Source organism: Gaoshiqia sp. US2 (assembly GCF_059705485.1).
Map to the genome: position 1 here is coordinate 2,652,455 of NZ_AP048550.1, position 115,343 is coordinate 2,767,797.

Below are 115,343 nucleotides of genomic sequence, written 5' to 3' on the forward strand. Positions count from 1 at the left end.
TTGAAAGTAAATCCCAATTTTGTGAATGCGTTTATTAATCGCAGCAACGCCAATATCGTGAAGGGCGATGTGCGGGAGGCTATCCGCGACCTGAACCGGGCGATCGTTATCCGGCCGCATTTTGCCAGCGCTTACCTGCTTCGCGGCCTGGCGCGTTTTGAACTGGAAGATTTTGCGGCTGCTTTGCGCGATTTTGACCAGACACTGAAACTCGACCCTCAAAATGCCTATGCCTTTAACAACCGGGGGATTGTCAAACAACGGCTGGAGGACTACGAAGGAGCGATCATGGATTATGATATGGCGCTACAGTTAAATCCCACGATGCCTAATGCCTACTTTAACCGGGCGATTGCCAAAGAGGTTTTAAACCGTCCGGGTTATGAAGAAGATTACCGGATTGCTGCCCGGCTCGACCCCAAACTGGATATCCCAAGGATGACGCCGGAAGAATATTATTACGCGCAGCAACAACAGCAACAGCAACAGCAACAGCAGCAGGCAACTGCTGCCAATAATCACCAGGGGCAACAACAAAATACAGCGACCAATCCCGATCCGCAAAATCAGCAGCAAGCCAATGGTACGCCGGCTGCCAAAGAAGAAGAAAGTGCAGAGCAGCGCGAGCGTCGCCGGTTTAAATTATCGTTGGCCGATACCCGTAATCTGCCCACTATGGGTGAAGAGGACGTGGATGACGGACGGATTCAGAATAAAAACGTGATCATCGAACTGCAAAGTATCTTTGTTATTGCATCGTTTAGTGAACAATCTGTTGATTACGAGCGACTTCAGTATTATAACCTGTCGCTGGAGGAACTGAACCGGTTTAATAATTATACTCCGCTGATGACCATCACAAACCGGAAAACGGATGATTTTTCTGATAGCTTCAGAAATAATATTCTGTATTTCAACGAAAAGATAAAGAACAATCAGGTACCGCAGAATTACCTTAGCCGGGGGATTTTCAGATTCCTGATCAACGATTATGCCGATGCAATGAATGATTTTGACCAGGCGATCAAAGCTGACAGCAAAAATACCCTGGCCCTGTTTAGCCGTGCAAACTGCCGGACAAAAATGGTTGAACTACTTGAATCGCTTCCTGATTTTTCGGAAGATTTGACTGTTCCGATGGGCAATACGGGGAGTAACCAAACAAAGGGAAAAGAGGCTATCATTGATTATCAATTCATTTTGAACGACTATCAGGAATGTCTAAGCTTTAATCCTGAATTTCCGTTTGCCTGGTACAACAAGTCGTACATTCTTTGCAAACTTGGGAAATACGAAGAGGCGATTGTCAACCTGAATCAGGCCATCGAACTGCAAGCTGATTTTGCCGAGGCTTACTTTAACCGGGGTCTGACCAAAATTTACCTTGATGATGTTGACGGCGGTGCCATGGACCTAAGTAAAGCGGGAGAATTGGGAATTGAAGAAGCCTACAACGTGATTAAACGTTATTGTAATTAGATAAAAATTCTGAGATGAGCAGCTCACAACCACTTGCCGAACGCTTACGTCCGAAGACGCTGGACGATTATATCGGACAGGAACACCTGGTCGGGCAGGGGGCTGTTTTGCGTAAAATGATTGAATCGGGAAATATCTCATCCATCATTTTGTGGGGGCCGCCGGGAGTAGGTAAAACTACCCTGGCAAAAATTATCGCCAACACGCTCGAACGTCCGTTTTATATTTTAAGCGCGGTGAGTTCGGGGGTGAAAGATGTACGCGACGTGATCGATAAAGCTCAAAAACAACAATTCTTTCACCGTCCTAATCCCATTTTGTTTATCGACGAAATTCACCGGTTTAGCAAATCCCAGCAGGATTCCTTGTTAGGGGCGGTGGAACAGGGGCTGGTTACCTTGATCGGTGCAACCACCGAGAACCCTTCGTTTGAAGTGATCTCACCTTTACTTTCGCGCTGTCAGGTGTATGTGCTCAAGCATCTTGAGAAAGAAGATCTGCTGAAAATCCTTGATTTGGCCATCAACAGGGATACCGATTTAAAAAAGAAAGAAATCGACGTGCAGGAATATGAAGCGCTGTTACGGTTTTCGGGCGGCGATGCGCGTAAGCTGCTGAATGTGCTCGAGCTTTTGGTTAATTCGGAAGAAGAAAATAAAATTACCATTACCAACGACAAAGTTGTTGACCGGCTTCAGAATAACCTGGCCATTTATGATAAGAAGGGAGAAATGCACTTCGATATTATCTCGGCCTTCATAAAAAGTATCCGGGGGAGCGATCCGGATGCTGCCGTTTACTGGCTGGCCCGGATGATTGAGGGGGGAGAGGATGCCAAGTTCATTGCCCGGCGATTGTTAATTTTAGCGGCCGAAGATGTTGGACTGGCTAACCCTAATGCGCTTTTGCTGGCTCAAAGTACCTTCGATGCGGTTCACCAGATCGGTTTTCCCGAATCGCGGATTATTTTGTCTGAATGTGCCATCTATCTGGCCACTTCGCCTAAAAGTAATTCGGCCTACGAGGCGATCAACAAAGCGCTGGAGTTGGTGCGTCAAACCGGCGATTTGCCCGTCCCGTTGCATATACGCAATGCACCCACCAAACTAATGAAAGATTTGGGCTACGGAAAAGATTACAAGTATGCTCATGCATACGAAGGCAATTTTGCAGAACAGGATTTTTTGCCTAAAAAAATCAAGAAAGTAAGGTTTTATATTCCTCAGGCAAACTCATCGGAACAAAAGATTCTGGAGCGACTGAAAGCCTGGTGGGGAAAACGCTTCTGAAATTTACGGCCCGACTGACCGGTAATAAATAAAAAACCTGCAAGCAAAACGCTTACAGGTTAATCTTCCCCACATGTTCGCCCGGATTATTCCACGGCCAACTTCACTCCAATGACAAATTCATCGTATATCAGGTTGTTACCCAGGTTCGAGAAAAACGAACCGGAACCATAGCGTACGTTATATTTTGAGCGGTCGACAGTAATTTCAGAAGTATAAACGTTGCCATCGCGGGAGACATCGAAGGTTACCGGGTTGGTGATCCCTTTGACTGTCAGGTCGCCTGTAACTTTAGCCGAGTTGCCGCTAAACGTTGCTTTCTCTTTGATCACCAGTTTAGCTTCCGGGTAGGTTTCAACGCTGAAGAAATCATCAGATTTGAGGTGACCAACCAGCTTCTGATTGGTTTCCGAATCCGTAATATCCAGATTTTTGATACTTTTCATGTCAATAATAAACTCTCCGCCGACAATCGAATTTCCGTCGACTTTCAACTCGCCGCTTTTCAGGCTGATTGTGCCGTTGTGCTGGCCGGTCACTTTTTTACCTAACCAGGTAACTTCCGATTTACCTGTATTTGCTTTTAAAACCTGGGCATTTACAGTACCTGTTAACACTACGCCAAGCGCAATAATCAATAATTTAATCGTTTTCATCATTTTTCTTTTTTTGTTAATATTCAAGTTCTTTAATTATCTGTTTGTTTGATTTTTTTTTGTTTATCTGTTCATGGGAACCTCCATGAGCAGCAGTTCTGAGCCTTTTTCGGTCTCAAAACTGATCGTTGAGCTTTCCCAAATTCCCATTCCGTCGCGTTTTGCGAGTTTTTGCCCGGCTACTGTTGCATTCCCTTTAAGTACGAACACGTAAAGGCCGTTATTGTTGTCATTGAGTTGGTAATCCAGGGATTTATTTTCCGTGAATTTGCCCAGGCTAAACCAGGCATTTTGGTAAATCCATACTCCTTTTTCTCCGGCATGGGGCGAAAGGATTTGATAAAAGTCGTTTTCTTTTTCCAGCTCAGTCAACGAAACCTGGTCGTAACGCGGTGAAACATTTTTGCGGTCCGGGAAAACCCAGATTTGAAGAAATTTCACCTCTTTATTCTTGTTTTTATTGTACTCGCTGTGGAAGATGCCGGTTCCGGCGCTCATCACCTGCACATCGCCTTCTTTGATGATGGCGGTATTTCCCATGCTGTCCCGGTGTTCCAGATCGCCCGAAAGCGGGATGGAAATAATCTCCATATTGTCGTGGGGATGTGTACCGAAACCCTGTCCGGCCGACACGGTGTCATCGTTTAATACCCGAAGCGCTCCAAAATGAATTCGCTCAGGATTGTGATAATTGGCAAAACTGAAGGTGTGGTATGAGTCTAACCACCCATGATTTGCATGCCCTCTTGTTTCTGATCTGTGTACAATTGTTTTCATTTTTTCTGTCCTTTCATGCTGATCGTTTTACCCCTTGAGGTGTTCGATTTATTGATGATACAAAAATAACAGACAAAAATGTCTTTTACCTTGCAAAAAACCGGACAGAGATTGCAAAAATCCGGGATGGTTGATCAGTAATCGGTAATCAGTAATCGGTAATCGGTAATCAATCATCAATCAAGACTGGCGTGCCGAGTTGCGAAAGTCGAGTGGTGAAAGTCCGTTATATTTCTTGAAAAAATTACTGAAGTGGGCAGGTTCTTCAAAACCTAACTCAAAGGCAAGTTCCTTGTTGCTGAGTTCGGTAAACAGCAAAACACGTTTGGCCTCCAGCAGAATCCGGTCGAGAATATATTCTTTGGCCGATTTCCCGGTGAGCGCTTTGACCGATTTGTTCAGGTAATCGCTGGTTACCGCTAGCTTTTCCGCGTAATCCGACACTTTGTGCAGTTCTTTGTAATGCTCATCAATCAACCGTTTAAATTCGCGTACCAGTTGATTTCCGGTTTCGATACTTTGCGGGTTCTTTTCCTTATTCAGGCTGCAATGGGTGTTGCTGTGGATCAAAATCAGCTTGAGCAGGGCGCCAAGCGCCTCGTTTTTATAATCCAGGTAGAGCTCGCTGTATTGGCTGATTTGCCGGATGATATCTTTGTAATTTTGAAAATCTTTTTCGTTGACGGGCAGAGGAGGCGTTTCGCCATGTTTGTTGAATAAGTACAGATCGTTGATCATTTGATCGGAGATGTTGTTCTGCATTAAAAACAACTTACTGAAGTTAATGACCCAACCGGTTGGTTTTTTCGACGCAATCACCTGATGGACCTGGCCGGGATAAATAAAGTACAGGCAGTGATTAAACAGTTGATATTCTTTGAAATCGATGATGTGTTTGCCTTCGGCCTGTTCGATCAGCAGAATGGTAAAATAATCGTGGCGGTGCGGACGGTCTGATTCACCATTCATTTGTTCATACAGGGCGCCCATGTCTTTCAATATAAATTCAACCTGTTTTCCGGCGGTGTCTGTCAGGCCATATGTTTTAATCTCGCTGTGCATGAGCTTAAAGATAAGCATCCGCCTGAATCATTCAAGCAGGTTTTTTTTAATAGATGTTAATTTGAGAAAAGATTTCGGATACGGTTCACTTACCATCAATTCCGGGTGTTGCGGATTTCGGTCTACATTTTATCCGATGGAAAAAAGGGAGTGTTATCGGTTTCTAATTATCAAATTCAGCAGTATCAGTATAAGTATTATTATTTTATATACGATTCCTGCTATTATTGCACCAATAATTGGAGCAATCCAAAACAGCCATAGTTGACTTAACGCCCAGTCTCCTGCAAACAAAGCTTGACTCGTACTTCTTGCAGGATTTACAGAAGTATTTGTTACGGGGATACTGATTAGATGTATAAGCGTTAATCCCAGTCCGATTGCCAGACCCGCGAATCCTTTCGGAGCTTTTGAATGTGTCGCACCTAAAATAATTATTAGAAACATAAAAGTCATTACAATTTCTGACACGAGTGCAGCAAGCATACCGTATCCTCCCGGAGAATGTTCCCCATATCCATTTGCTGCAAATCCACCAATTTCAAACCCTGATTTACCTGTTGCAATCAGGTATAAGATTCCGGCACCGGCGATTCCACCCAAAACTTGAGCAGCAATGTAAGGGAGTAATTCCTTTTTGTCAAAGCGCCCACCAATCCAAAGTCCAATTGACACGGCAGGATTTAAATGACATCCTGAAATATGTCCGATCGCATAAGCCATTGTGACAACAGTCAACCCAAATGCTATTGCAACTCCTGCAAATCCAATTCCTAATTCCGGATATGCCGCGGCAAGAACAGCGCTTCCACATCCACCCAAAACTAACCAAAGGGTTCCGATAAATTCGGCTACTAATTTTTTCATATGCCTTCTTTTTAAATTGTTAAAATAAGTTTTTTCTATCAGGTTTCTCAATTAATTAGGTCATTCTAAAATAATGGCAATCGTATAATCAGACTATCATTACCTCTTCCTTGTCGATTCCAAAACTGTGTTTATTTGCCCGGTTTGGCATTTATTTCACCACTTTAATGGATGTATTCCAGATTCCGTTCTCTAATTTACAAAACTTGACGTAATAAATTTGACTGACGAACTAATTTAAAATCAATTTAAAAAGAATTGGTCAACCTGAGTGCGTCATTCCGAATGGGTCCCGGGATGTTTTCTGTTAACTGCGCCAGGTTCAGCAGGACAGCACTTCTTTGATGTCCTGTCGTCCTGCCTCCGTTGGCAAGTCCGACGGCTCTTTCTTCTTAAGTTGATAAAAAGTTGCAAAAATCTCGTGAAAACTGCCCTCTCGTCCGGGTGTTTTGACGGCCCATGCGCCGCTTCGGTCTGCATGGATGGATTTTAACCCGCATTGTTCATTAGCGAAAGAACCGGACCAGATCATTATAGTTATCCCATTGTCGTTTTTCTTGCTGCTGTATATTAATCTCAATATGAGATAATTACCAATTTGTTTTATCCTCTGCCAGATTTTGTTTTAAACATATTTCCTAACAGTGACTTAGAAGTACCCTGAAGAATAAGCTATTTTTTTGTTTTTTATCAGGTTTCCGATTCCAGCTTAAATCTACCTGAAGCGTGGTAAACAATGCCGGAATATTCTTGTTTTATAAAACTGTTACCAAAGAGATAGGAGAAATGATTATGACAGTGAACGGTTTTATTAAAACAAATCAACCTGCCACAAAAGTGAACGGAAAAAACACAGACAACCGCGTATATCATTCAGCAGATTATGATTTAATCGGAGACCACCATGTGGCAAGCTCGACAGACACACCGTTGCGACCAGATGCCTTTGATAAAACGGATGCCGAAAAAATGGCTGTTATCGAAGATAAATTCCGCGAGATCATGGAAACACTGGGTTTGGATTTGAGTGACGACAGTTTACGGGGAACTCCCCACCGCGTGGCGAAAATGTTCGTTCGCGAAATCTTCAGCGGTCTTAATCCTGAAAATAAACCAAAGATGTCGGTATTCGAAAATAAATTCAACTACGGAGAGATGCTGGTTGAACGCAACATCAGCCTGAATTCGACCTGCGAGCATCATTTTTTGCCAATTGTTGGGAAAGCGCATGTCGCTTATGTATCGAGCGGACAAGTGATTGGCTTGTCAAAAATAAACCGGGTGGTCGATTATTACGCCCGCCGACCGCAGGTGCAGGAACGCCTGACGGTTCAAATTGCCGACGAACTGAAACAGATTTTAAAAACCGACGATGTTGCGGTGGTGATTGATGCCCGGCATATGTGTGTATCGTCGCGCGGGATTGAAGACGAGAGCAGTTCAACCGTGACCGCCGAATACAGCGGTATTTTTAAAGATAAAAGCAGTCGCGAAGAATTTCTAAATTACATATCTTTAAGCAAATAATTTTTAACCAACCGGCGTAACCATGATCGAAAGATTTATACTCAGCCCAATCCAGAAATTCATAAAAACAGAAAGTTTAAGCGGTATTTTACTGTTTCTGTCAACGATTTTAGCTTTGGTCTGGGCCAATTCGGCCCTTGGCGGTTTATATGAATCGGTCTGGCAATACAAAATTGGAATCGAGTCGGAAAATTTCAGGCTTGTCAAACCGCTTCTGTTATGGATTAATGACGGTTTAATGGCCATTTTCTTCTTTTTGATCGGGCTGGAGATAAAACGGGAAATCCTGGTCGGCGAGTTGAACAGCATGAAAAAAGCCTCGTTGCCGATTTTTGCCGCTGTCGGCGGAATGATTATTCCGTTGAGCTTATATCTGCTGCTGAATAAAAACCCGGAAACTGCAAACGGTTGGGGAATTCCCATGGCTACCGATATTGCTTTTTCATTGGCGATCCTGCAGTTATTGGGGAAACGGGTACCCCTCGGCCTGAAAATATTTCTGACTGCCTTTGCCATTATCGACGACATTGGCGCGGTACTGGTTATTGCCGTCTTTTATACCGGCGATATTCAGTGGCATCTGTTAATTTACGCTTTCCTTTTGCTGTTTCTGCTTTACGGGCTGTCTGCCGGTCGGATCTACCTGAAATATTTTGTGTTGGCGGTCGGTCTGGTGGTTTGGTATCTTTTTCTGAAAGCCGGCATTCACCCTACGATTGCCGGTATCCTGCTGGCTTTCGCGATTCCGGTCAGGCAGAAAATCAAAATGAAAACCTTTACAGAAAAAATCAGTCAGATCGTCGATAAAATAAAAGCATCGCCGGAACGCCATGATCTGCTGGTTCTGTCGGAAAAGCAAATAGAAGAAATTGATAATCTGGAAGATTGGACCAATCAGGTTCAGTCGCCGCTCCAGCAACTGGAACACCGGCTTCATCATTGGGTGGCCTATCTGATTATGCCGGTTTTTGCTTTGTCAAACGCCGGAGTCAATTTCGTTTCAGAAACAAGTTTGGATTACTCGATGTCATCGGCTATTGCCATATCCTTGCTCGTGGGTAAAATGGTGGGGATTACCGTCTTCTCCTGGTTAGGTATTCAATTGAAGATGGCTGTTTTGCCTTCACATACAAATTACCGGCATCTTTTAGGAGTCTCTCTGTTGGCGGGTGTCGGCTTTACCATGTCTATTTTTATTGCCAACCTGGCCTTTACCGACAGCGCCATTCATTTAGGTTCTGCCAAAATGGGCATTATCATCGGCTCGCTTGTTTCAGGGATTCTGGGATATGTGCTGTTACGATACAGTAGTAAGCCGGCGGGAGGTTAAATTAGTCACTGGTCATCGTGTTATTCGTTCAGGATTGATTCAATTTGACTAAGTTCTTCCGGAGAGAATGCCAGCTGATTGATCACGGCCACATTATCTTCGAGCTGTTTAACGGAGCTGGCGCCAATTAAAACCGAACTAATCCGGTTGTCTTTCAGCAGCCAGGCCAGGGCCATTTGGGCCAGGCTTTGTCCGCGCTTTTGTGCCATCTCATTTAAACGTTTCACTTTACCAAGGGCCGGTTCAACCTGGTGAGGTTTTAAAAAGCCCCACGATTTGGATGCGCGGGAACCTTCGGGTATGCCGTTCAGGTATTTGTCGGTGAGTAGTCCCTGTGCCAAAGGTGAAAAAGGGATACAACCGATGCCTTCTTCTTCCAAAACGTCCAGCAATCCGTTTTCTACCCAGCGCTCAAACATGCTGTACTTGGGTTGATGGATGAGGCAGGGGGTACCCAGGCTGCGCAGGATTTGAGCCGCTTCTTTGGCCATTTCGGCGGGGTAGTTTGAAATGCCCGCGTATAATGCTTTTCCCAGTCGCACGGCCTGATCAAGGGCCATCATGGTTTCTTCGATCGGGGTGCCGGGGTCGGGGCGGTGCGAGTAAAAAATATCCACATAATCCAGACCCATGCGTTTCAGACTTTGATCGAGGCTGGCCAGCAGGTATTTACGGCTTCCCCAATCGCCGTATGGCCCGGGCCACATCAGGTAACCTGCTTTGGTTGAGATGATTAATTCGTCGCGGTGAGGCAGAAAATCCAATTTCATGATTTTCCCGAAATTTTCTTCTGCCGATCCCGGTGGAGGGCCGTAGTTGTTGGCCAGGTCAAAGTGGGTGATCCCCAGGTCGAAAGCGCGGCGCAGCATGGCGCGGCCGTTTTCAAAAACATCTACGCCACCGAAATTGTGCCAAAGGCCAAGTGAAACAACCGGCAGTTTTAGCCCGGAACGGCCGCAACGTCGGTAAGGCATGGTCTGGTAGCGGTTCGGCTCAGCTTGATAAATTGTCATTTGTTCTGTATTTGGTCAGGTAAACAAAGATAAGATTTCGGGCCGATAAACAAAAGTATAAGGTGATTGCATGGGCAGGGTGTCTTCCCAGTTTTCAACTATCCTTCGCTCTGTTTGTTTCAGATATAAATAAACATGTGCCTATGAACACAGCGGATAAGACAAACCGGCCGGCGCCCGTTTATGTTGTTTCCGGCGGGAAAGGACTGGCAGGGAACAACATGGTTCAATCCTTACTGATTCAGTATCCGGATAATCAGGTCCCGGTGATTATTGTGCCGGACATTTTGGATGGAAAAAAACTGGAATCGGTTATTTTACAAGCCAAACAAGACGGCGGACTGATCACCCACACCATGGTGAACCCGGCTTTAAGAAAACGATTAATCGAATTGGCGGAAATTCATGGTGTTCAGCAGATTGATTTCATGGGCCAGTTTGCCTATTACCTGGATAAAACACTGGGAATTCCATCCCTACGGCACCCAGGACTTTACCGGGAGTTGAACCATCAGTATTTCGACCGGATTGATGCGATGGAATTTACCCTGGAACATGACGACGGGCTGAGCTTGCAACGGCTGGAGGAAGCCGAGATTGTCCTTTGCGGAGTTTCCCGTACAGGGAAAACACCGCTTAGCGTTTACCTGGCCCTGTATGGATGGAAAGTGGGGAATGTTCCCCTGGTACCCGGGATCGATCCGCCGGATGAACTGTTCAAAATTGACCGGCAACGGGTGTTTGGCCTTCAGATCAGCATTCCCCAGCTGATTGCCCACCGGATTAAACGCTTACGGTCGTTCAATAACCTGGATAACCATGCGTACGTGGATGAAAGGCAGATCAGGGACGAAATCAGGTACGCCAACCTGATTTTTGCACGTGGAAAGTTTACCCTGATCAATGTCACCAATAAACCGGTTGAATCATCGGCCAATGAGATCATCAACACGATGACATCGCGTTTTCAGTACGGGGGAAGACGCATTAATTCTCCTTACCGGAACTCCGGCGAACCGAATGATCCGGATGCTCCATCCGGACAGATTGAAGACGATGAGGCTGATTTATTCTGAATTTTATAATGAATCTAAATAATACAGTTAGGGTGTGGTTTGCCGACATGTCTGGACGTAATTTTCTGACAATGAGGCTGAAACATTTTTGGGTTATGAAGTGGTGTGTTTTTTTCTAAGGGAGAGCATCCCTAAAATAGCTTTACAACATGTTTCCGGATCGGGTAAAGCTGTTGATTGCCTCCCGCAAACAGGGCAAAATTAATTTTAATTTTTAATTTTGTTTTTTCTGAAATTCCCGGAGGAGGTCAAAAATTGAGGCTGTCAAGTTGTACCTTTCTTTAGCCGGAATAAATCAGATTTTTAAATAATATAATTTAAACCAACTTTCTTAATTTACTTCATTATGCAAGACAGTAAAAGTAAACAATCTTATGCATTGCCAATTCTCATGATGATCTTACTCTTTGGTATGATCTCGTTTGTAACAAATTTGGCAGCTCCAATGGGTATCGTGTTAAAAAATCAATTCAATGTTTCCAACAGCTTAGGAATGCTGGGGAACCTGGCAAACTTTATCGCCTATGCCGTGATGGGTATTCCGGGAGGTATTTTGCTTCAAAGAGTTGGATACAAAAAAACAGCGCTCATCGCCATTGCAGTTGGTTTTGTAGGTGTTGGTATTCAATACCTTTCAGGACATGTTGGAAGTTTTTCGGTGTATCTGTTAGGTGCATTCGTTGCTGGTTTTTCGATGTGTTTGTTAAACATCGTAGTAAACCCCATGTTGAATACTCTTGGTGGCGAAGGAAACAAGGGAAACCAGTTGATTCAGGTAGGGGGGTCATTCAATTCTGTTATGGCTACATTCACCCCGGTATTTGTAGGTATCCTGATCGGTGAAGCAACAAAAGCCAGTATTACCGATGTTTTTCCTATCATGTACATCGCTATGGGTATTTTTGCCCTTGTATTCTTCATTCTTCGATTAACCCGCATTCCTGAACCACACGCTGACCAACCTCAGGAACCACTGGGTGGCTTGATGTCCGGTGCATTGAAATTCCGTCACTTCGTTTTTGGAGCGATCGGTATCTTTGTGTATGTAGGAGTAGAAGTTGGAACACCGGGGATTGCAAACCTGTACATGACGACGCCAACGGCAAACCAGGCCGAAACAATTATAGCGGAGTATGAAAAGCAGAAAGCCGACGCTTCGTACCTTGAAGAAATGACCGCACTTGACCAACAAAATGCCGGTGTTGAGGGATATCGCGTGAAAGTGGTAAGCGAGATGGCTTATGATAGTTCAAAACGGATTACAGAAGGCCGAGATACCCCCGGGCTCGGGATTGGAGCCGGAATTGCAGGAGGTATTGTAGGTTTTTACTGGCTGCTTATGTTGGTTGGCCGTTTGACGGGCGCCGCCATCGGGAGCACGGTTTCGAGTAGAAAGATGTTGGGTTTTACCTCTTTTGCCGGTATGTTTTTAGTGGCATTAGCTATTTTCTGGTCAGAAACCACGCTCATCTCTATGCCTGCTTTCCAATCGGGAACTGCTGGTCTAAGCTTTGGACTTGTTCCGGTACCCATTAAGTTCATGTTCCTTGCGTTGGTAGGACTTTGTACCTCGATTATGTGGGGAGCCATTTTCAACCTGGCTGTTGAAGGACTTGGTAAATACCTGGCTGCTGCTTCAGGGATTTTTATGGTGCTTGTATGTGGTGGAGGGATTCTTCCTGCCATTCAGGGATGGCTGGCTGATGTTCTCAATTATGAAATGAGTTACTGGTTGGTTGTCGCTTGTTTCGGGTACTTGTTCTTTTATGCCGTTATTGGCAGTAAGAATGTGAATAAAAATGTACCGGTTGTATAAGCCATTATTGAGATAATCATTAAAAAAAGTGAAATATATTATGAAAGAAGTAGCAATAGGCGTTGATATCGGTGGAACAAATACGGCCATTGGCGTAGTTGATCAGGAAGGACATGTGATGGTGAAAGATTCCATTTCAACCCCGTCGCACGGAGATATAGGTCGTTATATCGCCGATTTGACCGCTGCCATTAAAGAACTGATCCAATCCGTTAAATTGTTAAATCAGGATTTGGAAGTGCTGGGTATCGGTATTGGCGCACCCAACGGGAACTATTACAACGGAACGATTGAATACGCGCCTAACCTGTCGTTTAAAGGCGTATTGCCTTTTGTGGACTTGCTGAGAGTCAATTTTCCGGAGTTGCGGGCCCTGGCTTTAACCAACGATGCCAATGCGGCTGCGATTGGTGAAATGATTTACGGCGGCGCCAAACACATGAAAAACTTCGTCATGTATACCCTGGGAACAGGTGTAGGCAGCGGTCTTGTTGTGAACGGCGACCTGGTGTACGGACATGATGGCTTTGCCGGCGAATGTGGTCACACGACCCTGATCCCCGGCGGACGTCTTTGCGGTTGTACCGCCAAAGGCCACCTCGAAGCCTATTGTTCGGCCCCCGGCATGAAACGTACGGCCTTTGAAATTATGGTCCGCGATAATGCGGTAGACAGCATGCTGGCAGACAAATCGTTCAAAGAACTGGATTCAAAAGCGATTTACGATGCCGCTGTTAAAGGCGATAAGGTTGCCCTCGAAGTCTTTGAACAAACAGGTAAGTGGTTGGGTCAGGGACTGGCTGATACCGTTCATCACCTGAGCCCGGAAGCGATCTTTTTGTTTGGCGGTCCTACCGCAGCCGGCGACCTGATTTTCGAACCCACGAAAGAAAGTATGGAAGCTCACCTGCTGCCTATCTTTAAAAATAAGATTAAAATTCTGCCTTCAGAACTAAAACCCGGCGATGCTGCTATTGTAGGCGCCAGCGCGTTAGTTTGGAAAGAAATTGAAAAATAATCCGGGGTTCCGGATAAGTGAGCGGGAGTTTCTGTAAAGAGGCTCCCGTTTTTTCTGGTGCTCATCTTAGCCCCGTCGCCGAAAAGGGGCAGGGCGAAATGCGTGAATAGAGGCAGTTACTTTCGAACCGGTCAGTTGTTGTTTGTTCAGCAGGTAAATTAACCCGATAAATGAAAAACTCAGGCTAAGCAATAACAGGAAATGGAGGGTAATATCCAGATATGCCTGCAGCAGAAAGGCCGTCGCCGTGAATAAAGCGGTGTAATAAAGCAGAAAACAGCTTGACTGAATATGGGTTAGGCCGCTTTTAATCAATAGATGATGGACATGGTTTTTATCGGGAGCAAAAGGCGATTTTTTATGCCAAAGGCGAATGGCAAACACGCGAAGGGTGTCTGAAACGGGAACAATCATCAAACTGAGCGCTATAACCGGGGCCTGTTTCAGGTGAAACGGACTGATCAGGTCCGTATTCAGTTCATTGAACTTGATGATCATCGCGGCCAGAAAAGTACCAAGGATCAGTGATCCGGTATCGCCCATGAACAGTTTATTTTTCTTCCCCCACAAATTGAAGCGCAAAAAGGCCAGCAAACTGCCGCTTAGTGCCGTACAGGCCATGCCGCAGGCGATGTAGCCGCTCAGCATAAACCAGGTTCCCAGGACGATTGCCGCCAGTAAGCAAATCCCGGCTGCCAACCCGTCTATCCCATCAATTAGGTTGATCGCGTTAATCAGAAACAGAATAAGAACGACCGACAAGCCGGCGCTGAACGAATAGGGCAGGTCGGATTGAAAAGCCAGTCCATGGAAATTGCTGATCCTGAAACCTCCGGCAAAAACCAGGATCGCAGCTGCGATGAGCTGGGCCAGTAATTTTTTTCGGGGACTAATCAGCAGAATATCATCTTTCATGCCGACAAACAGCATCAGGATCAGCGCTGCAAACAAGCTGCGAAAAGTTGGGTTCAGGTGGTTGACCGGCAGAAAAATCAGGGTGGTCATGCTTAAGCCGATAAAAATACCAATCCCCCCCCAATACCGGCACTTCCGTCATGTTTAGTTTTCGGGAATCAGGTGCGTCCACCAGGTTCCGGGCATTTGAAATACGAACAATGGGAGGAATAACCAGGTAGGTCAACAGGAAGCTGATGAGCAGATTCAAAATGACATTAAAATACATTATGGCTTTTTTTGTTAAAGAAAATAAAAATTTCGGGAGACTGGTCTTTTTTTTGGTTTCAGTTATTAACATTTTCCGGTTAAATCTGCCTGAACGATTCAATGACCAGTTGGCCAGTAATCAGTACCAGTGATTCTTTACTCAGATACTTTTTAGTTTCAAGCTCCGGCCCCAAGCTCCAAGCAAGCAATGACCAGTAAGCAATGACCAGCAGTGTTTTTGTGTCGAATTTATATTTGGCAATTTTTCGGACTCAAGCTTCAAGGTCATAAATCAGCCTGGCATCAACGAAAAAGCCCCGCCAAATGGCAGGGCTTCTATGTTTATTTCGACCTTTCTGGTGTGATATTTATTTCACCTTGTCAACGATTGCTTTAAAAGCAACCGGTTGATAAACGGCTAAATCAGCTAATACCTTACGGTTAATTTCGATACTGTTTTTCTTCAGTAAGCCGATTAACTGAGAATAGCTCATTCCTTCCATACGGGCAGCAGCGTTGATACGCTGAATCCAAAGGGCACGGAAGTTTCTTTTTTTGGCTTTCCGGTCGCGGTATGCATATTGTAACCCTTTTTCATAGGTATTTTTTGCAACCGTCCAGACATTTCTGCGGGCACCCCAATTACCTTTGGTTTGTTTGAGGATTTTTTTTCTGCGAGCCCGAGATGCTACATGATTTACTGATCTTGGCATAATTTTAATTTTTAAGTGGTTAGCGTCCGGCACCTGCCGGATCTTTTGGCTAATTCACTTCGTTTTAACTCTGATTTTTAACTCTTCGAAAAGGATTATTTCATGGAAAGCAACAGCTTAACATTATTCTCGTCCGCTTTGTTGACCAACCCGATGTGGGTCAGGTTCCGTTTGCGTTTGGTGCTTTTTTTCGTCAAAATGTGACTTTTAAAAGCATGCTTCCTTTTCAGTTTACCGGTGCCGGTTAATTTAAACCGTTTTTTTGCTCCGGAATTCGTCTTCATTTTTGGCATCTTTCCTAATTTAAATTATCAAAGAAATTACTTCTTCTTTTTAGGTGAAATAAACATGGTCATTCTTTTTCCTTCGAGTTGCGGCAGTTGCTCTACTTTACCGTAATCTTCCAGGGCGGTTGCAAATTTCAGCAACAGAATTTCGCCTTGTTCTTTGAAAAGGATGGAACGTCCTTTAAAAAATACATAGGCTTTTACTTTTGCCCCTTCGGTAAGAAATTTTTCGGCATGTCGCAGCTTAAACTGAAAGTCGTGTTCATCAGTATTGGGTCCAAAACGAATTTCCTTGACGATGACTTTCACCGCTTTGGCTTTCATTTCTTTTTGTTTCTTTTTTTGCTGATAAAGAAACTTCTGATAGTCCGTAATTTTACAAACAGGAGGATCCGCACTGGGGGAAATTTCTACCAGGTCTAATCCAAGTTCTTCGGCCATGGCCAAAGCTTCTTTTAATGAGTATACGCCCTGGTTTTCGACGTTTTCACCAACAACGCGAACCTGATGAGATCTGATTCTCTCATTTATCCTGTGCTGAGGTGCTGTTTCTACACGTGTCCCTCCGCGATATGGTCTTTTTACAGCGATAAGAAAACCTCCTATTCTTTTTAGTTATATAATACTGATAATTGTTCTTTTACCTCGTTGTTCAGGAAAGTTGCAAACTCTTCCATGGTCATGCTTCCTTTGTCTCCATCGCCTTGCTTACGCACAGACACCTGACCATTTTCTGCCTCTTTTTCCCCGACAATCAATAAATACGGGATACGTTTTAGTTCGTTATCCCGGATTTTGCGACCGATTTTTTCATTGCGGTCGTCAATTGAGCTGCGAATATCGTAATTATTTAGAAAATTTGAAACTTTTTCAGCATAATCGTTATGTTTTTCGCTTATTGGGAGCACCACCACCTGCTCAGGGCTCAGCCAAAGCGGGAATTTTCCGGCGGTATGTTCAATTAACACAGCCACAAAGCGTTCCATCGACCCGAAAGGCGCCCGGTGGATCATCACCGGACGGTGACGTTTGTCGTCGGTTCCGATGTACTCCAGTTCAAAGCGTTCGGGCAGGTTATAGTCTACCTGGATGGTCCCCAACTGCCAGCTGCGGCCCAGGGCATCTTTGATCATGAAATCGAGCTTTGGCCCGTAAAAAGCAGCTTCGCCCAACTCGGTCACTGTTTTTAGTCCTTTTTCGGCAGCAGCCTCAATAATGGCCTGTTCTGCTTTATCCCAGTTTTCGGGCGAACCAATATACTTTTCAGGTTTGTTGGGATCGCGTAACGAAATTTGGGCAGTATAGTCTTCAAAATTCAGTGCCTTAAAAATGATGAAGATAATATCGATGACTTTTTTAAATTCATCTTTCAACTGGTCGGGACGGCAATAAATGTGTGCATCATCCTGAGTAAAGCCACGTACGCGGGTCAGTCCGTGCAACTCGCCGCTTTGCTCGTAGCGGTAAACAGTCCCAAATTCGGCCATGCGTACCGGTAAATCTTTGTATGAGCGGGGTTTAAATTTGTACAATTCACAGTGGTGCGGACAGTTCATGGGTTTCAGCATGTATTCTTCGCCTTCAACCGGTGTTTTGATGACCTGGAACGAGTCTGCGCCGTATTTTTGAAAATGGCCTGATGTTTTGTACAGGTTAACATCGCCGATATGCGGGGTAATAACCTGTTCGTAGCCGAATCTTTTCTGAACTTTTTTCAAAAAATCTTCCAGCTGCATTCGCAGCATGGCTCCTTTGGGCAGCCACAAAGGCAATCCTTGTCCTACTTTCTGAGAGAAGGTGAACAGTTCCATTTCCTTGCCAATCTTGCGATGATCCCGTTTTTTTGCTTCCTCGAGCATAATCAGGTAATCGTCCAGCAATTTTTGTTTTGGAAAACTTACCCCGTACACCCGGGTCAGCATTTTATTTTTCTCGTTACCCCGCCAGTAGGCCCCGGCGATCGACGTTAGTTTGATGGCTTTGATGTAGGAAGTATTTGGCAGGTGAGGTCCCCGGCACAAATCGGTAAAATTCCCCTGATGATATAAGGTGATGGTTCCGTCCTCCAGTTCGCTGATCAGTTCTTGTTTCAGTTCGTCATTTTTTGCGGTAAACATGGTCATGGCTTCCGCTTTGGTAATGTTCCGGCGGATGATTTCACTTTTTGACCGGGCCAGGTCCATTATTTTCTTTTCAATTTCCGCCAGGTCCTTTTCGGTTAGTTGTTTCCCGTCGGGGAGATCAATATCGTAGTAAAATCCGGTATCGACAGTTGGCCCGATCCCAAACTTTGTGCCGGGGTAGAAAAATTCAATGGCTTCGGCCATCAGGTGGGCCGATGAATGCCAGAACGTTTCTTTTCCTTCGCGGTCGTCCCACGTGAACAGCTTAATACGGGCGTCGGTTGTCAGTGGCCGGTTTAAATCCCGGACTTCACCATCTACTGAAATGGCTAAAACATCCTTAGCCAGGCGGCTGCTGATCGCATGGGCAATGTCGAGACCGGTTATCCCGCTCTCAAACTCCCGGACACCATTGTCAGGTAATGTTATTTTAATCATCTGTCTAATATTGTGAATCTTATTTTCAGGCTGCAAAGATAATTATTATTAACTGACCGCATTCAACCGACCGTATTTTTCTCTATGATTAAAATAAGAAAAGGCGCCTGTTTCGCGCCTTTTTGTCGTAATTATCCATGAAGGTTTTTATTCATTAACGGAAGCCAAAGCTTAAACCGGCGTTGTAGGAGGTGTATTCCGAGAAATTTACCGACCCGAACAAGCTGAAGAAAGCCAGTTTTAAGCGAAAGCCGGCATCGGCTGCAAGGCTCGAATTTTTGAATTTCAAGGCGATCGGGTGGTCTTCTTCCGCATACTCGGGTATACCCAGATTGTTGATGGTAAATACCGGATATTTGCCAAGTAAATCGATCGTTGATTTGCTGGTGTTATGTGAAACGCCTGCGAAGAACGTGAGAACTGCCACCTTTTTAGAAAGGATTAAGCCGTATTTCATGGCTTTGGTTTTTACATCTGCTTTTTGGTTCTCGTCAGCGACATAACCTGTTGGGTTTGGGAGTCCGTAATTCTCGTACGAGAATGTGAGCCCCGATTCACCGTCAATTTGCGTATAACCGGCAAACACGGAGGCGTCAAAGGGCAGGTGTTTGATCACGGGGATCCACTCTTTGAAATTGTGTTTCAGACCGACTCCAACCAGTCCGATTTTAGCCCGGTCATCGTCCACGTCAAACTTTATGGTCGGAACATAACGGCCAATCAGTTCGGTATGGGGTAAAATGCCAACACCTAACTGGATCATGGGAATAGGCACCAGGTCGAGTTCCGACCCGCCCGGAGTCGTGAACGAGCTGATTTTTGTATCGTTTGAATAAATGTCCAGCTTTGTTCCCCCATTTTCGTTTCCGGCGGCGGTCGCGGCTATGCTGCTGTAACCGTCGGCCACCCGGGCATTTGTCAGATTAAGCGAATTGACATCAAACGTTTGGTGCGATTTTGGAATTTGTACAGCGCTTATGGTAAAAGCGAGGTCAAAGCCTAAAATTTTATGGGTTTCGGCCGTATTGTACCACGAATTGTTTAACCCGATTCCCAGTGCATTGGCGTGAGGATTAACGTATGCTTCGATTAGTTTACTGGCATCGGCTTTTCCAAATTTCAGCCAGTCAGCTACATCCGACTGGCTGAAGCCAGGTGTTACAAGTGACAGGCAAATGAATCCAAATAGCAATCTTTTTTTCATAAAGCAATTTATTTTGAGGTTCGATATTATACTTCTAAAATAAACACAAAACCCCCATCTGCAATGAAGGCTGGTATGCCGGGCCGCTATTTATCCGGCGTAATTTTAATAAAATAACGGACAATTTAATTTTTTATTTAGAAAAAAATTAAAAATTTTGGACATTCTTAATAAATATCATGACTATGCGCAAGCTTATTTTTGTCTTAATTCTGTTTTTTGGGTTTGGTTACCCGCTTCTTGCCCAATATAAAATCAGCCTCGAGGATGTTCAGGTGTACGGGACTTTTCATGAAAAGAAGGTCGCCGGACTTCGGTCGATGAATAATGGTTTGTATTACACCGTTCTGGAAGATGGGAACAAGATTGTCCGGTACAGCTATAAAACCGGGGAGAAAGTTTCGGTTGAGTTCGATTTGTCAAAGATAAAAGATGCAGCTATCCGGAGTTTCGCCGCCTACGAATACAGTGATGACGAAACAAAATTGCTGCTCACTACGAATCCGGAAAAGATTTATCGTCATTCGTTTTCTGCCGAATATTATGTTTGGAACTCGGTAACCGGCGAACTAACCGGGTTATCGGCTAAAGGAAGGCAACAAGAGGCTACTTTTTCTCCCGACGGAGAGCGTGTGGCTTTTGTCCGCGATAACAACCTGTTTGTGAAAAGCCTGAAATTCGGGACCGAGAGCCAGGTGACTTTTAACGGCAAAAAGAATGAAGTGATCAACGGGCTTCCGGATTGGGTGTACGAAGAAGAATTTGCTTTCAGTAAAGCCTTTGCCTGGTCGCCCGATTCAAAGTTCCTGGCTTTTATTCGTTTCGATGAACGGGATGTCAGGGAGTTTTCAATGACCATGTATCAGGGGGCAAATCCGGATATGCGGGGGAGCGCTTTGTATTCGTCGGCGACTACCTTTAAATATCCTAAGGCCGGGGAGAAAAATTCGCTGGTTAGCGTTCACGTTTACGATCTGAAATCTAAAACAACGGTTGAAGTAGATACAGGCGCCGAAACCGATATTTATATTCCCCGGATCAAATGGACGGCCGATGCTGAAGGATTGGCCATCATGCGGTTGAACAGGCGCCAGAATGTTCTGGATGTGCTGTTAGCTAATCCCTATACGGGCGATAGCCGTTCCTTTTTTACAGAAAAAAACAACCGGTTTGTCGCCGAAGAATTTCTGGACGATTTTATCTTTTTGCCCGACAATGACTACTTTGTATTAAACAGCGAACGTAATGGGTTTTCACACTTGTATTTATACGACAGACAAGGTTTCCTGGTGAAACAGTTAACAAACGGCGAATACGATGTGACTGATTTTTATGGCTACGATAAAAAGCGAAAAATCTTTTATTACCAGGCGGCCAAAGAATCTCCTTTGCGGCGCGAAGTTTATTTTGTAAGTCTTGACGGGAAAAAGCAAGGTAAATTATCGGCAAATTCGGGAACCAATAACGCCGAGTTCAGCAGCGGTTTTAACTATTTCATCAATTCGCATTCGACAGTTGAGAGCCCGTTGAAAGTGACTTTACACGACAACACCGGCAAGTTGTTGCGTGTGCTGGAAGACAATAACGTCCTGAAGGAAAAACTCGGCGGATATGCCATCGCGAAAAAAGAATTCTTTGATTTTAAAACATCAGAAGGCGTTTCGTTGAACGGGTGGATGATTAAACCGATGGGTTTTGATCCGTCGAAAAAATACCCGGTGGTGATGACCCAGTACAGTGGTCCAAATTCGCAGGAAGTGTTGGATGAATGGTCTGTTAATTGGTATCATTACCTGGCGCAGGAGGGATTTATCGTGGCTTGTGTCGATCCGCGCGGGACCGGGGCGAGGGGAGAGGAGTTCCGGAAAGCGACCTATCTGCAGTTGGGAAAATATGAGTCGGACGATCAGGTTGAAACGGCAAAGTACCTGGGCTCACTTTCGTATGTCGATAAAAATAACATCGCCATTTGGGGATGGAGTTTCGGCGGATTTATGACTTTGTTAAGCATGGAAAAAGGAGGTGATTTGTTTAAAGCAGGTATTGCCGTTGCACCGGTAACCCACCATAAATTTTACGACACGGTTTATACCGAACGCTACATGCGTACCCCGCGGGAAAATCCCGATGGTTATGCGGAAAATTCGCCGATGGCTAATCCGGCCGGCATCACCGGACGTTTGCTGATTATTCATGGCTCGGCTGATGATAATGTCCATTTACAGCACACCATGGAATTTACGGAAAGCCTGGTCCAGGCCGGGGTACAGTTCGACATGGCAATTTATACCAACCGGAACCACAATATCCGGGGCGGAAATACCCGCCTGCATTTGTACCGGAAAATGACTGATTTTCTGAACTCTCAGTTGAAATAAATAATCGGTTACCCGCTTTATACAGCCTGTTGTTCTTTCAGCAGGCTGTTTTTTGTTAGAAAATCGTAAGAAAACTCTTCCCGGTTAATGGAGGCCTGTTTCATAATCTGTTCAAAAAGCTGGTCCTGGTAGGGCGAAAAGGTGCCGTTTTTCTTTTTTATGAATGAAAAGCGCAGGGGGGAATGAGATTCAAACTTCCTGACAAATTTCCGGCTGAAAAACGGACTGTTGGTGACCACCGATTCAACCAAAAACAAATCAATGCTATTTTTCATCAGCGACTTAAAAATGTCGCCGTGATCCGACCGAAGATGATCTGTACGAGCCATGACCTGGAACCCCAGATCGTAGGTTTTGCATAACCAGGCGTCCAGCTTTTCCTGTTGGGCTTTTGATGAAAAACAGGTCATCAGCGAGCTGTTCAGGTCGTCAGCAACATCCTGCAGGTCGTCGAGCAACTGCAGGTAAGCGCCGTAATGATAGAAAAACTTTTCTTCAACGCCGGTTAACTGACCCAAAACGAGGTAACCGTCTGCAATAACCGATGTTCCTCCTTTTTGAATACAAATTTTAAAAATGTTATCGGGATCCAGGGATGGAGCATGGTTCATCAGGGCTACACTTTGAGTTTGAGCATCGTGAATCGCCAGTAAGCTCTTATAAACCCCGGGGTGTTGTTCCCTGTCCCAATAGTCTTCAATTATTTCGACCAGATGAAAGATTTTCTCCTCCTGGATGTTCCGGGCGTTAACTTTGTTGCCGGCCAGTCGTTTTGCAAACCGGTTGCTGAAATCAAGCTTTTCAAATGGCGAAATGGCCGGATCGTCCAGGTAATTATCGGTGTACGGGTAAAGCATGCTGTAGGCAAAAATCGGTGGCGTCAGGCAAACGGTTTTTCCGCAAAGAAACTGAAGCCCGTTCATGATCCACACATTTCTGCATGCCTGGAAAATATCATGAAAACGAATGGCCGGGTCGTAAGTCAGGGCTGCATTGATGAACCAGAAGGTAGAACGGACCATGTCGTCTGAAAGGATTACCCGGAGATTTTCATCGCTGTACCCCAGCGTGTTTCGGAAAAAGGAAGCTAACAAATCCAGTAATTCCTGCTTTTTGACTGGCGTTGCGTTATTTTCCGACCTCCACGAGCTGTCCTGAAGCTTATTGAGAAAACTGTCAAACTGTATTTCACGTAAATTTTGCTCTTTTTTGCTAAAACTGTTTAAGTCGTTCGGGAAAACAGTGGCGCTTTGACTCCACATGTTCATAAATTCAGCCAAGTAATTCATAAATGGTTGATTTAGATATTCATTTGTTATACGTTACAAAATGAAGAAAACTTTTGCGTATCCGGACTAAAATTCCGATGAACGGAGTGATTTTATCGGCAAGATCTGATGAGCAGAAAAAAAATGACAACAAAGCGATAAAATTTGATTTTGGGGTAGCATCAGCACGAAATTTTTCTATATTTGCAACGCCTAAAACAAAAAGGCGATATGGGAATAATCCTGAAACGTCAGGTGAAAATTGTTTCTGTTGAAAATAAGCCCAGATGGCGGAATTGGTAGACGCGCTAGTTTCAGGGACTAGTGTCCGCTTGGACGTGCAGGTTCGAGTCCTGTTCTGGGCACGGGTAGAAGTATCAAAATGTATCAAAAGCGCTTAAATTCAATGATTTAAGCGCTTTTATTTTGAAGCAAAATGTCAAAAATCTTCATCAAAAGCCATATTTAAAGGGGCAAAATCGAGACCACAACTTTCAGTGTCTCCCATGGTCGCGGCAAATCACGCAACGAATTGATTCAAAACATTTTATTTGGTTCACTTTGACTCATTTTGGCGCTTTTTTCAAAGCAGAAAATGAGGTATTTTTAATGGTTGCCGAGACCATTTTTCAACTTATGGTTAAACAAGTAAATTATGAAGGTTGTAATTAGTTTTTTATTCAGGAAAAACAGGGAAACTGTTGAAGGAAAATCGCCAATTTATGTCAGGTTTACGTTCAAGAAACAAAGGGTCGAACTTTCCACAGGGATTTATGCCACCAAAGGCCATTGGGACGAATCAAAACAAAGGATCAAAGAAAAAATCCCGGGCAGCCGGGTCTTAAATGAGCGGTTGGATAAAATCAGGACCGAAATACAGGATGTTTTTAACCTGCTAAGGTCAACCGACGAGGATTTTAATGTATATTCAATCAAAGACAGGTTGTTGAACACCGGAGATACAAAAGGGATACTGGCAATTTTTGACTACTACCTGAATAGCATCCTTTCCAAGCTGAACAAAGGCTATTCAATGGAAACCTATAAACATTATAAATCTTCCAGGAAACGTCTGGCCGGGTTCATTGAATCGAAATTGAAAAAATCCGATGTTCCTGTTCAATGCATTGATTACAAATTTTTGGATGCTTTTGATATCTTTATCAAAGAAGAATTCAATAATGTCCAAAACACGGCATGGAATTATCACAAGCACCTGAGACGGGTTTTGAACCTGGCCGTCTCGATGGATTACCTCGATAAAAACCCTTACTCAAAATTTAAAGTAGGTTTGGATGAAACCCACCGGGAAATCCTTTCCATGGAGGAACTGAAGAGAATAGAAGAAAAACAGATCCAAATTGAACGGTTGGCTGTCGTTCGGGATATTTTTGTTTTTGCCTGCTATACCGGGCTTTCATTTGCTGATATATCAAAACTTTGTGACATTCACCTTCAACGAAAACCGGATGGAAAAGAATGGATTATTATAGACCGCTCAAAAACCAATAACAGGTGCAGGATACCAATTTTGCCGAAAGCAAAGGAAATCTTAAAACGGTACGAGGACTATCCCAAAAACACCGGGAAGAGACTTCTGCTCCCGGTTTTAACTAACCAGAAAATGAATAGTTATTTAAAAGAATTAGGGGATATCTGCAGCATTAAAAAGAATATTACGATGCACATCGCGCGCCACACGTTTGCAACAACGGTCACCCTGAGCAACGGAGTTCCAATTGAAACCGTTTCTAAATTACTCGGTCATTCCTCATTGAAGACAACACAGATTTATGCTAAGGTGTTGGACAAAAAAATTTCCGAAGACATGGATATCCTGGAAACCAAATTGTGTCTCTTATAAAAAAATTGGGGAAATGGTTTCAACCATTTTAAATCAGGATCGATAAAAAAATGCACCGGTCCTGATATAGTTTTGCGTCTTGATGTTATTATCATCTGAATTTATTCTGAATAAATAATATATTTACTATCAATATCTTACTTAAAAACAGAATACTAAATTTCTCACTAAAGTCCCAATCTGTATTTCATTTTTCTGTTGGCATGTATGTAATTTCAGTTGAATATTTTCAATTCAGACCGTCGATTACTTTCATCATTTCCAAAATCGTTCCCCTTGGCTTGATGTTTCCTTCGGCATAGTCATTTATTTCTCCGACAATGCTTTCAGGCATATAAATAGTCCTGATTTCTCCTTGAAAGGAAATTTCTTTTATCCCTTTTTTACTGAAAAAATGTGTTATCGCTTCTACAAATTTATCGGCCGTCTCCTGCGTGTCAAACAGGAGGCTTGACAGACGTTGTTTTTTGTAATAAACGATCAATTCTGCTACGGTTTTTTGTTTATCTGGCATATCATTAAAATTTATTCTTTTTGTTTCTCTTTGACTTGTTTGTCCTCTTTTCCAAAATCGAATTCAAATAACTGATCCTGAATTGCAGTTATCGGAGATTCCTCCGTAACTACATTTTGATCCAGCTATTTCTCTTTGAATATGTTTTTCAGAATCATCAATATGTTATCTGTTGAGCAACATTTTTGTATCGCCCGGCATGAGCGAACATGATGATATTTTGCTTCCGAATGCTCTTATTTTACATGTTCTTTAACCCTGGCCACAAATGTTTCAGCCGGTTTAAAAGATGGAATAAAGTGTTCGGGAACAATGACTGTAGTGTTTTTGGAAATATTACGGGCAGTTTTTACTGCTCTTCTTTTTATGATAAAGCTACCGAAACCCCGAAGATAAACATTTCTTCCTTCAGTCAAAGATTCTTTAACTGTTTCCATAAAAGCTTCAAGTGCTTTTTGTGTTGTGGCTTTTTCTATTCCTGTATTTTCACTAATCCGGTTAACAACATCTGCTTTTGTCATCTCTTAAAATATTTAATTATCAGTACTTTATATCTGTATAAACAATCGTTGTACAAATATAAAGGTATTTAATTAAAAAAATAACTGCCCATTCATTGTAAGTTTGAAAACATGAAAATTTAAGATACAAACACTATTGTTCTTGTTTATCACAATATAACGACCAAAAAAAGAGGCATTTCGCCTCTTTCGTTTTTCAGAATTTAATCTGATCTTCAACCTCTTTGATCTTTTCATCAAGGGTGGTTTTGATTTCATCCATCACGGCAGAGACAACCGGGGTATTGGAGGTTTTAAACTCTTTGCCGGAAGCGTCCCGAAGGAACACGGTGGCACCCATCCCGTCAGCGCCCAGCGAGAAGGTCTGGAGGTTTCTGCGGGTATCCGTCAACTTGCGCCACTTCTCGATGAGCATGCTCAAATCTTCCACTTTCTGGATACGCTTTTCCAGTGAAGGAACTTCAGCTACCGCCTTTTCTTCTTTCTTCACTACTTCCAGGGAAGTTTTTGGTTGTTCAACACTTTCAGCTTCGATTTTTTTAGCTGCATTATTCATGATTTTTACCACTGCCCTGTGGCTTTTTTTTGGCATCTGGCACGCCGGTTAAAATTTCGGCTTAACCGACATTGAGCTGTCTCGGATAAGGTCAACGGGGTGCATGTCATTCCGGAGCAACCGGAATGAACGCATCCGAAGGACGGTTGCTTTTCCTGTTTTTAAAAGCAGCCGCCCCTTTACCGTTCCGGGAAGCGTAAATAACTTTGCCCGCAATTTTAAATGGAGTGGTTTTACCTTTCAAAATACCGGAAACGAACAAAAAAGGGGCTTTTCTGCCCCTTAGAATTCAAACATCAACTGCTGGGTTATTTTTGGCACCGGAGATTGTTGATCAATGATGACCTGTTTCTTTTCCGGTAATCTTAAAACCATGTAGCTTTCTGATTCCGTGATTTCCTTGATGTACGGAACTCCATGCTCCGGGTGAAGTTCAATCCTCCATCCAGCGTAAAAGCGGTTCATCAGGGTGTCCATCCAGCAAACTTCGCCCAGGAGCCCGTTCAGGCACAGGTTGATAACACACATCATGGCACAGGTCCGGTCAACATCAGCCCCGAAGAATAAGGAATCTCTTTCTATTTTCGCTGCGGCCAGTAGCATCCGTCCTGATCCGCAACAACAATCTGCCACCCGTTCTCCGAAACCTGCCGGGTTTAATATCCTGGCCATCATTTCGCATATCGGTTCCGGGGTAAAGAATTGTCCGTTGTGTCCATGGCTGAGATATTCCATATAAAAGTCACCGAACCCGTCTTTCAAGCCTTCACCATTGTTGTCCATTTCAATAACCAACGCCCCGAAAGCTTCAGCCATCATATAGGCGTCTGGCTTCTCATAGTTCCGGACAATCTCATGGTAGCGATCCTCCTTTGCACCCAGGGATAAGGAACAAATGACCATTTCCAGAAAATCGTCAAACACCGAATGCAAACCGTACTTGTAACCAATCTGGAGAATATACTGGGAAAAACTTTTTAGCTGTTCCATCTTTTTGAATTTTTAATCATGATTAACTATTGAGATTTGAATTAATGAGATGAAAAAAGGCGGAGGCTAAACTGCCTCCGCCAATGGATCAACCAGCGCTATACTGGTTGGCGGGTTCGGATAAGACTGATGCTCCAGGATGTAATCCACTGCCTTTTGCGCCATCGATGAAGCTGTTAGAAGCATCTTCTTGTCTTCCTTAAATTTGCCAATCCAGCTTTTGATGTAAGCCGCACTGTTATCAATGGTGGCGTTTTGGATACCGGTCAGATGGCAGAGGTAGGCAGCTCCCATCTCGGCCACAAGTTCTTCCAGTGCATAATTATCCTGAGAATTGAATTTGTAATCGTGAAGCTTTTCATGTCTGCCAGTCCTGCTAATATGCCCAACTCCGTGCGTTGCTTCGTGGAAAAGAACGGCGTAAAACTGTTCATCCTTAAAAAAGGTTCGCGGATTGGGCATCCCGATATAATCTTCGGAAGGTGAATAGAAGGCATGGGTCTGGTTCAAACGGATTTCAGGACAATCAGACCAGAACTCAATCAACTGCTCAGCCTGGCCGATCGGGTCAAAATCGTGGTCATGAGCTTCCGTGGAAGGAATTTTGCTTTCATCGATCCCTTCGGTCTGTTTCAGGTTAAAAACAGTGTAATATCTCAGAAATGGAATCTGGTCGATGCTGCCATCTTTTTCTTCCATATCCAGAAGCTTCCAGAACACAACCGGGAAACCTTTTTCTCCTTTCACTACATGCCCGCCCAATTCCTTGACCTGGTTGAAGGTGAGGAAAAACGGGGAACCGAATTTGTCAGCCACGGTAAGCAGGAACCAGAAATTAAAACCACGATAAACTTTCCTGTAAACCATGTTTTGAGGTAGGCAGGTCTCAGCTTTCCAGGGCATCTGCCACGGGATGACACCTGCTTCAAGTCGTTCGATAAGCAGATTGGTAACCATTTCGTAAATGTCGAATGAAGAATTCATAAGATTGGGCCGCTTGCCCTGCGGACTTTTAATGGCATCTGGCACGCCGTTAAACTTAAATTTTTGGCGTACCACCATTGAGCTGTCCCGGATCAGGTCAACGGGGTGCATGTCAGTTTTTTGCAAACTTTTTTACATTTACTGAATCAGATTTATAAAAGATTGGTGAAAAGTCAAAAAACTGAACGCATCCGAAGGACGGTTGCCATGAGGCAACGGGAGAAGCAACCGCCCCTTTACCGTTCCGGGAAGCGTAAATAACTTTGCCGGAAATTTGAGTGTAACACAACACCTTACAACAGATTCTAAATATCTATTCAATGAATGTTAACGAACAAAAAAGGGGCGAAAAGCCCCAGGTAGTTCAAAAGGGATTCCCTTTCCTGGCATAAACGTCTTCATCTGCCGCAGATGAAAGTAAACTCCGGTATTCCGGTTCTCCGCAACCACAGCACAACAAAGTCCTGGTTCGAGGCCAGTAATAGGCTAACGCCCCTTTGGGCAGGTGAGTTTGACACTTTGAACAATTACAGGGATAACGGACTGCAATCTGTCTTGGATCATCTTTATATTTCATTGCTTATCCTCCTTTAATTTTGATTGAAAAAATTGTTTGATCGTATGCACTAATCTTCATCCGGCTTCATGATGAAAATGGCTGGTGACGGATCGTCGAAATCCTGTGCCTGAATCACCGCTTTAAGTGTAACCAACCGGTTAAACCGATTTTCCGGGGTTTCCAGCTTTTCGTTCGGTTCCCAATTTCCTTCATCAGGCATATAGCTGATAAAATCGAACTGGAGAAAATTGGAGGAAACATTCCTGGCATGAAATGCAAACATGAACAGCACGTCCCAAAGTCGACCGGAAAGATTCTGAAGCTCCTCCATGCCTTTCGGAACTTCCACATACTTGTCCCATGCTGCACGAGTCAGGTAAACCGGAAATTTAATGCCTGCTTCCCTGGAAGCTTTGCTGTCAACTTTTACAAGAAAGCCGTCTGCCACAGCTTCCCGTGTTGAATAGGTGGAAACAACTTCCCATCCGTTTGAATCTTTCATTTGATTTTGCTCCTGCCCTGGAGGCTTGTTTTGGCACCCTTCGATTAACTTAAGGGAAAATCTGGCACGCCGTTAAACTTAAATTTTTGGCGTACCTATATTGAGCTGTCCCGGATCAGGTCAGCGGGGTGCATGTCAGTTTTTTGCCAACCTCGTGTTCTCTGTGTTTTATATCTTCATCGACAATGACCAAAGCAAAAAAATGAACGCATCCGAAGGAAACGAGCCACGAAAAGCCTGCCCGGACTGAGCGGTCAGACGGGCGAGTTCCCCTTTACCGTTCCGGGAAGCGTAAATAACTTTGTCGGGAATTTGAGTGAAACAGAATATTAACCTGTAAAAAACAAAAGGCCATGAACAAAAAAGGGCATTACTGTCCTTTAGATAGAGCCACTGCCTGATGATAATCAAGGTGAAAATGATATTCCCCGATATTTCAAAGTCAAAAAAGGAAGCATAAATCAGCCAAAACAAGAAGTAAAATACGTCCAAAACAGGAAGTAAAACTTTGCCAAACCAGGAAATAGTATTATTTTGCATGCCAAATAGGATATACAAAATGAGTGACACAACATATTTACCACGTCTTTGTGACAATGAGCTGCAACAGGCATTGCAGTCGTCAGGCGCAGTGTTGATAGAGGGTGCGAAGTGGTGCGGAAAAACAAGCACGGCATCACGTGCGGCAAAAAGCACCTTATACATGCAGGATCCCGATCATACGGCATCGTATCTCGCCATGGCCGATGTCAAACCATCTTTGTTGCTGAAAGGACCGTCACCACGGTTACTGGATGAATGGCAAATGGCGCCTGTCCTTTGGGATGCCGTGCGCTTTGAAGTGGACCAGCGGACTGAAACAGGGCAGTTTATCCTGACCGGCTCCGCAGTCCCGTCGGACAACGTAACTGCCCATACCGGTACCGGCCGTATTTCCAGGCTGTTGATGCGGCCCATGAGCCTTTACGAATCCCAGGAATCCAACGGCACCGTTTCCTTGTCCGGACTTTTTAACGGACATGCAGACATGGAATCCATGTCTGGCCTGACCATTGAGCAAATAGCCTTTGCCTTGTGCCGCGGAGGTTGGCCCGCCTCGGTCAGGTTAAAGGGACAGGCGGCCTTGCGCACGGCCACGGCCTATGTTGAAGCCATCATCAACCATGATGTATCGCGGGTAGATGGGGTCGAAAAGAACCCTGAAAGAGTCCGTTTGCTACTCCGTTCGTTATCACGGAATATTTCCACAATGGCTACCGTCAAAACCATCATGGATGATATGGAAGCCTTCGATGTAAGCCTGTCCGACAAAACCGTCAGTTTTTACCTGAATGCCTTGCGACGGATTTTTGTCGTAGAAGATTTGCCGGCATGGTCTCCCTCGCTTCGGTCAAAAACAGCCATACGGACCTCTGTTAAGCGACAATTCGTGGACCCATCCATCGCAGTAGCCGCCATGCGGACAAACCCGGAGGGCCTGTTGCGGGATTTCAACACTTTTGGATTCCTGTTTGAATCTTTATGCACACGCGATGTCCGAATCTATGCACAAGCCTGTGACGGCGATGTATTTCACTACCGGGACAAAAACGGACTGGAATCCGATCTGATCGTCCGTCTAAGAGACGGCCGGTGGGCAGCGATTGAAGTTAAATTGGGAGGTAAGCAGGAAGAAATCGCGGCCGAAAACCTGTTACGGTTAAAATCAAAAATTGACGCAGAAAAAATGGGGGAACCTTCTTTTTTAATGGTGCTTACCGGCAGTCAGTATGCGTATCGGCGCAAAGATGGTGTTCTTGTGGTACCTATAGGATGTTTAAAAGATTGATCGCGGGATGCAGGTCCAACTCAAGCATTGGGATTAAAGACCGGAATGGCTATCATATTAATATTCGCAACACCGTAACAATTTAAGGTAACAAAAGGGTCTGTATACTATTGTGTTCCAGCCATTTCAATCATCGTTTCTTTTTACTTATTGTCCCTTCATAAGTTCTTTATTTTTATTTTATTATTTGTACCTATAGTACCAATATCATAATATTTTTAAAGGGGCAACCCGATTCTGGCTCTAAAATATTGCCCTGTTCAACATGCAACTAAACTTACTTGCTATCCGTGTGAATACCTGCTTTCTTTTCTTTTAGTTCATCGATCCTTTTTGTATCAATATAATGGGTTGCATATTGATCCTCAATTGTTTTATCAGCTGATTTGCTAAACCGCAACCTACGTTTTATCCCTTTCCCGAATTGGTTGTATGCAGCCCAGGAGCTTTTTAAACCCAACTCGGACGAGTATTTTCTGATCAGCTTGTTAATAAGAGTCAGTTTACCCAGGTTGGTTTTGCATACTTTTTCAAGGTAGTCAATGCGTCCAAACCGCCAGGCTTCGTAATCGTCTTTACTAAGGTAGCCCAGTTGCAAAAGCACATCCACAGCACAAACATATCCTTTTTCATAGCGATATGAATGTACAAGCCTTTTAACCTCTTTTTCTAAATCCACGTTATTCATTAAAATTCTGCTCGTTTAAATCAATTTGTTCTTTAACCCACTGAATATAGCGCGCTTTTTTATAGTCAAACCACTGTTGCCGGTACTCTCCTGAGTTATCGATTTGCCATTTAAAGTTTCTAAACGGCTTTGGTCTGTTTAATCCATTTATCAATTTTTCCTGTAATTTCAGATCATCAATATACTCTGCAAAATCAGCCATTATCCGAAAAGATTCATGGACCTCAAATCCTGTAAACTCAAAATAATCATCCCAATTTTCGTCAATCTCCTTCGCTTCTTCTTCCCATGGTTCCTCATCAGCCCCAATCCAGCTATCAAAATTGAGTAAAGTTTTAATCTCTCCTGTTTTAAGGTTGTAAAAACATCTCATCCCGCAATCCAGGTTGCCGGCAATTTCCTCTATCTGTTTTTCTGTGAGCTTCATATCTGTCTTTCAACTAACTTAAGCATTTCCTTTCTTTTACACAATCGTGTAGAAAGTATTTCTGCTTTGCCGTGTTTTTCAATATTTCCACCATTACCTTAGGCAACACTCTGGTCCGGCTTTCTTTAATGTTCTGGATTAGCCCAATGTTATCCCATCAATAGCCCTTTTAGCCCTTTATTAGCCCTTTGACTTTATAACGTAAAAAGTACCACGACCAGTTGTTCCTGTTCTTGAAATGAAGTTCCTGTTTAAAAGATCCCGAAGATCAAGAGTTGCAGAAGGCTTGCTGATACTATTATTTTGTGATTCAGACATACTGAAATTTTTACGTTCATCAAAATTATGAATCTTATCCAGGATTTACCTTTTAACCTTACTAAAAATTTCCGGCAATACGTTAAGAGCTACCGCTATGGCCTGTACCTATTCCCTTTCTTCCTCCTGGATATCAATTTTTGCTTGTTTCTCTTTTGATATTCATTTGCGTTAAAATTCATCTGGCGGAATAATTCTTTTAAAACCAACGATTTTAGAATTCCGGTACCCAGTCCTGTTTGATCCGGATTGAGATGCCGATTATGACGTTGAGTTAAAGTTTGCTGTTCAGCTAAATAAAACTTTGGCCTCTCCTCAAAATCACTCATCCTTACCGGGTGCCGGACCGGGTTCCCTTGCTCATCAGTTACAAAAACAGAATATCCTCTCCCTGCCTTTCGGATTTCCACATTAAAAAGCTTCAACGCCTGATCATACATCTCCCTGGAGGTGATAAACTCCATCCGGTTGAGCTGGGTAAACAAACTTTCCAGATTTTGCTTCAGGTTTTTGCTGGAACCTGAAAACCGATAGTTGAGTTTCTCCTGCGGTTCATCTTTGGTAAGCTGATATTTCTGCTCCAGATCCTTTATAAACCGCTGTGTCTTTTCTTTTTCGTAACTGTCCTTGATTTTTTTGCCAGTATCACAATCGATACGGGTAGATACAATATGAAAATGCACCCGTTCCAGATCAGCATGCTTATAAACCAGGTAAGGCTGGTTCCCATAGCCCAGGTGTTTCATCAGGTTATCAATCTCAGTCCGGATACCGGTATCGCCAAGACTGACCAAATCACTGACAGTCGGATTAACCGATATATGCAACCCAGGCTTTTGAACCCGCGTATTCCGGTCTTCAATTTCTTTGAAAATCCCGTATCGGGCATTCTTATCTCCCAGAAATGGATTGATTTCCGGTGTGTTTCTGCTTTGGTAAAAGGAAGCATAATGCCGTTCTACCTTTCGCTCATTGTAAAACAACGCATTTTTCGTACTGCAAGCCTGGTGGATTTTGATAATCATCGATAAGAGTTATCTGTGCCTTGAAAGAAAATCAATGCAGGTATTTCTGAAGAACAATCAGGCAGTATCGCATCATCTCAAAAGCCTGTTTTAACAATTGCCGGTCATTATCGCCAATATTATAACCGGAAAACGAATTCATCCGCTTGGAAAGCTGGTTCAGGTTAACCCCGATTTTATTCAGCTCATAATCCAGGCTTTTAAGCTGTTCTCTGGCTTCATCATTCAACGAAATGGTTTTCTTTCTTGACTGATCAAATATCTTATTCCGCATATAATCACTCATACAGCCATACTTTCCCTGTTTGACCAAAGAATCCAGCTTTAGCTTTTCTTCCCTGGTCATCAATAGTCTAACAACTATTTTACGTTTGTCTTTATCAGATATTCTGGGTCGCATGGATTTTTTTAGGTACTGGCTAAAAGTTCAAAGTGGGGAATCATTCGACTATTTGGGGAATGTCTTCCGGCACAGCCGGAACAAGCTGGAAAGGTTTTTATGGCCATAAAAACACAACTTGCATTCCCCACTTTGAACAAGATTTTCCCCCTGATTTTTCGCTTTTTCTCTTTGAACTTTCATCCTCATTTTCGCTTATTTTTCAAATCACACTTGTCAAAAAAGAAAGGGAAACCTTTTCAGCATTTCCCCTTCCGGTTTTGAAAACGGGACCTGTTATTTACTTTAGTGGACCTTTTGCCTGGCCCCTTGCTTTTCCGATTGCTTGGCATCGGTTTTTAAATCTTCGGATTTCTCCTGCTTGAACTGCGAAAAACTGATATTCCGTCCGGCAGCATCAACCTGAAGTGTGGCTGAGAACTTCTTCTCGTTCTTGCCCATCATTCCGTCAACGGTCACCTTCTGTCCGGAAGCCAGTTTTTCTTTTTGTTCCGAAGAAAGGGTTACCCCCTTGATCTTTTCCGGTATGTGGATCATTTTGGTCCGAAGCGGGATCAGTTCGTTGGTTTTGGAATCAATGGCCAGGTAGTAGTTGTCCTTTTTTCCATCGCGTCCTGTGAGTTCCACTGTTTTGCCCAGGTTTCTGTCGTTGAGCAATGCTCCTTTTTCTTCCTTGGTAAACTTGTGCCCCATGTATTCATCAGGGACATTTAGCCGTTGAATGGGGTGGATTCTGATATCCACTGATCCGTCTTCCTTGCTTTGCAAGCGGATTTTTGCCGGGATTTTGTAATCTTCATTTCCAATCCTGGCGTTTACCGTGTAGAGCTTGTCTGACCGAAATCCGTTCAGAAAATCGGTCATTTCCTGTTTTTCCATTTGTTTGATCAAATCGGCCTTAATACCTACTTTTTCAAGCTTGTCAAACGGAATCTGATCCATTGACATTCGTGTGCTTTGTTGTTGTTCCATAGCTTTTAAAATTTAAATTGTTAATACTAATGGCTGTTATCTTTGATTTGCGTTACTATAAAATAGGTTTACACTGCTAATCGATTTCGTAAACATGTTTTTCTTTTCGGCTGAGCTCCACCAGTCCGCGAAGTATCTGATACTTTTCTTCCGGTTTTGAAATAGCGTTTAAATGCAAGATTGGTGTCGTTTTATCAGAAGTATATATAGTCAGGTTGCCCAGATCGAATATTCGGTAGATCAAAGGTTTTTCTATTAAAAAATCCTTGATCCGGTAGTTTTCGACAAACTCATGCTTTCGGAATATGATTCCTGATGAGTGTTTTAGTTTTTCTGGATCGATTTCATAGCGAGTACACCAAACCTTCAGGATTTGCCAAAAGAGGTTTATAAGGACATAAACCGAAAGGTAGATAGGGAGCATGTCAATATGAATTGCCAGCTTTTCAGGCAAGATTGAGCTTACCTGTTGTTCTTTCAGCATGATCTTTAAAAGGATTACAATCGGTATTGAAAGAATGGTCAGTAAAAAGGTTTGCAGGTTGATCAGTTGTGACGGCCTGCATTTAAAGTATGTGGCGTTTTCAATCATGGTATTTTTACTTTTTTGACTTTGACTTTGGAGCTGCTTTTTGAATTGATCCCTGGTTAAGCTTTTGATTAGGTTTCAGATTCCTGGACAGAGCATTATTCGGGTTTTTATTGTGACTTTCATGCTGTTGTGTATTTGAATCGGATTTTTCCTTTTGATCCGGGTCCGGTCTCTGGTTGGCTATTCTTCGGATGTCATTCTGTATCCGGGTCCGGTTTCTTTCCAGTACTTCCGGTACATTATCGAACTTATAGAAATCCGGAATGGCTACATAACTGGCTTCTTCTTCCCGTTGTGATTTCATGTTGATTCGAATAAGACAATTGAAGTTCTTCTGAGCGATTGACTCCCCATAGTTATCAGCGATCTGTCCAACCATGTATCCTTGTGGCAATGTGGCAATCTTACCTTCCGGTACCAAAAAATCCAGTTGGGTGGAAAATGTTGCCGATTGTACATTCCGGTTAATGTTGAGCGATTGTCGTTCCTGAAGTATTTTTCCCATCCGGTTCTGGATAAACTTGGCCGTTTCACCGGCAGCCTGACCGCAAAAGATATTGCCGATGTTGCTGGTGATGGCATTGGCCTGCTCTTTCCCGTAATCGCGGATCAACTGATCAATGGTCTGCACTCCCAGCAGTGTCGATATCCTGTTACTTCTGGCTGTTGCAATCAGCGTATCCAGCCCCCGAAAGTAAATCGTCGGCAGTTCGTCAAAGATCAGCGATGAAGGCTGCTGTCCCTTTTTGTTGATCACCTTCAGCATCCGGGTAATGTACAGTGACAGTACTGCGCCATACATTTCCACACGAAGCGGATCGTTCGCCAGGCAAAGGATTTTGGGTGATTTCGGATTGTTGATGTCCAGCGAGAAATCATTGCCTGAACAAATCCAGTAAATCTCGGGGCTGATGATTTTCGAGATGGCAATCTTCAGGCTTCCCAACTGTCCTTCCAACTGTTCCCTGGCCCCGCGTTTGTGCGCATTGATAAACGGGTTGATGATGTTGGCCACATCTTTTTCCTGCTCCAGGATGGCAAACAAATCGTCGTAATCCATTTGCAGCAATTCAATGGCGTGTGGCAGGGTGCAGAACATTCCGTCCTGGTACTTTTTCAAAAACCACATGACGGCAGCAAAAAAGGAAACGGCTGATTCAGAGAAAAATTCCCCCTGCTGGCGTATCCATTCCCGGTTCAGGTTATACAGGATTGTCCGGGAAGATTCGAAGGCATCAATCGGGCTTTCCATCCACTCAGGAGCTAACGGATTGCACCGGAATGACTTTTCGATGTTCTCAAAATTGATCACATAAAACCGGGCGGCTTCCGGCAGCTTTCCTTTTTTCTTTGCATTCAAAAAATGATTGTAGGTAACCAGGGAAAGGTCAGGGTACTTAAAATCATATGCGCACATGGAAAACCCTTTTTTCAGGTGCTGCCGGATAAATGGCAGCACCACTGAAAAGGATTTGCCGGAGCCGGGTGTTCCGATTACCATCGTTGCCCGAAAAGGGTTGACAATGTTGATCCAGCCCCGGTGTTCGTTGCCTTTGTAGAGGTAAACCGTCGGCAGGTTCACTGAATATTCATTGGCTTTCAGGGTTTCCTCCTGTGGAAAACTTTCATTTTCCACATTGAACCTGTCTTTCATCAAATTGACATTGATCAATTTGGAGATGTTGTCAAAACCAATGTTCAGCAAAACGAAACCTGCAAAGGTTAGTAACAGGTAAACTGACGGATACGCCTTGAATACTATCAGGCTCCCCCAATAAAGAATCAATCCTGCTATGGTCTGTCCCACAATGGTGGAAACCAGCAATTCCCTGTCTTTGTGAGCCTTGGTGCCGATACAGGTAATGGCCAGGAAAACCAGGCAAACCACTTTGGATGGATACAGGCTCGCCACAAACTTCAGATTTTGCATCTTTTCGATCACGGAATGAAAAGCCGGTATTTGTATTCCTTTCAGAACAAAATAATTCAGTTGGGTCAGATACAGCGATGTAAAAAGCAGCACATAGCTAAAGAACCGAAACCCTTCGTGCAGCTTGACCAGTTCGTGTGATTCGTGTTCCATATAGCCCCCCTAAGTTCCCCCGACGGGGGGATTTTGCGTTAGTGCATTATTAAAGTTTTAGTTTTGAATGAGCAGATTCTAATTTTACTTACAGTTTTCGGGCTTTGAGGATATCCTTGTTTTTCAGGTTAAAGCTGAGTTTTCGACCCGTGTTGCCCAATGCTTTTTCACCCAGTTCTATCTTTAGGATCCGCTGATCCGGAATAGTCATTTTTTCCATCACAAATACTTCACGAACCGTCGCATCTCCCGGAACGCGCAGAACCTTGTTGCGCTGGTATTGCGGAAAGACCTGGTATTCCTGAACGTTGGTCGCTTTGGCCTTCTTTTTGTCGGTAATCCAAAAATTAAAGCTTTCCACATCGTAAGCCATGTTGGTTTTGTTGGTCACCTGAAGCTCAAAAAAGAGCGCATCATTTTTCAGGCTGATCGAATTCAACCGAACTTCAATTCCATCTTTTTTAGCCTTTCGTTTATGAAACCGGTGCCGGTGCTTTTCCAATACCTGGTCGCTAAGGTCTTTGAGCAAATAATCGGGCATCAGTTTTCCGGAAAAGGTCATGGCCTGTTGCGACTGAAAACTTTCTATCGGGTAAGTAATCGGGACATCGTTGCCATAACTCAGTTCAAACGAATAGATGTGATCGGCACAAACAACCGTCAGCGAAGTTGGTTTTTCAAAGGGCTGAGCGGCTTTGATCCGGATCAGATTGGAAAGTTCAGGGACAATTTCGGCTTGAACCAGCGAATAGTCCCCGGCCTGCACATAGCTGACCTTATCAGGGCAAACCAAATGGCTGGTTTTGGCATCGGATACTTTTAAGTTGTTGGTAATTGCAGGTAAAATATTCGTGTTTGCGGGTTGAACCTGCTGGGCGTTAACTGACAAGTTTACCGCCAGTGCGCCAAAAATGATAACGATAATTGATTTCATGGGATTGTTTTGTTTTAAATGGATTGGATTTACTATCTGGATTTGTTGACTAAATAGACCAGTGTGTTTTTTTTGACGGTAACTTTCCTGATCCGGATCATTTTCAAAAGGGATTGCGCGGTTCGGTCTGCAGCCTGCATTCCCATATAAGTGAGTGGGTTGTTGCTTACTCCAAACATGGAGGAAGTATTGGCGCTGCTGCCCACTTCTTTGGCTACCTTTCGCGAAGCGTTATCGGGAACATACAGTCCGGGCAATCCGTCCAGGTCGCAAACAGTGATAGCCACTGGGACAAACTTTTCTCCAACCGGTATTTGCTGCACTTCGATCTGAAGCCGTTCATTACTGACTTCACAGGTTCCGTACAGGAACGTGTTGGCCGGGATTTTCACCCCGTTCAGCCAGGCTTCTTCCAAAAGGCGAAGCTTGACCCGGTTGCCGGTCAAAACGGTGGTCGTCTCATACACTTCTGCTTCGATGACCGGGACTGCCGTATCTTTGGGTTTAAAACCTGACTTTCCGCTTTTCTCCAAGGTAGAATGTTTGTTTTTTTCCGCTTCCAGCTTTTCGTTTTTGGCCGTGGATTCTTTCAAACAGATACTCAGTGAATCGTTCTCTCTGGCCAGCCTGCTGTTCTGCCGGAATACTTTGTCCAGTTCTTCAATGCCGGTAACCGGATGTTCTATTGGTGTTTTTCTGCCGACTGTTTCTTTTCTGGTGCCTGACTGCTGGTCAGATTCATAGTTCCCGGTTATTGGTTTTTCTTCTGATTTGGACCGGCTGTTCGCCAAATCTTCCCTTACTGTTTGTTCCTTTTGCCGGATATGCGCCAGCAGGTCAACCGATGGTTCCTGCTCCACTGCCGGGACCGGGTCATTTCGGTATAGGTTCCGTTTACCGGAAAGCAGGCGTTCTTCGGACAGTACTTCTTCTTCAGGGTTTTCTTCCGTCGGCAACGAATCAGTTTCTCCGTCAATGTTATAATCATGACTGGCCGTAACTTCTTTTTTTGAGGAATAGTTGTCCATTTTGTCGTAAATCGCGACACTATTATCAGCATCCGGCAGGGAATAATTGGCCCCTTTGGCTGCCTGCTGCTGTTTTTGCTCTTCTTCTTCCTTTTCCTTTTTCGTTCCTCCTCCCAAAATGTAAAAGATCAGGACAATAAAGGGGATCAGAACCAACGGAAGGAATAACAGCGGTTTATTTCTTTTCAGGAAGTTTTTCATGAATATTCTTTTTTAAAATGTTTTCAAATGAATCGACAGGCATATCAAAGGTCAGAGGCTTTTGAGTTTCTGCAGCGGGCGAAGAAACAGGGGCATTCTTTCCATTTGCTTCCTGCCGGTCAAGGGTCTGGCGTTTCAGTTCAGGTATTGGGATCAGGAAAGAAACCAGGTACAGGAAGAACAGCAGGGCCAGGATATACATCCACTTGCGTTTGCGTTTTTCGGGGTCCATTCCTTCGTCCTGTGTGTCCAGTTTTTTGATCAGCCGGGAAAGCCGGGTTTCTTTTTCCTCTGTGGGCTTATCCTGCCTTTCCTCGCTTTTTTTGTAAATGATTTTCATAACAAGGAACTTAAAATGTTAAAATGATTTCCGTTTCAAGGTTTCCAAATCTTTGTTGTCGGTAATCAGCCAGTCCTCGATCATCAGCCCGTGCGGGTTATTATCGGTCCGGGAGATGTTGCGAAGCCTGCCGGAAGTTTCCAGGTTGCGGATGGTGATATTGGATTTGCGGACAATCTTTTGCCGACCGAAAAACCGGAACCGGTAAGGGTAAGCAGAAAAGTCGACCTGCACCGAATCCGTGGTCAAAGTCATGCTGATGTCAGAGGCAATAACCTGGTTATAAACATTGTTCTCCTTGTAGGACTGGTATTGCTTCATGGCGGAGCCGTCGGCCAGGTACAGGGCTTCTTTGGCATTGTTTTCGATGTACTGTTTATCGGGTTCCATCGTGAAAAACAATTCATGAAAGCGTTTCACATGGTCCCTGGCTTCTGCCTGCCGGTTATCGGTAATGTCGGCACGAAGGGCCAGCAGCAGGGATTTGCCGTTGTCAAGCACATAGATTTTCTGGCGAGATCGTTCCACTAAATTCAGTGAGCGGATAAAAACAAAGGCGCTGAACCCGATTAGCAATAAACTGACCGTCAAAAGGACATAGACCGTAAACCGGAATTTGCGCTGTATATCAAATATCTTGTTCATTTATGATTTATTATTGATGAATGATTATTGATCTTTTATTCTGGATATTGGGTATTGGAAATTCAATATTCAGAATTGGACATTATGAGCTATTTCATGGCCCCTTTGGTGATCATCATCGTGGCTACCGTTCTGACCAATCTCCCGCCGCCGCTTCCGGTACCAGATGCCGAGATAATCCATGATGCAATCTTGGGGACCATCACCAATCCAACAATACCGCAAACCGGGACGACCATGTTGGAAACATAATACAGCGAGGGCTGGTAGATCAGTGAAGCTTTGGTTAATGCAATCTCCTGATCGAGTACATAAATCAGCACTTCCTGAACCAGTGAAAGGACAATCAGTGCGATGGGCAGGTACAGGTTCACGTTCACAAAGCGGGCGATCCATTGCAGGTAGTTCTCCTGGAAGCCATCAAAAATAGAGATGGCAAAAACCAGCGGACCGAAGATGATCAGCAGCACACAAAAGACAGTCCGCAAGAAGGCTATCAGGTAAACCAGCGCCTCGAAAAGGGATTCCAAAAGCTGGCGGACCGAGTCCATAAAATAAAAATTGATCTGGTGCTGCAAGGCCCGGCCGGAAACAATGTTGTAGGTGGTCAAAAGCAGGTTAACCCCTTTGTCCCACAGCGAAGCTTCTTTTTCCTGGTTCTCCTGAAAAGATGGTAAATCGACAGCCAGTATTGCATCCTGCTTTTCTTCCAGTTTGGCGGCTACAATGTGCTTTTTATCAGCATAGATCGCTTCAGAAAGTTTGGTCAGTCCTTTGGTGGGTACCATCAGCAGTTGCACAAACGGGCCCCAGAACGTAATGACCAACACCAGCGCAAAGGGACGTAACAGGGGCAAGAGGGATATCGGATTATCGGCAATCAGTTGTTCATAGATGCGTTTGGAGATATACAAAAATGCGGCTATACCACCAATAGCTCTGGCCATACCAATCAGCAGTTGGGCATTGTCCAGTCCTCCTTTGACCAACACATCGGTAAATTGAAAAAAACTTTGGGTACTCATTACTTGTAAAAGCATAATTTTAGAATGATAAGCCCCTCCTGACCTCCCCAAAGGGGAGGAACTTGGGACGAGTGATAATTTGTAAATAGTTAAATCATCAATAATAGAATAGTCAATCCGTTTTATTCTTTAAGGAAAACATAGGATTGCGGGATGTTGGCATTGAAGGCCTGGAGGTGAAGCACTTTCCGGTAGGTGTAATCTGTCTCGCCGATTTGCTTGTTTAGCTCGCAGCGGATTTCTGAAAAAGCTTCCAGCTTTTTACCATGATCGGTCATAAAGAGGTTTACCGAAATAAACCGGCTAAGCAGCTCATCAGCTTCCTTCTGGTAAGTTTGTTTAAGCCATTTGCAGTTGGGCAGCTTGTCCAGACTCTCTATACTCAGATATAGCCGGATGAAACCGGAGGCAATGCTGTACACATCGGGTAACTGGTCAGACTCCGAATCGAAGATTTTCTTCTCAATGTCGCGCTGCATTTCGGTATTGCTTTTGATCTGGCTGGTTTCTTCGTGCCTTTTTTGCATCTGCGATTTTTCGATCAGCTTTTCGATAATCTTCAGCAGGTTGGTTTTCAGCATCCCGGCATATTCTTCGGTGTCGGACACGGGTAAAGCTCCAACTTCGATGTAATAGTGCGTCGGCCAGGTGCGTATAAATACATGGGGAACCGGGATCAGCCAGCCTTTGAATGCCATAAAAGAAAGCGGGTAAGTGCCCTGCATATCGGGATAAGTGCCGTTCCACGGTTTGATGTCAAAGACCTGGGCCTGGAGTTCCTTCCCCGGCAGCAATGCTGCCAAAGGAAGGAGGAGTATAAAAAGTAGTGTTTTCATGGATTTAACTTTTGTTTCTGTCGTTTTCGCGAGTGAGAAAGCTCTAATCGTAAAGCGTATAGTAAAAAGCGAACTTTTCTATTTGCCCGGTATTGAAGCTCCGCTGATAGGAAGCCCAGGCCAGCTTGTTGTAGAGGTAACAGATGGTCCCGTAGTGTTTTTTCACATCGGTATAAATGCCGTTGATCGTGTCATACCGCTGTTTGTCATCCATCATAAACAGGTCGTCTTCCACGATGGTATTCAGAATGGTCGTAACCAGTTGGCGGCTGTCATCCAGCACCAGGTCAAAAGATTCGACAATCACCGCTGCCTGACGGGTCGTGAAATTTTCGTCCTGGACCAACAGCGGCAATTTAGAGGTATAGATGTAAATGATCTTATCCAGCATTTCTTTGGTTTGTTTGATCCGCTTGTAATCTTTGATCAGGTAACTGACTTTCTGAAGGCTGGCCAGTTTTTTCTGATCGATCCCGACCAGTTCCGATGTTAGCCCTTTGATGTCGCCGTTCAGGATTTTGATCAGCACGTTGTACCAATTGATTTCAGAGAGGATTCCCTTTTCCTGCTCCCATAAAGCTTCACGTTGAATGCCTGCCCCAACGTCGGTCACCGGGGCTTGGGCGAAGGTGTTGCTGATTGGCAGAATGCTGAGAAAAGTAAGGATCAGAGTGATTAAAAGCGTTGCTCCGATTGAGCCAGTTGTCATTGTTCTAATTGTTGTCATTGTTTTAATTGTTTTCATGGCTGTACTTTTTGTTGTTGAGTTTACTTCACATGGATTGAAGAATTTTTAGGAATGAGCGGTTGTCACCCATTAGAGTACTGAACTGCAATTCATTGAGGATCTTTTCCTTTTCGCTTTGTTCAGAGGTATAGCAGTAGTATTCCGATTTGCTGACTTCCAGCGCATAGACCTGCGAATAGCTTCCAAGTCCGATAAACACTTCCTTGAGCTTGCGGTCTGCCGGAAGGTTTTTGTTGATCGAAAGGATTTGTTCTTTCTGGAACCCGGAAAGCCCAAGGGTGTCGCTGATGCTCTGGAATTTGTTCCGGAATTTGCTCATATCAAGCAAGATTCGGGTATCGGCATTGTTGATGATCGCATCGCGAATCACCGGAGAGGAAATCACATCGTCCACTTCCTGGGTCACCACCATCGCCTCGCCAAAAAACTTGCGGATGGTTTTATAGAAATATTTGATATAGCTGGCCATCTGCGGAGTTGCGATTGCTTTCCAGGCTTCCTCTATCGCAATGACCTTCCTGACTCCCTTTAAGCGTCTCATCTTCTGCATAAAAATGTCGATGATAATCAGGGTGGCGACCGGGAAAATTGTTGCGTGGTCCTTGATATTGTCCAATTCGAAGACAATAAAAGGGCAATGGAAAAACTCATCGGTATCCATCTGCTTGTTCAGCAGATAGTCATATTCGCCTCCGCGGTAATATTTGCCCAGGATAAAGAAAAACTCGTTGGCATTAAACTGGATGGATTGCTCTTTGACCAGATTTGGAATATAGTTCTGGCAAAACTCGTAATAACCATTGAAGGATCTTTCTACTAGTCGTCCATATTCTGCAGTTTGATCGGACCCGAAAAACGCTGTCACCGAATGGGCAATCACATCTTTTTCCATCTCCGAAAGGTTTTCCTTATAAATCGTGTAGATTACTGACAGGATCGTCTGCTTGCGCTCGATATCCAGTTCTCCTTCCAGGATAAAAGGATTAAACGAAATCGGGTTGTCGGTTGTAAATTCGACCATCATTGCCCCGCCCATTGCTTTAAGGCGTTCGTCCAGGTAATGGGTCAGCAGTTCGTAGCTCCGGCCAACATCCAGTAAAACAATGTGGCAGTTTTCACTTTCCGCATATTGCCGGAGCAAATGGTTGGTGAAAAACGATTTTCCGGAGCCTGACCCGCCGATAATGATTTTGTTCCGGTTGTGGATCAAATGCCTGTGCATGGGTTCGTCCGAGATGTCGATCCTGACCGGGCAACCTTCCAAGCGGTCTGACAGCCGGATAACAAAGTCAGATTCGCTGCCACGCAGTTCTCCCTCGAAGTTGGTCAGGCAGCACGCCTGCGGAACCTGGGTAATGAACAGTTCGGTTTCCGGAAGTTGGGTCGAGAATGGTACGCACGAGAAAAACAACATCGGCAGATCATGGGTGTGCTGATACGGGAAACAGTTCATCAGGGCAAAAGCGGAACTGGTTTCACTTTTGTGCTGTTTTAAATCCTTCAGGGAAGAATCGAAAATCATCACATTAAAGTGTGTTTTTACAATCTTTTCTCCCGAAGTTTGTACCTGATCTAAAAAGGATTCGATCAGCCCTGCGCTTACCTTGTTCTCTGATGAGAATTTGGACAAGCTGAAGATTTTTTTGTAGCTGCTTTCCAGAAATCCTTTGATCTCCTGCTGATCGGGAATGTAGATAAACTGGTTCGTGACATGTGAAAACGGCAGATGATAACTGAGCGGATAGACCAGTGAAACAGGAAGTCCGGTTTGGGGATGCTCCGATACCGGGCGTAATTCTGCAGGAATGTGGGAATAATCACTCAGTGAAAGGATTTCCACAAACTGGTCCATCACCTTGAGCCGGTCCCGAAAATCAATTCCGCCCAATGCCGGATGGTTCTCGGTAAAGTTCAGGCTCAAAAAGCGTTCAATCAGTCCGAGTGAATGCTGATCGCCAATGGCTTCTCCTTTGGTGATTGGCCTGCAAACAATGCCGTTTTGGTGAAAGATGGCTATTACATTTCCTTTCAGTTCGTTGATCTTATCAAACTGCAGCTTCTCCAGGTTGCGCTCCTTTCTTGAAAAGATCAGGGCGGATTCGAGGTAGCTTTTCAGAAGTCCTTTATTGAGCAAACTGATGTAAAAACAGCAGTCGTGCTTTAGGTAATGTCTTCCATCAAAGTGCTGTAAGTAAGAAGAATTCAGACTTTCAGTTTGACTTTGTTCTGGTTTTTCTGATGTAACGATCCGCTGTTCCAAATCTGCCGGATGAAACTCGTTGACCAAAAAGAAATCCTGCTTGTGGATAAAACTTCCGGCTGGCAAAAGATTGATCATTCGTTGAAAGGTATCGTGCAGCATATAGAGTTGTTCCGTGCTGTTGGATAAAACTTCCGGCAACTGAAGTTTAAAACCGATGGTCAGATCCAGGTTATTGGAAACCTGCACATCGTTGTTAAATCCCAATATCGGGAGCACTGTTTCAAGGTTTTTGATCTTCATGTTGATCTTCAATTGGAAAATGTTTGAGGGATTCGTCGTTTGCAGCTGATAAACTGTGGTAGTTTTCTGGCGGTTTGTTTCTTGCCCCATCCTTCGGGTCCGTACTTTTTCTGGATGGTGTTTAGTCGGTACAGGTATCCGAAAAAAGCAGGGACTCCCATAAATACTGCAGGGAAAACACCGGCCAGAATGTAAAGCGCAGAGAACAGCAGGAAGGTTGCAATAATACCATACAGGGCCCGGAAAACCAAAGGGCCGGAAAGCCCTTTGATGTACAACCGGGTATCCACCTTTTTAATTGGATAGCTTTGCATTACACAAAGAATGCTTTGATCACCACGCCAACCAGGATCAGGAATAAGCAGGCCCCGAACCAGCCCATAATGGCTTTCTGGGTGTCCTGGTCGCCGCTTTGCCACTTTATATACACACGTACGCCGCCGATCAAACCGACGACAGCGCCGATGGCAATAATCAGGTTAGAAACCGGATCGACATACGAACTGACTTCGGCAGTGGCCTGGTCAATACCGGCGGCAGATTGGGCCATCGTTTGGGCAATACCCAGAATGAGCAATGCAACAAAGGCTTGCGCCCGTTGGAAAAAACACTGAACTCTTGTTTTCATGGGACTTTGAGTTTTTAAAGAATGAATAATTGAGATTGATTTATGACTGAACCTGGACTTTCTCCAGGATTTTTGGCAGTTCCGGGTGACCGGGTTTGGAAAAAGCGTCGATGGAATAACCGTCATCAATCCCTGTTTCTTCATAAAGCGAAGCTGGCAGGGCAATGTCTTCTGAAAGCCGGACAGGGATTAATTCGGATGGATAATCTTTTGAGGAGACCACAATAGGTTGAAGGGATTCGTCAAGAACAGGGGTAAACGAATCGTCTTCAAAAAGTGTCTTCCGTTTGCCTTTTTGCCGGACAAAAGCCAAAAGGATAACTGACAGGTACCACAAAAGCAGGATTGAAAGGATAAAACCTGAAAATTGTCCCCAGCTGATTTGATCGATTCCAAACATGGTTTTTCGTTTTAATTAAAAATTGTATGATCTCGGTTCAGTAGTCGGGCCTGATCACCGTGCAAAAATGGGATAGGGAAAATTGGTAAAAGCCAACGTTGACCCGGACTCCGGGTATGTTTTTTTTTAACATGCCCGCAACTATCCGACTATAATCTAGTTCGTTATGGATTGATTTGATTGGAAAAGTTCCCGGGAAAGTGATTTTTCAATAAATTCTGACAGGGTTTATTTCAATTTGATTGGAAAAAAATATTTCGAAAAGAAAAAGAAAAAACAGTCAAAAAAATAAAAAGAAAGCCGGAAAGGTGACGGACGGGGCGAATGTGCAAGGCTGGACCGCGAAACCAAAACAAAAACCGATAAGAATGATTCACAAAATGCTTAAAAAAGCGGGACACTTGCTTTGGCCTTGCGCGTTTTTTGATGCCATGGTTGCGGGGAGTCCGGCTAACTTGGCTTTTCTTTTTGATTTTGACACGATTGGTTACCTTACTTGTTCAGGAATAGTGAACCTGTCAGAAGTTATTGGAATGCGGGCGGGGGAAGGCATGTGTAGCCTGTTAATGAAGCGAAGCCAAAGTTAACCGGGCTACTCTTGCCGCGCGGTGCAACCCGGCTTATGAGTGAAACGAGCTGACCTGAACGACCGGTTCCGGTGAGTGCAGCGAACGGGATCAGGGAGCGATTAAGCGAAGTGAAGCGAATGTGCCGGGGCATTGGGGTATACTTATCAAACAGGAAAGTGTCCGTTTTTAAGGTGTTTGAAGGGTTAGTCAGGCGATAGGCTGGCGCCTGAAACTTACCGGCAACGGACTCTTTCCACTTCTGACCGAGGCTTGTAAGCGAAAGTGCGGAGCAACCGGAGTGAACAGGCCGCAGGTTGCCCTCAGTAAAGATTTTTTAGCGTCTTTTGTCTTTGGATTCCCGGTCAAAAGCCACCAAATTAAACATCTCGCGCATCCGGCTACGGATACGGTTACCGTAAATGGATTCCAGTTCGGAGGCTGAAAGATTGGTGGTAATGTGGGTCATCATCCGTTTGGAAACAAACAGATCGTAGCGGGCAAGGAGAATTTCAGCCATCACGTTGCAATCGTTTCCGTAATATTTGGGGGTTTGTTCAAGTCCCAGATCGTCAAAACAATAGGCTTTGGGTAGAAACCTTTCGCCGTACCTGAAGAATGAACCTTTACTGTAAAGGTTTATCACGGAGAATCCGTCTTTCTCGAATTCAAAGCTGATCTCCCGCGTGGGCTTGATCTGGTACTGTGTTTCCCTGGGAAAGAAATAGCTGATCAGCTTCAATAAGCATGATTTTCCACAACCGACTGGCCCACAGGCAAGTAATCCTTTCTGAAGACTAATCCCGTGCCGTTCTGCGTTTTCCTTATCGCCAATGGCATAAACCAACAGTTTGTAGATCAATTCCAAATCGTCCGGGTAAATGGCGAAATGGTCCCCAAACAGGATTTTGCCGTGTTCTTCCATCCATTGCACACTGGTTGAAAAGCTGAAATTGAATATTCCACCCTTGAAATCGGCAATCTGCTCATAAGGGTTCATCGTAATTTTTGTTGACCGTGACACTGAGCTGGCCGGTCCTGTTTTGATTATGTTTTCGTTCATCTGCTTTATTGTTTTGATTGTTTTCGATCCATTTCCGGGCAAGGGCCTGCCAGGAAACAATGGCTTTCATATCCCCGGTTTTCCAGCCGGTTAACTGGTAACGGGTGTAAAACTTTTGCGCTTCACCGGGTGATGACCGGTTCTGTTCAAAAAAGTTTCTGACGGTTTCAATCCCCGGGATTTGAATTTTGGGTTCACCATCTCTTTTTCTGATTTCTTCTTCTGAAACTTTTTCTTTTGAATTTCTTTTTGAAGATTCTTCTTTTAGTTTATTCTTCTTTGTAATGTTTATAAGAAGTGTATCACTTGCTGTATCAGTTCCGGTATCAGATTCAATACCGGCAGGTTCATTTATACCGGTGGCTGTGCTTCTTCCGGTATCATTTTCGGTACCGGTAATGATACCGGTATCACTTGTCGTATCAGTTCCGGTATCACATCTGATACCAGTATCGCCTGTCGTATCAGCTCCGGTATCACTTTTAAGATTACCTGAAGTACCGGTATCGGTTGCTGTATTTCCTGCGGTATCGCTTCCCATATCAAATCTGATACAGGCAACTTTGCTTCCTGAATGCAAATTGGAAGAAGGTTGGTAAGTAATATAGCCCCATTCTGCCAATTCTTTCATACAGCGGGCGTATGTATTGGCAGACCCGATCCGGGCCAGTTGCATCACTTCCGTCCGGGAAATGGTAAACTGGTCGCTGAACCGGTTGGCGTTCCAATGCTGAAACAGGGCAAAGTACAGGCTGATGTGATAGGAAGACAGGTGATCATCTTCTGCCAAACGTTCAAAAAATCCGTTCAGATGCCGGATGTAATTCATCGCCGGGCAGAAAAGCTAAAACGATCCTTTTGCTTGTTGGATTCCAGGATTTTCTGGATTTCGCCGGAATCATAAAACAGTATCCCGCCCATTTTTGTAAACGGGATGGTTCCGTTGATCCGCATATTTTGAAGTGTTCCGGGAGAAATACCCAGCATTTTACGGACTTCATAGGATTTTAACCATTTTTTTGCGGGTTGTCCCTGGCGCTCGTCAAACAGTTTTTTCAGTTCGGAAAATAATTCGAGCTTGAATTCCCGAAGGTCGTCGGTAGTGATAATTTCTGAAGGCATAACTTTTAATTTTGAATGGTTCATTTTAACATGTCCCAAAATTGAAGCCTTCATTTGAGTTCCAAACCAACGTTGACCCGGACTCCGGTCTGATTTTTTTACAACTCAGACGCTGTTTTTTTGATTCAGGAATGAATTGTAAAAAATCTTATCTTTTTTGTGAATCTTCATTTACAAAATATTCAGCCCTTCGTAATGCAATGCATGTCCTGTGGTGGGAACGGAGTTGCTCAAGTTCCTGTCCTGGAAGGGAGTTTAAAAGCATGATTTGTTTTTGAGGGTTATTGAGTTGATAGGCCTGGATAAACGGGCAATCAGAAACCGTTTCTCCGAACGGGCACCGGAGAAATGCGCTTACCAGATCGGCATTTCTATTGTTTTTTTCAGTTTGATACATTTCTTTATTTATATGTTTTGGACAGGAGATCGTCAAATACCCGGGCACAAAAAGAAACGTGAACTGCACGTTATTCGTACCAGAGGTATCGTCAAACACCCACACCACAAATAAGCACAGCCCACGCCATACGGGGGCCGTTCACTTATATTCCTGTGGTGTATTGATTTGACGATTTTCCGGTACAAGAATAAAAGCCAACGCTTTTATAATTTTAATATGTCCTTATTTTCTAAACACTCTACATGATCTTTTTAAATTTGAATTGTTAGATTATTTTCAATAGGTTGTATTCCTGTTTATAATTTCGGTTTATATCCTTTTTGTTCTCATTTCTCATCGCTTTCGTCCATCCTTTTGATCAAACATTTTTTCATCAGGTCCAGGAAACTTGTACGATTGGCGCGCTCTTTCATCTCGGAAAACGTATGGTAAAACCTGGGGAGTTTGATGTTAAAGAAAATCTCGTAACCTTTAACCAGGTCTATGATTTCCACTTTCCCGTTATTAATGGCGCCCGTGTCGCGGACCCCGTAGATCATTTCCACCAGGTCGGTTTTACTTCCGGTCCACTTGAAATTGAGTTTTGCCTGTTTTAACAATTTTTGCAGTTCAGCGGCCCTGCCAAGCTCTTCCAATTGCTTGATTTCAGTTTTGCAGTGCACAATGATTTTTTCATTGGCCATTATAGCCGCCAATGTGTAATCATGGCTTGTTGAAAACAACGGGTCCACAACAAAATGATGCGCATTCAGGCAATTAATCGTTTTTGTCCTGACAAAACACTTCTCGTCGAAATGTGTTGACCCGCTACGGTAATACCGGTAGGATTCCGGGTTTTCATTGAAGAATCGCTGCGCTTGTGTGATCATCTTTTTTAAATATTTCTTTTGGGCCCTCGCCGTTGTCACCGGCCGCCGGGTTTCGATTTCAAATAGCTTGGAGAAGTACAGGTATTCTCCAAGAACATACGGCTTGGTTACTTTAAAAAAATGGACTTCTTCTTCCTTCGATTTAAAGTCATGGCTGTTGATGTATTCTCTCAATTCCAAAAGTGCGGAAGAACAGAACCCAATGGCTTTTTCTATAACCAGCAGGTCGCTGGTCCCGTCATAACCAAGCTCCTGTAAATTGTTCTTCAGTACTTCAACTATTTGTTCCGGGGTGTAGTTATTGTTCATGGCAAACCAAATCTTAGCCTATTCGACTTAAATGCATTATCCTGTCAAGAGCGGATTTAACCTCAAAATAATAGATAAACCCCTGTATTTTGTTGCAAAATGTCCAGCTGAACATCCGGTACAAAACGACCGTGCATTGACCGATGAAATATTCCATTCTATCCGGAGATTTTCCGGGAATTTCCGTTCTTCCGGATAATTCATTTTTCAAATCACAAACGATTTTATTAATTGTTTCCATAAATCAAATTAAACAGTTAATAGTTGGGCCTTAGTTTAAGGCCGGTTAATATTTTAAACCCATCCACCGGATTTTGTAACCGCTCAATTTTTTATTTTCTCTATGTTATCATCTTAATAAAGAATTTTACTGAAAACTTTAAATTACGTTTAAACCCGGGAGCATCGAAACACTCCCGGGCAATCCTCCTTTTCTCTTTACCAAACGGAAGATTTACTTGAACCAAAACCAAACAATGTCTGTTTAAAAATTCATTGCCCGCTTTTCGCATGATAGTTTTATGAAAGCGGGTAGATTCACATTTAAAATGATATCCACAAACAGTTTTCTTTCTCATTTGATCCCAATTTATTTACCTTATCTGCCTCCCCTGAATCACAGAGATTTAATTTCTTTAAAAGCCTTGCTATTGAGTCTCTATTTTAAATACCGAAGCCACTAAATCGTATACAGTAGAACGCAAACTGATCGATAAACCTTTGTCTGTCAAATTCCATTTAAGTTCCTGATTGTAGCCCAGACCTCAGCGTAAAAGTACTCGGCTTTAAACATCGGAACAAAATCGTGATATCCAAAAACAGATGGGTCACCATAAGTATCTACATGGTGCTGATATTCTTTCCAGCTTTTAAAATGCATCCAACGTAGGTACCACTCATCTCCATATGCAGGAACAGAATACACTCCCCAATGAAAATATATGCCCAGCTTGGCATCTTTAAACCATTCCGGAGCCTCGTTGTGCTTTGACAACGATTCCCAGTTTTCTTGATAGGGTTCCTGGATTTCTTTTTTGAAAGAGGCATTTCTACATCCTGCTATTGACAAAAAAAGAACTCCCACAAAAATGACAACAATTGTTTTAAGCGACATTAGTTTATCCTGAATAATTCACAAAAACGAAGAAAAGCTCACGAAAATTAAAGATAAATTACTATCTTACAGCGTCTTACAACCGTATTTCCATGAGCTCTTCAGAAAATAAAATTACCGAAAAAACTCTGGACAAGCAAACAGACGTTGCAATTTGCCAGGGAAAACTCTTCGATTTACAACCAATTGACAATAAGCGTATTGAGGTAAGTTTTACTGCATCTGAGATTTCTTCAGATGGTGGTTTGCTGTTGGTCAAAGATATCGAGAGCCGGATTGGCATCATCAAGTCGCTGGTTACTTGTATTGAGGACACCCGGCATCAAAGCTATGTTGACCACTCTTTGGAAGAGATTGCTGCACAGCGGGTATATCAGATTGTTGCTGGATATGAAGATGCCAATGATTGCAATACCTTGCGCGATGACACGATCCTGAAAATGAGTGTTGGACGTTTGCCCATGACAGGGAATGCCTTGGCATCTCAATCAACTATGACCCGTTTTGAGAACACCCCAAGAGCCAGTGAACTGTACAACATCGCGTATGCCTTTGCCAATAAGTTTATTGAATCCTACCCTTCGGAACCTCCTGTGATTATTATCGATTGCGATGACACCAACATTGATACCCACGGGGGGCAGCAGTTAACCCTGTTCAATAACTATTACGGAGAGTATTGCTACATGCCCCTTCACATTTATGAAGGCTTGTCGGGAAAACTGATTACCACCATACTCAAACCAGGCAGGCGCAGCAAAAGTGCCAATGTTTTTGGGATACTCAAAAGGCTTGTTGCCCATTTGCGCAAATCGTGGAAAAATACGGTGATCATTGTTCGGGGCGACAGCCACTTTTGCAGCAAAGAGTTGATGGACTGGTGCGTTGGACAACCCAATATCCATTTTATAACTGGCTTGACCGGAAACAGCGTATTGAATTCGAGTGTTGAAACTCTTGTAAAGAGTTGCGAAAATGAATTTGCCAGATATGCCAAACCCATAAAGCGTTATCACTCATTTGGCTACAAAGCGGGTAGTTGGGAAAACCAGCAACGCGTGATTGTTAAAATCGAAGTGACAAGCAAAGGATCCAATATTCGTTTTATTGTAACCGACCTTTGGGAATACCGGACAAAGGCACTTTACGAACAAGGGTACTGCGGACGGGGCAGGATGGAACTCAATATCAAAGACCACAAAAACTACCTGCAATCAGGCCGGATGTCGTGCAATAGCTTTTATGCCAATCAGTTCAGGTTATTCTTGCATTCAGCCGCTTATGTGCTGATGCACTCGTTGCAGGAGAACATGCTAAAAACAAAGGGGTTGGCAGCTGTTACGATGAAGACATTACGTGAAAGGTTCATTAAAATTGCTGCCCAGGTTAGACAAATGAAGACAAAAATAAAAGTGGAATTTCCAGCTTCATGCCCGCAAGCCAAACTGCTTGAGAATTACTTCCTCGAAATCGGACAGTTGCGCCGTTAGCAACAACCCAACTATATTCAAAAATACATATTAATCAGGCACTTGCAAAGCACAAGATAAAATACCTATGTTCTGTGAAGAAAATACACACAATTTTTGGTCTAAAACTAAACAGGCCAACCTCTAAAATGACCAATCGAAAACAATCGCAGACAACAAATTTTCTTTTCAGCATATGGGTTATTAAATCCCACGGCTGAAAAAATCAAATATTCACCTTTTTAAAGTTTATGAATTATTCAGGTTATAATTTAATTGATTTATAACGTTATTTAGGATCAAAATTTATTTTAAAAACTTCACCAAAATTTTTAAGATTTCCCCTGTATTTTGAGACCAGTCCCGCATCGCCTCCGGCGCCTCCTCAGGTTTTACAACTTTGGAGATCAATATACGTTCATCGAGATGACTGTTCTTCAGGTATTTGATTACTGATTCAAAATCAGAAGGATTGGCGTTTCGCGAGCCCATAATTTCCAGTTCCTTTTGCACCCAAAGTTTGGTAGGAAAAAGGACTTCGTCTTTTGCATAGCCAATACAAACAACTCTTCCGCCAAAAGCAACCTCGTCAATTGCAGCTTTATAAGTCACGGGGCTTCCTGCTGCTTCAATGACCACAGACGGGCCATTGCCGTTTGTCAGCTTCTCAAGCTTCTCGTGAAACTTTTCAAGTTTTGAATTGATAACGTGGTGTGCACCCAGCTTTTTTGCAGTTTCCAGCTTTGCATCATCAATATCGGCTGCGATCACTGTGGCTCCGCGCAGACTTGCCCTGACAATGGCCCCGCTCCCGATCATGCCGCAACCAAAAACCAAAACCGTATCCAGGTCAGTTACTTTTCCATTGTCCACAGCGTGAAAACCAACCGTCAACGGTTCAACCAGCACCAACTGAAAGTCAGAAAGTTCGTCGTCAACCAAAACTTTTTGCCACGGAACGGCAAGATATTCCAACATCGCCCCATCACGCTGAACTCCCAAGGTTTGGTTATAACGACAAGCATTAAACTTTTTTTGCTTACACGATGTGCATTGCCCACAATTGGTATAAGGGATGACTGTCGCTTTTTGCCCGACTTTATATTGATTGGGAACATCACTCCCAACTTTTTCTACTACTGCCGAAATTTCGTGACCCAGAACTCTTGGGTACTGAACCAGGGGGTTTTTGCCCAGGTAGGTGTTTAAATCTGAACCGCAAAATCCAACATAAATGATTTTTAACAACACATCTCCGTTTCCCGGATTCGGTAGTTTCCGGTCCACCAAACTCATCACCCCGGGTTCTTTTATTTCTATTGCTTTCATTTTTGCCTGATATTTTTCGTTTGTTTTCCGATACTTGATAATTATTATAGATTGTAAATTTGGCTTGCAGTTTTTGCAAACACCTGCTCCTGCTCAAAAACGCTGAGCCCGGATACGATTTTTTTCACCAATTTGAGCCATTCAATATAACCGATAGCCACTAAACAAACCGGCCAGTCTGAGCCGAACAGCAAACGCGATGGGCTAAATGCTTCCAAAACGACATCGAAATACGGTTGAAGCTGTTCTTCTGTCCAGCTTTTGTAATCGGCCTCCGTGACCATTCCGCTGATTTTGCAGCTCACATTTTCACGCTTTGCGAGTTCCTTGATATTCTTTTTCCAAACGGCAATTTCATTAATTTCTATCTTTGGTTTTGCAATATGATCCAATACAAATTGCTGATTGGGATGCCGATCAACAAAGCGAATGGTGTTGGGCAATTGATGTTCAAAGATCAGAATATCATACGCTAAACTGTAATTTTTCAGTAACGATATCCCGTGGTTAAATTGTTTACCCAAAATAAACTCCGGGTCAGGCTCTCCCTGAACAACGTGACGGACCGCTTTTAGGCTCTTGCTTTGACTATATTGATCCAGGGTTTCCCGAATACATTCACTGGCAAGCGGAACCCACCCGACAACCCCTTTGATAAATTCATTTTCTGAGGCCAGTGACAACAGCCAATCCGTCTCTTCGGTCATTTGCCGCGCCTGGACCGAAACGACCCCATCAACTCCGTCATTGGATAATTCCGTTGCCAAGTCAACAGGCAAAAAGCTTTTCCGAATGGAAGACATGCTATCGTCTATCCAACTGTATTCAACCGGGTCGTAGTTCCAAAAATGGTGGTGTGAGTCAATGATCATATCAAAAGAATTAGACGTATGGATATTCCTGATCGATAATCCCCTCCTTTTTGAGCGCTTCCCAGAATTCAGCGGGAAATTCCGCTGCAAGAACCTGCATATTGTGCGCCATTCGCTTGGGTTTGCTCGGATTCAGGGCAACCGCGTTAATCTGTGGAGCAGACAACGCAAATTTCAGACAAGCATCGCCGGGTGGAAGATGAAACTTGCCGCACAAAGCAAAAAACTTTTCGCGCCATGTAAACAAGTGCCTGTCTCCCGGATTTTCAGGAGAAGTAGATCGGTAGTCGAAATAGTCGCCACCTGTTAGAAAACCTGCATTAAAAATTGCAGAGTTGATTATACCAACGCCATCCTTTGCTAATTGGCTCATAAAATCAATGATCTTTTTAGGATGATGATAGATGGTGAATTTATTGGCAAACATAACCCAGTCAAATTTTATCTGATTATACAGGAATTGAATCACCAGCCAGTCTTTCGAACCTATACCAACAGCTTTTACCTCTCCTTTCTCTTTTAACTCAAATAATGCCCGGTAAGCGTCGAGAATATCTATCATTCGTTTTGCTCGCTCATCCGAGTTGGAAGAAGCCGCTAAATACTCGTCCGGATCGTGCACTGAAACCAGAGCCGGTTTGTATTTTCCACCAAGTAATTCACAGCCTTGTTCCCAACACTCCAGAATCCCGTTATAACTGATTTTCTGAACGGCATCATATTTTAAGTTTGCCCAGGCACCAGGCTCAAAAGTTGGTTCTGCTGTCTCAAGCAGTACCCGGTACCACCCAAGTTTATTGCTAATGGTAATTTGCCCGGGTTCAATCCCCAGTTTCTCCAATCCCCAACCGATCACCTCCAGCGCGAGCCCGGCTCCATACTTTCCGGCGCTGTCAATCAGTACATGCCCGTCACTTACTTTAAACCATTCGTTCATTATTGCCAGCTTTTCATCTTCTGAAAGCTCCCGGTACAAATTACCGAGGAAGCTAGTCCCGTAAATTATTGGGGGACAGGAAATGCCCGTTTTTCCGAGTAGACCGGCCCTTTTCTTGCTAACACTCTTTTTGTTGCCCGTCGTTTGCATCGAACACCTCCTTTTGATCCATTTCGTAAATACGTTCCATTAACGGCCACTTCTCATTTGCAGTCGCTTCTTTGGTGGTCACCTGAAAACGTGCCACGTACGCCTCCCATTCGCTTTGCTGTGGTTTGGTTGCAAGCTCCGTCATGGCCTGGTCATGATTAAAATCCGCTACCGTATCCATGATCATAAATAATCGATTTCCATGAATATAGATCTCCAAATCCAAAATGCCGACTTCTTTCATTCCCCGGGTAATTTCAGGCCAGGCAGCACCTGGGGCATGCACTTTTTTATATGCTTCGATTAGTGCCGGATCGTTCTCAAGCAGAAGCGTTTTACAATATCTTTTAAATCTCATTCTTACGATGTGTTTAATGTGAAACAAAAATGGGACCTGTCGCTTCATAGAGTTCTCCTGAAGGTTTTGAACCCACATAGGAATAATACAGAACAAACAGATAAGAAAATAATGGGACAATCATTGCCATTGCCATACTCGATGTTTTATCAGCGATCAATCCCATAATTGGCGTCCAGATAGCTCCGCCTATAATCGCCATAATAATCACGGAACCACCCAACTTTGTATTTGGGCCGAGGCCTTTTACCCCTAATGCGAAAATGGTTGGGAACATCAGCGACATAAAAAAGCTGGTCAGTAAAATAGACCAAACTCCAATCCATCCGGGGAACAAAATTCCAATGCCAACCAAAGTTATGTTGGCCAACGAGTAAAGTCCCATCAGGTTGCCAGGTTTCATGTATTTCATCAGAAATGTTGCACTGAAACGACCAACCATAAAAGCAGCAAGTGTTCCGGTAAGCATTCCTCCGGCAAATTTCTCGGAAAGACCGGTATTGTCTTTTACATACTGAATAAAGAAGCTCCAGGTCCCTACCTGCGCTCCCACATAAAAGAACTGTGCGATAACTCCTTTGTACCAGTGCGGATATTGCAGAAGTTTTCTGAAACTTCCCGATTCAGGTTGTCCTCTTTTTGTTTCATTTTTTGGGAATTTTGCCCTCATTATCAGGAATGCAATAAGAAGGACGACACATCCGATGACAATATAAGGAGGTCCTACCCGAAGGGTTTCTTCCTTTAAATATGCGTGATATGCTCCCGCCACTTTCATGGCTTCAATTTGTTCTCCCGACAGTTCTTTCCCAGAAAAAATAAAGATAGTCCCAATGACAACTCCTAGCATTGAACCAATCGGATTAAATGCCTGGGCAAGGTTTAGCCGCCGTTCAGAGGTTGCCGGGTCGCCCAGAACAGAAATAAATGAGTTCGCCCCTGTTTCGAGGAATGCCAAACCGCAGGCAATAATAAAAAGTGATTCCAAAAAGAAGTAGTATTTACCGGAAATGGCCGCCGGATAAAATAGAAACGAACCAACTGCAAAAAGCAATAAGCCGGTAATTAGCCCGATTTTGTATCCGAAACGCTCCATTACCAGGGCTGCAGGGATAGCCAGTAAAAAGTATCCCATATAAAAGGCTGACTGAACTAATCCTGCCTGCAGTCTGGACAATTCAAATGATTTCATGAATTGGGCAATCAGAATATCGTTCAAATTGTTCGGCATTGCCCATAAGAAGAAAAGGCTTGTAACCAAAATAAATGTTAACAGGTATCCCGGTTCAATCAGTCGTGATTTGGGTTTATTTTTTGGCCTCATAAACGTTTAAATTTATTTATCGATATCTTTTGAAATATTCCTGTTTAAAAAATCCACCACTCCCTGCGGGTCTGGCGAATAATGATCTGCTCCTATTTTTTTACAGAATTCATCATTTACCGGTGCGCCTCCAATGGTCACCAGAGTCCCCTGTAAAGAGAATTTTATGTCCTGTGTGATCTTCTCCATATTGACCATGGTCGTGGTCAGCAAAGCTGACAGCCCAACAACAGCTCCCGGATTTTCTTTTACTGCTACAATAAACTTTTCAGAGCGAACATCGGTTCCCAGATCAATCACTTTGTACCCGTTTCCTTCAACCATCATGCCTATCAGGTTTTTTCCAATATCGTGGAGGTCGCCCAGTACGGTACCTATAATGAATGTTCCTTTCTGCTTTGCAGCCCCTGATGCAAAATGTGGTTTCAGATGGATCATGGCTGTACCCATAGCTTTGGCCGACATCAGTACCTGAGGGACAAGCACCTGATTGGAGCGAAACTTAATGCCAACTCGTTCCATTCCCGGCATTAATCCACTGGTTAGAACATCTTATGGGCTTACCCCCGCTCCCAATGCCTGCGATGTCAGTTCATCTGCCCCCTCCTGTCCCTTCATTTGTGGAGGAAATGGTGATGCCACATTGATCTTCCCGTACTCAATACATTCTGATAGTCTCTGTAATAATTTCTGTTCCAATCCTCTTTTTATAATTTCGTTCAACTATTTCCTGTCCTTCTGCACTTGTTGGACTGATTTAACCATCAGCGAATTTCCCAGCAGATAAACCATGCAAAAGCCCAAGACCAGCATTGCGGCGGTCATCCCCAAATTGTCGGAGACAATGCCCATTATCAGTGAAATGATGGCGCCGCCAATCACGCCCATCATCATTAGCCCTGATATTTCGTTCCGGTACGCGGGCTTGTGTATCAATGCCAGGGAGAAGATGATCGAAAAAACATTGGCCACAGCCAAACCCATCAGGAAAATCCCCACGTAAACGCCTAATAACATGGGGACCAGAAGCGTGAAAGCCAGAGAAGCCAGTGATAAAACAACTGTCAGCCTGTAAAATTTGATTGTCTCAACGCGCGACAAAAGAAAGCCACCCAAAAAAGCCCCGGCCGTTTTGGCCGCAAAATACAGGCTGATGCCCAGGCCTGCTTCTTCGAGCGGGATGTTCCCCTTAAACATCAGGTATTTTGGAATCGAGACATTCAACCCCACATCAATGCCCACCACAAGCAGGATGCCCACGAAAAAACCAAATATCCGTTTGTCTCCCAACAGGTTCAAGCTATCCATAAACGAGCCCTTTGCCCTTACCGATGCGGTTTCCGTAATATTGACCGAATTCAGCCAGATTGCTGCCAGCACGGATATGCCCCCGAACAACGGGAAAAGGTACCGCCAGTTGCCCAGGTAAAGAACTGCGCCACCTGCCAGCACCGGCCCCAGGAACGAAGAAATGGATTTGACAAACTGGCCAAAGGTAAGGCTGCTGGCCAGCTTCGTGTCTGGTACTATATCGCCTACCAATGGGTTCAACGATACCTGGAGCATGGTATTCCCGATGCCGAGCAAAGCCAAAGCCAGCAGCACAGTAACAAAAGTGTAGGAGACGACCGGGACAAAAAGGGCGACCGAGGTAACCAGGATACTGAGCAACACCGTTTTCCTGCGTCCCATTTTGCCCATCAGCAAGCCGGTGGGTATAGATAACAGCACGAACCAGATGTACACCATCATCAGCACCAGGTTGGCAATGGTGTCGCTCAACTGGAAATCCTGTTTGATGTAGTTCGAGGCAATCCCGACCACATCGACAAAACCCATGACGAAGAAGCCAAACATCACCGGAAGCACGTGGTTGATATTAATTTTCTTTTGCATAACGCTTGTTTCCTTTTAGTTGTTAGTTAATATTTATTTCACTGTTTTAGTTGTTCGGCCATGCCAAGCTCGATGTAGTTTACCAGCGAATGGATGACCTTGATATGGATTTCCTGAACGCGGTCGGAATACCCGTTATGTGGCGCCCGGATTTCAACATCGCACAATGAGGCCATCTCGCCGCCGGATTTCCCGGTAAGCCCGACGACTTTCATCCCAATCCGTTTGGCCGAACCAATGGCATTGGCCACATTCCGGGAATTCCCGCTGGTACTGATGGCAAGCAGCACGTCGCCGGGTTTGCCCAGCGCTTCTACCGTGCGCGAAAAAATGTAATCGTAACCAAAATCGTTGGCCACGCAGGTGATGTGCGACGGGTCGCTGATGGCCAGCGCCGGTAAAGGCATCCGGTTTTGCTGGAACCTTCCGGTCAGTTCTTCGGCAAAGTGCATGGCATCGCATAACGATCCCCCGTTGCCGCAGGCAATAATTTTGTTTCCTGACTTCAAAGCCTGGACCATCAATTCGCCTGCACTTTCCAGTTTTTTCCAGGTTTGAGGGTCGGATGCGAAACGGGCCAGTACCTCTTGTGCCTCCCGAAAATTCTCTTTGATTTGTTCGATTATCATTTTATCCTGATTTTTTAGATGAGTTGATTGGCGGCCACCGAAAGGGAGGCCATGTCGCCGATTTGTTCGTCGAGTTCGGCCGGTACAATGCGGCAAACTTTCTGCGCCAATGGCAATGCTTCGTCCTGCAACGACTTTTCGAGGGATGCTGTTAGCAAGTGCCCGGCACGCACAAAAATACTCCCTATGACAACGCGCTCCGGGTTCAAAATGTCCATCAATACCGAAATACCTTTACCCAGATAAGTTCCGCAGATGCCATAAACCTCAAGGGCCAGGGGGTCTCCGCTGTTGGCCGCATCAGCGACAACCTGGGCGGTAATGGCATGTAATTCCTGAGGCCCTTCGCACCACTGAACTTTCCCGCCCATCTGGAATCTTTCCATCACTTTCAGCCTGGCAAGCTGCGCTATTCCGCCACCGCTGCAAAACCCCTCGAATGATCCGGATTTGCCGTAACCCACAGGGCCAAAGTTGTCGAGACGGATATGGCCTACCTCGCCGGCATTGTCGTTGGTTCCGGCATAAAGCCTTCCGTCCAGGATTAGCCCGGCGCCAAGCCCGGTGCCAAAGGTCAGGAAGATCATGTTCCTGGTTCCGCGTCCTGCACCGAACTTCCATTCGGCCAGGGCACAGGCATTGGCATCGTTCTGAATCGCTGTGGGTATCGCATATTTTTCAACAAACAGTTTTACGATCGGGATTTCGTCCCAGCCCGGGAGGTTCGGGGGCGAAAGGATCACTCCCTTGACACTGTCCAGCGGGCCTCCGCAACTAATCCCGACCGAAGCCACGGTTTGAATACCTATTTGATTCGACTGGAGCAAATCCTCCATCTCCTGCTGCAACCTTTCGATCATCTGGTAAGGATCAGGATAATCTTTGGTCGGGACTACCTTTTTGCCAATGACTGTTGGTTGTCCTTTCTCGTCGATCTGGCCAAGTATTACAGCACATTTGGTGCCACCCAGATCAATGCCAATTAGTGTTGTCATAATGCTTGTGTTTGAATACTTGTTATTTATTCTGTTGAAATACTATTGGCGCATTGCAAAAAGCCGCAAAAGTTTCATCGGGCGTCCCTCCCGGAATCTCACATCCGGCGCTCAGCATGTACCGCGAACCTTCGGCAAGTTTCAGGCATTCCATCGCCTTTTTCTCGCAACTTTCGGGCGAGGCCGCTAATATGTCGGCAACAGGATCGAGGTTCCCTTTGTAGCACAAGCGGTTCTTCTCATAGGTTTGCCGGGCTTCGGATAAATCGACCAGATGGTCAACGTTAAACAGGTCGGCGCCCGATTTTACCATGCTTTCGAGCAGATGGGACGTGTTGCCGCAGATGTGCAATTTAACCAGCCCTCCCCTTTCGTGGATGGCAGAACATACCCTTTGTTCGTAGGGCAGGGCAAATTCATCGTACAATTCCTTCGACACCAGCGACGCAGCAGCATCTCCGGCCCCGATCATGGGGGCGCCTGCTTCCAGTTGCCGCAAACTGAACCCGATCACAATCCCGGTTAAAAACGACAGGATTTGGTGGGCCAGCGGCGGGTTTTCGATCAGGATCATCATAAATTCAGAAACCCCGCAAACAGAGCAGGCTTCGGCAAACGGCATATCGACCCACCCGAGTACCATACATTCGTCGCCCGCGCCTTTTACCATTTCGCGCACCCCTTTGATCCGGTCGCCCATCCGCGATTGGGGGTGGTCAAAATCCGGCATCTTCAGGCGTTTGAAATCTGCCTCGTCCCTAACCAGCGGAGTGACCGAATGGGGCGGGTTATCCTCGGGGTAAACCATGTCGGCGCCCAGGTCGGCTGTAATCCGGAAAGCGTCGGAACAGGCTGTAATGACATCAATATTAAACTTCTGCCTGATATTGAGTTGAGCCTCGGCCATGGCAATCCCGTCGGTTGCAAAGGTTTTATAAGTAATTCCCAGTCTCTTCTGGGCAAAAAACATCAGTAAAGGAAATACGGGGACCCTGTCAACGGCGCTGCCATGCAACATCCCCAAGAACCGTTCTTTGCTGTTCATATCTTACGTGTAAGTATTAAAATTTCAGATTAAAGTAGCGCCGAACTATTGGGTTACAGGTTCGAACTTAACAATTGAATTGATTGCATCGAACAGTTTACCGTCTGCTTTGCCTTCATCGTTGAGCTTGCGCCATATCGAATAAATGGCAATGTTCCAGCCCATGTTCGGCTTCCAGAGATCGCCGTTTTTGGTATTGATGCATTCAAAGGTTGTCCCGCCGTTTTTGAACTCCATCGAAATGCGCCAGATTAGCTGTTCTTCGGCTTCTTTTACCCCGTGCAGGTATGAGTCGATAAGAAAAAGGTTGTCGTACAAAAACCACGACCCGCCCGAAACATAAGTTCCTTCTTCTCCTTTACTTGCCCTTGAAGCATAACCGGGGATATCGTACATTTCTTTGGGCAGATAGCTCCCGTCTGACATGCTTATATTTTTAAAGCCATACTGGGTTTTGTTGTATTTTATCATGTTGTCGTAGTGGAGCCTGACACTCGGATCGTCGAGCAAGGGTTTATTGAAATAGATTTGGGCAATCAGATCGGGAACCAACGGGTCGGGCCCAAACGTCTGGCTTTTCTTTTTGCTGATGGGGTAAAACCCTTTTTGCGAATTAAACAACTGCTGATAGTTTTTTACCGCCAGGCCCGGATCGGTGGTTGTTTTCAGGCCCATTTCCTTTGCAGCCGTTAAGGCCAACGCAAACAGCCCCTGGTTATAGGCAATTACGTCGTCGGATTCGAAGGCAATTAAATCGGCCCAATATTGAAAGTCGTGGGTTTCCCTGGCCGGATCGTAGGGATAATAACATCCGTTTTTTGATTTTTTTTCTATAGCATCCAGATAAACCTGTACTTTGGGCAAATCCACATCGTATCCGTTCTTGTAACTTCTGTAAGCCCAGATAACAACAAACAAGGGGTACTCGGCATACATATTCAGCACATCCAACTCATTTTTAAGGCACTGGTTATCCGAATCAGGGGCAAGCATGGTCGAAATCCAGAAGGCATCGCGGCAATACTGGGTATTGGCGTATTCGATGGAAGGAACAACCCAGAATTTGCTTTTTCCTGTTTCGTTGACCCGAAGGTTCATGTAGGCGGTTGAATAGGCAAGTGTCCCAAAGGCATCGTTGTACTTCCCTCCTGAAAAATGATAGGCTGCATATTGGTTGGTTTTCTGGCGAAGCCCGGCCAAATCACCGGCTTTGGCAGTAAAAAGGACCCCCTCAAAAGTATGCGCCTGCTCTTTGCTTATTTCATGATAATATGCTTTTACGATCCCGCGGGGCACTATTTCCTTTTTCACGCTTACTTTTTTGCGGGTGGTATCGGGCGACTGGCCATTGTCGAATGTTGGCTCGTTGATATCGTAAATGTCTGGTTTCAGCCCGGGAGTCTGGCCGTTATCACCCGACGAAAGTTTCACATATTTTTCTTCCAGGTTGAAGCTTTGGCTGGTAAAGTTATTATACAATGCCGGCGAGCCTGACAATGCAACGGTGAACGACCCCGAATCCTTCAGCGCTACCATCGGCATCCCCTGTTCGGCAATTTTTTTAACAAGCCAGGCATTGGGATCATGCGGGCTTTGCCGGTATATTTCCGTGTTTTCCACGGGGCCGCTAAACATGAAAGGCGTTTGCTTTTCATACTTCCCTTTCAAAGAAAAAAAACAGTTTTGCGGCCCGTTGGCCGAAATGGCCGTGGCTTTGAAAACGCTGTAAGGCCCTTTGGGTTCAAGGCTGAACGAAACCTGTATATCGCCAAGCTGGCCATTGTAGGTAAACGTTTCAGTAATTTCAGGAGGAAGCTTGACAAGCTCGGTTTCCTTGCCATCAGGCTGTTCCAGTATTAACGACCAGCTAACCCGGTTATCGTCGGGCATGTTGCACGAAAACAACAGAAAAATTAAGGAGAGAAAAAAAATTGGTTTCATAAGTTATGATTTAAATTGATTTTGATATTAACCTGATGATAAAGGTATTTTATTGAAGACCGGTTATAAACGCATACAGTTTTTGCGGGTTGGCAAAAAACAGTTTCCCGAAATATCCGTCCAAGCCTCTTGCTTTCAGTTCCTGCTTAAATTCGTTTACCAAATAAGCCAACCCGGGCTTTCCTCCATACGATTTCCAATAAGTGTTTTTGGCCATGTCCATGCCAATTACAATACGGTCGGGATAATCGGGCAACAGGCTTTCCAGCAAACGGTAAACCCGGTCGTCGCCTTTTGCCATGAAACGGAAATGGCTGTCGTACTCCACATAAACGCCGGTCTGCATCAGGTCGCGATGAAAAGCCAAATCCTGCTGCTTATCAACGTGCGAAATAACCAGATGATTCAGGTCGGCTCCCAGTTTCAGGAACAACTCAACCTGCTCCATCGCCAGGTTGCCGCCATTGGTATGGGTCAGAATGGGCACCCCGGTTTCGCGGTGGGCATTGACCACGGCTTCAAATATTTTGTGCTGATGTCCTGTAATTTTTTCATCGTCAGTAGCCAGTTTGATCATCCCGGCCTTGTGGGATGTTCGTTTTACAACCGGGCAGCAGTAGTCATATTCATCAATACCTTCGGTGATATCACTAATGAAGAGTTTGGTCATTTCGTCAACTGACAAATGATAACGCCAATGATTGGGTGGATAATAGATTTCAAGATGGATTCCCGTCGGAACAATAATATTTACGCCTGATTTTTCAGAAACTTCGGCCAGCTTGAGGACATTTCTGCCGCAGGCGGCGGGCATGGTATCCACCATCGTCCGGCCCCCCAACCGGTACAGTTCTTTCAGTTCGGCACTGATCCGGGCCGTGTCGTTCAGGATAAATGCCGGATTGGCCAATGTGGGAAAGCTTTCCTCAATAACGATATGTTCGTGCGAGTAGGTCAACCCCATTTTTTCAGGAGAAATGTCGCCCAATACGGTTCTTACAAATGGTTTTTTCATGGTTTCCCAATATTTTTACTTCTGCTGAAATTATTCTTCCAACCCATTCTCGATGTGTCGGCTACTGAATCGGGCGCTTCAAGTATTTGCCCCAACCTGACGAGATTGTCTCTCAACATGGCAACATCAACATCTTTGGCATCACAATCTGTTTTTAACGATTGAACGGCGGCCAACCCGGCAGCCTGCCCCATGCTCATGGTCTGCGCCATCGACCGGCACGAGGCATGTGCATCGTGCGTGGCCGAGAAACAACGGCCTGCGACCCAAGTCATACTGCTGCCTGCCGGAACCAAAGTTCCGTAGGGAACTCCGTAAATTCCTGCTCCCGGAATATATTCCCAGTAGGTTTCATCCTGACCGTCTTTACCTTTGCGGTGGTCTTCAATGGGGGCGCCACAAAGCAACACCGAAGTTTCCGGGATTTTTCCTGAAAGGCATTCTTCTTTGGTCAGCCGGTGCAGGCCGTAAACCCTGCGGGTTTCGCGTACCCCGATCTGGTGCGACAAGCCAATGATTTTTGAATCTTCGTATCCCGGAACCCGGTCACGAAAAAACCGTTCGTACTCGAAAGCCTGTTTCCGCCCTTCGATTTCGGCCTGGGTCAGTTCATCAATTTTCAGCGCGCTGAGATCGGAAACTTTTACCGCAACCGTTGAAATGCAACCAATCTGGCACATTTCGTGGGCCGAACCTTCTTTCCGTGGCAACAAATGGGTTTGTTTTTCAAAAGCGTCGGTCATTCGTTCTTTCATCATTTTATTGCCGCCGGCACTTTCAAATTTTTGCTGATCGACATTGCACATTCTGAAAGTCGTTGTCATGCTTTGCGCCGGTTCGTTTTCACCGGCCAATTCAAACCGGTAACCTGCCAAAGCACAGAAATCGGCGTCGCCGCTGGCATCGATCACCCTGCGGGCTTTGACCTGATAGAACCCTGACTTATTCCAGAAAATGCAGCTTATCCGTTCTTTTTCCTCCCTGACAACATCAACCAGCGAGGTGTGCAACAGGTAATTGATCCCGGCTTCGGTGATCAGCTTGTCCCACACCTGTTTTAGCCGTTCGGGGTTGTAATTCACTCCCGTACCGGCGCCGTAGGTATTGGGCCGCAAGAAGATGTCGCCGGTTTGGTCCAGTTCGTCCACCACCCGGTCGGGCAGTCCGCCAACAATCTTTTTGGGGCTTGTGCCGGGAGTAAAAAAGCCGTAAAAAGTATCCAGCATTTGGGTGGACGTGCCACCCGGAAAACCATACCGCTCGACCAGCATCACCGAATAGCGGCTCTCGCGGGCAGCGGCCAGGGCAGCCAGGCAACCAGCCGAACCGGCGCCAATAACCAGCACATGGGGTTCGGCCAGCAGCGGAATATTCTTCGTATTGAAAATCGTTGTCATCTTCGGCGCTTAAATTTGGTAGTCCGGTTATTCTGATGATTTTCCCACGTTCTCGAACAAGCGGGTAAGCCGGTGTGCATGTTCATCGTAAGCGCCCTCGAACAGGGAGACTGCCCGTTCTTCGCCTACCACCACCGCTCCGCTTAAAACTTTCGGGGGTTGGCCTGCAGCAGTCAACAATGCGGCCAGTTCGGCTTTAATGCAATTGATCAGCAGGGTTCCGCCCACCGTAGAGCCGGGGGCAACCGGCGTATCCAAGCCCGGAACATACACCATGGCATCGCCAACAGGGGCGCCGGTATCTAAAATCAAATCGGAGAAATCGCCTAGTTTTTTGCCGTCGCTACGCTTGCTGGTCGATTTTTCTGAATGTTTTTTCGAAATGATCGAAACCACTTTGATCTTCTTCTGCCGGAAGAGTTCGGCTATCTCGATGGGCACCACGTTGCAGCCGCTCGACGAAATAATCAGGGCCGTGTCCACTTCTTTCAGGTCGAAGTTGCGAAGGATACGGTCGGCCAGTCCGCTCACGTTTTCAAGGAACATGGCCTGCCTTTGCCCGTTGGCCCCAACAACCAGGTTATGAAAGGTAAGCGACAGTTCGACAATGGGGTTGAAACCCGGGAAAGACCCGTAGCGCGGCCACATTTCTTCGACCAGGATGCGGCTGTGGCCACTGCCAAAAATGTGCACCATTCGTCCGGCCAGTATGGTTTCGGCAAACAGTTGTGCCGCTTGCCTGATCAGTATTTGCTGCGCTTTTACCGTTTCCAGTATTTCAGCAGACTTCTGTAAATAAGTTTCTGTGATGTTCATGTATTATTTTTTTTGTTGTGAGAAGTTCTACCAGTTCCTAATTGGATTAGCATAAACTGTTATACCAGATATATGGAATTTTGAGAAGTATTGCATTCATATCCACAAAAATTTAATTGACCTCCAATTCCTGCCAGGAAGGCAATCGGGGAAATTTGATGTGGGATTCTGTCTGGTACCAATAACAGACAGATGAAATGTCCGATTTTTGTTTCAACAACCTGCCTCCATGATGCCAGCCCAAATCCTGAATGGTAATTTTTAGATCTTTTTCAAAGCGGATGGGGTCCATAATGTGCCATCTGTAAAGGCCAAATCGTTGCATTACATTGTAGTGCCCGTCGCCCCGGATAACCTGGTGCATCCCGGCATAGGGAGTACAATATTCAGTATAGGCAGTTTCAACACCACCAGCTTCATTTTTCTTTTTGGTATCAAAACCATACGAGCCACAGAAGTAATCTTCGGTGCCGGTTCCGCAGATAGTCGGAAATTTGTCATCGCCATCAATGAAGAATTTAATCTCTCCTTCGCCCCACCAGCCGTTGTTGTTCACGCCCCAGGCCAGGTACACACCCACAAACTGGCCTTTGCCTTTGATGTTGTCAATAATGGTATAATCAGAAGTTTCATTTGGATTTGTTCGCCTAAACTGTGCATGAAAATAAGCAGCGTCTTCCTGAATTTGCGTAAGTGTATAATCAATCTGGTAAAACAGGGTCATTGGGTCTTTGTCGTTGATGTTTTCCATGGTGATCCGGCATTTTTTGCGGAAAGGCATTACCCAGTAACAGTTAAACGCACTGCCGGGATTGACACAAACCGGCATCGAAACCAGCGGGGCATACTCGCCCCAGCCCATTCCGAAGAAATCGCCCACGGGGCATTCAACTGATGGTTCGGTTTCGTCGTCCCAGTAAATACGCAGAATTGAAAATCTCCATTTCCCCGTTGGGGTCATCCAAATGTGCTGGATGGCGCCTGGTCCCTCAATCTCTGCCAGCGTGAAAGTCTCCCCTGGGTTGATGCGGATGGCCGGGTTAATTTTCCATCCTTGTCCAAGGTCCCTGGCAGGATAGGCTGAATTGGCCTTGTTTGGGATATCCTTGTCCTCAGGACGGGCCATCCCGCCTTTGCCCTTTTCACCCGTAAAATTTTCCGGAGAAATGGAACGGGTTTTGGCATTCGACAAACGGTAAAGATTGCCCATGTTCATATCAAGCCCGTTAAACGCAGATTGCGAAAAACCATTCAATACGAACAGTAAACTAAATACCTGATAAATCAATATTCTCTTCATTGGTTGAAACTTTAGCGATTATTAATTCAATTAGATTTATATGGGACACATTACAGAACTGATAACCTGATCCATCTTTAATTAAAGCCATTTCGATTTGATAGGAAGGACTAATGGCTCTTCCCTGCTTCCCTTGCAAAACAGGCTGCCCCCACTGCCCCGGCCAAATCGCCAAACTGGGCCTTTACAATTTCAGTGCGGTTTCCGCCTGCCCGCCATTCGTAACTGCCCATGTATTCTTCCAGAGGCCCGAACAAATCGTCGCCAGCCTCGGTAATGCCACCGCCCAGAATGATCATTTCAGGCGAAAGTATATTGGTTAAAGCGGCCATGCCAATGGCCAGTTTTTTTACTGAAGAAAGCCAGATGCCGGTAGCAAAACTGTCTCCATTCCTGTGGGCTTCCAGCAATTGGTGCGTTGAAGTGAATTTCCCGGAGGTCCTTTTTTCAATGCTGCAATTTCCGATGGCATCTTCGAGGCTACCGGGCATCCCGATAATATCGGCTTCCCCTTCGCTGTCGATCACCATGTGCCCGATGTGCCCGGCTTTGTTGAACGCCCCCTGGTAAGGCTTCCCTTCAATTAGTATGGCGCCGCCAACACCTGTCCCCAATGTCAGCATGACCACGTTCTTCTTCCCTTTTGCAGCGCCAAACCTTGCTTCGGCCATCATGGCCGCAATGGCATCGTTCAAAACAAATGTCCGGCTTCCTAAAAAACCGGTCCAGACGAAATTCTCCAAGCCCTGTAACCGGCCCGGCATGTATGCAATGGCCGAGTTGCCTATATTGGGAAGCCCGGGGGCCGATATGCCAACCATTGCATTCGTGTTCCCGATTTTGCTTTGTATTTCCCTAACGGACGTTGCTATTGCATTTTTCCAAACGCTATCGTCACCGTCGTTCGTGGGCTGGTAATGCTGGTGCAAGGTTTTGCCATGCTCATCAATGGACACCGCTTTTATTCTCGTACCTCCCAGGTCGATTCCTATTGTTATTTCTGACATAATCATGTTTGATTTGAATTGTTGTATTTAATTACAATTGTCCTTCGCTCACCGTCCAGCCGCCATCAACGGCCACGATCTGCCCGGTCGTAAACCGCGACTGGTCGCCCATAAAATAAATGGCCAGTCCGTCGAGGTCAGAAGGGGCGCCAATCCGGCCTCCATCCAACGGCTGCTTGGTTTTGATGAACGACAGGATCGTTTCGTCTTCGGCGGCACGCTGCGCCATTGGCGTTTCGACCAATGCCGGGGCAATGACATTTACCCGGATATTATTCCTGGCATAGTATGCGGCAACTGATTTGGTAAACCCAATAATGGCCGATTTGGCCGCAGCGTAGGCATGCGTGGAAAAATACTGAGGCGACGGTGAATAGCCCAAAACCGATCCCATGTTTAAAACTGAGCCTCCGGTTCCCTGCTTCAGGAATTGGCTGATTGCCGCCTGATTGGACAACATGAGCGAAGTAAGGTTCAGTTCCAGTGTTTTGTTCCAGCCATCCAGGGTCAGTTCGTGCAACGGGCCATCGCCCATTTTCCGTCCGCTGCCGCCAGCCACATGGTAAAGCCCGTCGAAGCTCCCGAATTTGCCGACACAAACTTCAATGGCATGAATGGCAGTTGACGGAAGGACGGCATCGCCAACAATTACTTCGGCCTTACTGCCCAGAATAATTTTGGCCCCGGCCGCACTTTCTTCATTCCGGCCTACCACAATTACATTGGCGCCGCTCTCGATAAAAGCTTTGGCTGCCGATAAACCCAGACCGGTGGTGCCACCGATAATGACAAGGCTTTTGCCGGATAAACTTTTTTCAGGCATCGGTAAATTGGGTTTAATGATCACTATTTATTTCCGTTGAATTCCCTGACAGCATCCACCATTGCCACGATGTTTTCAACCGGGACATTGGCCTGGACGTTGTGAACGGTGTTGAAGACAAACCCTCCGTCGGCGGCAAAAATGTCGCACAGGCGCAGTACTTCTTCGCGTACTTTTTCAGGAGTTGCGTACGGCAATACTTTTTGGGTATCGATGCCGCCACCCCAGAAAACGAGGTCTTTGCCATAGGTTTTTTTCAGGTGGATCGGGTCCATCCCTTTGGCATTAATCTGCACCGGGTTGATGATGTCGAAACCCGCAGCAATAAACCGCGACATGAACGGCTCGACCGCGCCGCACGAATGCTTGAAGGTTTTCCAGTTGGTATGGCCGTGTATCCAGCCGTTGATGCGCTGATAGTAGGGCAGCCACAAATCGTCGAACTGTTCGGGGGCGCAAAACGTTGAATCCTGCGTGCCGAAATCGGTTCCGCAGATGTAAACCACGTCAATGTTGTCGCCGATGACCTGGTACAGTCGCGCGAGGTTTTCAACGGCCATTTCCGACTGGCGGTCGAAAATAGCTTTGATGTAACCGGGCCGCATGATCACGCTCATGTACCACTCGGTAATGTCGCGGATACCCTTGGGCTTTTTCAACCTCATTCCGGGGATATGGGCAATGTCGCCCAGGGCCGTGCCGCCAAGCCCTGCCACCACGGCTTTGCCTGTCGCACGTGCTTTTTGGGTGGTTTCCTTCCAGTATTCCAGGTCGCTGTCGCCAATCAACCCATATTCTTCCAGGTTGTCTTTCGGGTCCAGGTCTTCTTCATTGAAAGGTTTCTGGCGGATGATCGCGTCGAAAAAATACCCGCTTGCGGGCATCCGTGCCGACGGGCCTGCCGACAAGTCGCCTTCGGGATAAACCAGCACGTCGCCTTTTTCATCGGTAGTGGTGATAAACCCTTCGGGCACCAACACGGTTTGTCCCCAAGGGGTCAGGTATTCTTTCAGTGGCCCGTGGTTGTATATGCCAAATGAATTTTTTCTCCCCCGGGCCGCAACGGTATCGGCGCCCAGTATCGCGGCCAGTTCCGCGTCCACCTCGCCCAGCATCTGGTAGGGATCGACCACCTTGACCGGCTTGTATTCCAGCCCGTAGTGCTTTCTGAGGTTTTCAACCGTTTGAACATGGATACCGGTTACCGGGGTCGCCCCAAAATCGACCACCATCTGGTCGGGTTGCCGGTGGTTAATCGTCAAATCAAATCGTTCTTTTGAAGTCATAGGTAAAAAAGTAATATGGGCAGGATTAAAACCTGCCCTGAAAGAAATCATTTTTGCTTGTACCAAATAAATTTCTAAGGCATAGCCGGCAGGCTCCATCCATCGCGGTAAGTATGTTTGATATAACCGGATGCAGCTTCAACGGCATTGAACCTGGCATATTTGGTATTGAAATGCGGGTGCCCGTCAATGACCTTAAACTCATCGGAGGTCACGATATTCAGTTCTTCGGTTGCTGAAACATTGGTGAACCGCATGTTTTCAGCATCCCATTTCAGTGTTTTATTCAGACTTTGCAGGCGGATGGCCAGCACACCCAGCAGCACCATTTCGTTGAACGGGCCGGAATATCCAAAATGGGAAGTTCCTTCGATCCTGTTTTCGGGCGATTCTTTGCAGGCACGGATCCAGTCCTGTTCGTGCGGGCCGTCGATGTATCCAATTGCTTTGGGCACGCGGCGAAGGTACGGGGTTACGCTGGGCACACGGCCTGATAACAGGCGCGCCTTGAACCCGCCGCACCCGGTAATCATCGTATCTTTTGAGCCAACGAAAATACATCCGCCCAGCCCGTCGGCCATCAGGTTCTCGCCTTCAGGCAACAAATCGGGCCTTTTGGGAAGGATTCCCCCATCGTACCAGAATACTTTAACGGCAGGCATTTCCTGATCCTTCACTTTTGCACGAGCCGGAAAATCGAATTCGACCGTTTCGGCCTGCGGGGCGCTTTCGGTGTTCACCTGGGTCGAACTTCCGCTCACTTTTTCAGGATAGCCCAACTTGAGCGACTGGTAAACCGGGTCGAGCACGTGGCAGGCCATATCGCCAAAAGCTCCGGTGCCGAAATCCCACCAGCCGCGCCAGTTCCAGGGGGTATAAATATCGTGGTACGGGCGCATGGGCGCCGGCCCGATGAAAAGGTCCCAGTTCAGGGTATCAGGAACAGTCATTTGTCCGGCAGGCCTCTGCAAACCCTGTGGCCATATCGGGCGGTTTGTCCAGGCATGCACTTCGCGCACTTCGCCAATTTCCCCGTTCCAAATCCACTCGCAAACCTGGCGGACGCCGTCGCCCGAGTTGCCCTGGTTACCCATTTGTGTGGCCACCTGGTGTTTGGCCGCCAGTTTGGTAAGCAAACGCGATTCGTAAACCGAATGTGTCAGCGGCTTTTGGCAATAAACATGTTTGCCCATCGACAAGGCCGTAGCCGCTACAATGGCATGGGTATGATCGGCAGTTGCAACCATGACACCGTCGATCGAACTGCCCATTTCATCGAACATTTTCCGCCAGTCCCAGTAACGTTTGGCCTTCGGAAAATCTTTAAAGCAACCTTCGGCATATTTCCAGTCGATATCGCACAATCCAATAATATTTTCGGTCGCCATAGCTTTCAGGTTGGGGTGGCCTTTACCGCCGATACCTATCCCGACAATATTCATTTTATCGCCCGGGGCGCGGTGCCCAAGCCCGCTTACGGCAATGTTGGGCACAATGGAGACCCCCGCGGTGGCCACTGCGGCCCTCTTTAAAAATTCACGTCTCGAATTATTCATTTGTTTAGTTTTCAGTGTTAAGGTTAAAATTCTTTGATTTTGATGTTCTTGTACCACACTTTGGTCCCGTGGTTCTGAAGCGAGACATACCCCTCGTCGAATTTGCCGTAATCGGGATATTTGGCCCACTTGCCACTGTTGCGGCGTTGGGTCCAGTCTTCTGAATACTTTTCGTACTTTACCACAACTTCCCCGTTGAGTATCTGGGTCACCTTGTTGCCATCAACCACCAGCAAGGCATGGTTCCATTCGCCAACGGGCTTGAAATGGCGCACCATAGGCGGGTACATGGCATAGTTGGCCCCGCAGATTTGCCAGTCTTCCAATTTATCGGGCCAGTTTTCGTGGTCGATAACCTGAAATTCAGGGCCGGTTTCGTACGGGAATTTGTATTTGGGGTCTTCGGCAACATGAAAAATGATGCCGCTGTTGGCCCCTTTGGTAAGCTTAAAATCGACACTCAGCGCAAAACTGCGGTACTTCTTCGGATAAACAATGTCCTGGCTTTCTTTTCCGCCGGTGCTGGTCATTGTCAGGCAGCCATCTTCGATAGTCCAGAACGAGGGGAATTCCGTCCGGTTGTATTCTCGCCAGCCCTGCGGTGTTTTCCCGTCGAACAAAAGTTTCCAGCCATCTTTCTTTTCCTTCCCCGTCAAGGTATTGGGAGACGACGGCCGGTCGGTTAGCCGGTAAAGCGCCATCGGGTCTTTTTTTTCAGACGGGGCAAAAGACAACATCAAAAAAGTCATTAGCCCTGATAACAGTGTGATTACTCTCTTTTTCATATTGAATTTCATTTTTAGGTTTTCAAATTTAAATAGTTTATTTACAGTTGCTTATTAAAACATAGTCCATGACAAGATTATGTTAGTCCTGTTTTTACTAACTCGATAATGTCCTTCGAAGGTAACTTGGTAAAGTATTCTTAGCTTAGAGCTACGCAGCAGTTCTTAATTCTTCAACACCAATTGGTTTGATCAAAGTTCGCAGATATTGCCTTGAAAAAATGATACTATTTTACTTTATTTTTCAAACTTTTTACTAAAATTTGCAGCAAAATCGTATTACAATGAAACTGATCATTGAACGCTTGAATAAGGAGGCGAAATCTTCATTCGTGTTACAAAAAGATGTTTATCCGCATTATCCCACACCCTGGCATTACCATCCTGAGTACGAACTAGTTCTCGTTCTGAAAAGTTCCGGCGAGAAAATAATAGGCGACCACATAAGCAGTTTTACCGACGGGGACCTCGCTTTTTTGGGGCCGTTCCTTCCCCACGTGTATCATAACAGCCAAATCTATTACGAGGAAAATTCCAGTTTAACCGCTGAAGCGATTGTTATCCATTTCACCAAAGATTTTTTGGGTAACCATTTCTTTGATATCCCTGAGATGGAAGCCATCGTTTCATTTCTGGAAGACTCGGTAATGGGTTTTTCCATCACCGGGAAGACAAGGCAATTGATCGCCCGGAAAATGGACGACATGCTTGAAATGCCCGGCCCTGTCAGGGTTATCGAATTATTGACTATTCTCCATACATTATCGGGAACAAAGGATAAAAAAAGGCTGGCAAGCCCCGGGTTTATCCAGAATTTTAAAACTTCGGGTTCAGAGCAGATTACGAAGGTGTGCGATTTCATCATGAAAAATTTCACTTCTGATTTGACACTGGACCAGGTGGCCGGAATAGCCAACATGTCGCCCAACGCATTTTGCAATTTTTTTAAGCAACGCACACGAAAAACCTTCATTAATTTTCTGAACGAAGTCAGGGTAGGTTACGCCTGCAAACTTTTGAGCGGCGAACAGCACAATATCACCGAGGTATGTTACACGAGCGGCTTTCAGAATCTGTCGAATTTTAACAGGCAGTTCAAGCGAATCGTAAATAAAACTCCCCATCAGTACAGAAAGGATATTATATCTACAGTGATTAAAAATTAAAAAAACGACAAGTCACATCTCAGCTCTAATGTAGTGACCTTTTTATAACGTCAGCACATATGCGCCTTTTGATTTAGCCCCGTATTTACAAATTTTCAAAGAACTTTTACTTTACTAGTTTTAACTCTACTCTAGGTCAGATAAGCTTTCTGGCTTTATTAAAATTTCTTCCATCATCTAAATTGATATTGATTATTTACTGATTAAACTCTTTAACCGCCTCAAATAATGCCAAAATATTTTCAGGAGGGACATCAGGCATAATGTTGTGAACGGTGTTGAAAACAAACCCGCCATCCTTGTTGAAAATTTCAAGATTGTGTTTCACATGGTCTTTGATCTCCTGCGGTGTGGCCCTGTTCAGCACGCTCTTCGTATCGCAGCCGCCGCCCCAGAAGGTCAGTTCCCTTCCAAATTCTTTCTTGAGCCGTTCGGGTTCCATGTTGATGGCATTGATCTGCACCGGGTTGATTACCTCAAATCCGGCGTTAATCAACTCGGGGATAAGTTCATAAATGCCGCCACAACAATGAAGCATGGTGTGCGCTTTTGAATTGGCTTTTACGAAATCGCACAATTGTTTGTGCCGCGGGAAAAAGAATTCATGGTAGGTCTCGGTTGCAAAAAATGGCCCGGTGTTGGTGCCCAGGTCATCCCCGAATTTCAGGATGTCGACCACGTCGCCAACAGCCTCGCAAACTTTGGCCAGAAACGCCATGTGCCTTTCCATCAACGCATCAAGCAAACGATTGACATTTTCAGGTTCCATGTACAGGTCCATCAAAAAGTTGTCGATCCGCCGCAGAAAAGTCCCCCATTCAAACAGGTTGCAGCCCACGCCCAACAGCAGGGCCTTGTCGGTTTTCGAGCGAAGGTCGATGGTCTTCTCCCTCAGCATTTTCCAGAAATTGGGATCGTCGGCCCAGTCGTAGGGCGTAAACCCCAGGCCGCCCCATACCACCCGCGACAAATCACGGCCTAAATCCCTGAAATTATCGGGGTAGCCGTCAACATACGGAAAGATCAACTGGTCGAAAAAAGTAGCGCCAGATGGCATCTTGCCAATATACTCGCCGGTTTTTCCGGCGGCCAGCCAGCTCCCGTCGGGCTGCTGTTCGGGCTTGAACCAGTGGGGGTACAGCGCCGGGCTGCCTTTGATCAGTCCCAACTCGTGCCAGTAATTTTCACCGGTGTTAAAGTGGCGGCCTACGTCAACCACATCGACCCCGAACAAATCGAGTATTTCCATGTCGGGCTGCGACAGTTGCTGCACCACATCATGGGCATGGTTTTTCAGGTGGCCTTTGCCTAAGTAGTTCAACAGGTTATGGTAGGCTACTACCGATATCCCCGAACTGCCGGTTGCCCCCAGGTCAACCGGGACACGGTCGGGCTGGCGGTGATTGATTGCTGATAAAATACGTTCCCTTGAATTCATAATTGATTTTTTTAAATTGTTGTGATATCTCTGATAAAAAAATTACCCAAATTTCAACGAAAACCGGAACTGCATATCCTCTTCGAACCACATGGTGAAATTAGTGCCGGTGAGATTGTTCAACAAGCAGAAATGAAGGCCTCCCTCCATATCCGGTTGCTGATTGTCGAAAGTGAGCAATGAACGCCTTCCTGGAGCCACCAGGAACGCATCCAGCGTTTGCAAATCAAACCCGGATTGATCGTCTTGATATGAAACTCCTTTAATTACTCCATGCAGGTTCCGGTTTCCTCCTTTAACCACATCCAGCGGCGATACGGGCTGTCCCATCTTGTCCATCAGGAACTGACCGTCAGGCTCTATGGCAGGAATGAAAGAAAACCAGCAGGCTTCAGGTAATCGTGAGGCCTGTTTTTCGAACCACTTCAAGTTAATTTTTATAACAGGTTCACTGTTGGGGAGAAAAGTCTCCACGAAAATTTCCCTCGGGCACCCTGAATCCCCGGCTTCAGGGATTTCCAGTTGGGAAAGGAAAAAGTCCCCGTCTTTCCGCTTTTCATGCCACATTTGCTTCAGGCTGGTAAAATACAGGGCGCTTTTGGCCGACGAGTTTTCCAGCCCGGGTTTGTTCCAACTGTAAATAAGCCATTTTTCCCCTATCAGGTCGGCAGGTGCATACTGTTCCATGAACCTGTCAAAATCAGGCCGGGAGAAAGTCTGGTACGAAAACAGCCCAAGAGCCTGGGCTGCGGACGCCCATTGACGTTTGGTCTGTTTGTTTTCGAGATAACTGATTGCCCCTGTTTTGGGGTCAAACCCGATCTTGAAATGACATGTATCAAAAATCCCCTTTTTATCCGGATTTACCTGTTGCAGTCCCGCTGTGCCTGCTTTCTCAGGTTTCAGTGAAATTAAGCGCGATTCGGCTTCTTCCTTAAGCCCGGCTGGCAGTGTTGCAACGGCATGGTCGATGTTGGCCCGTTTTTCTGCCCACGAAGCTTCGATCCCTTTAAATTCGGGGAGGTTGCGCGATTTACGGAATTTTGGCATGTCGTAAATATCCCAGTGGCCCAGCCGCCCGATAGAGTAACCCCAGGTATGCTCAGGGACGAGAAGCAGATGTTTTCCGAATGCCCTGTCTGATTTCCCGCCAGCCCGGAGCTTTCCATCGTTGATCCATTCTTTTCTCAGCCGGGATAATTCCCTGAAGCGGGCCATCAGGAGCGGGTCGCTACCCGGGCCGTGAATCCATGTGTCCCCGATTTCCTTTGTAACCACTGGCAAACGGTCACGCAGTAACCTTACTTCCTCCGCCACCGCGTTCAGGTCGGATGCAAAAACTTTTGCATTTGGAAATTGCGTCCTCAGGTCAGTATATATTTTAGCTATTTGTTCCGGGGAATGGGGTCCGTGATTATCGTGGGTGAACTGGATCGAAATTGCAGCTTCTTCCCCAGGCAACAAGGACACACCCCCGTAATCATGGTGGTACATAACCGTCAGGTCGCTCCCATCGGGACTTTTCCAGATAAAAAGAGGCGGGACTTCCGGCATGTGGCTGCCGATATTGACGCCAACATGAAAAAGTTCAATGCCTGCCTCTGCCAATACGGGAACCATTCCTCTGGTATGCCCGGGCACGTCGGTCATTTTTGCAGACAAAGTTTTACGCCCGAAACGTCGGTCCAATTCGGCTGAATAACCGGTTGCCAAACTTAAAAGTGACTTGTCCATCAGTTCGGTATGGGTAGTAAAAGGCGCTCCAAGCCAGGAAAAGTCACCCCGTTCGATGGCCCGCTCCATCCGTCTCCTGTTTTCCGGCGACGCTTCTTCCAGGTATTGGTAAACCAGCCATGAACCGGTGGTCCATTGGTAACGGTTTGCTTTTCCTTCGGCAGCAATCTTTTCGGTCAACGACAATACGTTCGGTATAAATTCGTCAAAATAAGTTTTAACAACATTGGCGGCCAGGTCGGTAAAGCCAACGTCGAGGTGTGTCTTGAAAATCACATGCACCCGCTTCACTGTTTCGCCAGCCTGTCCCCGCCCTGCAAACAAACGCCCGGGAACCATTAATGCCGTTCCGAGAACAGCGCCTGACTGTGTTAAAAATTTCCTTCTATCCATTAATTTTTATTTTAGATGTTACATCAGTGTTTCTTGTCTTCAATAACCTTAAAATCATCAAGGTAATAAGATGCGCCAACAGGGCTGTCGGTTTGTACAAACAGTTTGACCGGAACAGAAATCCCGTTCACGGCACAATCAAATTCGCCTTCAAGCGAAGCCCAGCCGCCCGATGCAATGGCGGCCTTATCCAACGTTAACATTTTCGCGCCGGGGCCTTCGCCAATCATGGCATAAAGCGTTGCGTTGAATTTGCCTGCCGGACCACCCTTAACCCAGGCGGAAACCTGGTAATGCAGTCCCTTGCTGGCGGCGATTGTCTGGTAAATGTAGCCGCCGGTTTTTGTTGGCGTCACTTTCGCCGATGAGATGTCCTGGTGGCGCTCGCCAACAGTCCGGTTCCATTGGGCATCTTCGGCAATCCACACCTGGCCTTCCTGCCTGGTTTCAAATCCCGGGTTCAGTATCAAATTAAAATGCGCATCCTCATCCCATAAATCGCGGTAAGTTTCCTCCAACCCGGCATTAGCGATAATACCAATCGCATCAGGCGGCCAGACGGCATCGGGATACAGGTTCCACTGGTATGAATTCGTTTCAGGCTTCCATTTGTCTGCCATTTCACCGGGCAGCCAAAAGTCAGTTTTGTCGGTTGTTGTATAATTATTCACAAACCGGAGGTGTTCTCCCCAGTTGGTATGCATGGCCACGGGATCCTTGTCCCCTTTCCAGGGCGGGCTAAATCTCAGGTCAATCACGTTGTTATACGCGTGCCACCAGGTGGATCCGTTATCCGCGTAAATTGCCCCGATCCCGTTCGTCTCGTTGCGTATGTAGTTACCCCGTACCGTAAATGATGGATTTTCCTCATTTGCTAAAATGTTTGTCCCGCTGGCATAAATTGCCCCCACATCAAAAACCTTTGTCATTGTTCCCATGTCGTGGACATAATTGTTTTCAATGACTACATGCTCCGATATCGAGTTGCCATGCATGGAAACGCACATCCCGTTGTATGGCAAGTCACATATCTCGTTATGCCCGATATAGATGTTTTTGCCCTGCGCCACATAAATGCCCGGAACAGCGGTATATTCCAACCCAACCTTGCGGATATAGTTGTTTTTAATCACTACATTCGCCATATCCAAAGGCTTGAAATGCGGTTCCTCTATAGTCATTGCACCTCCCGATATATCGACAAACTTATTCCCGGCAATCGTCACATCTTTAACGCCGTTGTCCATTTTCAGGCCTACGCTCCCCATCCTTAAAAATTTATTTCTCTCGAAGGTTATCCCGCTCGCGGAGGAAACCCTGACCGCACTTTCGGGGTACCTCCTGTCATCTTGCGTGATCGCACAAAAAATATTTGATTTTACCATGTTAGGGCGCAGCCATCCGGCATATTCAAAGGTTATCCCTTCAAAACTGACATTCTCAAACCGGTTGTCCCGGTTGCTCCCCTTTGCGGTGAGAAGTTCGTCCACAACCGGGATGACAACCTCTGCCGTTGCCATGTCCTCCCCGCTCCGGGGCTTGTAAAACAAATCGCCCGTGCCGCGGTCAAGGTACCATTCCCCGTCTGAATCCAGCAGCTCGTAAGCGTTTTCAATATAATCGAGGCTGGCTACTCCTCTGATTTTTGCAAATCGCCCTGTTGTTGAGAACTGCCACGCGGAAGGATACATTTTGATGGTTGCTACGCCGTTATTTGCAGTGATCTGATCCACTTTGATCCGGTATTCGACCCACTGGTCATAATATACAAACTCTACATCCAGGATATTTTTCCACTTTGCCATAAATGTATCGGTCGTGGTATGGCCATAGGCGCTCTCGAAGGTAAGGCTTATAGGCGTTCTTTCGCTCCGGGCAACTATCGCCCGCTGCCCGTTAACGTAAAGTTGCCGCGTATCGATGCCTTTCCCGACATTGGCTTTGAAGATGTTCAGTTTTGGATCATGCAACTGCCAGCCGGAGATGCGTTTTCCGCCGCTGATCACCGGACGTTCGCCGGGATATGCTTTGTAGATAATTTTGTGCCCGTCTTTACCGGAGTCATGTTCATTGAAGGTCAATTCGCTTGTCCTTACCGTGTACGCTTTTTCGCCCTCTCCAACCTGCCGGATGGTACACCGGCCGGCATAGTTGTACTCGCCGCCACGAAGCCAAACGGTAATGTCGCCCGCCACCGACTGACGGTTCTGGCGGATTTCATCGCGCGACCTTTCGATGGTGCGGAACGGCTTTTCTTTGCTTCCCGAATTCGAGTCTGATCCGTTTACCGGATCGACATACAATTCATTGCCCGCTGTCTGGACTTTGTCTTTACCCGACATTTGCCCTGTTGGTTCCTGAGAACAATAACCATTATTAATTCCCGCTATAAACAGTACAACTAAAATAAACCCGATCATTTTTATCTTCATTTTTATCTTCACTTCTATTTCACGTTTAGTCCCAAAAATCTTTATCACATCTGACGGTCTTATGGTTTAAGCTTGTAGTAATTGTACTTTTTGGCCTGGCCAACTTTCAGAAACCTACGGCTGACGACCGGCTGCCCGTTTTCGGGGGTTAACTCCGCCACCAGGACGTATCCGCCCGGCTGATCGGGAAGCAAGATGCTTGTTGGGACATTGGTCCGGGTAAGAGGCGACAGCTTTGCTTCTGTTTTCCTTTCTCCAACATTCTTTCCTTTGGAATCCAAAAGATATACCCTAGCTTTTCCATTCACCGGGGTTGAAAAATTATTTACCCCTGCCAGGTTGAAAAACAGTTCGGAACCGGGCCGGCAGGGTTCAAGGTGTTTCACATACCGCCCGTCAGCGAGGTTAATAAACAGCGCCGCAGGGGCAAAACAGTGTCGGAACCATTCCAGCGCAGGAGCAGGTTTCAGGTCCCTGACATTATCGATAAACCAGTCGCCTGTGTACCCATAATTATTGGCCAGGTAACATAAAGCAAGCACCCCGGCCACATTCGTGTTACTCCGCAGAAACTCGGTTTCAAGCTGAAGCCAGTAAGCCTGCAACTCGCGGTTTTGTTCGGGCGTGGAATTGGCCCCAAGGTAGTACTTAAAAAAATCGATTGTAAGCTTGGTAGGGCTGCCGTTCCGCCAAAGCCATACACAACCGTACTCATTGACCAACTGGGCAGAACCAGCGCTTTCCAGTTTTTTGGTTATGGGATGCCTGAAATCAAAATCGCCCAGCGGGTATGGTTTTTTTTCAAATTCGTCGAGCGCCCAGGGCACGGGGCCCGCATAGAGGTGAGGCTCGTCCATTTCATCTGCCGGCACTTCGTCGCTGGTCATAAACCCGGTGTCCCAAATGCGTGTGGGATCGAGTTTTTTAAGCTCGGGGATCAGGGTGTTGCCAATAAAACTGTCCCAGTTTTCGTTGATCCCGTCCCAGATGGCAATGCTGGGGTGGCAGCCGTCGCTCCAAACCCAGTCGGTGTATTCTTTCCGCGTTTGGTCGTCCCAGCCGTGGTTTTGCCAGTAGAACCATTCGTTCTGGAACAATAAACCGTGTTCGTCGGCTAAATCGTACCAAAAATCGGGAACAAGGCCGATGCAAATACGCATGGCGTTCCAATTGAGCTTTTTGGGGCCATCGACCAGGAATTTTTTTACCCAGTTTTTGTCCCAAACCAGGTTGCCGCAGTCGGGGTCTTCGAAAAACCGTTGCAGGGTAATGTTTGTCCCGCGAAGGAAGTATTGTTCCCCGTTCAGGTAAAAGAATTTGCCCCGCCGGGTAAAATCGCGCATCCCAAATTGTTTGCCGAACTCGTCGGAAATACCTGTTTTGCCAATGAGCGACACTTTTGCTGTGTACAAAAATGGTTTTTCAGGCGACCATGCCGTGAACCCAGTTAACGGCAGCGACATTTCGATGGTAGTTAAATTGTCGCGCCTTACCATATAATCGCCCGAGGCAGTGGCAACCTCCCTGCCCGATAGTTTTTCGCAAATGGAAACTTTCACGGTAATTTTATCCTGCATTGGGTCGTTGGCAAAAATCTGTGCAGGCAGGAAGCTCCGTACCTGCGCTTTAACCGTTACTTTTTTGTTTTCGACCGATGGGAGCGCCAGTAAGCGGTTTACGCGCATTTTTCCGGTGAACGCAAGGAAAACGTCGTCCCAGATTCCCGGGATGTAATTCTCTTTTTCCTTGTCGGTGCCGCCGGGCGATTCGCCGGGCAACCAGACACGGTCGCCCACCTTGATCAGAATCTCGTTTTCAGCCCCGTATTTTAGCGCCCCCGAAACATTAAATTCGATGGGGGTAAAACAGGCCATGTTACTGCCCATGTCCATCCCGTTCACATATACCTGGGTAACATACTGGCTCTTTTTCAGGGTGATCACTCCTTCCCTGCCTTCCATCTCTTTGGGAACGAACACGGTTTTTCGGTACCAGTTGTACCGGGGAGTGTAATCGACGTTGTACAGGTTGTGGTTTTCTTTGAAATATACCTTATCGAGCCGTTTTAAGATTTTGTCGTAATCGTCAATCTTTGGTTCGGCAAGATGTATGACCCCCGGTACCGGGATAACCCGCGTAAATTTTGCCGGGGGAAAGGCATTCAGCGTTTGGTCGAATTGCCAGGTCCCGTTCAGGTTAATTGTGGTTCGTCCGCCGTCAGCAGTGGCGGTTACCGAAAATAAAAAAAACAGGAAAACGAAAAAGACCAGGTTTTTCAGGTTCAATAAGCCGGGTAACTTCGGCGTTGAAAAATTTTCAAAAGTTTGGCTATTAGTTGTCATTGCTATTAATTAAATCTGTTTTTCAAATAGTCTCTTTATTCGCAAAATGGTTGAGAAACAAACTCAAGAACAGACGGTAAAGCTCCCCGCCAGCAGTTCCAGGTATGGGCTCCGTCGCGAACACGAAACTCGCCTTGTATGCCTTTTTTAATCATCGTCAGGTAAAACCTTAAATTCGATTCGACCCGGGAGATGTCATCATCGCCACAGTCGATGTACCAGCGAACGGTCTTCATCTGGTCAACCGGAAGGCTGTTCGTCAGTTCGAAGCCATTGTGCTGTTTGTAAAAGGACAGCAACAGGTCATCGGATATGCCCTCATAGTTCTTTTTATACGTTTCCCTGAAAGTGTCCCAATCGTGCAGCCCATTGCCAGCACTCAGCGGACAGGCCGATGAAAACATCTCGGGATGGTGCAAGGCATAAACAATAGTACCGCCGCCACCCATCGAAAGCCCCGCGATGGCGCGGTAATGTTTCTCTGCCCTGATACGGTATGTTTTTTCGATGTACGGCATAAACTCCTGAAAAAAGAAATCCTCATAATTCCAGTCGCCCTTCGGGCTGTTGAAATAACCCCGCTGCCCGGTATTTGCGTCGGGCATGACGATAATCATTGGCGTACACCTCTCTTCTTCAATGGCTTTGTCGGAAATGCGTTTCACATCGCCCAGTTGTACCCAGCCCGTGTGGTCGTCGCCATTGCCATGCAGCAGGTACAATACCGGGTACGAACGCTCCGAAGTAAAATAATCTTCAGGCAGATAAATGGAGTACTTACGGTCCATTTTCAGTATTTTACTTGGCACCGACCGGTTATCAAAAACTCTGCTACCCTGGGCTAAAAGTGTTGTATTTACATATAAACACAGCGTTATGATTAAAATATGTTTCCCCATCACTAATTCGTTATTTGTTAATATGTTTGATATTAGTCAGATATTCCTGAAACGGGCCTATCTTCCGGCTTACTTCCCCATTCGGTACCAGGTTTGTTCCCCATATTAAAATCGAGGGTTCCGCCTTTCCCTATATCTTCTATTCGCATAAATGATTTGGTATAGCCTTTCCCGTTTAGTTTGGCGCTTTGGATATAGTAATTTTCCGCGGAAATATCATTTGCTTTGACTGTAAATAAATTTCCACTTGGAAGGTGCAGTCTGACATTTTTAAACGAAGGCGTGCCAATCACGTAATAATCCATTCCGGGGGTGACGGGATAAAACCCGAGGGAACTAAACACATACCAGGCCGACATTTGGCCGCAATCGTCATTTCCGCACAACCCGTCCCGGCCACTGTTATACAGCGTGTTTTTGATCGTGTTGACCATCTTCTGGGTTTTCCAGGGCTGGCCGGCAAAATTATAGAGGTATGCCGTGTGGTGGCTCGGCTCGTTCCCGTGGGCGTACTGGCCGATAAGCCCGGTAACGTCAAGCACCTCGTTCTCTCCCTTACCGGTTTCCACGCTGAATAAGGAATCGAGCTTTGAAACAAAAGCGTTGTCGCCACCGATCAGGTTTATTAAACCTGTTATATCCTGAGGGACATAAAAGGTATATTGCCATGAATTGGCCTCGGTAAAATCGCCCCAACCTGCGCTTGAAGTAACTTTTGGATCGAAAGGTCCGCGCCATTTGCCATCGGTGTGGCGGCCCCGCATAAATCCGGTGGAAGCGTCGAAATGGTTTTTGTAGTTTTTAGCCCTGCTGATAAAATAATCGAAATCTTCCTTTTTGCCAAGCTTTTTGGCTACCTGGGCAATGCACCAGTCGTCGTAAGCGTATTCGAGCACTTTCGATACGGAATTCCTCCCGGTTTCCGTGGGGATAAATCCCAGTTTCTTATAGTGGTCCAAGCCTTTAGCGTCGCGCATGGCAAGAACTTTCATTGCACCAAAGATGTGTTCGTGATCAAATCCCTGTTGCCCCTGCAGGATGGCCTGCGAAATTACCGGAACCGAATGATAGCCTATCATGGTATTTGATTCTTTCGCTCCAAAATCCATTATGGGCAAAGACCCGGTTTGGTTAAAGCACTCTGTCATCGAAGTGATAAAATCAAGGTTTTTTCCGGGGTATAAAAGTGCAAAAAACGGGTGCAATGCCCGGTAGGTATCCCACAGGGAAAAATTCGTATAGTATTCTTTTCCTGCTTCTTTATGAATTCGATTATCCCATCCCCTGTAACTTCCATCGACATCCGAAATGAGGTTGGGGCAAACCAGCGAATGGTAAAAGGCGGTATAGAAAGTGGTTTTTTGCTCAACGTTATCAGATTCCACCTCAATTTTCGACAATTCCTTTTCCCAGGCATCATCTGCTTCCCGGGCAACTCTGTCAAAATCCCAGTGAGGTATTTCCTTTTCGATATTGTTTTGTGCCCCGTTTTCACTTACCGATGACAAACCCACTTTTACCAGTAGTTTTTCGCCGGGTGTCGTGCTAAAATGAAAAACCATTTTTGAAACAATACCATCAACGGACTTTTCATGGCCAACAATACTATCTTTAAAGGAAATAATTTGCCGGACAGGTTTTGAAAACCTAGCACAAAAATATACAAGGTGACCGGTGATAAGCCTGCATGATGAGGTTCTACAGCCAACCACAGTGTATTCGTCCACTAACTTTATAAAACTTTTGTCAGTCTTGTCGCCGATACCATGCCCAAGGTCTATAATCAAACCGGCATCAGAAACGCCCTGAAATGTGTAACGGTGAAAACCAACCCGTAATGAAGCAGTCATTTCGGCATAAACATTACAGTCCTCCAGCTTTACGGCATAGTAGCCGGGCTTTGCAACTTCCGTTTCGCGTGAGAAACGTGAACGGTAGCCTTTCCCCGGAATATTTTTGTCACCCGGTTCAAACTGTGGTTCGCCGGTAATGGGCATGACAAGTACATCGCCCATATCAGGAAGCCCTGTACCGCTCAAGTGGTTATGCGAAAACCCCATGATTGAACTGTCGCTGGTATGATAACCGGAGCACCAGTCCCATCCTTTCACATCCGTATCGGGACCGAGCTGCACCATTCCAAACGGAAGACAAGCCGCCGGAAAGGTATGCCCATGGCCCGATGTTCCGATAAAAGGATTAACAAAATCTGTATATGTTTTTTTACCTGTATTCTGAGATTGCAGGCAAGAAGGTAAAGTGCTGGCTGCAATACAAATTATGACCAATTGATAAACTTTCCTTATTTTAAATTTCATGAACCTCATCTTTAGTCACGTTATTTCAATTTATGTATATTACTTTAAAATCACCAGTCATCCGTCCTGAACGGCGATGCCGGCAACCCTTCCTTGTTGTACAAATTGGCGTCGTCGGGATTATCGGCCCATGCGTAACGCACAGCCACCGGATTTGGCACGCCTTCGTTCGTAACAATTACCTTATTGTCTGGTGTCAGGTAAGCTTTTGCCCAAACAAACTTTTTGTCGGCACCCGCGATTGCAAACGATTTCAGGTACCCGTACTTATCCTTTGCCCAAAGCCCTGATCCGTTATGGTCAAACTCCAGTATGATGCGGTCTCCTTCCACCTTCATGCTTTTATACACGGGACCTGAATATACCAGTTCCTTTCCGTATGCTTTTTTAAGGGCAGCAAGGGCCAGGCGATAACCCACATCATCTTTGTTACGGGGATGGATGTCTTTTGCCTCCCCGATGTCGATAATCACTGCCATGCCGGTATTGGGAACCGACAGCGCCATAGTCTGGGCTTCGCGTAATCCTGCCCACGAACTATTCTGGGGCGCCGGTACCGGTTCTGTAAAGTTGGCAAGCTGTACAAACAGGAAGGTAAAATCGCCGCAATTCCACTTTTGTCTCCAGTCTTTTATCATAGCAGGGAATTGCGAGCGGTACTTGATGTGTCTGCCCACGTTATTTTCACCCTGGTACCAGATCGCCCCTTTGATGGGGTATTTGGTTATTGGGTTTATCATGCCATTATACAAAAGAGATGGATAGGCGTTGGGTCCCGATAAGTCTTTGAAAGCAGGTAATTTCAATCCCACCTTATAAGACCAATTGCCGGCAAGCTCTGTCTTTTTGCCATCGACCTCAATAAAAAGCTCTTCATCTTTTCCCCAGAGGCCTCCCCTGCCACTCCTATCGGTTACTTTTATCGCAAGCCTGTTCTTTCCGGCCACCAATACGCCAGCGGGGACTTTGTAAAGCCGTGGCGCACCCGACTTATTTTCGGTTTTGCCGATCTGAATGCCGTTGAGCCAGGTTATATCGCTGTCATCAACCGGACCTAAACTGACGGAGGCTTCCTTTCCTGCACCGGCAGGGTCAATGGTTATTTCTTTTGCGAACCATACCACGCCGTCAACAGACGGAAGCCCGGCCCCTTCCCATGCCTGGGGCAACTTCATGGTCTCCCATCCCGGAAGGCCGGCAGCATTTCCGGCGTACCATTTGTTTGCTATGCCCGCGTCTTCGTTATCAACTGTATTCTGGTATTTTATCCTGTTCGCTTCGGCCTCTTTCCTGAGTTGTTCGGTGTCAATCGATTTGACCTTCTCAACGGCTGTCTTGTAATCGTCGTCGGCATACATGGTTTCGAGGCTGGTCCAGGTTTCTATTCCAGTGCCTCCCCAGTTGTCGTTTATCAGTCCTATCGGCACATTTAGGTCCTTTCCCAGGTTTCTGGCAAAATAATACCCAACGGCTGAAAACCTGGCTGCAGTTTCCTTTCCGCAAATTTCCCATTTTGCTTCCAGTGTATTGTCGAGCGGGGCTGTACTGATGTTTTTGGGAAGATTAAACAACCTGATATTCTGATTTTCAACCGAGTTTTGATCGACATCCCAATTCCTCGACATCGAAAGCCACCGCTCCATATTCGACTGGCCACCGCAAACCCAGACATCACCAACCAGGATATTCCTGAGTGCAATCGTATTCTTTCCTGTAATGGTCATCTCGAACGGGCCGCCGGCAGCCAAGGGCGCTAACTGTACTTTCCAGGCGCCGTCTTTTGCCGCTTTCGCTGATATTTTCTGGTTATTAAAAACAACCAGTACCTTTTCCCCGGGATTTGCCCAGCCCCATATATTTACCGGCAACCCGCGCTGAAGCACCATGTTATCCGATAAAATATAAGGCAACCTGACCTCGCCCGATACACTTAAATTCAAAAGGAACAGTATGGCAGGCAAAAAAACCAGCCGTTTCGCCCTTTTCAATAACCACATGACTGTACGTTTCATAGCATGAAAGTTTAGCATTCGTTTATTCATGGCTTGCCAAGTCATTTCGGTTTTTTCTTCCCGAATTTCCGGGCAGCCTGGAACATATAAACCAGGTTCTGCGGCGGGACATCTTCCTGTATGTTGTGGGCAGCCGCAAAAATGTACCCTCCTTCTTTATTCAGGATATCAATTGTTTTTTCGACTGTCCGCTCAATGCTTTCTTTGTTCCCGAAAGGAAGTTCTTCCTGTGTGTCAAGCCCCCCGTGAAACACGATCTGGCCGGCATAATTGTCTTTCAGGTTGGAGGGTTCCATATACGCGGCTTTGGGCTGGATCGGGTTCAAAATGTCCACTCCGGCGTCGATCAGTTCGCCGATGAGCGGGAACACACTGCCGCAGGAATGGTGAAGAAAAGCCGCACCGGTGAATTGTTTGGTGTAGCTGATGCGCTTTTTCAGGTATGGTTTAATCAGTTCGGAAAACATATCGACGGATACAAACAAACTGGCCTGGGTCGCGAAATCGTCGCCGCTCGAGGTGTAATGGATGTATTTCCCCAGCGCCCCGTAATAAATTTCGATCACCCTTTTCTGATAGTCGTAAATCTTGTCGAAGAATTTTTCCACCCATTCAACATCCTCGATCGTGCGCAACAGGAAATCGTCGAAACCGCACATCCAGCAGCCCAATTCAAAAACGCCGTATATCGGGTGTTCGGCACAAATAACATAGTCGGTTTCGTCAAACAATTTTTTGGCCTGAAGGGCTGCTTCTTCTATTTCCCTGGGGTCAATCGAATCGGGGTTGGGCCACCTGAATTTGTCCAGGTCTTCGAGGGTTGCATTTTTAAGCGGGTAGCTTACCTGTTCCCAGTACAGCCCGGTGTAAACGCGCCTGATGCCCCATTCATCGATGTACTCTGTTCCGGATATTTCCCCGTACTGCGAATCCCTGGGCGTAAATATCTCGCCAACCGAGCGGGTGTCGATGTCCATGTATTTCAATATGCGTTCGTCGAGCCTCCTGGTTTTGCCAAATTTCAGCGGTTTAATATCTTGAGGGATTTCATACCCGAGGAACTCAAGCAAGGTGAACATGCTTTTTCCTTCCATGGTCGATAAAGGGCAACCTCCCAAATCAATGATTATATCATCTGGCTGAATGTGCTGTAACGTTTTTTTGAAATTTTCTCTTCTGCTCATTTTATTTATTTTTTTTAGTTTAAAAATCTGAAATATTAACGCCTTAACGGAATAACTATATTGCGGCCCGAACCTGGTTTAGCCTTTTCGTCGATAATGGCAAAAATAGCATGGGTAACAACGCCGTCCTCAATCAGTAACTGGACACGCTCAAGCCTTTTCATCGTTTCCTTGCGCCCGTCGGCCCAGATAATCGTGCGCGAATATCCCTTCGGGTTGTTTGCCAGTTCCCAGTTAATCCCATCCGTCGAAACAGCGTGGATGCCGCCGCCATTTTCCCCGATCAGATGGACTCCCGCATCAAACACTTTGCACAGGAGGTGGAACCCTTCTTTGTCGTACCAGATGCAGGCATCTTCAACATTCGAGTTCTTGGTTCCGGTAAACGGAAGGATCGCCTCTTCGCTCACGGGTTTGTAAGGCCCCATGTAATTATCGGCCACCGCAACTCCCAGGCGAAAATCAGGTCCAGGGAAAGTACCGTCTTTGGCATGTCCTGAACGGGTGCTTTTGTAAACCAGGAACACTTTTCCGTCGGGCATCACACAAGGCGCGGCATTAGATGTGATCTGGTTGTCCCACCGTCCCGGTCGTGGCTCCAGGATGGGTTCGTCGAACCTCTTCCACGGCCCTTTAACAGATGTTGCCGTGGCCAGGCCGATGCGTTTGGCGGCCCATGCCACATTATAATTCCGGTCGGGATAAGTTGTTCCGGTGTAAAAAAGCAGGTAAGTGTCTTTGTATTTATGGATGGTCGGGTTATGGGTCATCATCCCGTCCCAGTACCGGGTGCCCCGTTTGGGCAAAACAACATCTTCAAACTGGTAGGGGCCAACAGGGTTGTCGGATGAAGCCAAAACAACTTCGGAATCGAGCCCCCAACTGTAACTTTTGCCCTCGGGCCAGCGGGAGGCGAACATATAATAACGGCCATCCTCGCCTTTGATCACCGAACCGCACCAGGTCACAAACCCGGGCATCTGGAAACCGCTGTTTAACGGGACAGGCAAAAAGCGGTCGGAAAAAGCTTCGTTCTGACTGGTAACACCGGCTTCCTGAGATGAAACCGAAAATACCCCAAGAAAGAAAAACGTAATTGTTGCCAGACAAACCTGACATACACTCATTTTTTGGACTGCCAATTTACTTATGGCCAGTTTCCCTTTAATCAATTTTTGTATCATTTTAGTTTTATTTTTTATGGTAAATTTTCATGACAGAAAATTATCTTTTAGTTGCCTTCAGGTATTCTTCCAATATCCGCTGGTCGTTTTCGTCGCTGTCGCCATACTGTTTGCGCAATTCGTCCAGGCGCCGGTGCATCATCTTGCGCACATCGGCATAGGCCGGATCATTGTAAACACTTTTCATTTCCATCGGATCCTTTTCCAGGTCGTACATTTCCCATTCATCCACATCGTAATAAAAATGGATCAGTTTGTAGCGGTCGGTCCTTACCCCGTAATGCCGTTTGACCATGTGGGTCGAGGGGTACTCGTAGTAAGTGTAATAAACAGCGTCGCGCCATTTGCCGCTTTCACCGCTGACAATCTTGCGGAACGACTCGCCCTGCATGTCTGCCGGAGCCTTAACCCCGGCATAATCCAGGAATGTCGGCGCAAAATCGAGATTCTGGACGAGTTTATCAACGACCGTCCCCGGTTTGATTTCCTTCGGGTATTTCATCAGGATCGGGGTTCGGAACGATTCTTCGTACATGAAACGTTTGTCGAACCAGCCGTGCTCGCCCAGGTAAAAGCCCTGGTCGGAAGTATAAACCACGATGGTATTTTCTGCTAACCCGCTTTTATCCAGATAATCCAACACTTCGCCCACTCCGTCGTCAACCGAGGCGATACATGCCAGATAATCCTGCATGTAACGCTCGTAACGCCAAAGCATCTTTTCTTTCCAACTCATCGATGGATACAACTTTTTAAATTCCTCATTCAGCGGACCGTAAACCGAATCCCATGCTGCCTTTTGGGCGGCATCCATTCGACCCACATCCTTTCTGAACAGATTGATCCCCCAGTTTGATTCTTCCTTTATGCCCAATTCTTCCATCACCTCCGGATAAATCTTTAAATCTGCCGCCCATTTCATATCCTTCAATATACTCATCTCTTGCGAGCGGGCGGCGGTGCCCCTGCCTGCATAATCATCAAAAAAGGTCTCCGGCTCTTTAAAATGCATTTTTGTATATTGCCTGAAATATTTTGGCGCTGGCAACCACTCACGGTGCGGAGCTTTTTGATGGTACAAAAGGCAAAACGGCTTATTTTGGTCACGTTTGTTCTCCAGCCAGTCGAGTGCTGTTTCAGTAACAATTTCAGTACAATACCCGTGTATCTGTTTTTTTTCGCCATTGATGAAAAAGTCGGGGTTATAGTACTCCCCCTGGTCACGCAGCACCATTGAAAAATCGAAGCCCTCCGGAATGCCGTCGAGGTGTATCTTGCCGATCATGGCGGTTTGGTAGCCATTTTTCTGAAGCTGTTTGGGGAAGTTGTCCTGGTCCCAGTTGAAAGGCTGGATGTTGTCAACCTTTCCATTCACAAAACTGTGCTTGCCGGTAAGCATCACCGCGCGGCTTGGGGCGCAAACCGAGTTGGTTACAAACCCCCTGGTAAAAATGGCCCCGCCTTTGGCAATGCGGTCAATATTCGGGGTTTTGTTCAGACCATGCCCGTAAGCGCTGATGGCCTGGTAGGCGTGGTCGTCGCTCATGATGAAAATGATGTTGGGCCGGATATTTGTTTTTTTTACTTCCTTTTGGGCGCACCCGGCCATGGTGGCCCCGACACCCAACATGCTGAATAATAATAATTGTCGTGGTTTCATATTTTAATTCATTTTGTTTTTACTTGTCTGATTGGTTATCGTGTCTGCTCTCACTGTTTCTCTGATGTATTTCCATCCCCATCCACGGCAACAACCCGGTATTTGGCCTTCGGACTGTTCCCCTCGGCATAGTCGAAATAAAACGTGCCGATACCCACAAAGTCGAGCGGTTTGCCGTCGCGGTACAGTTGATACCCTGCCAGCAGCCGGTCATCCTTGCTTTCGGTCCAATTGATTTCGGTGCCTTCCTTTCCGCAATAGGATGCTTTCTTTACCGAGCTTATCTTCGGAACTGACGGTTTTGTTTTGTCCGTTCCCGAACCCGGAAAATCATCCATGTTCAGGAAAACCAACTGGGAAGAAACGGTGTCGTTGAAAGCAATGCCCGATTGCATCAGTTCGGCCCCTGATTTGGAATACCCGGCCCTTCCTTTCCTGAATCTGACCGAATACACCAGCCCGGGCTGCAACGATTTCGGATAAACAACAACATCCGTTTTCGATGCTTTATCCTGCCTGATCACACATTTGGAGCGGTCGGCACTGGTCAGTTGGGTGAAGCAATGTTTTGTTGCTGCACGATCAGCTTTTGGATGGTACAGGTTCATAAACCGTCCGATCACTTTCTTCTGTACCAGGTATTTTTGCATCAGTACCCTTTCGCGCATCTTTTGCATGTTTTTGTCTTCAACATCGGAAGAACTGCTCACGTTAAGCATTTTCGGGACACTCCAGAAATAACTTAAATGATAAAAATCGTCTTCCCCTCCGCCATCCGATTCCTGTTGCGATTCAAGGAATTCGGTCTTGTCCCAGTTGGCCCATTCGCCTCCCGAATTGCAGCCTTCAATTCCCATATCAGGATCGGCTTCTTTCAGTTCTTTCAACAGCCGCAACCCGTTCCTGTACTGTACAACAAAAGGCTGGCCCTGTTGGTGGTCGTGCTTATCCGAATAACAGGGCGCTTCCATCCACCCGTCAAACCGGTTCATAAAAGTGCCATACCGTTTCTGCCTCCCAAGCAGGAGGTCTTTCATGTACCCAACGGCATCGTTTGAACCCAGGCAATACCCGTAGCCGTACCAAAGGCATATACCGGGGGGCGCCTTCGGGTCGAGGTGCCATTTCTCGTGGTCCAGATCGTTCGGGGTGTTTTTTGAAAAATGGTTCGGCGGTAACCAAAGCTTGAAATTGATGTCCGATTTACGGGCGTAATCCACAATCTGTTTCCAATCGACGCCTTCCCATACTCCCATTCCCTGTTCGTTCCACCAAAAGCCATCCTCGTGGGCAATGTTGAAGCCCAACTTCCGGCATTTATCGACGATATCCAACATTTCTCCGAAATGGATATCGGTTTTGAACATCGATGCTGTATTGTACCAGTTTGCGTTCCACATGCAGCCTCTCCAAAGGTATTTTTCGCGCGTGTAATCCCATTTGTGGGCTGCCTGCCAGTATTGGAGCTGCTCGCCGGCGTAGTCCATATCGCCTTTATAAACCCCGGTAAAACTGTTTGGCGCCTCGAACGATTCACCCGGCTTCAGCGCCTGACGGTGCCGTTCCAACTGCGAGTTAATGTAAAAATACCTCAGGTACCCATAATACGTCCCCCACGATTTGACTTCCTCATCGGGCGGGAAGCGGCAATCAGACCAAAATTTCATCGACCACGGCCCCAGGTAATTAAACCCGAAGAATATCCCTTCGCCCGAATCGTGCTGAAGCACAAAATACGGGTGATAAGAAGATGACCCGCTGTAATTGTCGTCCACCCGGTAATCGTTGGCCCCTGCATCGGAATAAAACGTGCGGCTGGCCCATTCGAGCGAATCGACAAACTCGTGGTTGGTATTCTTCCACGAACCCCCTCCCTGCCAGTAATGAAGCCGGAGGCCCTTCGCGACCTTGTAATCGATGTCCACCAGGTTCATCGATATTTCTGAAAGTTCTTCCTTTTCAGAAGTGATATTGGTTACGGTATAATATTTCCGTACCATCCCCATCGGCGTCCAGGGCGAACTGGCATAAACCTGGTAATTAAACCTGATGGAAAACTTCGGGTTGCGAAGGGTTATTTCGAGGAACACACCGGGATCGATGCCCGGCGATGCTTTCGGAACAGGCAGTTTGCCCGCGGTGTACGACACCAGTTCGTAATTTCCCCGCGAGCCGGAATACAACTGGTTGTCCATCACAAACCGGAACTCGTCGGAAATAGCCGTGCCAATGTAATCGGTTCCGGTGAAATGGTTTTTGAGTTCTTTTAAACGGTAATTACCGCCGGACAAAGAGAGTACCTGCGTCATCTGCTTGGTACCCAGTTTCCAGGTATTGGTCGATTTTTCGTAACTTATCCAGGCATCGCCCGAACGGGCCAGTTCGCCAGGCTGACTGAAGCCGGTCATCATGGTCATCAGGCAAAATAATAGGATATTGACAATTCGTTTCATTGGTTCAGGGTTTAGTTTGTTATTTTATTTTATTTTGGTTGAACATCCGTTCTGAACGGCCTTGCAGGCAACCCTTCTTTATTGTACAGATCAATTTCTCCGGGGTTGTCGGACCAGGCATACCGCACCGCCACCGGACCGGGAACCTGATCGTTGGATACAATCACGTCGTTGTTTTCGATGCGGGCTTTGGCCCAGACAAATTTCCCGTCGGCGCCACAAATGGCAAATCCGTTTACCATACCATCTTTACCCCTGGTAACCAGGCCTGTTCCAATGTGGTCGAACTTCAGGCGGATTTTACTTCCTTCGATGGTTTGCGAAGAAAAGACAGGGCCCGAACAAACTATATCTTTCCCGTAAGCCACTTTTAAGGCCTGCAAGGCCAGCCGGTACCCTACATCCTGCTTGTTTACCGGATGAAGGTTATCTGCCTGGCCAAGATCAATGGTCACGGCCAGCCCGGTATTGGGCAAGGCCAGCGCCGAAGCCTGGGCTTCGCGTAATTCGGCCCAATCGCTTTCTGAAGGCTGGGCATCCGCAGGCCGGTAATTGGGAAGCTGGACTACCAGGAACGGAAAATCGCCAATGCCCCATTTCTTCCGCCAGTCTTTAATCATAGCTGCCAGAAGGCCCTTGTATTCTTCCGCCTTATTGGCGTTGCCTTCGCCCTGGTACCATAATGCTCCCTTAACCGGGAATTTTATTACCGGGTTGACCATCCCATTGTAAAGCAATTCAGGGTAACTGTTGGGGTGGGCAAGCGGAAACGATTGACGGCCAAACAGGCCTGCCTTATACTTCCACCCGCCCGACAGGTTTTTTTGCCCGCGGCCGGTCTGCACATAAATTTCTTCCGGCTTGCCGGTGAACCCGCCGGTGCCCCAGCTATTGTATATTTTCACGACAAGCACATTTTTCCCCTTCCTGAGAAGTTCCGGGGCCGCTTTATATTTGCGGGTCTGGCTGTATTCATCGCAACTGCCTATTTTTGTGCCGTTCAGCCAGGCTTCGTCTGAAACCTGCATGGTGCCCAGATGAAAAACAAGCTCTCCTGAAATATCTTCCGGCTGAAGCTGAATTTCTTTCCGGTACCAGTTATTGCCATTTTTACCGTTTGTGGGTGGATTGAACGACGGGATATCAGCAGGCTTCCAGTCTGTATCATCCATATCGGGCAGGTACCATTTATTCACCACGCCAGGCTCCTTGTTTTTGAGCGAATCGATCCATTGCGCCTGCCGCCTGTCGCGTTCGGCAATGATCTTTTCATAATCCCTGGTTTTCAGTTCCTCGATGGCCGGCAAATAATCGTTGAATTGAGAAATCGCTTCAAGGCTCATCCACGGTTGGATGATTGTCCCGCCCAGCGAACATTTGATCATACCAACCGGGACATTCAGGTCGGTATTAATTTTACGGGCAAAGAAATAGGCGGCGGCGCTGAAATTGGCCACCGACCCAGGGCTACAGGCCTGCCACCTGCCGCCACTAACGTCTTCTTTAGGGCGTTCGCTTAATTTTACGGGCACTGTGAACAACCGGATTGTGGGGTAATTGGCATGTTCTATTTCCCAATCGGCATTTTTGACGCCGACCACGCTCATGTCCATGTTTGACTGGCCTGAACAAATCCAGACATCGCCCATCAGGATGTTTTTCAGGACGATCGTGTTGTCTCCTTTGATGTCCATCTGGTAAGGGCCTCCTGCCGGCAACGGATCGAGGTAAACAGTCCATTTGCCGTCTGTTCCGGGCTTTGCGGTATATTTCTTTCCGGCAAAAGTAACGTCCACCATTTCGTCTTTGTCAGCCCATCCCCAAACTGGAACCTTCGCATCGCGCTGCAGTACCATGTTGTCGGTAAACATTCCTGATAATCTGATATTTGCATTCGAACAAACCGGGACAATCAGCAGGATTCCTATAAAAAACAAGTAGGATTTAATCAGCTTATTCATCATTTTTGGTTTTAGGCTTATTTAACTTTCAACTGCACTTTTGCGGATTCCAGATCGAACCGGTTCACCATCGAGATGCCGATCATGTCGTTTTTGTTTACTGCTCCTTTTGAAAACCTGAAAACCATAGCCGGGGGAATTATCGGTATGGCTTCGTCGCCGTTGGTATTGAATTTCTGGAAATCGCCTTTGGCAGGGTAACGGGCCAAAAACTGCCCGTTTTTAGAAATGTTGAAACAGCGTATCCCCGATTCAACATCGGCGCAGGCTATCCAGGTAAGCTTTACCGAATCCTTTTCACTGACCAGTTTTAACTTTTCGGGAGCCGGGGGCGGGGTCACGTCCTTTATCGTGTTGGTCGCGACAAACTCCCTGAACTTTACGGCACAGGCCGAATCGGGCAGCCACGACATGGACTGTTTGTTCCCGGTAAAGGTTGAAGCCCGGTAAATTTCGGGCTTGCCGGCGGTTGTGGTATCGCAAAGCCAGGCTTTCGACTGGTCCAGGTCCATTCCGGCTTTTGAATGTTTTGAGAAGAAGTGCTGTGCCATTACCGATTCGAAAAAAGGGATGGCCATGTACCGCAGAAAACTCAGGTTGTGGTTTTGCCCGGCATTGTAGGCCAGGCTCACCAGCCCGTCCATTTTCCGGAGTTTCGAAAAGGTGTGCAAAGCCGTACCCCAGCAGTCGACCCCGGGATTGTTAAAATCCTTCGGACCTGCATGGCGGATCAGCAACGGTACCTTCGCGGCAGCTTCAGAATAAGCAAATTGCGGATCGAAAGCCGGAGAATAGGCTACAATGGCCATAATCCGTTGGGGATAAATATCCAACATGGAGAGTACCCAGTAGCCTCCGCCCGAATGGCCCCACAGCAAGAAGGGCGCAGTGGCAATCTCGGGATGTTTGCAAAATTTTCCGACTGCTTCGAGCGCTGCAAAAAGGGCAGGTCCCGAACCGTCGTCAACCGGGTCGCGCCAGTCGCCGCAACCGGAACCGGGTTTCGGGTACAGGTCGGGGCCAACAACTGCCAGTCCCCATTTTTTTGCAAAAGCATGATATTGCACGTCTGATGCCCTTGCTTCGCCACCCCCTTCGCCGGTACACCCGTGCTGGTGGACGAAAACCCCGCGGATTTTCTTTACCCCATCAGGAATAAAGACAGAATAAACGCCCCGGTCGAATTTGTAAGCTTCATTCCGGATGGTTGTTTGGTAAATCTTGCCGCCCGGAACTTCGCGGACAGTGGTTTGCGCTTTGACGGTTGAACAGGCAAGCGCTAAAAAAATCAGGAAAAATAAAAATCGGTTCATCTTTGATATCTTTAGTTATGATTGGTAAAACGCCCGGGATACAAATTCCAGGACAGACGGCAATGCTTCGCGCCAATATGTCCAGGTGTGACCTCCGTCGCGGATGCGAAGCTAGGATGGTATGCCCCTTTTTCTCATTGTCTTATGCAGTTTTGCATTTAATTCGAATCTTGAATCATCATCTCCGCAGTCTATGTACCAGCGAACTGACTTTGCCCGTTCCGGCGAAAGATTATTCAACAGTTCAAACGAAGTGTGCTGCTTGTAAAAATTCAGCATTTGTTCTTCCGTCAATCCCGGGTATTCCTGAACGAAGTTGTTCCTGAAAGCATCCCAATCATACAAACTTCTGCCTGCACTCAATGGACAGGCCGACGAGAACAGTTCAGGATGCCGTAAAGTATAAATGAGCGTTCCGGCGCCTCCCATCGAAAGGCCTGCAATTGCACGATAACGCTTATCGGCTTTTATCCGGTATGTTTTTTCAATGAAAGGAATGAATTCAGTGAAAAAGAAATCTTCGTAATTCCAATCGCCGCGTGGACTGTCGAAATAGCCCCGCTGGCCGGTATTGGCGTCAGGCATTACAATGATCATGGAAGTACTTTTTCCTTCAGCAACTGCTTTATCGGCAATGCGTTTTACCTCTCCGAAGTGTACCCAGCCCAGATTGTCGTTGCCTGATCCGTGTAGAAGATACAAAACCGGGTACGAACGTTCCGAGGTATAATAGTCTCCCGGCAGATATATGGAGTACTTCCGTTCCATCTTCAATATCTTGCTCGGCATTGACAGGTTATCGAGTACTTTTCCTTCCCGGGCAAAAAGCATTGCAGGCGCAAACAAGCATAGAAACCAGGTAATTGATTTTATTTTTATTTCCATCTGTTTTGATTTTATTTTTATCTGTTTATTTAATAAGAATTTCGTCCCGGCACCCAATAATCTCCCATGTGTTCATACGCGCCAATATCAGGTGCCGAACCTTTAAAACCATCTGTTATCCCTGGAATCGGTATTCCGGCATCAATGCAGGGCGACCCTGCCTTCAGCCTGAAATCGTATTTCACCGTATCGGCAAACATTGGACTGGTTTTGGTATAGTTATTTTTTACCATCGCCTCTCCGAAAGTAATTTCCTTAAGAAGGATATTATTGAACACTTTGGTATTTGTCCAATAGGGCCGCCCTCTTGTGCCATTCCAATCGTTATCAGGAGAATTAATGGCCATCGTACAATTATACATGGTGTTGTTGTATATCTGATGGTTATTGGTCGAATGTGCATTGGGTTGGGGATTATTTGCGCGTATTCCTATCGCGTTATGGCCGTGTGTTATATTCCACACTACATTGTGGTGAACAATAAAATTACATGAGTAATTATCCAGGTATATTCCGGAAGCGCTGTGCAAATCGGGATGATACCCGTTAAAGTTGTCATGAATCCAGTTGTGGGATATGACCGAGCCAACCCCATCGGTCATAAAACAGTAAATCACCCCGTTATCGGTTTTGGCAAGCCCCCCGTTATAGAGCTCATTGTATTGGATAAACCAGGGCTCTTCCGGGGCGTTCATTCGGAACTTATTAGTGCACAAAATGATAGCCCGTTGAGCGTCGTGCATTTTATTATTCCTTACGATGTGCCCGCCACCGTTCATTGAAAGCACAGCGCATTCCCAGCCCTGCCAGTTGGCATCGTAAATCTCGCAATTAATCACTTTGTTACGGGAACCGAGCAACGACACGCAGTTACCCCAGGAATGGGCTATTTCGCAGTTCTGAATGGTATTGTATGAACCGCTTACCAATATACCCTTGCCTGGTAAATTCGACGACAATGGAGAACAATTATCTTTGGGCAGGATATTAAATGTGTTGACATCAGACATCGAACCGACATAATATGCCTTACACTGGTCAAGCATACAGTGTGTGGCATCCTTCATGTTAATGGTCGCGCCGAATGCCGTAATTTTTTCCAGAACAATGTAGTCCCGGTTCGACAAGTCGAAGGCACAATCGCGCACTTTGGCCTCTACCAGGAGATCATCAGGTTTTTTGTTACCGACAGGCCAGAAGTAAAGTACGCCATCCTTCCAGCACCATTCCCCTTCCGAATCGAGCAAGCCGCGAACGCCCATTAACCAGCCGCCGAGTGCAACGCCATCAGAAAGCAAAACATAACTGTTCTGTTTCGTGACCTTGTTCCACCAGCCTTCTTTATTAATGCTTTTGAAAACGGTTACCCCGGTCCAGTCGACATCGGCAGGCGGGTTGGCCGTGCCCAATGCCGGGCGACACATATCGAAACCCTTTACCGGGTCAAACGGCATGTTCGGGTGGCGCGCCAGAAGCATGTATTGCCGGTTGGCAAACAACTCTTTGACACTGTCGGCCACTTCTACCTTACAAATGTTCCCGGCATGTTTGCTCCATCCGGTCAACGGCTTGCCGCCATGTACAACCACATCATCGCTGCGGTACGCGGTAAACACCAGCGGGCTGCCCTCTGCGCCTGAATTGGCCGGACGTACTGTTTCATAATAAGTTCCGGCATGAATGTAACAGGTATCGCCTGCCTGCATCTCATCTGCGGCTTTTTGAATTGTAAGGTAAGGAGCCGACCGGATGCCTGGGTTTAAATCGTTCCCTGTAACAGCCACATGGAAAGACTTTGCATGAGTCCACATTGGAATTAAAGTAATACATAGACAGAGTACCTGTCTAAACTTTAAAGAAGAGATTAGTATTGTCTTCATTTTTCAGCCATTTTCATGTTTTATAGGTGTAAATACCTCTGATGTAGCTACACAAACTCTTCGTCTAAAAATACCGAAAGTCAGGGAGATCTCCTTCTTTTAATATCTTCAATCCTTTCCAGACTTTAAATGTATTTTCTCCTTTTTTCAGGTTTTGAAATGGCCCCGGGATTGCTTTATTATTCTGGGGAATTGTATTCCCAAAATAATCATTATCAACAAACCTATGATTTTGAGAACCGCATTTGTCAGGACTGAAAGGGACAAAAACATCCAACTCCTGAGTCTCGGGGTGATATTCCACTTTAATACCTTCTGCCATCGTGCTGTTCATTTCATTGGCAAGATCATGCTTCGACCAGAAATGCTGCCATTGATTAAGTGTAAGGCAAACCCGGATGGTATCTTTAAATTCTTCGACATTTTGATACTTATCTGATAATTCTTTCTTTATCAGTTCATGAAACTCCCTGTTCGTCCAGGGATAGGGTTTATCCACCTGTTTGTTCACGGCAAACACTGCTTTATCTGCCGGGGCGTTAAAGACATTGTAATCGCTTCGTTGTTCCCCGGCTCTGTGCGAGGGATAATCCATTTCAAGCATAGGCAAATGGACATCGAAGATATTGTTGTACAACGAATGGTGGTAGGTTTTTGTCCGTGCATTGCCCTGCATAACATAGTACCCATTCCCATACCTTGCATTTTCAGGAGTGTTGGCGATCAGGTTGTGCATCACAGTTGCACCCGAGGCATCGGAACACCATATCCCTCCCCGAAGGTTTCCCTCAATAATATTGTTATCCACAAATGCCCGGTCGAAACCATAATCGCTCATCTCAAGCATAATGCCCGGGTCGTTGTTGCCGACTATGACATTGGCAGATATCCTGGCATCGGGAAACTGGTTATCGAACCAGATCCCTATTGTATTGTTGTCGGCAATATAATTGTTATGAATATAGGTCTTACTGGCGCCGTGGCACTTAATACCTGCCTGCTCCCAGCGCTTGTTTCCCCTGTAGGGATATGTGTTATTCCGTAGAATGACATTGTTTCGGATGATCATGTTCTCGGAACTGTTGGAAAGAATACCCGCGGAACCGTTTTCAATGATATAATTTTCCTCGATGATATTATCATGCGGAATAATTCGGGGCCCTGACCTGCCTTCACCATGCAGCCTGCCCCCAACGCCTGCGTCGATTGCACAGGTTTTAGCGCGACGGATCACATTGCGCCTGACGATCCAGTGGTGGCCCGCCTGAAGGCCCAATGCGCCTTTCTGCGCCCAGTCATCGTTCACCCAAAAATTGGTAGGGTACTGGTTCCCGCAATGCTCCATTAAAAAACCTTCGACAACGATATACCCGAGCCCTTTCTCAACAGGGGCAAAAATACGTCTTCTGGTTGTGATTTCAACTTCCTGTTCCTCTGGCTTTTTATTGCCAAAATGGATAAATAATTCACCACCGGACGGTTCGTAATGCCATGTGCCGGGAATCAGTTCGCTTTTGAAGGGGACTTCTATCAGTTCCTTCCCGTTCACAAACACCTGGCCACAAGTGAACAACATCGTTGAATCGCCGCCGAAACCGCGCAGGAATTCCTGCCTTCCGGCCCTTCCGTAAGGAGATGAAGACAAGTTGACTTTAAACGGGTTGTGATGGTCGGTATAATCAGCCGGGATATCATCAAAAAGCACATTATCGGGAGTGGCTGCAAAAATCCCATTGTCATAATCCTTCCAGATGGGCTTCCAGATGACAGAACCCTTAATTACGACCTTTTTATCCGGTTCACCCATATAAACAACAGGGTTATTTTCGACGCCTCCGCGCGGCGGCGTGACCCGCTCGCGATAAATGCCTTCGAACACAAAAACAGTATCACCGGGTTGTGCAACATCAGCGCCTTTCTGTATGGTAAGGAAAGGCCGGTTTTTTATTCCCGGATTATTATTGTCTCCACGCGGAGAAACATACCAGGTTTTGGCTGACAATGATGTGCATATCAGCAATAGTGTAATAATCATTTTTGCCTTGATCAGTATGTTTCTATACGGCAATTCGATTTTTTCAGTTAGTCTTTGGATTGCTTTCATATATTTATTGGATTATATTCTTTATCAGTTCAATGCCTGTATCATTCCCCAGGTTCCTGCTGTATATCATTTCTTCCTTATTGTTCCAGTGTTCCATCACACCGAGACTTTTACAACGGCTGCCATCTTGTTCCGGGTCATAAAAAGTCTTTGAAGGTGGGTTACCGGCCAACGCAGCCTCAATCAGGAATTGGTCGCTAAAGGCCATGTCCGGCGCATCCGGAAATTCAGAACGGAAAAAATCCAGTCCCACTGCATCAATTGCCACGCCATCCTGCGAAGCGAACAAGCTGCAGGGCCAGTTGCCGTTAAACGGCGACATTTGCCATTTTGGTCCGGGCTTCCCGGCTACGAACTTACACCCGTACAACCCGTCAATCAGGAAAAGCAAGGTTTTTTCGCCTAAATCCTTGTGTCCCATAAAATCAACAAACGTCAGGTATTTGGGCTTGCCTTCCTTATCCTGGTTGAAGTTATTGTGGAAATTTTTCCTCCAGTTATTGTCGATGCTTGTCACCCCGTAATAATTCTTGCCGCAAAGCGTAACCCCTGTCCCGCCATGCCCCTTGAGCAACGCCACATTAATGAGGTAATCGGCTTCAACCGCGCAGGCTGCCAATCCCTTAGCCAGTTTGCCATTATCAGCCGAGTAAGGAATGGCGTTATCAATATAGCTTGCTTTTGCCCGGCCGTTCCCCCCCACGTTATCCAGAAAAACGACTTCCGGGAATTCCTTATGGCAACGGTCAAAAATTTCGTCGGGAATAAACCTGCTGGCATCAAAAACGATAATATTTCTTTCCGGGACCTTTGCATCGCCGACCAACGTCCTCAACAAAGCCAGTGTAAGCTGGGGCGAAGCATTGATCTGGTTTGTAGAGGACTGAGACGAATTGTTGTTCATATTTATCTTGACAGCTATTTTCTGGCTGGTTTTATAGCCTTCCGCTTTCCCTTTTTTGGTTCGGTTGAAATACACGAAAAGCGATTTCCATGCTTTTGCCGTTTTCTTTTCGCCGGTCAGCGACAGCAAGGCTTGATTCACCATTTTATCGGCTTCGGGCTGCGGGTTATTGGCATCGTCCCACCAAAAGCCGTTCGCCCCGTCCCATTTGGCCGCCTGGGGATCGTGTACCCAAACCACCCTGCCTGGATTTATGCCACGGGCTTCACCAACCGGATGGTTAGCTTGGATTACCCATTCCGCGGAAGTCCCTGCAAAGATTTCTTCAGGGTTATGTACAAAAAAGACAATCGAGCCACACAACGTTAGGAGCAGGAAAACAAAGGCAAATAAATACCTGCCTTTTAAAAATTCGAACCGGGTTTTCCGGTAGGCGGCCAGGGCGCCTGTCAAGCTGAGCAGGTACACCACAAACGAGGCCATCACCGGCGAAGCTGTTCTCATACAGGGATAGGCAGCCCTTGACGGTTTGGGAATGACCCGGATCAGAAACCATATTGTGGACACAATACCCATACCGATAAAGAACATTTTTCCCGCCACTGGCTTTGTAGCCCGCTTTTTCAAAAACGCTGAGATTTTCTCTAAAAATGTTTTCATAACTATTTTCCTCATTACCCTATTTTCCCTGATAACTGTTTTTCACCACAGCCTCATCAAATTTTTTGATCAGCCCGGATTCTAACTTTGTAAGGTTCTTCCAACTTTCATCGCCATAAACCCCGGCTTTGGTGTAGTCAAATGGCACAAAACCGATTTTTTTGGCCACTTTCAGGCTTTTGAAATGAAAATCAAGATTCTGTGGGTCAACGAACAACGGGTCGGTTATAATGGAATGCTGGTCTTTCCCTGTCTTTTGCCATTCCTTGAAACTCATTCCGTAAAAAACCGGATTGGGTGTCCTTAAATCCCAGTAGCAATTGGAATCTACTTCGGTAATGGCTTTTAACCACGAATCTTTTACATATCGCTCCTGAAATAAGTCCCCTTCACTTGAATAAATGATGTTTCCTGTGAAGGAAAATGATTGGTGTTTTTCAGGCCTGGCGAGCGAAACCTGCGTTTTTTCGTTAAAGGCCAGAATATTGTTCCGAATAATGTTCTCTTTCCCGAAATGCTGGTTAAACCCGGCGTCTTTGCAATGATAGACCAGGTTGTTTTCCATCACGATACCGGTCGATCCCTCGTCGGTATACAAACCCCAGCCACCATATTCGAATGAATAAATATCATGGATGACATTGTTATTGACCACAGTGCCTTCCGATGCGCCCAGGGTATATACCCCGCCCATGTCGCAAAGCTCGCCCCAGCCCAAATGGTGAATATGGTTGAACGCTATCTTGTTCCGTTTGGAAGGACTATCCGCATATCCCCAGACCCAGCCTGCCGAGATGCCCGAATTACGAAAATCGGCAATGTCGTTATGGGTTATCTCATTATCGCTCCCATGAAAAATAACGACTCCCATCCCGTCAGGAAAAATATAGCCGCCATGCTGAATGATGTTATTATCAACTAAGATATGGCTGGTCAGTTCTGTTGTATCGGACCGTATCTGCCTCTCGCCAATTTTCACACCGCCCGTACCCAAATCGTGCAAATAGCAATGGCTGATTTTGCTTTCAGAACAAGCCCGACGATACCAGATGGCATATAGTCCAATGTTTGCAATTTCGCAATTGACAAAGTCGATGTGACGGGCAAAGTCAACAGTCACCGCCGCATCTATCGTACTGGCCGCCTGACCTGGTTCGTTGCCAAATGCAGGCGTTTTATAACCGCTGACTCTGAAACATAAATTCTCGAACCGGACATTTTCAATCCTTCTCCCTGTTTTCTCATCACCGGATATCTCCATAAACTTTTCAGTAACAGGCACTATACATTCCGTATTGGCAATGGTTTCACCCTCCAGTGGAATGTAATATAAATATCCGTCGCGCGACAGGAGCCACTCACCGGGTGAATCCAATGCGCCGCGATAATTTTCGACGTAGTACCGCGTCTTGTCGTCTATTTTAATCCAAGGAGCCATGCCGTTTCCCGTAATGTAAATAGCCGTATCGGCTTTACTGACATGCTGGATATATTTCCGGGTCTCGCTCCACTTCTGGTAAAAATTGACCAGGATGTCGTTGGTCATGCTTTTCGAAAGGTCTTCGATTAACCGGTAATTCCCTGCCTGCAGTTTAATTTTTTGCGAAGCAAAAGACGGCGATCTGTTTCCTGTTTTATCAAGGGGTATTTCTTCTGCGCTTTTTACCATGAAGAACTCGCCGCGGTTGGGCGTTTGCGCCCTGAACCGGCGTTCGTCGTTGATGTACAAATGTTCAAAACAAAACCCGTAACGGGCAACTTCCGGTATAAATACCTGCCATAAATCCTTGTTAACGGGCTCAAACCGGCCAGGCTTCATCCCGCCGTAAAAAACAGGTCTGGCACTTGAGTCAGCCGTATAAACCACTGGACTTTGCATGGTGCCCCCGTCTTCCGGAGTAAGCCTGAACGGTTCGTTCATGTAATAATTTCCTGGTAAAACATAAACGAAAACCGTGTCCGTTACCTGGGTTCGTTCACGAAGCTGGCGAATCCGGTTGCGGGCGCCCGTAAGCGAAGCAAGGGGTTGATCTTTTGTTCCAATGTTTTGGTCATTCCCAATAGGAGAAACATACACCCGTTGGGTGGCAAAAATATCGTTTGATATAAATATAATAGTGGTTATTAAGAAGATAATTATCTTTTCCATTTTCAGTTAAATTATGCATTACTTGGTATGTCCTATTCAGATACAACCCTGGTGTATTTGTCCTTTTCTTTTACAACCTCCCAAATGGTTTGCTGTATGAGCTGCAAATCATGGGCGCCGGTGATATGCTGGTCGGGATAAGGGGCTTTAACCGCCCAGCTTATATTTATTCTGTTGTAGGCCAAACCCACAGGCGATTTTTTAAAGAATGTGGCATAGGCAACCCAGCCTGTTACGTTTATGCCTGCCGAATTAAGGTGATAAGCGTCGCGGTGAAACTGGTTGATAGAGGTCAGCGAATTAAACTTCCCCTGGTGCATCATCTGGTCAAGCACATAAAATACTTCCCCAACCGGGATTACACAAATGTCAGGATTGGTTTCTCGCACGCTATCGCACAGCAACTCCATAAAATCCCGGGATAAGGAACAGCGCGTGCTACCGGGATTTGTTTCAACTATTGTAGAAGCAATAAATGAATTGCTTGAATAATTAAGATCGGTTGCAGAAGTTTGCGGCCACGGTGAATAAATGAAAAACCGGGTATTTGTGTTGCCCGCATTCTGTTTGGCCTTTGCTATTATACCGTTGACCGCTTTTATGTTATCGGCCAAACGGTTCGGGATTACCTGATTACCAGGATATGGCTGCATCGACACTACATCCCAATGGGAAGAAGGCAATGCAGTGATCCAGTTTGATGGTGTTGCCTTGGCCGTTGAATCGGGATAAAAATACATGTAAGTTAAAGCGGTGGCCGGCCTGAAATGGGTGCCCCAGGTATAGGTTTTTCCCAATGTAGCCTGATACCTCGAAGCTATGGAAGGAAAATCGTTATTCAAATCCCCGGTAAGTGAATTACCAATAAAGTAAGCCGAAGATACGCTGTAAACCTGTTCTACTTCTTTTTCGGGATCATTGTCCCCATCCTTTGCGCATCCAGTCACTACTTCCAAAAACAATGACGCAAACAATAAAATGGATAACTTCAACTTCATATAAATTTTTATTTACCAGGTCCAACTACAATAAATTTTTCGGTATGTATTTTATCACCGCTTCGAACTTTTAACAGGTACATCCCGTTTTTCAGGCCCTTGATATCAACCTCCTGTTGCCCTGCGTCCTGTTTTTGAAGTACCAACATCCCGGCCATGTTGTAAACTTCTAAGCTTTCCACCGGTTCAGTCACCTGAAATCTTAGCTTGTCGCTGGTGGGGTTGGGAAAAATCTTAATGGGAGAATACCTGGGGCTGTCAATAAGCTGGATACCTGTTGGTACCCCGTCCAAAACCTGACCCGGTATCCACTGTACGCCGCCATATTCATAAGCCCCGATGTCGGGGGCTGAACCAACATAGCCATCTGTAATCCCGGGAATTGCAGTTCCCCCGTTTATACACGGGGAACCGGCTGTTAAGCGGAAATCATGTTTGGCCGTGTCGGCAAACATCGGGTTGCTGCCATGATAATTGCCAGCCACCGACGCGTTGCCAAAGTTTGCAGGTTGTAAAAGGATATTATTATATACTTTAGTTTCGGCCCAATAAGGTACGCCAATATTCCCATTCCAATCGTTATATGGCGAGTTGATAGACCTTCGGCAATTATACATCGTATTGTTATATATCTGGTGCCTGTTCGGGACAAAACCCATGGTAGAATTTATTTCGGGGAAAGGGTTGTTTGCCCGGATACCGGTTGCTGTATTCCCGTTCATTACATTCCAGATAACATTGTGGTGTACAATGAAATTCATCGAAAAATTGTCCAGATAGATCCCTGAACCGCTATGTAAGGTTGTACTGAACCCATTATAGCTGTCATGTATCCAGTTATAGGCGATAACCGATCCCACCCCATCAGTCATAAAGCAGTAAATCCCTCCATTGTCGGTACATGCAAGCCCGGCATTGTAAATCTCATTATACTCGATATACCAGGGTTTCTTTTGAGAAGTAAAATAATCGAACTTGTTGGTATGAAGAACAATGCTGCTTGTTGCATCGTGCAAGCTGTTCCTTCTTATGATGTGCCCGCCCCCGTTCATGGCGATCACAGCGCAGCCAGGGTTCAATCCCCAGTTTGCATCGTAAATGTGAGAGTTATATACTTTGTTATCCGAACCGATCAAAGAAACGCAATTACCCCACGAATGGGCAATTTCACAGTTTTGGATGGTGTTGCCCGAACCTCCCACAAGAATCCCTTTCCCCTGTAAATTCGTCGTCATGGGAGAGGCATTGTCCCACTTACTGACGAAGAAATAGTCCATTTGATTATAAATGACCGAGTTGAGATATAAAACCCTGCACGAGTCCAGAAAACAATTTTGCGAATTGCTCATGTTAATTGTAGCGCCGAATACCGTTATTTTTTTCAGAACGATATAATTACGATTCGTCAGGTCGAAGGCTGTATCGCGCACTTTGCCTTCTACTAAAAGCGTATTAGGGTCTTTGTTCCCGATGGGCCAGAAGTACAGGACGCCATCTTTCAAGCACCATTCCCCTTCCGAATCAATCAGTCCGGGAACGCCCATCAGCCAGCCGCCTTCGGAAACATTGTCGGGAAGCGAAACATAGTTATTCTGTTTGGTGATATCATTCGACCAGCCTTCTTTATCGCGCTGAAAAACGGTAACCCCTGTCCAGTCAACACCTGCAGGAGGGTTGGCCGTGCCCAGTGTGGGGCGGCACATATCAAATCCCTTTTCCTGATCATACGGCATATTGGGATGGCGCGCCCAAAGCATGTATTTTCTTTCGGCAAACAACTCTTTCACCTCCCCGGCCACCGGCGCCTGATAGATGTTCCCCTGGTATTTGGTCCACCCGCTTATCACTTTACCGCCATGAACAACGACTTCGTCATCCTGGTACGAAATAAATACCACAGGTTTGCCTTCCATGCCGGAATTAACAGGCCGCACCCTCTCGTAATAAGTGCCCGCATGTATGTAACAGGTGTCGCCGGGCGACATGGAGCTTGCCGCTTTTTGGATGGTTTTGAAAGGGGCTTCCAATGAACCTGTATTGGAGTCGTCGCCTGAGGAGACAGACACATGGTAAGATTTGGCTGGCCCGGAAGGGTCGGGGATAGCAGTACTGTCTGCCAACACAACCTCGTCCCATGTCCGCCCCAATACAATGCCATCAATGGTAGCGCTTACAGTTGACTGGCGCAGACATACCTTCTGAATGTTTGGCAAATCGGTGCTGCTACCATCCAATCCTGTCAATGTCGCTGTTGCCGGTTCAGAATCGGGCACGGCGTCATAACCTTTTTCAAATATATACGCGCCCACTTTATCATCAGTAGTTGTATTGTCCCACGCTCCTATAAACTCATATTTTAAAACAATAAAGTAAACCTTGTCGTATTCCAGGTCGTTTGACCAGTCAATATTGTTTGTCCATGTCTTTGCAAGGCCGATCTGAAGTTTCCCCGAATTATCCCTTGCACACAGACGAAGCCTTGTGCGGCTAAAGTTATCAGGCGCCAGCGTCATAAAAAAGTAATTGCCCGCATATCCATGGCGATTATTAATTTCATGAATATTTACCAAAACCGACAGGAATACATTTCCTTCAGATACAGGTTCAGTGACAAAATTCCTGTAAACAATGCTTTCCTCAATTGTTGAAGTATTATCGTCTAGATCGTCTGAAATTGGCATAAAGGCTGCATTTCCATCCGAAACAAGCCCGGTATAGGTTAACCCGGGGGATACAATACTGATTGAAGCATCTTCTGCATTCGTAGCGGTTCTATTCACAAAATCCGACACCTCTGTAAGAAGAGTATCGGCAGGATAATCAAAATGTTCAATATGGATTTGACCAAATGATATTGAGCATAATATGCCTAAAAAAAAAGATATGGCTGATTTTTTCATATTGTTATTTTTCCATCTCAACATTTGCATGATTTTCATATCAACTTAATGATTTGTAAACACGGTACACTATGTTTCGGGAGCCCCTGTTTCTTTCTTTAATGAAGACTGTCCCATCATCAACCTCAATACTGCCAACACCTTTGTAATTCTCCGGTATCCTGGCCAAAAATGCCGTGAATGATTTACGGATAACCTCATCGGCGTCAATAAAATCATAAATATTCCGGCCAAATATCTTTCCTTTTTTGGCTACTACAGGGAAAGGCTCATGCAATCCGGTTGTTCCAAATTCCATCCCGAAGGCCGCCTGAACGCCACATTCCCATGAGCGCCAAAAATTAATCCAGGGGTAATCTTCTGTTTTCCATAGATAACCCAGCATAAGTCCCTTGCCGGGGTTGCAGGCTGTAACCCAACCATATTTGTCATTTTGACTGAACACGAAAGAAGAAACCAACGGCCATTCGCCCTGAAATTGTCTCAGGTTAATCTTCTCTCCACTATAGGTTGCGCGGGGCCATTTAAACGTATGCTTGTCCTGATCCAGGCTGCCATCCAGCGTGTTTTCAAACCCTTTTTCTGCATTGGTGTCAATAATTGTTGTTCCGTCAAGAAAAGGAGGGGCGATTGTTACATGCTGGACGATGTTGAACATGCGCCCGTACTTATTCAGGTTCTTAATATCTTCGTGTACAAAGAATACCGGCTCGTCCTTTGCCAGTTCAATCTTTCTTGTCAGTTGCAAGCCTCCCATTGGCAGGCTGCAATGCATTGAACAAGCCGTTAAATTGTCATTAACTACTGATTTATCCAATATTTTCCATTCCTGAGAATTGACCTCTCCGTGATGAACAAACCCATTTTTTCTTTCGGCTTCTGATGGAGGTCCCCAGCGGTCAAAACACAAATAATGGCCCATTACACTAAGCTCTTCAGAGTCTTTAGTCCGATAATTCAAGGGATTGATTGGTAAATCTTTCAAACGAAAATCAAAATACGATCCCCCTATTAAATTTACCTTTAGCAGCGCCTTTGTATTTTCAAAGTTCATTTGGCAAAGATTTTTATATAAAAACCATAAAAAGGCCCGGGGTAAAACACCTTAGTTCCCAGGGGATCAAATATTGTTTTTCCATTTCCCATTTCAAACAATAAGTCCCTGATTCTCCGTTCTTTTTCCCAGGCCTTTTGGTCAAATCAAAATCGAAATAGTTTCATTTACGAAACATCGCACCTGTTTCCTATCTTTAAATAGCTACCAGCCAGTATTTTGCCCCAGGTTGTTATTTTTAAACCTTTCGGTTTGTGAAATTGGGTACAAATACATTTTATCATCCCACACGCGTGTTTCAACCACTTTCGGAGAGTACGTTAACGCTTCTGAACCCGGGTCTTTGGTCAAGTCAACACCTCTGATTGTTACAGTCGAAGAACCTATTTTCCACCTGCGGATGTCCCAGAACCGATGGTCTTCAAAAGCGAGTTCAACCCTGCGTTCGTTCCTCAGTTTATCCCTGAAGGCATCCTGTGTCATCCCGGTGGGGAAAGCAGGCATGGCTACCCCTGTCCTTGCACGCACCATATTCACCGCGGCGCGGGCGGTCAGGTTATCAAGAGGCGCGGGACCTGCAACATCGGGGCCATAGGCTTCGTTCATCGCCTCGGCATAATTCAGTAAAACTTCGGCATAACGGAAAATAACCCATACGTGCCTTGCTGTTGTCGGGTTTACCGGATTGAGGGAAATGCTCTCGACCATGTGTTTTTTTAAATAATAACCCGTTTTGGTGGCATTGGGCGTTGGCGGGGCATTTAAACCGCCATACCAGGTTTCGACAGGCAGCGACTTCCATTTGGCCCCATTATATAGTATGGTCATGGCAAGCCTGGGGTCCCGCCCTGCGTAAGGATTAGCAGGATCGTAACCTGAGCCGCTTTCGCCGATTCCCAGACCCGTTGCCTTCATCTCATACGAGTCTACCAGGTTTTGCGTGGGGCACGTGCCTGTATTCCCTCCAATAAACCCGACTGCCGTATTGGCAACCTCAAAAGCCCGGTCGTCGCCCTGCCTTCTTTCCAATATCAGTTCTTTCGACGAAAGGTTATTCACGATGGTCGTATAAGCTGCAAAAGGGGTGTAGGTTGGCCCGAGCTGGTCGATCAGCGCCTTCGCAGCAGTTGCGGCGGCTACCCATTTTGCTTTATCGTTGGTCGGATTATGCAAGGGGCTGGCGGCATACAATAATGTACGCGCTTTTAAAGCCATCGCTGCCCCTTTGGTTGCCCGGCCCGTCTCCTTGTTTACATACGACGTATAATTGACCGGAAGGTGAGCAATTGCCGAATCACATTCCTGAACAATGAACTTGACAACATCGTCAAACGGAGTTGTTGTGACCTTG

Annotated in this window: 97 protein-coding genes, 1 tRNA gene and 1 pseudogene (2 of these 99 running past the window's edge); 14 read left to right on the forward strand and 85 right to left on the reverse strand. The window is 45.9% G+C overall.

The window, feature by feature from the left end; genetic code table 11:
• Together AC6H3C_RS10565 and AC6H3C_RS10570 are read left to right on the forward strand one after the other, a co-directional pair.
• A protein-coding gene (locus tag AC6H3C_RS10565) for a tetratricopeptide repeat protein (RefSeq protein ID WP_497520735.1) crosses the window boundary here: on the forward strand, window positions 1-1,479 show its 3' portion. 450 nt of this gene lie to the left of the window's left edge; only the last 1,479 of its 1,929 coding nucleotides appear in the window; its start codon lies off the left edge, out of view; the stop codon is at window positions 1,477-1,479.
• A 14-nt stretch (window positions 1,480-1,493) separates the two neighbouring features.
• Window positions 1,494-2,768, forward strand: a complete 1,275-nt coding sequence (locus AC6H3C_RS10570; protein WP_497520736.1) for a replication-associated recombination protein A — start codon at window positions 1,494-1,496, stop codon at window positions 2,766-2,768.
• Window positions 2,769-2,854: 86 nt separating this feature from the next.
• On the opposite strand, the gene AC6H3C_RS10575 is transcribed toward AC6H3C_RS10570, so the two are convergent.
• From AC6H3C_RS10575 to AC6H3C_RS10595, 5 genes are all read right to left on the reverse strand, one after another.
• The gene (locus AC6H3C_RS10575) at window positions 2,855-3,427 is read right to left on the reverse strand and encodes a YceI family protein (RefSeq protein WP_497520737.1); all 573 of its coding nucleotides are present in this window, start codon (window positions 3,425-3,427) and stop codon (window positions 2,855-2,857) included.
• A 60-nt stretch (window positions 3,428-3,487) separates the two neighbouring features.
• Window positions 3,488-4,201 (reverse strand): pirin family protein, encoded by a 714-nt coding sequence (locus tag AC6H3C_RS10580; protein ID WP_497520738.1) that lies wholly within the window; start codon window positions 4,199-4,201, stop codon window positions 3,488-3,490.
• Window positions 4,202-4,381: 180 nt separating this feature from the next.
• Window positions 4,382-5,281 (reverse strand): AraC family transcriptional regulator, encoded by a 900-nt coding sequence (locus AC6H3C_RS10585; protein WP_497520739.1) that lies wholly within the window; start codon window positions 5,279-5,281, stop codon window positions 4,382-4,384.
• Between the two features lie 135 nt (window positions 5,282-5,416).
• Window positions 5,417-6,130, reverse strand: coding sequence for an aquaporin Z (gene aqpZ / locus AC6H3C_RS10590; protein WP_497520740.1), 714 nt, complete (start codon window positions 6,128-6,130; stop codon window positions 5,417-5,419).
• Window positions 6,131-6,452: 322 nt separating this feature from the next.
• Entirely contained in the window at window positions 6,453-6,710 is a 258-nt protein-coding gene (locus AC6H3C_RS10595; protein ID WP_497520741.1) for a hypothetical protein, read from the reverse strand.
• Between the two features lie 257 nt (window positions 6,711-6,967).
• Here AC6H3C_RS10595 and folE point away from each other — a divergent pair, with 257 nt between their 5' ends.
• Window positions 6,968-7,657, forward strand: coding sequence for a GTP cyclohydrolase I FolE (folE, locus tag AC6H3C_RS10600; protein ID WP_497520742.1), 690 nt, complete (start codon window positions 6,968-6,970; stop codon window positions 7,655-7,657).
• Window positions 7,658-7,679: 22 nt separating this feature from the next.
• Complete coding sequence (gene nhaA, locus AC6H3C_RS10605; RefSeq protein WP_497520743.1) at window positions 7,680-8,987, forward strand: Na+/H+ antiporter NhaA; 1,308 nt, start codon at window positions 7,680-7,682, stop codon at window positions 8,985-8,987.
• Between the two features lie 20 nt (window positions 8,988-9,007).
• On the opposite strand, the gene mgrA is transcribed toward nhaA, so the two are convergent.
• The gene (mgrA, locus tag AC6H3C_RS10610) at window positions 9,008-10,000 is read right to left on the reverse strand and encodes an L-glyceraldehyde 3-phosphate reductase (protein ID WP_497520744.1); all 993 of its coding nucleotides are present in this window, start codon (window positions 9,998-10,000) and stop codon (window positions 9,008-9,010) included.
• Between the two features lie 143 nt (window positions 10,001-10,143).
• Here mgrA and AC6H3C_RS10615 point away from each other — a divergent pair, with 143 nt between their 5' ends.
• The 3 genes from AC6H3C_RS10615 (at window position 10,144) to AC6H3C_RS10625 (ending at window position 13,910) form a co-directional block, all read left to right on the forward strand.
• Entirely contained in the window at window positions 10,144-11,076 is a 933-nt protein-coding gene (locus tag AC6H3C_RS10615) for a pyruvate, water dikinase regulatory protein (RefSeq protein WP_497520745.1), read from the forward strand.
• Window positions 11,077-11,422: 346 nt separating this feature from the next.
• The gene (locus AC6H3C_RS10620; RefSeq protein ID WP_497520746.1) at window positions 11,423-12,892 is read left to right on the forward strand and encodes an MFS transporter; all 1,470 of its coding nucleotides are present in this window, start codon (window positions 11,423-11,425) and stop codon (window positions 12,890-12,892) included.
• 40 nt (window positions 12,893-12,932) lie between these two features.
• Complete coding sequence (locus tag AC6H3C_RS10625; RefSeq protein WP_497520747.1) at window positions 12,933-13,910, forward strand: ROK family protein; 978 nt, start codon at window positions 12,933-12,935, stop codon at window positions 13,908-13,910.
• A 66-nt stretch (window positions 13,911-13,976) separates the two neighbouring features.
• Here the strand turns inward: AC6H3C_RS10625 and AC6H3C_RS10630 are convergent, their stop codons facing one another.
• From AC6H3C_RS10630 to AC6H3C_RS10655, 6 genes are all read right to left on the reverse strand, one after another.
• A complete protein-coding gene (locus AC6H3C_RS10630) occupies window positions 13,977-14,915 on the reverse strand; it encodes an MraY family glycosyltransferase (RefSeq protein WP_497520748.1) in 939 nt (312 codons plus the stop codon).
• A gap of 527 nt (window positions 14,916-15,442) precedes the next feature.
• Window positions 15,443-15,787 carry a 50S ribosomal protein L20 gene (gene rplT, locus AC6H3C_RS10635; RefSeq protein WP_282590879.1) on the reverse strand — a complete coding sequence of 115 codons (345 nt, stop codon included), beginning with the start codon at window positions 15,785-15,787 and terminating at the stop codon, window positions 15,443-15,445.
• Window positions 15,788-15,882: 95 nt separating this feature from the next.
• A complete protein-coding gene (gene rpmI, locus AC6H3C_RS10640) occupies window positions 15,883-16,080 on the reverse strand; it encodes a 50S ribosomal protein L35 (protein ID WP_423127831.1) in 198 nt (65 codons plus the stop codon).
• Window positions 16,081-16,107: 27 nt separating this feature from the next.
• Window positions 16,108-16,680, reverse strand: coding sequence for a translation initiation factor IF-3 (gene infC, locus AC6H3C_RS10645; RefSeq protein ID WP_497521261.1), 573 nt, complete (start codon window positions 16,678-16,680; stop codon window positions 16,108-16,110).
• A 5-nt stretch (window positions 16,681-16,685) separates the two neighbouring features.
• A complete protein-coding gene (thrS, locus tag AC6H3C_RS10650) occupies window positions 16,686-18,635 on the reverse strand; it encodes a threonine--tRNA ligase (protein ID WP_497520749.1) in 1,950 nt (649 codons plus the stop codon).
• A 154-nt stretch (window positions 18,636-18,789) separates the two neighbouring features.
• The gene (locus AC6H3C_RS10655) at window positions 18,790-19,839 is read right to left on the reverse strand and encodes a DUF6588 family protein (RefSeq protein ID WP_497520750.1); all 1,050 of its coding nucleotides are present in this window, start codon (window positions 19,837-19,839) and stop codon (window positions 18,790-18,792) included.
• Window positions 19,840-20,024: 185 nt separating this feature from the next.
• Here AC6H3C_RS10655 and AC6H3C_RS10660 point away from each other — a divergent pair, with 185 nt between their 5' ends.
• Window positions 20,025-22,217 (forward strand): S9 family peptidase, encoded by a 2,193-nt coding sequence (locus AC6H3C_RS10660; RefSeq protein ID WP_497520751.1) that lies wholly within the window; start codon window positions 20,025-20,027, stop codon window positions 22,215-22,217.
• Between the two features lie 17 nt (window positions 22,218-22,234).
• On the opposite strand, the gene AC6H3C_RS10665 is transcribed toward AC6H3C_RS10660, so the two are convergent.
• On the reverse strand, window positions 22,235-23,506 hold the full coding sequence (locus AC6H3C_RS10665; protein ID WP_497520752.1) for a class 1 isoprenoid biosynthesis enzyme: 1,272 nt from the start codon (window positions 23,504-23,506) through the stop codon (window positions 22,235-22,237).
• 260 nt (window positions 23,507-23,766) lie between these two features.
• On the opposite strand from AC6H3C_RS10665, the gene AC6H3C_RS10670 reads away from it, so the two are divergent.
• A tRNA-Leu gene (locus AC6H3C_RS10670) sits at window positions 23,767-23,850 on the forward strand.
• Between the two features lie 290 nt (window positions 23,851-24,140).
• A complete protein-coding gene (locus tag AC6H3C_RS10675) occupies window positions 24,141-25,349 on the forward strand; it encodes a site-specific integrase (protein WP_497520753.1) in 1,209 nt (402 codons plus the stop codon).
• Window positions 25,350-25,578: 229 nt separating this feature from the next.
• Here AC6H3C_RS10675 and AC6H3C_RS10680 read toward each other — a convergent pair whose 3' ends face one another.
• From AC6H3C_RS10680 to AC6H3C_RS10705, 6 genes are all read right to left on the reverse strand, one after another.
• Window positions 25,579-25,863: a hypothetical protein gene (locus tag AC6H3C_RS10680; RefSeq protein ID WP_497520754.1), complete on the reverse strand. Its 285-nt coding sequence runs from the start codon at window positions 25,861-25,863 to the stop codon at window positions 25,579-25,581.
• A 236-nt stretch (window positions 25,864-26,099) separates the two neighbouring features.
• Window positions 26,100-26,384 (reverse strand): HU family DNA-binding protein, encoded by a 285-nt coding sequence (locus tag AC6H3C_RS10685; RefSeq protein WP_497520755.1) that lies wholly within the window; start codon window positions 26,382-26,384, stop codon window positions 26,100-26,102.
• Window positions 26,385-26,580: 196 nt separating this feature from the next.
• Window positions 26,581-26,976, reverse strand: coding sequence for a hypothetical protein (locus AC6H3C_RS10690; protein ID WP_497520756.1), 396 nt, complete (start codon window positions 26,974-26,976; stop codon window positions 26,581-26,583).
• A gap of 246 nt (window positions 26,977-27,222) precedes the next feature.
• A complete protein-coding gene (locus tag AC6H3C_RS10695; RefSeq protein ID WP_497520757.1) occupies window positions 27,223-27,930 on the reverse strand; it encodes an N-6 DNA methylase in 708 nt (235 codons plus the stop codon).
• Window positions 27,931-27,996: 66 nt separating this feature from the next.
• Window positions 27,997-29,040, reverse strand: a complete 1,044-nt coding sequence (locus AC6H3C_RS10700; protein WP_497520758.1) for an ArdC family protein — start codon at window positions 29,038-29,040, stop codon at window positions 27,997-27,999.
• A gap of 500 nt (window positions 29,041-29,540) precedes the next feature.
• Window positions 29,541-29,975 (reverse strand): DUF6573 family protein, encoded by a 435-nt coding sequence (locus AC6H3C_RS10705; protein ID WP_497520759.1) that lies wholly within the window; start codon window positions 29,973-29,975, stop codon window positions 29,541-29,543.
• 559 nt (window positions 29,976-30,534) lie between these two features.
• Here AC6H3C_RS10705 and AC6H3C_RS10710 point away from each other — a divergent pair.
• Complete coding sequence (locus AC6H3C_RS10710; RefSeq protein ID WP_497520760.1) at window positions 30,535-31,803, forward strand: ATP-binding protein; 1,269 nt, start codon at window positions 30,535-30,537, stop codon at window positions 31,801-31,803.
• Window positions 31,804-32,080: 277 nt separating this feature from the next.
• Here AC6H3C_RS10710 and AC6H3C_RS10715 read toward each other — a convergent pair whose 3' ends face one another.
• From AC6H3C_RS10715 to AC6H3C_RS10800, 18 genes are all read right to left on the reverse strand, one after another.
• Window positions 32,081-32,491 carry a hypothetical protein gene (locus AC6H3C_RS10715; protein ID WP_497520761.1) on the reverse strand — a complete coding sequence of 137 codons (411 nt, stop codon included), beginning with the start codon at window positions 32,489-32,491 and terminating at the stop codon, window positions 32,081-32,083.
• On the reverse strand, window positions 32,484-32,918 hold the full coding sequence (locus AC6H3C_RS10720; protein ID WP_497520762.1) for a UPF0158 family protein: 435 nt from the start codon (window positions 32,916-32,918) through the stop codon (window positions 32,484-32,486). Before AC6H3C_RS10720 ends, AC6H3C_RS10715 begins: the two co-directional genes overlap by 8 nt.
• Window positions 32,919-33,331: 413 nt before the next feature.
• The gene (locus AC6H3C_RS10725) at window positions 33,332-34,261 is read right to left on the reverse strand and encodes a relaxase/mobilization nuclease domain-containing protein (protein WP_497520763.1); all 930 of its coding nucleotides are present in this window, start codon (window positions 34,259-34,261) and stop codon (window positions 33,332-33,334) included.
• A gap of 31 nt (window positions 34,262-34,292) precedes the next feature.
• Window positions 34,293-34,661: a plasmid mobilization protein gene (locus AC6H3C_RS10730; RefSeq protein WP_497520764.1), complete on the reverse strand. Its 369-nt coding sequence runs from the start codon at window positions 34,659-34,661 to the stop codon at window positions 34,293-34,295.
• A gap of 285 nt (window positions 34,662-34,946) precedes the next feature.
• Window positions 34,947-35,633 (reverse strand): DUF3945 domain-containing protein, encoded by a 687-nt coding sequence (locus tag AC6H3C_RS10735; protein WP_497520765.1) that lies wholly within the window; start codon window positions 35,631-35,633, stop codon window positions 34,947-34,949.
• 76 nt (window positions 35,634-35,709) lie between these two features.
• Window positions 35,710-36,225: a PH domain-containing protein gene (locus AC6H3C_RS10740; RefSeq protein WP_497520766.1), complete on the reverse strand. Its 516-nt coding sequence runs from the start codon at window positions 36,223-36,225 to the stop codon at window positions 35,710-35,712.
• A 7-nt stretch (window positions 36,226-36,232) separates the two neighbouring features.
• Window positions 36,233-38,308 carry a type IV secretory system conjugative DNA transfer family protein gene (locus AC6H3C_RS10745; RefSeq protein ID WP_497520767.1) on the reverse strand — a complete coding sequence of 692 codons (2,076 nt, stop codon included), beginning with the start codon at window positions 38,306-38,308 and terminating at the stop codon, window positions 36,233-36,235.
• 88 nt (window positions 38,309-38,396) lie between these two features.
• Entirely contained in the window at window positions 38,397-39,242 is an 846-nt protein-coding gene (gene traN, locus AC6H3C_RS10750; RefSeq protein WP_497520768.1) for a conjugative transposon protein TraN, read from the reverse strand.
• A gap of 32 nt (window positions 39,243-39,274) precedes the next feature.
• Window positions 39,275-40,471: a conjugative transposon protein TraM gene (gene traM, locus AC6H3C_RS10755; RefSeq protein WP_497520769.1), complete on the reverse strand. Its 1,197-nt coding sequence runs from the start codon at window positions 40,469-40,471 to the stop codon at window positions 39,275-39,277.
• Window positions 40,446-40,811 (reverse strand): hypothetical protein, encoded by a 366-nt coding sequence (locus tag AC6H3C_RS10760; protein ID WP_497520770.1) that lies wholly within the window; start codon window positions 40,809-40,811, stop codon window positions 40,446-40,448. The genes traM and AC6H3C_RS10760 overlap by 26 nt, the downstream gene beginning before the upstream one ends.
• Before the next feature lie 18 nt (window positions 40,812-40,829).
• Window positions 40,830-41,456, reverse strand: a complete 627-nt coding sequence (gene traK / locus AC6H3C_RS10765) for a conjugative transposon protein TraK (RefSeq protein ID WP_497520771.1) — start codon at window positions 41,454-41,456, stop codon at window positions 40,830-40,832.
• An 89-nt stretch (window positions 41,457-41,545) separates the two neighbouring features.
• Complete coding sequence (locus AC6H3C_RS10770; protein ID WP_497520772.1) at window positions 41,546-42,496, reverse strand: TraJ family protein; 951 nt, start codon at window positions 42,494-42,496, stop codon at window positions 41,546-41,548.
• A gap of 107 nt (window positions 42,497-42,603) precedes the next feature.
• Entirely contained in the window at window positions 42,604-43,317 is a 714-nt protein-coding gene (locus AC6H3C_RS10775; protein WP_497520773.1) for a hypothetical protein, read from the reverse strand.
• Between the two features lie 43 nt (window positions 43,318-43,360).
• Window positions 43,361-44,062 carry a hypothetical protein gene (locus AC6H3C_RS10780; RefSeq protein WP_497520774.1) on the reverse strand — a complete coding sequence of 234 codons (702 nt, stop codon included), beginning with the start codon at window positions 44,060-44,062 and terminating at the stop codon, window positions 43,361-43,363.
• A gap of 28 nt (window positions 44,063-44,090) precedes the next feature.
• Window positions 44,091-46,568: a TraG family conjugative transposon ATPase gene (locus tag AC6H3C_RS10785; protein WP_497520775.1), complete on the reverse strand. Its 2,478-nt coding sequence runs from the start codon at window positions 46,566-46,568 to the stop codon at window positions 44,091-44,093.
• Window positions 46,569-46,576: 8 nt separating this feature from the next.
• The gene (locus AC6H3C_RS10790) at window positions 46,577-46,882 is read right to left on the reverse strand and encodes a DUF4133 domain-containing protein (RefSeq protein ID WP_497520776.1); all 306 of its coding nucleotides are present in this window, start codon (window positions 46,880-46,882) and stop codon (window positions 46,577-46,579) included.
• Window positions 46,882-47,196, reverse strand: a complete 315-nt coding sequence (locus AC6H3C_RS10795) for a DUF4134 domain-containing protein (protein WP_497520777.1) — start codon at window positions 47,194-47,196, stop codon at window positions 46,882-46,884. The genes AC6H3C_RS10790 and AC6H3C_RS10795 overlap by 1 nt, the downstream gene beginning before the upstream one ends.
• A 40-nt stretch (window positions 47,197-47,236) precedes the next feature.
• A complete protein-coding gene (locus AC6H3C_RS10800; RefSeq protein WP_497520778.1) occupies window positions 47,237-47,596 on the reverse strand; it encodes a hypothetical protein in 360 nt (119 codons plus the stop codon).
• Between the two features lie 242 nt (window positions 47,597-47,838).
• On the opposite strand from AC6H3C_RS10800, the gene AC6H3C_RS10805 reads away from it, so the two are divergent.
• Window positions 47,839-48,183 carry a hypothetical protein gene (locus AC6H3C_RS10805; RefSeq protein ID WP_497520779.1) on the forward strand — a complete coding sequence of 115 codons (345 nt, stop codon included), beginning with the start codon at window positions 47,839-47,841 and terminating at the stop codon, window positions 48,181-48,183.
• A gap of 316 nt (window positions 48,184-48,499) precedes the next feature.
• Here AC6H3C_RS10805 and AC6H3C_RS10810 read toward each other — a convergent pair whose 3' ends face one another.
• The 5 genes from AC6H3C_RS10810 to AC6H3C_RS10830 all read right to left on the reverse strand — a co-directional run bounded on the left by AC6H3C_RS10810 (window position 48,500) and on the right by AC6H3C_RS10830 (window position 53,039).
• On the reverse strand, window positions 48,500-49,162 hold the full coding sequence (locus tag AC6H3C_RS10810; RefSeq protein WP_497520780.1) for a P-loop NTPase family protein: 663 nt from the start codon (window positions 49,160-49,162) through the stop codon (window positions 48,500-48,502).
• Window positions 49,149-50,054 carry a hypothetical protein gene (locus tag AC6H3C_RS10815; protein WP_497520781.1) on the reverse strand — a complete coding sequence of 302 codons (906 nt, stop codon included), beginning with the start codon at window positions 50,052-50,054 and terminating at the stop codon, window positions 49,149-49,151. Before AC6H3C_RS10815 ends, AC6H3C_RS10810 begins: the two co-directional genes overlap by 14 nt.
• Complete coding sequence (locus AC6H3C_RS10820) at window positions 50,051-50,347, reverse strand: helix-turn-helix domain-containing protein (RefSeq protein ID WP_497520782.1); 297 nt, start codon at window positions 50,345-50,347, stop codon at window positions 50,051-50,053. Before AC6H3C_RS10820 ends, AC6H3C_RS10815 begins: the two co-directional genes overlap by 4 nt.
• A 726-nt stretch (window positions 50,348-51,073) precedes the next feature.
• Complete coding sequence (locus AC6H3C_RS10825; RefSeq protein ID WP_497520783.1) at window positions 51,074-51,925, reverse strand: RteC domain-containing protein; 852 nt, start codon at window positions 51,923-51,925, stop codon at window positions 51,074-51,076.
• 727 nt (window positions 51,926-52,652) lie between these two features.
• A complete protein-coding gene (locus tag AC6H3C_RS10830) occupies window positions 52,653-53,039 on the reverse strand; it encodes an alpha-L-fucosidase (protein ID WP_497520784.1) in 387 nt (128 codons plus the stop codon).
• Between the two features lie 92 nt (window positions 53,040-53,131).
• Here AC6H3C_RS10830 and AC6H3C_RS10835 point away from each other — a divergent pair, with 92 nt between their 5' ends.
• Entirely contained in the window at window positions 53,132-54,529 is a 1,398-nt protein-coding gene (locus AC6H3C_RS10835; protein WP_497515887.1) for an IS1380 family transposase, read from the forward strand.
• Window positions 54,530-54,814: 285 nt separating this feature from the next.
• On the opposite strand, the gene AC6H3C_RS10840 is transcribed toward AC6H3C_RS10835, so the two are convergent.
• From AC6H3C_RS10840 to AC6H3C_RS10940, 21 genes and pseudogenes are all read right to left on the reverse strand, one after another.
• Window positions 54,815-55,837: a zinc-binding alcohol dehydrogenase family protein gene (locus tag AC6H3C_RS10840; RefSeq protein WP_497520785.1), complete on the reverse strand. Its 1,023-nt coding sequence runs from the start codon at window positions 55,835-55,837 to the stop codon at window positions 54,815-54,817.
• Between the two features lie 44 nt (window positions 55,838-55,881).
• A complete protein-coding gene (locus AC6H3C_RS10845; protein WP_497520786.1) occupies window positions 55,882-56,709 on the reverse strand; it encodes an amidohydrolase family protein in 828 nt (275 codons plus the stop codon).
• A 10-nt stretch (window positions 56,710-56,719) separates the two neighbouring features.
• Window positions 56,720-57,796: an aldo/keto reductase gene (locus AC6H3C_RS10850; protein ID WP_497520787.1), complete on the reverse strand. Its 1,077-nt coding sequence runs from the start codon at window positions 57,794-57,796 to the stop codon at window positions 56,720-56,722.
• On the reverse strand, window positions 57,765-58,154 hold the full coding sequence (locus AC6H3C_RS10855; protein WP_497520788.1) for an L-rhamnose mutarotase: 390 nt from the start codon (window positions 58,152-58,154) through the stop codon (window positions 57,765-57,767). Before AC6H3C_RS10855 ends, AC6H3C_RS10850 begins: the two co-directional genes overlap by 32 nt.
• A 13-nt stretch (window positions 58,155-58,167) precedes the next feature.
• Window positions 58,168-59,478 carry an L-fucose:H+ symporter permease gene (fucP, locus tag AC6H3C_RS10860; protein ID WP_497520789.1) on the reverse strand — a complete coding sequence of 437 codons (1,311 nt, stop codon included), beginning with the start codon at window positions 59,476-59,478 and terminating at the stop codon, window positions 58,168-58,170.
• Between the two features lie 12 nt (window positions 59,479-59,490).
• A complete protein-coding gene (locus tag AC6H3C_RS10865) occupies window positions 59,491-59,928 on the reverse strand; it encodes a cobalamin B12-binding domain-containing protein (RefSeq protein ID WP_497521263.1) in 438 nt (145 codons plus the stop codon).
• Window positions 59,914-60,018, reverse strand: a pseudogene (locus tag AC6H3C_RS10870) (B12-binding domain-containing protein); the annotation flags it as partial. The gene AC6H3C_RS10865 and the pseudogene AC6H3C_RS10870, both read right to left, overlap by 15 nt.
• 183 nt (window positions 60,019-60,201) lie before the next feature.
• A complete protein-coding gene (locus AC6H3C_RS10875; RefSeq protein ID WP_497520790.1) occupies window positions 60,202-61,374 on the reverse strand; it encodes an MFS transporter in 1,173 nt (390 codons plus the stop codon).
• Between the two features lie 38 nt (window positions 61,375-61,412).
• Window positions 61,413-62,003, reverse strand: coding sequence for a D-sedoheptulose 7-phosphate isomerase (gene lpcA, locus AC6H3C_RS10880; protein WP_497520791.1), 591 nt, complete (start codon window positions 62,001-62,003; stop codon window positions 61,413-61,415).
• Between the two features lie 14 nt (window positions 62,004-62,017).
• Window positions 62,018-62,998: an ROK family protein gene (locus tag AC6H3C_RS10885; RefSeq protein WP_497520792.1), complete on the reverse strand. Its 981-nt coding sequence runs from the start codon at window positions 62,996-62,998 to the stop codon at window positions 62,018-62,020.
• A gap of 22 nt (window positions 62,999-63,020) precedes the next feature.
• Window positions 63,021-64,043 (reverse strand): uroporphyrinogen decarboxylase family protein, encoded by a 1,023-nt coding sequence (locus AC6H3C_RS10890; protein ID WP_497520793.1) that lies wholly within the window; start codon window positions 64,041-64,043, stop codon window positions 63,021-63,023.
• Between the two features lie 45 nt (window positions 64,044-64,088).
• Complete coding sequence (locus AC6H3C_RS10895) at window positions 64,089-65,984, reverse strand: hypothetical protein (protein WP_497520794.1); 1,896 nt, start codon at window positions 65,982-65,984, stop codon at window positions 64,089-64,091.
• A gap of 49 nt (window positions 65,985-66,033) precedes the next feature.
• Window positions 66,034-66,999 (reverse strand): phosphotriesterase family protein, encoded by a 966-nt coding sequence (locus AC6H3C_RS10900; RefSeq protein WP_497520795.1) that lies wholly within the window; start codon window positions 66,997-66,999, stop codon window positions 66,034-66,036.
• A complete protein-coding gene (locus AC6H3C_RS10905) occupies window positions 66,996-68,396 on the reverse strand; it encodes an FAD-dependent oxidoreductase (protein ID WP_497520796.1) in 1,401 nt (466 codons plus the stop codon). Before AC6H3C_RS10905 ends, AC6H3C_RS10900 begins: the two co-directional genes overlap by 4 nt.
• Window positions 68,397-68,423: 27 nt before the next feature.
• On the reverse strand, window positions 68,424-69,212 hold the full coding sequence (locus tag AC6H3C_RS10910) for a sugar isomerase domain-containing protein (protein ID WP_497520797.1): 789 nt from the start codon (window positions 69,210-69,212) through the stop codon (window positions 68,424-68,426).
• A gap of 112 nt (window positions 69,213-69,324) precedes the next feature.
• Entirely contained in the window at window positions 69,325-70,512 is a 1,188-nt protein-coding gene (locus AC6H3C_RS10915; RefSeq protein ID WP_497520798.1) for a glycoside hydrolase family 172 protein, read from the reverse strand.
• Window positions 70,513-70,622: 110 nt separating this feature from the next.
• On the reverse strand, window positions 70,623-71,519 hold the full coding sequence (locus AC6H3C_RS10920; protein ID WP_497520799.1) for an ROK family protein: 897 nt from the start codon (window positions 71,517-71,519) through the stop codon (window positions 70,623-70,625).
• Window positions 71,520-71,550: 31 nt separating this feature from the next.
• Window positions 71,551-72,342: an SDR family NAD(P)-dependent oxidoreductase gene (locus AC6H3C_RS10925; protein ID WP_497520800.1), complete on the reverse strand. Its 792-nt coding sequence runs from the start codon at window positions 72,340-72,342 to the stop codon at window positions 71,551-71,553.
• A gap of 23 nt (window positions 72,343-72,365) precedes the next feature.
• Window positions 72,366-73,628 carry a uroporphyrinogen decarboxylase family protein gene (locus AC6H3C_RS10930; RefSeq protein WP_497520801.1) on the reverse strand — a complete coding sequence of 421 codons (1,263 nt, stop codon included), beginning with the start codon at window positions 73,626-73,628 and terminating at the stop codon, window positions 72,366-72,368.
• A 74-nt stretch (window positions 73,629-73,702) separates the two neighbouring features.
• Window positions 73,703-75,184 (reverse strand): glycoside 3-dehydrogenase, encoded by a 1,482-nt coding sequence (locus AC6H3C_RS10935; RefSeq protein WP_497520802.1) that lies wholly within the window; start codon window positions 75,182-75,184, stop codon window positions 73,703-73,705.
• A gap of 23 nt (window positions 75,185-75,207) precedes the next feature.
• Window positions 75,208-75,969, reverse strand: a complete 762-nt coding sequence (locus tag AC6H3C_RS10940; RefSeq protein ID WP_497520803.1) for a 3-keto-disaccharide hydrolase — start codon at window positions 75,967-75,969, stop codon at window positions 75,208-75,210.
• A gap of 284 nt (window positions 75,970-76,253) precedes the next feature.
• Between AC6H3C_RS10940 and AC6H3C_RS10945 the strand changes: the two genes are divergently transcribed.
• A complete protein-coding gene (locus tag AC6H3C_RS10945; protein ID WP_497520804.1) occupies window positions 76,254-77,135 on the forward strand; it encodes an AraC family transcriptional regulator in 882 nt (293 codons plus the stop codon).
• A gap of 196 nt (window positions 77,136-77,331) precedes the next feature.
• On the opposite strand, the gene AC6H3C_RS10950 is transcribed toward AC6H3C_RS10945, so the two are convergent.
• The 22 genes from AC6H3C_RS10950 to AC6H3C_RS11055 form a co-directional block, all read right to left on the reverse strand.
• Window positions 77,332-78,573: a uroporphyrinogen decarboxylase family protein gene (locus tag AC6H3C_RS10950; RefSeq protein ID WP_497520805.1), complete on the reverse strand. Its 1,242-nt coding sequence runs from the start codon at window positions 78,571-78,573 to the stop codon at window positions 77,332-77,334.
• 42 nt (window positions 78,574-78,615) lie between these two features.
• On the reverse strand, window positions 78,616-80,700 hold the full coding sequence (locus AC6H3C_RS10955; RefSeq protein WP_497520806.1) for a DUF5054 domain-containing protein: 2,085 nt from the start codon (window positions 80,698-80,700) through the stop codon (window positions 78,616-78,618).
• 23 nt (window positions 80,701-80,723) lie between these two features.
• Complete coding sequence (locus tag AC6H3C_RS10960; RefSeq protein ID WP_497520807.1) at window positions 80,724-83,132, reverse strand: right-handed parallel beta-helix repeat-containing protein; 2,409 nt, start codon at window positions 83,130-83,132, stop codon at window positions 80,724-80,726.
• 59 nt (window positions 83,133-83,191) lie between these two features.
• Window positions 83,192-85,474, reverse strand: a complete 2,283-nt coding sequence (locus AC6H3C_RS10965; RefSeq protein WP_497520808.1) for a glycoside hydrolase family 2 protein — start codon at window positions 85,472-85,474, stop codon at window positions 83,192-83,194.
• Window positions 85,475-85,509: 35 nt separating this feature from the next.
• On the reverse strand, window positions 85,510-86,373 hold the full coding sequence (locus AC6H3C_RS10970) for an alpha/beta hydrolase (RefSeq protein WP_497520809.1): 864 nt from the start codon (window positions 86,371-86,373) through the stop codon (window positions 85,510-85,512).
• A 32-nt stretch (window positions 86,374-86,405) separates the two neighbouring features.
• Window positions 86,406-88,691 (reverse strand): GH92 family glycosyl hydrolase, encoded by a 2,286-nt coding sequence (locus AC6H3C_RS10975; RefSeq protein ID WP_497520810.1) that lies wholly within the window; start codon window positions 88,689-88,691, stop codon window positions 86,406-86,408.
• Window positions 88,692-88,741: 50 nt separating this feature from the next.
• The gene (locus AC6H3C_RS10980; protein ID WP_497520811.1) at window positions 88,742-90,703 is read right to left on the reverse strand and encodes a sialate O-acetylesterase; all 1,962 of its coding nucleotides are present in this window, start codon (window positions 90,701-90,703) and stop codon (window positions 88,742-88,744) included.
• A gap of 41 nt (window positions 90,704-90,744) precedes the next feature.
• Window positions 90,745-91,887 (reverse strand): uroporphyrinogen decarboxylase family protein, encoded by a 1,143-nt coding sequence (locus tag AC6H3C_RS10985; RefSeq protein ID WP_497520812.1) that lies wholly within the window; start codon window positions 91,885-91,887, stop codon window positions 90,745-90,747.
• A 35-nt stretch (window positions 91,888-91,922) separates the two neighbouring features.
• Window positions 91,923-93,071 (reverse strand): glycoside hydrolase family protein, encoded by a 1,149-nt coding sequence (locus AC6H3C_RS10990; RefSeq protein WP_497520813.1) that lies wholly within the window; start codon window positions 93,069-93,071, stop codon window positions 91,923-91,925.
• A gap of 40 nt (window positions 93,072-93,111) precedes the next feature.
• Window positions 93,112-94,731 carry a sulfatase family protein gene (locus tag AC6H3C_RS10995; protein ID WP_497520814.1) on the reverse strand — a complete coding sequence of 540 codons (1,620 nt, stop codon included), beginning with the start codon at window positions 94,729-94,731 and terminating at the stop codon, window positions 93,112-93,114.
• 50 nt (window positions 94,732-94,781) lie between these two features.
• Window positions 94,782-97,184: an alpha-amylase family protein gene (locus tag AC6H3C_RS11000; protein ID WP_497520815.1), complete on the reverse strand. Its 2,403-nt coding sequence runs from the start codon at window positions 97,182-97,184 to the stop codon at window positions 94,782-94,784.
• A 29-nt stretch (window positions 97,185-97,213) separates the two neighbouring features.
• Window positions 97,214-99,148, reverse strand: coding sequence for a sialate O-acetylesterase (locus tag AC6H3C_RS11005; protein WP_497520816.1), 1,935 nt, complete (start codon window positions 99,146-99,148; stop codon window positions 97,214-97,216).
• A gap of 14 nt (window positions 99,149-99,162) precedes the next feature.
• Complete coding sequence (locus tag AC6H3C_RS11010; protein WP_497520817.1) at window positions 99,163-100,458, reverse strand: alpha/beta hydrolase family protein; 1,296 nt, start codon at window positions 100,456-100,458, stop codon at window positions 99,163-99,165.
• 111 nt (window positions 100,459-100,569) lie between these two features.
• Entirely contained in the window at window positions 100,570-101,343 is a 774-nt protein-coding gene (locus AC6H3C_RS11015) for an alpha/beta hydrolase (protein WP_497520818.1), read from the reverse strand.
• 29 nt (window positions 101,344-101,372) lie between these two features.
• A complete protein-coding gene (locus AC6H3C_RS11020; RefSeq protein ID WP_497520819.1) occupies window positions 101,373-103,154 on the reverse strand; it encodes a hypothetical protein in 1,782 nt (593 codons plus the stop codon).
• A 133-nt stretch (window positions 103,155-103,287) separates the two neighbouring features.
• Window positions 103,288-105,327: a right-handed parallel beta-helix repeat-containing protein gene (locus AC6H3C_RS11025; RefSeq protein WP_497520820.1), complete on the reverse strand. Its 2,040-nt coding sequence runs from the start codon at window positions 105,325-105,327 to the stop codon at window positions 103,288-103,290.
• 4 nt (window positions 105,328-105,331) lie between these two features.
• Window positions 105,332-106,891, reverse strand: coding sequence for a DUF362 domain-containing protein (locus AC6H3C_RS11030; RefSeq protein ID WP_497520821.1), 1,560 nt, complete (start codon window positions 106,889-106,891; stop codon window positions 105,332-105,334).
• A 19-nt stretch (window positions 106,892-106,910) separates the two neighbouring features.
• The gene (locus tag AC6H3C_RS11035) at window positions 106,911-109,040 is read right to left on the reverse strand and encodes a right-handed parallel beta-helix repeat-containing protein (RefSeq protein WP_497520822.1); all 2,130 of its coding nucleotides are present in this window, start codon (window positions 109,038-109,040) and stop codon (window positions 106,911-106,913) included.
• Between the two features lie 32 nt (window positions 109,041-109,072).
• The gene (locus AC6H3C_RS11040) at window positions 109,073-110,038 is read right to left on the reverse strand and encodes a hypothetical protein (RefSeq protein ID WP_497520823.1); all 966 of its coding nucleotides are present in this window, start codon (window positions 110,036-110,038) and stop codon (window positions 109,073-109,075) included.
• 8 nt (window positions 110,039-110,046) lie between these two features.
• Window positions 110,047-112,962 (reverse strand): T9SS type A sorting domain-containing protein, encoded by a 2,916-nt coding sequence (locus tag AC6H3C_RS11045; RefSeq protein ID WP_497520824.1) that lies wholly within the window; start codon window positions 112,960-112,962, stop codon window positions 110,047-110,049.
• Window positions 112,963-112,978: 16 nt separating this feature from the next.
• Window positions 112,979-113,992, reverse strand: a complete 1,014-nt coding sequence (locus AC6H3C_RS11050) for a hypothetical protein (RefSeq protein WP_497520825.1) — start codon at window positions 113,990-113,992, stop codon at window positions 112,979-112,981.
• A 204-nt stretch (window positions 113,993-114,196) separates the two neighbouring features.
• Window positions 114,197-115,343, reverse strand: partial view of a RagB/SusD family nutrient uptake outer membrane protein gene (locus AC6H3C_RS11055; protein WP_497520826.1) — the 3' portion only. It continues 536 nt past the right edge of the window; the window shows 1,147 of its 1,683 coding nt (coding positions 537-1,683); the start codon falls outside the window, past its right edge; the stop codon is at window positions 114,197-114,199.

Coding starts and splice junctions, on each gene's coding strand:
- nhaA (WP_497520743.1), top strand. CDS start 7,680: ATGATCGAAAGATTTATACTCAGCCCAATCCAGAAATTCATAAAAACA.
- AC6H3C_RS10780 (WP_497520774.1), bottom strand. CDS start 44,062: ATGAAAACAATTAAAACAATGACAACAATTAGAACAATGACAACTGGC.
- AC6H3C_RS10570 (WP_497520736.1), top strand. CDS start 1,494: ATGAGCAGCTCACAACCACTTGCCGAACGCTTACGTCCGAAGACGCTG.
- AC6H3C_RS10885 (WP_497520792.1), bottom strand. CDS start 62,998: ATGACAACACTAATTGGCATTGATCTGGGTGGCACCAAATGTGCTGTA.
- AC6H3C_RS10790 (WP_497520776.1), bottom strand. CDS start 46,882: ATGCAAAGCTATCCAATTAAAAAGGTGGATACCCGGTTGTACATCAAA.
- AC6H3C_RS10960 (WP_497520807.1), bottom strand. CDS start 83,132: ATGAAGATAAAAATGATCGGGTTTATTTTAGTTGTACTGTTTATAGCG.
- traN (WP_497520768.1), bottom strand. CDS start 39,242: ATGAAATCAATTATCGTTATCATTTTTGGCGCACTGGCGGTAAACTTG.
- AC6H3C_RS10710 (WP_497520760.1), top strand. CDS start 30,535: ATGAGTGACACAACATATTTACCACGTCTTTGTGACAATGAGCTGCAA.
- AC6H3C_RS11025 (WP_497520820.1), bottom strand. CDS start 105,327: ATGAAAGCAATCCAAAGACTAACTGAAAAAATCGAATTGCCGTATAGA.
- AC6H3C_RS10920 (WP_497520799.1), bottom strand. CDS start 71,519: ATGTCAGAAATAACAATAGGAATCGACCTGGGAGGTACGAGAATAAAA.
- AC6H3C_RS10800 (WP_497520778.1), bottom strand. CDS start 47,596: ATGTTTGGAATCGATCAAATCAGCTGGGGACAATTTTCAGGTTTTATC.
- mgrA (WP_497520744.1), bottom strand. CDS start 10,000: ATGACAATTTATCAAGCTGAGCCGAACCGCTACCAGACCATGCCTTAC.
- AC6H3C_RS11035 (WP_497520822.1), bottom strand. CDS start 109,040: ATGGAAAAGATAATTATCTTCTTAATAACCACTATTATATTTATATCA.
- AC6H3C_RS10685 (WP_497520755.1), bottom strand. CDS start 26,384: ATGACAAAAGCAGATGTTGTTAACCGGATTAGTGAAAATACAGGAATA.
- AC6H3C_RS10830 (WP_497520784.1), bottom strand. CDS start 53,039: ATGTCGCTTAAAACAATTGTTGTCATTTTTGTGGGAGTTCTTTTTTTG.
- AC6H3C_RS10905 (WP_497520796.1), bottom strand. CDS start 68,396: ATGACAACGATTTTCAATACGAAGAATATTCCGCTGCTGGCCGAACCC.
- AC6H3C_RS10820 (WP_497520782.1), bottom strand. CDS start 50,347: ATGCCTTCAGAAATTATCACTACCGACGACCTTCGGGAATTCAAGCTC.
- AC6H3C_RS11020 (WP_497520819.1), bottom strand. CDS start 103,154: ATGTGGACTCATGCAAAGTCTTTCCATGTGGCTGTTACAGGGAACGAT.
- AC6H3C_RS10930 (WP_497520801.1), bottom strand. CDS start 73,628: ATGACTTCAAAAGAACGATTTGATTTGACGATTAACCACCGGCAACCC.
- AC6H3C_RS10660 (WP_497520751.1), top strand. CDS start 20,025: ATGCGCAAGCTTATTTTTGTCTTAATTCTGTTTTTTGGGTTTGGTTAC.
- AC6H3C_RS10655 (WP_497520750.1), bottom strand. CDS start 19,839: ATGAAAAAAAGATTGCTATTTGGATTCATTTGCCTGTCACTTGTAACA.
- AC6H3C_RS10875 (WP_497520790.1), bottom strand. CDS start 61,374: ATGCAAAAGAAAATTAATATCAACCACGTGCTTCCGGTGATGTTTGGC.
- AC6H3C_RS10735 (WP_497520765.1), bottom strand. CDS start 35,633: ATGGAACAACAACAAAGCACACGAATGTCAATGGATCAGATTCCGTTT.
- AC6H3C_RS10575 (WP_497520737.1), bottom strand. CDS start 3,427: ATGATGAAAACGATTAAATTATTGATTATTGCGCTTGGCGTAGTGTTA.
- AC6H3C_RS10675 (WP_497520753.1), top strand. CDS start 24,141: ATGAAGGTTGTAATTAGTTTTTTATTCAGGAAAAACAGGGAAACTGTT.
- AC6H3C_RS11040 (WP_497520823.1), bottom strand. CDS start 110,038: ATGAAGTTGAAGTTATCCATTTTATTGTTTGCGTCATTGTTTTTGGAA.
- AC6H3C_RS10585 (WP_497520739.1), bottom strand. CDS start 5,281: ATGCTTATCTTTAAGCTCATGCACAGCGAGATTAAAACATATGGCCTG.
- AC6H3C_RS10785 (WP_497520775.1), bottom strand. CDS start 46,568: ATGAAGATCAAAAACCTTGAAACAGTGCTCCCGATATTGGGATTTAAC.
- AC6H3C_RS10915 (WP_497520798.1), bottom strand. CDS start 70,512: ATGAAGAGAATATTGATTTATCAGGTATTTAGTTTACTGTTCGTATTG.
- AC6H3C_RS11010 (WP_497520817.1), bottom strand. CDS start 100,458: ATGAACCGATTTTTATTTTTCCTGATTTTTTTAGCGCTTGCCTGTTCA.
- AC6H3C_RS10695 (WP_497520757.1), bottom strand. CDS start 27,930: ATGGAACAGCTAAAAAGTTTTTCCCAGTATATTCTCCAGATTGGTTAC.
- AC6H3C_RS11005 (WP_497520816.1), bottom strand. CDS start 99,148: ATGATGAATAAGCTGATTAAATCCTACTTGTTTTTTATAGGAATCCTG.
- AC6H3C_RS10985 (WP_497520812.1), bottom strand. CDS start 91,887: ATGAGCAGAAGAGAAAATTTCAAAAAAACGTTACAGCACATTCAGCCA.
- AC6H3C_RS10620 (WP_497520746.1), top strand. CDS start 11,423: ATGCAAGACAGTAAAAGTAAACAATCTTATGCATTGCCAATTCTCATG.
- AC6H3C_RS10990 (WP_497520813.1), bottom strand. CDS start 93,071: ATGATACAAAAATTGATTAAAGGGAAACTGGCCATAAGTAAATTGGCA.
- fucP (WP_497520789.1), bottom strand. CDS start 59,478: ATGAGGCCAAAAAATAAACCCAAATCACGACTGATTGAACCGGGATAC.
- AC6H3C_RS10580 (WP_497520738.1), bottom strand. CDS start 4,201: ATGAAAACAATTGTACACAGATCAGAAACAAGAGGGCATGCAAATCAT.
- thrS (WP_497520749.1), bottom strand. CDS start 18,635: ATGATTAAAATAACATTACCTGACAATGGTGTCCGGGAGTTTGAGAGC.
- AC6H3C_RS10740 (WP_497520766.1), bottom strand. CDS start 36,225: ATGATTGAAAACGCCACATACTTTAAATGCAGGCCGTCACAACTGATC.
- AC6H3C_RS10770 (WP_497520772.1), bottom strand. CDS start 42,496: ATGCTTTTACAAGTAATGAGTACCCAAAGTTTTTTTCAATTTACCGAT.
- AC6H3C_RS10945 (WP_497520804.1), top strand. CDS start 76,254: ATGAAACTGATCATTGAACGCTTGAATAAGGAGGCGAAATCTTCATTC.
- AC6H3C_RS10815 (WP_497520781.1), bottom strand. CDS start 50,054: ATGAATTACATCCGGCATCTGAACGGATTTTTTGAACGTTTGGCAGAA.
- AC6H3C_RS10995 (WP_497520814.1), bottom strand. CDS start 94,731: ATGAAACCACGACAATTATTATTATTCAGCATGTTGGGTGTCGGGGCC.
- AC6H3C_RS10965 (WP_497520808.1), bottom strand. CDS start 85,474: ATGACAACTAATAGCCAAACTTTTGAAAATTTTTCAACGCCGAAGTTA.
- AC6H3C_RS10690 (WP_497520756.1), bottom strand. CDS start 26,976: ATGCCAAAAAAAAGCCACAGGGCAGTGGTAAAAATCATGAATAATGCA.
- AC6H3C_RS10810 (WP_497520780.1), bottom strand. CDS start 49,162: ATGAACCCTTATGAGCAGATTGCCGATTTCAAGGGTGGAATATTCAAT.
- AC6H3C_RS10730 (WP_497520764.1), bottom strand. CDS start 34,661: ATGCGACCCAGAATATCTGATAAAGACAAACGTAAAATAGTTGTTAGA.
- AC6H3C_RS10850 (WP_497520787.1), bottom strand. CDS start 57,796: ATGCAAACGACGGGCAACAAAAAGAGTGTTAGCAAGAAAAGGGCCGGT.
- AC6H3C_RS10940 (WP_497520803.1), bottom strand. CDS start 75,969: ATGAAAAAGAGAGTAATCACACTGTTATCAGGGCTAATGACTTTTTTG.
- AC6H3C_RS10955 (WP_497520806.1), bottom strand. CDS start 80,700: ATGGATAGAAGGAAATTTTTAACACAGTCAGGCGCTGTTCTCGGAACG.
- lpcA (WP_497520791.1), bottom strand. CDS start 62,003: ATGATAATCGAACAAATCAAAGAGAATTTTCGGGAGGCACAAGAGGTA.
- AC6H3C_RS10715 (WP_497520761.1), bottom strand. CDS start 32,491: ATGAATAACGTGGATTTAGAAAAAGAGGTTAAAAGGCTTGTACATTCA.
- AC6H3C_RS10630 (WP_497520748.1), bottom strand. CDS start 14,915: ATGACCACCCTGATTTTTCTGCCGGTCAACCACCTGAACCCAACTTTT.
- AC6H3C_RS11030 (WP_497520821.1), bottom strand. CDS start 106,891: ATGAAAACATTTTTAGAGAAAATCTCAGCGTTTTTGAAAAAGCGGGCT.
- AC6H3C_RS10925 (WP_497520800.1), bottom strand. CDS start 72,342: ATGCCTGAAAAAAGTTTATCCGGCAAAAGCCTTGTCATTATCGGTGGC.
- AC6H3C_RS11000 (WP_497520815.1), bottom strand. CDS start 97,184: ATGAAACGAATTGTCAATATCCTATTATTTTGCCTGATGACCATGATG.
- AC6H3C_RS10840 (WP_497520785.1), bottom strand. CDS start 55,837: ATGAAAGCAATAGAAATAAAAGAACCCGGGGTGATGAGTTTGGTGGAC.
- AC6H3C_RS10980 (WP_497520811.1), bottom strand. CDS start 90,703: ATGAAACGTACAGTCATGTGGTTATTGAAAAGGGCGAAACGGCTGGTT.
- AC6H3C_RS10745 (WP_497520767.1), bottom strand. CDS start 38,308: ATGGAACACGAATCACACGAACTGGTCAAGCTGCACGAAGGGTTTCGG.
- AC6H3C_RS10845 (WP_497520786.1), bottom strand. CDS start 56,709: ATGATCATTGACTCACACCACCATTTTTGGAACTACGACCCGGTTGAA.
- AC6H3C_RS10680 (WP_497520754.1), bottom strand. CDS start 25,863: ATGCCAGATAAACAAAAAACCGTAGCAGAATTGATCGTTTATTACAAA.
- AC6H3C_RS10625 (WP_497520747.1), top strand. CDS start 12,933: ATGAAAGAAGTAGCAATAGGCGTTGATATCGGTGGAACAAATACGGCC.
- traM (WP_497520769.1), bottom strand. CDS start 40,471: ATGAAAAACTTCCTGAAAAGAAATAAACCGCTGTTATTCCTTCCGTTG.
- AC6H3C_RS10725 (WP_497520763.1), bottom strand. CDS start 34,261: ATGATTATCAAAATCCACCAGGCTTGCAGTACGAAAAATGCGTTGTTT.
- AC6H3C_RS10910 (WP_497520797.1), bottom strand. CDS start 69,212: ATGAACATCACAGAAACTTATTTACAGAAGTCTGCTGAAATACTGGAA.
- AC6H3C_RS10615 (WP_497520745.1), top strand. CDS start 10,144: ATGAACACAGCGGATAAGACAAACCGGCCGGCGCCCGTTTATGTTGTT.
- rpmI (WP_423127831.1), bottom strand. CDS start 16,080: ATGCCAAAAATGAAGACGAATTCCGGAGCAAAAAAACGGTTTAAATTA.
- AC6H3C_RS10795 (WP_497520777.1), bottom strand. CDS start 47,196: ATGAAAACAAGAGTTCAGTGTTTTTTCCAACGGGCGCAAGCCTTTGTT.
- AC6H3C_RS10665 (WP_497520752.1), bottom strand. CDS start 23,506: ATGAATTACTTGGCTGAATTTATGAACATGTGGAGTCAAAGCGCCACT.
- AC6H3C_RS10775 (WP_497520773.1), bottom strand. CDS start 43,317: ATGAAAACACTACTTTTTATACTCCTCCTTCCTTTGGCAGCATTGCTG.
- rplT (WP_282590879.1), bottom strand. CDS start 15,787: ATGCCAAGATCAGTAAATCATGTAGCATCTCGGGCTCGCAGAAAAAAA.
- AC6H3C_RS10865 (WP_497521263.1), bottom strand. CDS start 59,928: ATGGGTACAGCCATGATCCATCTGAAACCACATTTTGCATCAGGGGCT.
- traK (WP_497520771.1), bottom strand. CDS start 41,456: ATGAACAAGATATTTGATATACAGCGCAAATTCCGGTTTACGGTCTAT.
- AC6H3C_RS10935 (WP_497520802.1), bottom strand. CDS start 75,184: ATGAATAATTCGAGACGTGAATTTTTAAAGAGGGCCGCAGTGGCCACC.
- AC6H3C_RS10705 (WP_497520759.1), bottom strand. CDS start 29,975: ATGAAAGATTCAAACGGATGGGAAGTTGTTTCCACCTATTCAACACGG.
- AC6H3C_RS10855 (WP_497520788.1), bottom strand. CDS start 58,154: ATGAGATTTAAAAGATATTGTAAAACGCTTCTGCTTGAGAACGATCCG.
- AC6H3C_RS11045 (WP_497520824.1), bottom strand. CDS start 112,962: ATGTTGAGATGGAAAAATAACAATATGAAAAAATCAGCCATATCTTTT.
- AC6H3C_RS10720 (WP_497520762.1), bottom strand. CDS start 32,918: ATGAAGCTCACAGAAAAACAGATAGAGGAAATTGCCGGCAACCTGGAT.
- AC6H3C_RS10760 (WP_497520770.1), bottom strand. CDS start 40,811: ATGAAAATCATTTACAAAAAAAGCGAGGAAAGGCAGGATAAGCCCACA.
- AC6H3C_RS11015 (WP_497520818.1), bottom strand. CDS start 101,343: ATGGAAATAAAAATAAAATCAATTACCTGGTTTCTATGCTTGTTTGCG.
- aqpZ (WP_497520740.1), bottom strand. CDS start 6,130: ATGAAAAAATTAGTAGCCGAATTTATCGGAACCCTTTGGTTAGTTTTG.
- AC6H3C_RS10890 (WP_497520793.1), bottom strand. CDS start 64,043: ATGAACAGCAAAGAACGGTTCTTGGGGATGTTGCATGGCAGCGCCGTT.
- AC6H3C_RS10970 (WP_497520809.1), bottom strand. CDS start 86,373: ATGGGGAAACATATTTTAATCATAACGCTGTGTTTATATGTAAATACA.
- AC6H3C_RS10900 (WP_497520795.1), bottom strand. CDS start 66,999: ATGAAAAAACCATTTGTAAGAACCGTATTGGGCGACATTTCTCCTGAA.
- AC6H3C_RS10975 (WP_497520810.1), bottom strand. CDS start 88,691: ATGAAATTTAAAATAAGGAAAGTTTATCAATTGGTCATAATTTGTATT.
- AC6H3C_RS11050 (WP_497520825.1), bottom strand. CDS start 113,992: ATGAACTTTGAAAATACAAAGGCGCTGCTAAAGGTAAATTTAATAGGG.
- AC6H3C_RS10835 (WP_497515887.1), top strand. CDS start 53,132: ATGAGCTCTTCAGAAAATAAAATTACCGAAAAAACTCTGGACAAGCAA.
- AC6H3C_RS10825 (WP_497520783.1), bottom strand. CDS start 51,925: ATGAACAATAACTACACCCCGGAACAAATAGTTGAAGTACTGAAGAAC.
- AC6H3C_RS10950 (WP_497520805.1), bottom strand. CDS start 78,573: ATGAATTCAAGGGAACGTATTTTATCAGCAATCAATCACCGCCAGCCC.
- AC6H3C_RS10895 (WP_497520794.1), bottom strand. CDS start 65,984: ATGAAACCAATTTTTTTTCTCTCCTTAATTTTTCTGTTGTTTTCGTGC.